The organism is Enterococcus sp. DIV1298c, assembly GCF_017316315.1.
In the GTDB taxonomy this organism is placed as follows: Bacteria; Bacillota; Bacilli; order Lactobacillales; family Enterococcaceae; genus Enterococcus_B; species Enterococcus_B mangumiae.
Genome location: NZ_JAFLWG010000007.1, coordinates 1 through 95,524 on the forward strand (window position 1 = coordinate 1; position 95,524 = coordinate 95,524).

Annotated in this window: 94 protein-coding genes, 1 tRNA gene, 1 pseudogene and 1 riboswitch; of the genes and pseudogenes, 75 read left to right on the plus strand and 21 right to left on the minus strand. The window is 39.2% G+C overall.

Annotated elements, in window-relative coordinates; all coding sequences use genetic code 11:
- Nucleotides 1-357: 357 nt before the first annotated feature.
- Nucleotides 358-567 carry a DUF378 domain-containing protein gene (locus JZO83_RS01330; RefSeq protein WP_206858012.1) on the minus strand — a complete coding sequence of 70 codons (210 nt, stop codon included), beginning with the start codon at nucleotides 565-567 and terminating at the stop codon, nucleotides 358-360.
- 212 nt (nucleotides 568-779) lie between these two features.
- On the opposite strand from JZO83_RS01330, the gene JZO83_RS01335 reads away from it, so the two are divergent.
- Together JZO83_RS01335 and JZO83_RS01340 are read left to right on the plus strand one after the other, a co-directional pair.
- On the plus strand, nucleotides 780-1,472 hold the full coding sequence (locus JZO83_RS01335; protein ID WP_206858010.1) for a DNA-directed RNA polymerase subunit omega: 693 nt from the start codon (nucleotides 780-782) through the stop codon (nucleotides 1,470-1,472).
- A 154-nt stretch (nucleotides 1,473-1,626) separates the two neighbouring features.
- The gene (locus JZO83_RS01340) at nucleotides 1,627-1,902 is read left to right on the plus strand and encodes a hypothetical protein (protein ID WP_206858009.1); all 276 of its coding nucleotides are present in this window, start codon (nucleotides 1,627-1,629) and stop codon (nucleotides 1,900-1,902) included.
- A 142-nt stretch (nucleotides 1,903-2,044) separates the two neighbouring features.
- Here JZO83_RS01340 and JZO83_RS01345 read toward each other — a convergent pair.
- Nucleotides 2,045-2,127: transfer RNA gene (locus JZO83_RS01345), tRNA-Leu, on the minus strand.
- Between the two features lie 64 nt (nucleotides 2,128-2,191).
- Between JZO83_RS01345 and JZO83_RS01350 the strand changes: the two genes are divergently transcribed.
- The 4 genes from JZO83_RS01350 (at nucleotide 2,192) to nagA (ending at nucleotide 6,156) form a co-directional block, all read left to right on the plus strand.
- A complete protein-coding gene (locus tag JZO83_RS01350) occupies nucleotides 2,192-2,353 on the plus strand; it encodes a hypothetical protein (protein WP_206858007.1) in 162 nt (53 codons plus the stop codon).
- A gap of 135 nt (nucleotides 2,354-2,488) precedes the next feature.
- Nucleotides 2,489-3,706: a pyridoxal phosphate-dependent aminotransferase gene (locus JZO83_RS01355; RefSeq protein ID WP_104872146.1), complete on the plus strand. Its 1,218-nt coding sequence runs from the start codon at nucleotides 2,489-2,491 to the stop codon at nucleotides 3,704-3,706.
- Nucleotides 3,707-4,096: 390 nt separating this feature from the next.
- The gene (locus JZO83_RS01360) at nucleotides 4,097-4,933 is read left to right on the plus strand and encodes a helix-turn-helix domain-containing protein (protein ID WP_206858003.1); all 837 of its coding nucleotides are present in this window, start codon (nucleotides 4,097-4,099) and stop codon (nucleotides 4,931-4,933) included.
- A gap of 74 nt (nucleotides 4,934-5,007) precedes the next feature.
- Nucleotides 5,008-6,156, plus strand: coding sequence for an N-acetylglucosamine-6-phosphate deacetylase (gene nagA / locus JZO83_RS01365; RefSeq protein WP_206857995.1), 1,149 nt, complete (start codon nucleotides 5,008-5,010; stop codon nucleotides 6,154-6,156).
- Between the two features lie 83 nt (nucleotides 6,157-6,239).
- On the opposite strand, the gene JZO83_RS01370 is transcribed toward nagA, so the two are convergent.
- The gene (locus tag JZO83_RS01370; protein ID WP_347401499.1) at nucleotides 6,240-7,028 is read right to left on the minus strand and encodes a MerR family transcriptional regulator; all 789 of its coding nucleotides are present in this window, start codon (nucleotides 7,026-7,028) and stop codon (nucleotides 6,240-6,242) included.
- A gap of 162 nt (nucleotides 7,029-7,190) precedes the next feature.
- On the opposite strand from JZO83_RS01370, the gene JZO83_RS01375 reads away from it, so the two are divergent.
- Nucleotides 7,191-9,782: an HAD-IC family P-type ATPase gene (locus JZO83_RS01375; RefSeq protein WP_206857983.1), complete on the plus strand. Its 2,592-nt coding sequence runs from the start codon at nucleotides 7,191-7,193 to the stop codon at nucleotides 9,780-9,782.
- Nucleotides 9,783-10,115: 333 nt separating this feature from the next.
- Here JZO83_RS01375 and JZO83_RS01380 read toward each other — a convergent pair whose 3' ends face one another.
- The gene (locus JZO83_RS01380) at nucleotides 10,116-10,490 is read right to left on the minus strand and encodes a hypothetical protein (protein WP_206857982.1); all 375 of its coding nucleotides are present in this window, start codon (nucleotides 10,488-10,490) and stop codon (nucleotides 10,116-10,118) included.
- Nucleotides 10,491-10,499: 9 nt separating this feature from the next.
- Nucleotides 10,500-11,228 carry a DNA/RNA non-specific endonuclease gene (locus JZO83_RS01385; protein WP_206857980.1) on the minus strand — a complete coding sequence of 243 codons (729 nt, stop codon included), beginning with the start codon at nucleotides 11,226-11,228 and terminating at the stop codon, nucleotides 10,500-10,502.
- Between the two features lie 126 nt (nucleotides 11,229-11,354).
- Here JZO83_RS01385 and JZO83_RS01390 point away from each other — a divergent pair, with 126 nt between their 5' ends.
- Together JZO83_RS01390 and JZO83_RS01395 are read left to right on the plus strand one after the other, a co-directional pair.
- Nucleotides 11,355-11,879, plus strand: coding sequence for an NfeD family protein (locus JZO83_RS01390; protein ID WP_206857979.1), 525 nt, complete (start codon nucleotides 11,355-11,357; stop codon nucleotides 11,877-11,879).
- A gap of 13 nt (nucleotides 11,880-11,892) precedes the next feature.
- The gene (locus tag JZO83_RS01395) at nucleotides 11,893-13,374 is read left to right on the plus strand and encodes a flotillin family protein (protein WP_206857978.1); all 1,482 of its coding nucleotides are present in this window, start codon (nucleotides 11,893-11,895) and stop codon (nucleotides 13,372-13,374) included.
- 108 nt (nucleotides 13,375-13,482) lie between these two features.
- Here the strand turns inward: JZO83_RS01395 and JZO83_RS01400 are convergent, their stop codons facing one another.
- On the minus strand, nucleotides 13,483-14,079 hold the full coding sequence (locus JZO83_RS01400; RefSeq protein ID WP_206857976.1) for an FUSC family protein: 597 nt from the start codon (nucleotides 14,077-14,079) through the stop codon (nucleotides 13,483-13,485).
- Between the two features lie 109 nt (nucleotides 14,080-14,188).
- On the opposite strand from JZO83_RS01400, the gene JZO83_RS01405 reads away from it, so the two are divergent.
- Complete coding sequence (locus tag JZO83_RS01405; protein ID WP_206857974.1) at nucleotides 14,189-15,154, plus strand: aromatic acid exporter family protein; 966 nt, start codon at nucleotides 14,189-14,191, stop codon at nucleotides 15,152-15,154.
- Between the two features lie 56 nt (nucleotides 15,155-15,210).
- On the opposite strand, the gene JZO83_RS01410 is transcribed toward JZO83_RS01405, so the two are convergent.
- A complete protein-coding gene (locus JZO83_RS01410) occupies nucleotides 15,211-16,170 on the minus strand; it encodes a Gfo/Idh/MocA family oxidoreductase (RefSeq protein WP_206857972.1) in 960 nt (319 codons plus the stop codon).
- 193 nt (nucleotides 16,171-16,363) lie between these two features.
- Between JZO83_RS01410 and JZO83_RS01415 the strand changes: the two genes are divergently transcribed.
- The 9 genes from JZO83_RS01415 (at nucleotide 16,364) to purB (ending at nucleotide 24,636) form a co-directional block, all read left to right on the plus strand.
- Nucleotides 16,364-16,900, plus strand: coding sequence for a hypothetical protein (locus JZO83_RS01415; RefSeq protein WP_206857970.1), 537 nt, complete (start codon nucleotides 16,364-16,366; stop codon nucleotides 16,898-16,900).
- A gap of 13 nt (nucleotides 16,901-16,913) precedes the next feature.
- Entirely contained in the window at nucleotides 16,914-17,711 is a 798-nt protein-coding gene (locus tag JZO83_RS01420) for a M15 family metallopeptidase (protein WP_206857968.1), read from the plus strand.
- Nucleotides 17,712-17,720: 9 nt separating this feature from the next.
- Nucleotides 17,721-18,335, plus strand: a complete 615-nt coding sequence (locus tag JZO83_RS01425; RefSeq protein ID WP_206857966.1) for a glycoside hydrolase family 73 protein — start codon at nucleotides 17,721-17,723, stop codon at nucleotides 18,333-18,335.
- Between the two features lie 23 nt (nucleotides 18,336-18,358).
- Complete coding sequence (locus JZO83_RS01430; RefSeq protein WP_206857964.1) at nucleotides 18,359-19,036, plus strand: hydrolase; 678 nt, start codon at nucleotides 18,359-18,361, stop codon at nucleotides 19,034-19,036.
- 290 nt (nucleotides 19,037-19,326) lie between these two features.
- Nucleotides 19,327-19,424: riboswitch (purine riboswitch) on the plus strand.
- An 86-nt stretch (nucleotides 19,425-19,510) separates the two neighbouring features.
- Entirely contained in the window at nucleotides 19,511-20,092 is a 582-nt protein-coding gene (locus JZO83_RS01435) for a xanthine phosphoribosyltransferase (protein WP_206857962.1), read from the plus strand.
- A gap of 2 nt (nucleotides 20,093-20,094) precedes the next feature.
- On the plus strand, nucleotides 20,095-21,402 hold the full coding sequence (locus JZO83_RS01440) for a nucleobase:cation symporter-2 family protein (protein WP_206857960.1): 1,308 nt from the start codon (nucleotides 20,095-20,097) through the stop codon (nucleotides 21,400-21,402).
- A gap of 319 nt (nucleotides 21,403-21,721) precedes the next feature.
- On the plus strand, nucleotides 21,722-22,210 hold the full coding sequence (purE, locus tag JZO83_RS01445) for a 5-(carboxyamino)imidazole ribonucleotide mutase (RefSeq protein ID WP_206857958.1): 489 nt from the start codon (nucleotides 21,722-21,724) through the stop codon (nucleotides 22,208-22,210).
- Nucleotides 22,203-23,327: a 5-(carboxyamino)imidazole ribonucleotide synthase gene (gene purK / locus JZO83_RS01450; protein ID WP_207114815.1), complete on the plus strand. Its 1,125-nt coding sequence runs from the start codon at nucleotides 22,203-22,205 to the stop codon at nucleotides 23,325-23,327. The genes purE and purK overlap by 8 nt, the downstream gene beginning before the upstream one ends.
- Before the next feature lie 13 nt (nucleotides 23,328-23,340).
- Nucleotides 23,341-24,636 carry an adenylosuccinate lyase gene (gene purB / locus JZO83_RS01455; protein ID WP_206857947.1) on the plus strand — a complete coding sequence of 432 codons (1,296 nt, stop codon included), beginning with the start codon at nucleotides 23,341-23,343 and terminating at the stop codon, nucleotides 24,634-24,636.
- A 128-nt stretch (nucleotides 24,637-24,764) separates the two neighbouring features.
- On the opposite strand, the gene JZO83_RS01460 is transcribed toward purB, so the two are convergent.
- Nucleotides 24,765-25,142 (minus strand): hypothetical protein, encoded by a 378-nt coding sequence (locus JZO83_RS01460; RefSeq protein ID WP_206857946.1) that lies wholly within the window; start codon nucleotides 25,140-25,142, stop codon nucleotides 24,765-24,767.
- Nucleotides 25,143-25,399: 257 nt separating this feature from the next.
- On the opposite strand from JZO83_RS01460, the gene purC reads away from it, so the two are divergent.
- The 36 genes from purC (at nucleotide 25,400) to holA (ending at nucleotide 72,262) form a co-directional block, all read left to right on the plus strand.
- On the plus strand, nucleotides 25,400-26,131 hold the full coding sequence (gene purC / locus JZO83_RS01465; protein WP_206857944.1) for a phosphoribosylaminoimidazolesuccinocarboxamide synthase: 732 nt from the start codon (nucleotides 25,400-25,402) through the stop codon (nucleotides 26,129-26,131).
- Nucleotides 26,132-26,134: 3 nt separating this feature from the next.
- Nucleotides 26,135-26,389, plus strand: a complete 255-nt coding sequence (gene purS / locus JZO83_RS01470) for a phosphoribosylformylglycinamidine synthase subunit PurS (RefSeq protein WP_206857942.1) — start codon at nucleotides 26,135-26,137, stop codon at nucleotides 26,387-26,389.
- A 1-nt stretch (nucleotide 26,390) separates the two neighbouring features.
- Complete coding sequence (gene purQ, locus JZO83_RS01475) at nucleotides 26,391-27,065, plus strand: phosphoribosylformylglycinamidine synthase subunit PurQ (RefSeq protein WP_206857933.1); 675 nt, start codon at nucleotides 26,391-26,393, stop codon at nucleotides 27,063-27,065.
- Nucleotides 27,066-29,288 carry a phosphoribosylformylglycinamidine synthase subunit PurL gene (purL, locus tag JZO83_RS01480; protein WP_206857931.1) on the plus strand — a complete coding sequence of 741 codons (2,223 nt, stop codon included), beginning with the start codon at nucleotides 27,066-27,068 and terminating at the stop codon, nucleotides 29,286-29,288.
- On the plus strand, nucleotides 29,273-30,712 hold the full coding sequence (gene purF / locus JZO83_RS01485; RefSeq protein WP_206857929.1) for an amidophosphoribosyltransferase: 1,440 nt from the start codon (nucleotides 29,273-29,275) through the stop codon (nucleotides 30,710-30,712). The genes purL and purF overlap by 16 nt, the downstream gene beginning before the upstream one ends.
- Before the next feature lie 30 nt (nucleotides 30,713-30,742).
- Nucleotides 30,743-31,786 (plus strand): phosphoribosylformylglycinamidine cyclo-ligase, encoded by a 1,044-nt coding sequence (gene purM, locus JZO83_RS01490; protein ID WP_206858017.1) that lies wholly within the window; start codon nucleotides 30,743-30,745, stop codon nucleotides 31,784-31,786.
- Nucleotides 31,783-32,358, plus strand: a complete 576-nt coding sequence (gene purN, locus JZO83_RS01495; RefSeq protein WP_206857927.1) for a phosphoribosylglycinamide formyltransferase — start codon at nucleotides 31,783-31,785, stop codon at nucleotides 32,356-32,358. Before purM ends, purN begins: the two co-directional genes overlap by 4 nt.
- Nucleotides 32,358-33,890: a bifunctional phosphoribosylaminoimidazolecarboxamide formyltransferase/IMP cyclohydrolase gene (purH, locus tag JZO83_RS01500; RefSeq protein WP_206857925.1), complete on the plus strand. Its 1,533-nt coding sequence runs from the start codon at nucleotides 32,358-32,360 to the stop codon at nucleotides 33,888-33,890. The genes purN and purH overlap by 1 nt, the downstream gene beginning before the upstream one ends.
- A gap of 15 nt (nucleotides 33,891-33,905) precedes the next feature.
- Nucleotides 33,906-35,171 carry a phosphoribosylamine--glycine ligase gene (purD, locus tag JZO83_RS01505; protein WP_207114816.1) on the plus strand — a complete coding sequence of 422 codons (1,266 nt, stop codon included), beginning with the start codon at nucleotides 33,906-33,908 and terminating at the stop codon, nucleotides 35,169-35,171.
- 118 nt (nucleotides 35,172-35,289) lie between these two features.
- On the plus strand, nucleotides 35,290-36,204 hold the full coding sequence (locus tag JZO83_RS01510; RefSeq protein WP_206857923.1) for an aldo/keto reductase: 915 nt from the start codon (nucleotides 35,290-35,292) through the stop codon (nucleotides 36,202-36,204).
- A 105-nt stretch (nucleotides 36,205-36,309) separates the two neighbouring features.
- Nucleotides 36,310-37,464 (plus strand): hypothetical protein, encoded by a 1,155-nt coding sequence (locus JZO83_RS01515; protein WP_206857922.1) that lies wholly within the window; start codon nucleotides 36,310-36,312, stop codon nucleotides 37,462-37,464.
- 237 nt (nucleotides 37,465-37,701) lie between these two features.
- Entirely contained in the window at nucleotides 37,702-38,679 is a 978-nt protein-coding gene (gene guaC, locus JZO83_RS01520; RefSeq protein ID WP_206857920.1) for a GMP reductase, read from the plus strand.
- A gap of 110 nt (nucleotides 38,680-38,789) precedes the next feature.
- On the plus strand, nucleotides 38,790-40,223 hold the full coding sequence (locus JZO83_RS01525) for a PLP-dependent aminotransferase family protein (protein ID WP_206857919.1): 1,434 nt from the start codon (nucleotides 38,790-38,792) through the stop codon (nucleotides 40,221-40,223).
- A 530-nt stretch (nucleotides 40,224-40,753) separates the two neighbouring features.
- Nucleotides 40,754-41,863: a pyruvate dehydrogenase (acetyl-transferring) E1 component subunit alpha gene (gene pdhA / locus JZO83_RS01530; RefSeq protein WP_010735671.1), complete on the plus strand. Its 1,110-nt coding sequence runs from the start codon at nucleotides 40,754-40,756 to the stop codon at nucleotides 41,861-41,863.
- 2 nt (nucleotides 41,864-41,865) lie between these two features.
- Nucleotides 41,866-42,843 carry an alpha-ketoacid dehydrogenase subunit beta gene (locus JZO83_RS01535; RefSeq protein ID WP_206857917.1) on the plus strand — a complete coding sequence of 326 codons (978 nt, stop codon included), beginning with the start codon at nucleotides 41,866-41,868 and terminating at the stop codon, nucleotides 42,841-42,843.
- Between the two features lie 23 nt (nucleotides 42,844-42,866).
- The gene (locus JZO83_RS01540) at nucleotides 42,867-44,516 is read left to right on the plus strand and encodes a dihydrolipoyllysine-residue acetyltransferase (protein ID WP_207114817.1); all 1,650 of its coding nucleotides are present in this window, start codon (nucleotides 42,867-42,869) and stop codon (nucleotides 44,514-44,516) included.
- A gap of 7 nt (nucleotides 44,517-44,523) precedes the next feature.
- Nucleotides 44,524-45,930, plus strand: coding sequence for a dihydrolipoyl dehydrogenase (gene lpdA, locus JZO83_RS01545; RefSeq protein WP_206857913.1), 1,407 nt, complete (start codon nucleotides 44,524-44,526; stop codon nucleotides 45,928-45,930).
- Nucleotides 45,931-46,093: 163 nt separating this feature from the next.
- Nucleotides 46,094-46,369 (plus strand): UPF0223 family protein, encoded by a 276-nt coding sequence (locus JZO83_RS01550; RefSeq protein WP_206857908.1) that lies wholly within the window; start codon nucleotides 46,094-46,096, stop codon nucleotides 46,367-46,369.
- A gap of 4 nt (nucleotides 46,370-46,373) precedes the next feature.
- A complete protein-coding gene (locus JZO83_RS01555; protein ID WP_207114818.1) occupies nucleotides 46,374-47,141 on the plus strand; it encodes an inositol monophosphatase family protein in 768 nt (255 codons plus the stop codon).
- A gap of 322 nt (nucleotides 47,142-47,463) precedes the next feature.
- The gene (gene typA, locus JZO83_RS01560; protein ID WP_207114819.1) at nucleotides 47,464-49,293 is read left to right on the plus strand and encodes a translational GTPase TypA; all 1,830 of its coding nucleotides are present in this window, start codon (nucleotides 47,464-47,466) and stop codon (nucleotides 49,291-49,293) included.
- 385 nt (nucleotides 49,294-49,678) lie between these two features.
- Nucleotides 49,679-54,790: a putative mucin/carbohydrate-binding domain-containing protein gene (locus JZO83_RS14510; RefSeq protein ID WP_207114820.1), complete on the plus strand. Its 5,112-nt coding sequence runs from the start codon at nucleotides 49,679-49,681 to the stop codon at nucleotides 54,788-54,790.
- A 451-nt stretch (nucleotides 54,791-55,241) separates the two neighbouring features.
- Nucleotides 55,242-57,029 (plus strand): DNA helicase RecQ, encoded by a 1,788-nt coding sequence (gene recQ / locus JZO83_RS01570; protein ID WP_207114821.1) that lies wholly within the window; start codon nucleotides 55,242-55,244, stop codon nucleotides 57,027-57,029.
- Between the two features lie 88 nt (nucleotides 57,030-57,117).
- Complete coding sequence (locus JZO83_RS01575; RefSeq protein ID WP_206857886.1) at nucleotides 57,118-57,420, plus strand: YlaN family protein; 303 nt, start codon at nucleotides 57,118-57,120, stop codon at nucleotides 57,418-57,420.
- Between the two features lie 2 nt (nucleotides 57,421-57,422).
- Complete coding sequence (locus JZO83_RS01580) at nucleotides 57,423-58,589, plus strand: FtsW/RodA/SpoVE family cell cycle protein (RefSeq protein ID WP_207114822.1); 1,167 nt, start codon at nucleotides 57,423-57,425, stop codon at nucleotides 58,587-58,589.
- Between the two features lie 20 nt (nucleotides 58,590-58,609).
- Entirely contained in the window at nucleotides 58,610-62,038 is a 3,429-nt protein-coding gene (locus JZO83_RS01585; RefSeq protein ID WP_207114823.1) for a pyruvate carboxylase, read from the plus strand.
- A gap of 17 nt (nucleotides 62,039-62,055) precedes the next feature.
- A complete protein-coding gene (locus tag JZO83_RS01590) occupies nucleotides 62,056-63,186 on the plus strand; it encodes a CAP-associated domain-containing protein (RefSeq protein WP_207114824.1) in 1,131 nt (376 codons plus the stop codon).
- Complete coding sequence (locus tag JZO83_RS01595; protein ID WP_207114832.1) at nucleotides 63,173-63,604, plus strand: YlbF family regulator; 432 nt, start codon at nucleotides 63,173-63,175, stop codon at nucleotides 63,602-63,604. Before JZO83_RS01590 ends, JZO83_RS01595 begins: the two co-directional genes overlap by 14 nt.
- Nucleotides 63,588-63,929: a YlbG family protein gene (locus JZO83_RS01600; RefSeq protein ID WP_206857871.1), complete on the plus strand. Its 342-nt coding sequence runs from the start codon at nucleotides 63,588-63,590 to the stop codon at nucleotides 63,927-63,929. Before JZO83_RS01595 ends, JZO83_RS01600 begins: the two co-directional genes overlap by 17 nt.
- Nucleotides 63,930-64,112: 183 nt before the next feature.
- Nucleotides 64,113-64,670 carry a 16S rRNA (guanine(966)-N(2))-methyltransferase RsmD gene (gene rsmD, locus JZO83_RS01605; protein WP_207114825.1) on the plus strand — a complete coding sequence of 186 codons (558 nt, stop codon included), beginning with the start codon at nucleotides 64,113-64,115 and terminating at the stop codon, nucleotides 64,668-64,670.
- Nucleotides 64,671-65,162 carry a pantetheine-phosphate adenylyltransferase gene (gene coaD / locus JZO83_RS01610; RefSeq protein WP_207114826.1) on the plus strand — a complete coding sequence of 164 codons (492 nt, stop codon included), beginning with the start codon at nucleotides 64,671-64,673 and terminating at the stop codon, nucleotides 65,160-65,162. It begins immediately after the preceding gene.
- Nucleotides 65,152-66,195 carry a SepM family pheromone-processing serine protease gene (locus tag JZO83_RS01615; protein ID WP_207114833.1) on the plus strand — a complete coding sequence of 348 codons (1,044 nt, stop codon included), beginning with the start codon at nucleotides 65,152-65,154 and terminating at the stop codon, nucleotides 66,193-66,195. Before coaD ends, JZO83_RS01615 begins: the two co-directional genes overlap by 11 nt.
- A gap of 189 nt (nucleotides 66,196-66,384) precedes the next feature.
- On the plus strand, nucleotides 66,385-67,653 hold the full coding sequence (locus JZO83_RS01620) for a hypothetical protein (protein WP_207114827.1): 1,269 nt from the start codon (nucleotides 66,385-66,387) through the stop codon (nucleotides 67,651-67,653).
- Between the two features lie 266 nt (nucleotides 67,654-67,919).
- Nucleotides 67,920-68,411 (plus strand): helix-hairpin-helix domain-containing protein, encoded by a 492-nt coding sequence (locus JZO83_RS01625; protein ID WP_242542340.1) that lies wholly within the window; start codon nucleotides 67,920-67,922, stop codon nucleotides 68,409-68,411.
- A gap of 19 nt (nucleotides 68,412-68,430) precedes the next feature.
- Nucleotides 68,431-68,913 (plus strand): ComE operon protein 2, encoded by a 483-nt coding sequence (locus tag JZO83_RS01630; protein WP_206857836.1) that lies wholly within the window; start codon nucleotides 68,431-68,433, stop codon nucleotides 68,911-68,913.
- Nucleotides 68,906-71,179 (plus strand): DNA internalization-related competence protein ComEC/Rec2, encoded by a 2,274-nt coding sequence (locus JZO83_RS01635; RefSeq protein ID WP_207114829.1) that lies wholly within the window; start codon nucleotides 68,906-68,908, stop codon nucleotides 71,177-71,179. The genes JZO83_RS01630 and JZO83_RS01635 overlap by 8 nt, the downstream gene beginning before the upstream one ends.
- Before the next feature lie 36 nt (nucleotides 71,180-71,215).
- Nucleotides 71,216-72,262 (plus strand): DNA polymerase III subunit delta, encoded by a 1,047-nt coding sequence (holA, locus tag JZO83_RS01640; protein WP_207114830.1) that lies wholly within the window; start codon nucleotides 71,216-71,218, stop codon nucleotides 72,260-72,262.
- A gap of 116 nt (nucleotides 72,263-72,378) precedes the next feature.
- Here holA and rpsT read toward each other — a convergent pair whose 3' ends face one another.
- The 4 genes from rpsT to JZO83_RS01655 form a co-directional block, all read right to left on the minus strand.
- Nucleotides 72,379-72,633, minus strand: coding sequence for a 30S ribosomal protein S20 (rpsT, locus tag JZO83_RS01645; protein WP_206857832.1), 255 nt, complete (start codon nucleotides 72,631-72,633; stop codon nucleotides 72,379-72,381).
- Nucleotides 72,634-73,034: 401 nt separating this feature from the next.
- Nucleotides 73,035-73,304 carry a hypothetical protein gene (locus tag JZO83_RS01650; protein WP_206857831.1) on the minus strand — a complete coding sequence of 90 codons (270 nt, stop codon included), beginning with the start codon at nucleotides 73,302-73,304 and terminating at the stop codon, nucleotides 73,035-73,037.
- Nucleotides 73,305-73,500: 196 nt separating this feature from the next.
- Entirely contained in the window at nucleotides 73,501-73,626 is a 126-nt protein-coding gene (locus tag JZO83_RS14455; protein WP_010735645.1) for a hypothetical protein, read from the minus strand.
- 71 nt (nucleotides 73,627-73,697) lie between these two features.
- Nucleotides 73,698-74,153, minus strand: coding sequence for a DUF441 domain-containing protein (locus JZO83_RS01655; protein WP_010735644.1), 456 nt, complete (start codon nucleotides 74,151-74,153; stop codon nucleotides 73,698-73,700).
- 437 nt (nucleotides 74,154-74,590) lie between these two features.
- Here JZO83_RS01655 and JZO83_RS01660 point away from each other — a divergent pair, with 437 nt between their 5' ends.
- The 6 genes from JZO83_RS01660 (at nucleotide 74,591) to JZO83_RS01685 (ending at nucleotide 77,666) form a co-directional block, all read left to right on the plus strand.
- Complete coding sequence (locus JZO83_RS01660) at nucleotides 74,591-75,016, plus strand: DUF1310 family protein (RefSeq protein ID WP_206857829.1); 426 nt, start codon at nucleotides 74,591-74,593, stop codon at nucleotides 75,014-75,016.
- Nucleotides 75,006-75,299, plus strand: coding sequence for a hypothetical protein (locus tag JZO83_RS01665; RefSeq protein WP_206857827.1), 294 nt, complete (start codon nucleotides 75,006-75,008; stop codon nucleotides 75,297-75,299). The genes JZO83_RS01660 and JZO83_RS01665 overlap by 11 nt, the downstream gene beginning before the upstream one ends.
- 119 nt (nucleotides 75,300-75,418) lie before the next feature.
- Nucleotides 75,419-75,847 (plus strand): DUF1310 family protein, encoded by a 429-nt coding sequence (locus JZO83_RS01670; RefSeq protein ID WP_206857825.1) that lies wholly within the window; start codon nucleotides 75,419-75,421, stop codon nucleotides 75,845-75,847.
- On the plus strand, nucleotides 75,828-77,075 hold the full coding sequence (locus JZO83_RS01675) for a hypothetical protein (RefSeq protein WP_206857823.1): 1,248 nt from the start codon (nucleotides 75,828-75,830) through the stop codon (nucleotides 77,073-77,075). Before JZO83_RS01670 ends, JZO83_RS01675 begins: the two co-directional genes overlap by 20 nt.
- A 2-nt stretch (nucleotides 77,076-77,077) precedes the next feature.
- Complete coding sequence (locus tag JZO83_RS01680; RefSeq protein ID WP_206857820.1) at nucleotides 77,078-77,407, plus strand: hypothetical protein; 330 nt, start codon at nucleotides 77,078-77,080, stop codon at nucleotides 77,405-77,407.
- A gap of 19 nt (nucleotides 77,408-77,426) precedes the next feature.
- Complete coding sequence (locus JZO83_RS01685) at nucleotides 77,427-77,666, plus strand: hypothetical protein (protein ID WP_206857818.1); 240 nt, start codon at nucleotides 77,427-77,429, stop codon at nucleotides 77,664-77,666.
- Nucleotides 77,667-77,732: 66 nt separating this feature from the next.
- Here the strand turns inward: JZO83_RS01685 and JZO83_RS01690 are convergent, their stop codons facing one another.
- Nucleotides 77,733-78,689 (minus strand): permease prefix domain 1-containing protein, encoded by a 957-nt coding sequence (locus tag JZO83_RS01690; protein WP_206857816.1) that lies wholly within the window; start codon nucleotides 78,687-78,689, stop codon nucleotides 77,733-77,735.
- A complete protein-coding gene (locus JZO83_RS01695; protein ID WP_206857808.1) occupies nucleotides 78,686-79,018 on the minus strand; it encodes a PadR family transcriptional regulator in 333 nt (110 codons plus the stop codon). The genes JZO83_RS01690 and JZO83_RS01695 overlap by 4 nt, the downstream gene beginning before the upstream one ends.
- A gap of 257 nt (nucleotides 79,019-79,275) precedes the next feature.
- On the opposite strand from JZO83_RS01695, the gene JZO83_RS14460 reads away from it, so the two are divergent.
- Together JZO83_RS14460 and abc-f are read left to right on the plus strand one after the other, a co-directional pair.
- The gene (locus tag JZO83_RS14460) at nucleotides 79,276-79,410 is read left to right on the plus strand and encodes a hypothetical protein (protein WP_277989385.1); all 135 of its coding nucleotides are present in this window, start codon (nucleotides 79,276-79,278) and stop codon (nucleotides 79,408-79,410) included.
- A 110-nt stretch (nucleotides 79,411-79,520) separates the two neighbouring features.
- Nucleotides 79,521-81,104, plus strand: a complete 1,584-nt coding sequence (gene abc-f / locus JZO83_RS01700; protein WP_206857806.1) for a ribosomal protection-like ABC-F family protein — start codon at nucleotides 79,521-79,523, stop codon at nucleotides 81,102-81,104.
- A gap of 116 nt (nucleotides 81,105-81,220) precedes the next feature.
- Here abc-f and JZO83_RS01705 read toward each other — a convergent pair whose 3' ends face one another.
- The 3 genes from JZO83_RS01705 to JZO83_RS01715 form a co-directional block, all read right to left on the minus strand.
- Entirely contained in the window at nucleotides 81,221-82,054 is an 834-nt protein-coding gene (locus tag JZO83_RS01705) for an undecaprenyl-diphosphate phosphatase (protein WP_206857805.1), read from the minus strand.
- A gap of 155 nt (nucleotides 82,055-82,209) precedes the next feature.
- Nucleotides 82,210-82,914 (minus strand): histidine phosphatase family protein, encoded by a 705-nt coding sequence (locus JZO83_RS01710; protein ID WP_206857804.1) that lies wholly within the window; start codon nucleotides 82,912-82,914, stop codon nucleotides 82,210-82,212.
- A 23-nt stretch (nucleotides 82,915-82,937) separates the two neighbouring features.
- The gene (locus tag JZO83_RS01715) at nucleotides 82,938-83,564 is read right to left on the minus strand and encodes an MBL fold metallo-hydrolase (protein ID WP_206857803.1); all 627 of its coding nucleotides are present in this window, start codon (nucleotides 83,562-83,564) and stop codon (nucleotides 82,938-82,940) included.
- Nucleotides 83,565-83,884: 320 nt separating this feature from the next.
- Here JZO83_RS01715 and JZO83_RS01720 point away from each other — a divergent pair, with 320 nt between their 5' ends.
- A complete protein-coding gene (locus tag JZO83_RS01720) occupies nucleotides 83,885-86,233 on the plus strand; it encodes an ATP-dependent DNA helicase (protein WP_206857802.1) in 2,349 nt (782 codons plus the stop codon).
- A 59-nt stretch (nucleotides 86,234-86,292) separates the two neighbouring features.
- Here the strand turns inward: JZO83_RS01720 and JZO83_RS01725 are convergent, their stop codons facing one another.
- A complete protein-coding gene (locus JZO83_RS01725) occupies nucleotides 86,293-86,787 on the minus strand; it encodes a YajQ family cyclic di-GMP-binding protein (RefSeq protein WP_206857801.1) in 495 nt (164 codons plus the stop codon).
- Nucleotides 86,788-86,941: 154 nt separating this feature from the next.
- Between JZO83_RS01725 and JZO83_RS01730 the strand changes: the two genes are divergently transcribed.
- The 4 genes from JZO83_RS01730 (at nucleotide 86,942) to JZO83_RS01745 (ending at nucleotide 89,707) form a co-directional block, all read left to right on the plus strand.
- Nucleotides 86,942-87,889 (plus strand): YitT family protein, encoded by a 948-nt coding sequence (locus JZO83_RS01730; RefSeq protein ID WP_206857800.1) that lies wholly within the window; start codon nucleotides 86,942-86,944, stop codon nucleotides 87,887-87,889.
- 100 nt (nucleotides 87,890-87,989) lie between these two features.
- A complete protein-coding gene (locus tag JZO83_RS01735; protein ID WP_206857799.1) occupies nucleotides 87,990-88,328 on the plus strand; it encodes a metal-sulfur cluster assembly factor in 339 nt (112 codons plus the stop codon).
- Nucleotides 88,329-88,903: 575 nt separating this feature from the next.
- Nucleotides 88,904-89,068 carry a hypothetical protein gene (locus JZO83_RS01740; protein ID WP_206857797.1) on the plus strand — a complete coding sequence of 55 codons (165 nt, stop codon included), beginning with the start codon at nucleotides 88,904-88,906 and terminating at the stop codon, nucleotides 89,066-89,068.
- 162 nt (nucleotides 89,069-89,230) lie between these two features.
- Complete coding sequence (locus JZO83_RS01745; RefSeq protein WP_206857789.1) at nucleotides 89,231-89,707, plus strand: hypothetical protein; 477 nt, start codon at nucleotides 89,231-89,233, stop codon at nucleotides 89,705-89,707.
- A gap of 102 nt (nucleotides 89,708-89,809) precedes the next feature.
- On the opposite strand, the pseudogene JZO83_RS14335 reads toward JZO83_RS01745, so the two are convergent.
- Nucleotides 89,810-89,998 (minus strand): annotated as a pseudogene (locus tag JZO83_RS14335) (phosphoribosylanthranilate isomerase); the annotation flags it as partial.
- A gap of 227 nt (nucleotides 89,999-90,225) precedes the next feature.
- On the opposite strand from JZO83_RS14335, the gene JZO83_RS01755 reads away from it, so the two are divergent.
- The 4 genes from JZO83_RS01755 to JZO83_RS01770 are packed head-to-tail and all read left to right on the plus strand — an operon-like array spanning nucleotide 90,226 to nucleotide 92,047.
- A complete protein-coding gene (locus JZO83_RS01755) occupies nucleotides 90,226-90,696 on the plus strand; it encodes an ASCH domain-containing protein (protein WP_206857786.1) in 471 nt (156 codons plus the stop codon).
- A gap of 10 nt (nucleotides 90,697-90,706) precedes the next feature.
- Complete coding sequence (locus JZO83_RS01760; RefSeq protein WP_206857784.1) at nucleotides 90,707-91,165, plus strand: GNAT family N-acetyltransferase; 459 nt, start codon at nucleotides 90,707-90,709, stop codon at nucleotides 91,163-91,165.
- A 14-nt stretch (nucleotides 91,166-91,179) separates the two neighbouring features.
- The gene (gene fosX / locus JZO83_RS01765; RefSeq protein WP_206857781.1) at nucleotides 91,180-91,578 is read left to right on the plus strand and encodes a FosX/FosE/FosI family fosfomycin resistance hydrolase; all 399 of its coding nucleotides are present in this window, start codon (nucleotides 91,180-91,182) and stop codon (nucleotides 91,576-91,578) included.
- Nucleotides 91,579-91,600: 22 nt separating this feature from the next.
- Nucleotides 91,601-92,047, plus strand: coding sequence for a GNAT family N-acetyltransferase (locus JZO83_RS01770; protein ID WP_206857766.1), 447 nt, complete (start codon nucleotides 91,601-91,603; stop codon nucleotides 92,045-92,047).
- An 87-nt stretch (nucleotides 92,048-92,134) separates the two neighbouring features.
- Here JZO83_RS01770 and JZO83_RS01775 read toward each other — a convergent pair whose 3' ends face one another.
- Nucleotides 92,135-92,713 (minus strand): helix-turn-helix transcriptional regulator, encoded by a 579-nt coding sequence (locus JZO83_RS01775; protein ID WP_206857764.1) that lies wholly within the window; start codon nucleotides 92,711-92,713, stop codon nucleotides 92,135-92,137.
- Between the two features lie 268 nt (nucleotides 92,714-92,981).
- Here JZO83_RS01775 and arsC point away from each other — a divergent pair, with 268 nt between their 5' ends.
- The 3 genes from arsC (at nucleotide 92,982) to JZO83_RS01790 (ending at nucleotide 95,076) form a co-directional block, all read left to right on the plus strand.
- Nucleotides 92,982-93,413, plus strand: coding sequence for an arsenate reductase (thioredoxin) (gene arsC, locus JZO83_RS01780; protein ID WP_242542342.1), 432 nt, complete (start codon nucleotides 92,982-92,984; stop codon nucleotides 93,411-93,413).
- 79 nt (nucleotides 93,414-93,492) lie between these two features.
- On the plus strand, nucleotides 93,493-94,359 hold the full coding sequence (locus JZO83_RS01785; RefSeq protein ID WP_206857752.1) for an AraC family transcriptional regulator: 867 nt from the start codon (nucleotides 93,493-93,495) through the stop codon (nucleotides 94,357-94,359).
- Nucleotides 94,360-94,497: 138 nt separating this feature from the next.
- Complete coding sequence (locus JZO83_RS01790) at nucleotides 94,498-95,076, plus strand: ClbS/DfsB family four-helix bundle protein (RefSeq protein WP_206857750.1); 579 nt, start codon at nucleotides 94,498-94,500, stop codon at nucleotides 95,074-95,076.
- A gap of 37 nt (nucleotides 95,077-95,113) precedes the next feature.
- Here JZO83_RS01790 and JZO83_RS01795 read toward each other — a convergent pair.
- A partial coding sequence (locus tag JZO83_RS01795) for a peptidase M23 (protein ID WP_207114831.1) occupies nucleotides 95,114-95,524 on the minus strand: 411 nt, incomplete at its 5' end.

Sequence of the window (95,524 nt, forward strand, 5' to 3'; positions counted from 1 at the left end):
TAACGAGTAATACTTTAACATGATGCAACATTTCATAGGTGATAGAAACGTAACAGTTTATGACAAAACTACCTTTTTTGTAATAATTAACGAAACATATGTAATTGAAAAACGCTTTCTTTCGCTTAAATAAAAGAATGTATGTTCTCGTTTTTTGAAGAATGATATAGTTAAGAAAGTCTTAAGCTAACAATAAATAAGTGATTTTTTGATTGAAAAGAGTAAAAAAGGCGATATAAAGTAATCATCTGGACTCATGAAGATGCCCTTTCGAGAGGATAATCAGAGATTTTTGAAAATAAAAATAGAACATAGAGCAACTAGATGCTCCATGTTCTAAAAATCAAATCCCAACTATTAGTTTTCAACACGATTGGAGATCATTGGAAAGAATTTCAAACAGTAAATAGCGCAAATCCCGACAATTATATAAATAGCTTTAGCTAAAATTGTTGTTGAACCACCAGCAATCATCGCCACTAAATCAAATTCTAATAAACCAACCAATAACCAGTTCAATCCTCCAACGATCAATAATGTTAAAGCAATCATATCTAACGTTTTCATTGAAATTACCCCTTTCCTATATGACTTACTACCATTATAAAACAATTAAAGGATTACTACTAAAATACTGCTTGTAATTTAATCCTTAGGTGCCTTTATTTCAACGTTTATACAGAATCATAGAAATGTGATACAGATATGTCTTGACATTAGGAAGGCAAAAGATTAGATTTATCTGGTTATAAAATAATTATTTCATTAAGGAGAAGAACATGAAAAAGAAATGGATTATTGGTGGATTGATTGCGTTGTTGTTGGGAGCTATTGGTTATACAGGTACGCGTTTTGCAGGAGAAGTTTTATTTTGGGGAGGTGAAGCTGATATCGCGAAAATCAACGAGAATCTTGATAAACTTGATCAGCAATTAACAAGTCATCAACAAAAAATCACCGATTTAACTAGTGTATTAGCGACTAAAAATCAAGAACTTCAAGAGTCACAAACGAAAGCACAAGAATATCAGTCTAAAATCTCTGATCTAGAAACGCAAAAAAGTCAATTAGTTGCAGAGCAAACAAACTTACAAAATCAGTTAACTAGTAAAGAAAACCAACTAAAAGACAAACAAACTGAAATCAACAATAAAATCAATGAAATTAGTCAAAAAATAAGCGAAATCAATAATTTGAACAGCCAATGGAATACAAGACTCCAAGAGATCCAAGTAAAATATACGGAAATGCAAAATAGCGTCAATCAGTTAAATGAACAAATCGCTCAACTAAGCCGAGAGAAAACAAACTTACAATCCGAGTTAGCAACCACTAAAAAACAATTAGAAACTATTTCAGCAGAAAATAGTAGTTTAAGAAGTTATATTGCTCAATTAGAAAAAGCGAGAAGTGATGCGAAGTTGACAGCGGCAAAGTCTCAACAAATCGTTGATCGACAAGTCAGCAAGTAATGAGATCTAAATCGATAAAAGAAAAGCGAGAAGAAACGGTCGTGACGTATTTATATAGATAGTAAGTACGCTGTAAAAGTTGTTTCCTAGTAGAGAATAAAACTTGAAAAACTGAACGTTTGTTCGTATAATAGTAAGGGAGGGGGAGATGACAATGGAAAGAAAATATGGAACGGTCTCGAAAATCAGATTGTTAAAATTAGGAGAAAAACCATTGATCCGTTTTACTTTAGGAACAGAGAATTGCTTGATTGCGAGCCATAGCTTGAATTTTATTGCCGATGTCGATGATGGGATGAAAATCTTTGTAAAAGGCTACTATAACAACCGCAAACAATTTGTTGTCAAAGACTACACGGTATTAGAAAAACCAAACATTGTCGTCGCTTTTGAAAATAGCCCCTTTCCTAGACAAAAACTAGTAAAGTGATTCAACAAGAATAAATGGTGAAAGAAGTAGCCAATAAGTTTACCTATATATAGGTAGAAGATAAATAATGTTTTGATGCGTTGCCTCTTTTAAAAATGAAAACAAAAAAACTCATGGCTTGAACCATGAGTTTTGTTCATTATGCAGACGATGGGATTTGAACCCACACGAGCTTACGCTCACAAGACCCTCAATCTTGCATGTCTGCCGTTCCATCACGTCTGCAAGAAACAACAATATAATCATAGCGAGTAACGAAATAGATGTCAAGATAAGAAAGAGGAAAATCATGAATAAGTATGATGGAGAATTCTCGATTTTAGGAATGATAGCAGGCATCATCATCGGATTAGCATTTGGGAAGTTAGCCATGGGGATATTTTTAGGGGTGATCATTGGGATCGCTATGGATTGGGCAGCAAATCTTTGGAATGATCGCCAAGAGAAGTAAACTCAAAAAAAGTTGATTTTCATCTAGGATTTTTTTAAAACGGTGGCAAAATCCAGATGAATGGAGTATGATATGGAAATAAATGAGTATAATCAGAAATTTCTAACTTTTTTTGAAACGAGGGATTGGATCACTATGAGAGAATTTGAAAAATCCAATAAATTAGAAGGCGTAAGCTACGATGTCCGCGGGCCTGTTCTTGAAGAAGCAGAACGAATGCAAGAAGAGGGCATCAGTATTTTGAAATTGAACACTGGAAATCCAGCTCCGTTTGGATTTGAAGCACCAAATGAAGTGATCCGAGATTTGATCATGAATGCCAGAGATTCAGAAGGTTATTCAGACTCAAAAGGGATTTTTTCTGCACGAAAGGCAATCGAACAGTATTGCCAGTTAAAAAAATTCCCAAATGTGACGATCAATGATATTTATACTGGTAATGGTGTCAGTGAGTTGATCACGATGTGTATGCAAGGGTTGCTTGACAATGGCGATGAAGTATTGGTTCCTATGCCAGATTATCCTTTATGGACCGCTTCCGTTTCATTAGCTGGAGGAAAGCCCGTTCATTATGTGTGTGATGAGCAAGCAGAGTGGTATCCAGATATTGACGATATCAAATCAAAAGTAACGAGTCGAACAAAAGCGATCGTGATCATCAATCCAAACAATCCAACGGGGGCTTTATATCCAAAAGAGCTACTTGAAGAAATCGTGAAAATTGCCCGAGAACATCAATTGATCATTTATTCAGATGAAATCTATGACCGTTTAGTGATGGACGGCTTGGAACATATTCCAATTGCAACGTTGGCACCTGACTTGTTTGTTGTGACCTTGAATGGATTATCAAAATCTCATCGTGTGGCAGGATTCCGTGTTGGTTGGATGGTATTAAGTGGAGACAAATCAAATGTCAAAGGTTACATTGAAGGGTTGAACATGTTATCTTCGATGCGTCTTTGTTCCAATGTCTTGTCGCAACAGATCATCCAAACTGCTTTAGGTGGCTACCAAAGCGTGGATGAATTATTGTTGCCAGGCGGACGGATCTACGAACAAAGAGAATATATCTATAATGCGATCAATGATATTCCTGGACTATCAGCAGTTAAGCCAAAAGCAGCCTTTTATATCTTCCCGAAAATCGATACGAAACGCTTCAATATCACGAATGATGAGCAGTTCGTCTTAGATTTTCTACATGAGCATAAAATCTTGCTTGTTCATGGAGGTGGCTTTAATTGGCCAGATCCTGATCATTTCAGAATCGTGTACTTGCCTAAATTAGATGACTTAAAAGTGACAGCAAAAAAAATGCGCGAATTCCTGACAACGTATCAACAAAGATAGGAAAGTTGATAGCTTAACGATTACATGTACGCAAAGCACTTGACTCGTGAGTGGATAACTCGCGGGACAAAGCGGATTTTAAGAAGTAAGTGGTGACCGATGAAAATGGAACACAGTGATTTTTGTGGGTGATTGCTTACTTCTTAAAAATCCAATGCGTTCATTTGATCCATGGGTTTACTGAACTTGTGGGAATAAGTGTTTGTTTTAACCTATTTACAAGTAAATATGACTTTACCTAAAAGCCGTCCCGACACCGAGACGCTTTTTTAATGCCAACTATTTGAAAACCAAAAATGTTGCTGTTGGTCTTTTCTTGAAGTTTGCAAAGTAGTCAAGTACAATACATGTAGTCATGCGAATACGCATATTTTTTAGAGGAGGATACTTATGGAAGCGTTAGTCGATTCCTTTGGTACGATCATCAAAGAAATCCGAAAAGAACAAAAAATGACCCAACAAATGCTTTCACAAGGCATTTGTTCTCAAAGTGTGCTGAGTAGAATTGAAAATAACGAAGAGTTACCGAATGTATTGGTAATGGCGCAAATCTGCCATCGACTTGGAGTGACAATCGATTATGTGATGAATTTATCCAAAGATAAATTTCGAGCAGCAACGAGACAATTTGATCTTCTAGATCTTTATTTTCTAAAAAGAGATTATCGTAAATTAGAGCAAGAACTAAAATCAGCGAAAGTAACAGAGAACCTGTATTCCGCTGAAGATTTTCAACGGTATTACTATTATTTAGGCGTTTGTGAATTTACGTTAAGGAAAAACTTAGTACAGGCGCTCAGCTACTTAAAAGAAGCATTGACTTATTCAAGTCAAAAAGATCGAATCCACGTCTGCGATATTGAGATCCAATTGATCAGCTGTATTGGTAAAGTCTATGGTGTAGCGGGGAGAAGTACGGAAGCAAGATATTATTTAAGCCGTAGTGTTCAACTGTTGCATGAGACAATGAACGATCATAACAAAAGCGAGCTGACACAAATTTTTTATAATTACGGAAGTTTTTTATTTCATCAAGGAGAAAGTGAAGCAGCGCTTGAACAAGTGAATCAAGGCATTCGCTGGGCACAAGAAAAAAATAGCTATTATTATTTAAATGATTTATTTATTCTGAAAAGTTTGATATATAAGCAACAAAATGAACTATCAAAAGCGTTGTTTTATGAAGAATTAGCTCAAGCTGTAAAAAAAATCGCAAAAAGTATATAAATGGTGTAGACCATTCTTGACTTCTCTCGTAAATAAGAGTAATTTAAAGGTAGATCATCAAAGGAGAGAATAGAATGAGAACTTATATCTATGCTGACAAATTCTTTTTGGCATCTGGTGTGAAAAATGCTGGATATCTTGAAATCACTGATGGACTTTTTGGAGAGTATCTTTCAGAAAAACCAACAGGAGAAGTAAAAATCATTGATCAAACTGGCAAATGGATTGCCCCTGGACTTGTAGACACGCATATTCATGGGTTTATGAATCACGACGTTATGGATAATGACGCTGAAGGTATTAAAGCCATGTCAGAAGGATTATTATCTTGTGGAGTCACTGCATTTTTACCTACCACATTGACTTCTAGCAAAGAACGTCTAAAAGACGTAGCAGAAACCATTGGAAAAATGTATCACGAAGCTCCTGGTGCTAAAATCAAAGGGATCTATTTTGAAGGCCCATTCTTTACAGAGGAACACAAAGGCGCACAAAACCCAAGTTATTTTGGCGATCCAGATCTAGCTGTCTTCAATGAATGGCAAGAAGCTTCTGGTGGTTTGATCAAAAAAATCGCCTTAGCTCCAGAGCGTTCAGGTGTTGAAGAGTTTGTCAAACAAGTGACCGATGAAGGCGTTGTCGTGGCGTTAGGTCATAGTAATGCGACGATCAACGAAGCGCAAGCCGCAGTTGAAGCAGGAGCAAGCGTGTTTGTTCATGCATTTAATGGTATGCGTGGATTGAATCATCGTGAGCCTGGGATGGTTGGTGCATTATTGTCATTAGACCACGTGTTTTCTGAATTGATTTGTGACGGTCACCATGTCCATCCAAATGCTGCTCAAATCTTGATGGAAAAAGCAGGACATGATCATGTTGCATTGATCACGGATTGTATGATGGCTGGCGGCATGCCAGATGGCAACTATAATCTAGGTGAGTTTCCAGTTGTCGTTAAAGACGGAACAGCTCGTTTAGAATCTGGTAATCTAGCTGGAAGTATTTTAAGATTAAAAGAAGCAATCAAGAATGTAGTTGATTGGGGCTTAGCTACGCCTGAGCAAGCCATCATGATGGCTACTTACGTTCCAGCGGTCAGCTGTAAGATCGACGATACATGTGGAAAGATTGCTAAAGGAAGAGATGCTGATTTCATCGTCTTGAATCCTGACATGACTTTAGATGCCACTTATTTAGATGGTGTAGAACGTTACCATGCATAAAAAATGAAAAACAGCCAAAAGGGAAGAAGCAGATCGTAGCTTCATTCTCTTTTGGCTATTTTTGTGTTGTTTTTATAGGATCGTTACTGGATCAATACTTCTAAACGAGTAATAAATTCATCTTGGTCATTCGTTTCATGGAAATCAACGAGGTATAGTTCATAAAATGGACTTTTTAGTTCTAGTTTGTGTGTTTCCGCATATTTTCTCATTTCTTGAATACCGATGATTTGTTGCTCATAGCCTCCTTGGTATGTGTAAGTCAAGTATTTCCCTGAGGGCAAAGTGGATACTTCATTGATCAGCGAGGCAGTTTCTGGATAGAAATAGAAGACTTGATAGGCAATAGGATCCGTATCTTCATGTAAAATACTTCCAAATAGATTTTGATTATTGGCACTAAGATGTTTTTCATGCTTTTTGTGCAGTTGCTTCAACGCATAATCGACATCATCACTTGTCGTCATCTCATCGTCTTTGATCACTTGACGCAATTGATGATCCATCACGATCGGTTGATGGAAAGGAGTGTCTTCTACTTCATAGATCAACTGTAAGCGATCATCCAGTAAGGCGATTTTTTCTTTAGATTCTTCAATCAAGCGATGCAAAGAATCAATTTCAAAACGTAAAAGTTCTTTTGTGCGTTCAATGTTTTTATTTTTAAGGTATTCGACGATATCTGGTAGAGAAACATCGAAATATCGCAAATCTCGAATCGTGTTTAGTTGTTCTAGTTCTTTATAAGAATAGTTACGATAGCCATTATCGTCATAATCTGGTTGGATCAAACCGATTTTTTCATAGTACCGTAAAGTATGTGGGGTAATATCATATAATTTTGCTAATTCATTGATTTTCAATCGATTCACTTCCATTTGATTTTATTTATAGCTTGTCTCTGTTTCTCATTTTACTATTAGTTGGTTAGAAAAAGCGAGTTATTTAAAAAAATGTCAAAAAAAGCATTGACCTTAGAGCTACTCTAACCTGTAAGCTTATTTTAGATTAGTAATTGTTGGAGGAGAAAAAGTATGGAGTGGTATAACAAGTCAACTGAGGAAACATTCGAACGGGTTCAAGTCACAGATTTTATTTCAGAAAGTGATCGTCTTGAACGACAACAAAAATTTGGAAAAAATAAAATGGAAGAGCAAGACCAAACGCCTGAATGGCAAAAATTCTTATCTTATTTCCACGATGCTTTGATGTACATCTTATTAGGTGCTGCAATCTTGAAAGTAGCAACCGGAGCATTGATGGAAGGCGGGATGATTTTTTTAGTTGTTTTTCTAAATGCAATGATCGGTTATTTCCAAGAACGGAAAGCAGCCTCATCTTTAGATAGTATCAAAGGATTATTGAGTGATAAAGCAGTGATTTTGGAAGACGGTAAAAAACGTGAAATCGATCCGACTGAGTTGGTCGTTGGCGATCAAGTAGTTTTGACTGCTGGAGATATCGTACCAGCGGATGTTCGGATCATTGAATCATTCAACCTGCAAGTGGATGAAGCAATTTTAACAGGAGAAACACATTCTGTCAGCAAAACTAGCGAGAGTTTACCAGAAAACACAGAATTAGCGGAACAAATCAATATGGCTTTTTCTGGCACAAAAGTTGAATCTGGAAATGGGCTAGGCGTCGTTGTTGAAGTAGGTCCGAATACTCAAATCGGTAAGATCAGTCATTCGTTATCGACGGTTGAAGAGCAAGAAACACCATTATTGAAAAAAATCAAAGAAATGAATACAAGTATTTTTAAAGGAATCAGTGCGTTGATTTTATTGATTGCGATCGTTTCTTATTTTTACTACGGCATGACGTGGGGCTATATAGCGACGGCGATCATCGCTTTGATCGTTTCTTCGATTCCAGAAGGCTTGCCATCGATCTTAACCATTATTTTATCGGTCGGTGTGAATCGAATGGCAAAACAAAATGCGATCGTAAAAACATTACCTACTGTAGAAACATTAGGAGCAATGACGGTTATTTGTTCAGATAAGACAGGAACATTGACAAAAAATGAAATGTCTTTGGTCCACATTGCGACATTGAATGATTGGTACACGCCTCAATCATTTACAAAAGCATCACGTACAAAAGTTGAGGAGTATTTGTTCCAAGCGATGCACAATTGTCAAGAAACACAATTAGCAGATGGCGCTTGTCCTGAAACTGGAAATGCAACTGAACTTGCATTATTACGTTATACAAACACGCAACAGGCAAAGATTTATTCGCCAATCGCTAAGATCCCATTCGATTCAGCGTATAAGTATATGAGTACCGTCCATGAGATCAATGGCAAAAACATCCTGTTCGTCAAAGGGGCGCCTGATGTATTGATTGAAAAAGCTGGCCAACAAATGGATGCTAGAGGTACGATTCAAGCCATCGATAAAAAACGTTGGAATAAGAAAAATGAAGATTTGGCAAGTCAAGGGCAACGTGTTCTAGCTTTCGCTATGAAAGAAATCGGTGATGCAGACTTATCACATGATTCATTAGATGCAGAGTTAACAATGATCGGTCTGTGTGGTGTGATCGATCCACCGAAAGAATCAGCGATCGAAGCTGTAAAATCGATGCAGCAAGCAGGAATCCGTGTGAAAATGATCACTGGCGATCATCCATTGACGGCTAAAGCCATCGCAAAACAATTAGGATTGCAAAATCATCAAACTGCGATCACAGGAAAAGAGCTGAATCAACTTTCAGAGCAACAATGGCAACAAGCAGTAAGTGAAAATGATGTGTTTGCTCGAACGACACCAGAACATAAATTAGCGATCGTGTCTTATCTGCAAGAACAAGGTGAAATTGTAGGAATGACCGGAGATGGTGTAAATGATGCACCGGCATTGAAGAAAGCCGATGTAGGGATCGCTATGGGAATCAAAGGGAGCGATGTGAGTAAGCAAGCGGCGGATATGGTCTTAGTCGATGATAATTTTGAGACGATTGCTTACGCAGTAAAAGAAGGTCGTCGGATTTTCGATAACTTGAAGAAAACCATTCTCTTTTACTTGCCAACCTGTTTGGCACAAGGGTTATTGTTGCTGTTCTCATTGATTGGAAACTTCCCATTACCATTAACGACTGTTCAAATTCTTTGGTTAAACCTAGTGGCTTCAATCACTTTATCTTATGCGTTAGGATTTGAACGAGCGGAAAAAGAAGTAATGAGTCGCCGACCACGACCACTAGATGAGCGAATCCTTTCGCGATATGCGTTGATGCGTATCTTATATGTGGGCATGATCTTAACGATCTTAGGTTTGACTGCGATGGAATATGTCTCAAATGATGCCCGTCAAACGGTGTTGATCAATGCGATGGTCTTTGGTCAAGCCTTCTATATGATCAATTGCCGCCGAATCAGTGAGTTTAGCTTGGACAAAGGATTATGGAAAAATACAGCATTGTTTTATTCAATTGGGATCATGGTCTTGCTTCAAGCAGCGATGATCTGGTTCCCACCATTGCGAATGGCATTAGGAACTAACTTGTTATCAAATGCAGAAGTAGTCATCAGTCTTTTACCAGGATTACTTTTATTCTTCTTAGTAGAAATCGAAAAATATATTTTATCAGCTAGAAGTTACAGAGTTGATGCTTGATCGTCTACTTTCTCCATGAAACCAGATAGGTAAACTAGAGAGAATTTCTTCGAAAAAGTAGCTGTTAAATACTTCTACAACGAATGTAGAGCTAAAAAAATGCAAAGCGATCGAAATGATGGGTCATTTCGATCGCTTTTTTGTGTAAACATTCAAATCATCAATCCATAGATAAGCTTCATTTCTCGCTAATTTCTAAGGAAATATTAGCAAGCACATGGAACATCAAAAAATGTCATCCACGAAATTCGCAAGGAAGATTTCGTGGACGACATTTTGTTTTTCGAGAATAAAGGTTTTTTTCCGATTTTTTTATTTGTAGATTACTCTAATCTAATTAGCGGGAAAATCAAAAAAATCGACGATCGATTTTGAAGAGTTTGCGTATCTTATAAGTAGATCGGCTAAACTCCCATTGAATTGCTGGATTTCTTCTTTCTGGTGCGAGCGAGGAAGTAAATAGACCGTATCATCATTTGCCAAGACGTAATCGCCATCGATCGTACGAGCAACCAAGTGAAAGGATGAAAGGAGCTTCGCGAGATCCTCTTCATTAAGTGATGTATAATCGATCGTCCGTAGAATACTAGCTTTAAAATGTTTTGAAGAAGGAAAAAAGACAAGTTCTTCATAATCGGTCAGTTCTTTCTCTTCAAGCCATGTAAGTGTTTGTGCCAATGTACCGTTTTTGTTCAATTGTTCAAACAATCGTTTCACCTACTTTTTATTTGGGATCAACACAGTAAAGTCGATCGTTGGATTATTGCCTGTTCCTTTTGCCTCTAACTCGACACTTTCAGGGATCAGTTCATCGCCAGCGTAATGCGGAGTAACACGATAACGAACAGTTTCCCCATGGTTCAATGCTTTACGGATCTTTAGTTCATAAAAATTCATATAAGGATCGTTGACGGGAAATTGAAACAAAGTAACTAAATTTCGCTTATCGTCGCCACTGCCACCGAATTGTTTAGCGATCAGATGTCCCCGAGAATGATCATATCTCGGCCCAGAAATAAATCCAGGAGGGCGGATGTCACGATTTGCACTAGTTCCTGTGTTGATCATTGATTTTTCCAGTAAGGCATCCGCACCAGTTGGTCGTCCTAGCTGATCAAGCGCATGATACTCGATCCATCCATGGTTCGTTGAAAAATCATTTGCGGTGAATGATGCTTGCCCTAAGTCTTGCGGCCCAGGATTGTTTCCAGTTGGTGCTAAGTCTTCTTCTTGCGGTAGGCCATTGTTTCTTTGTTCAGATGAGTTCTGTGTTGCATTTTCTTTTTCTGTTACGCTCTCACCAGATTCTTTATTTAAAGAAGCAGATTCACTGTAGTCAGTGGTGACTGTTGGCTCTTCGTTCACTAAGTCCATTCCGATAAATCCGATTGCACCCAAAACAACTAAAGAAATCAATGTTCCCCATAGTTTTTTTAAATTTTTCATTCTTTCACCTCGCTTATTAGTATAAGGCAAAATAAAAAGGACTAAAAGTAAAAACTTTATCCAAAGTAGAGTAATTATATAGGTGATTATGATATGATATTCTTGTACACAAAGGAGGCGAATGAGATGATAGGAGGAATCGCAATCATCACGATTTACTGGTACGTTCTACTCATATGTGCCGGGATTGCAGTGTTACTTGTTATTTTTGGAGATGTCTTTGATTTCGATGGACCTATCGATCCGATGCTGATCGTTCCTTGGTTGACTTTTACTAGCTTGTTAGGGTATTTGGGCGAATCCTTGACCGACCAGTCCTCGTTAGTGATTTTCGTTATCAGCGCCATTATTGCAACCGTTTTAGTCTTTTTGTTGAATTTTTATGTCTTGATGCCAATGAAGCATGCAGAGTCATCGCTATCGGCTTCTGAAAAATCATTGGAAGGTCAAATCGCTACGGTGGTGACGCCGATACCGATCCAAGGAATGGGTGAGATCCAACTGAAAAGTGTTACTGGTTCGATCAGTCGTCCCGCTTGCTTTTATGCGCCTCAGGAGACAATGATCAAACGAGGAGAAAAGGTACTGATCATTGAAGTAAAAGATCGTGTTTGTTACGTTACGCCGTACGAAAGTATGTTGAAAATGTGAAGGAGTGGAAAAAATGGAAATATCTGGAGTGTTTGTAGCAATTGTTTTAGCAGTATTGATCGTTTTGATGCTATTGATCGTCTTTGTAGCCAAGTACCAAACGGCAAAACCAGACGAAGCATTGATCATCAGTGGTAGTTATTTAGGAAGTAAAAATGTCCATGCGGATGAGAGCAACAACAAAATCAAGATCGTTCGTGGTGGCGGGGCATTCGTACTGCCAGTTTTTCAACGTTCGAATCGCATCAGTTTATTATCAAGTAAATTAGATGTATCTACCCCAGAAGTTTATACCGAACAAGGGGTTCCAGTAATGTGTGACGGCACGTCGATCATCAAAATCGGTTCTTCTGTAGAAGAAATTGCGACAGCTGCGGAACAATTTTTAGGGAAAACGCGTGAAGAACTTGAAAATGAGGCTCGTGAAGTCTTAGAAGGTCATCTACGTTCGATCTTAGGTTCGATGACAGTGGAAGAAATTTATCAAAATCGTGACAAATTCAGCCAAAGCGTACAAGAAGTGGCCTCTGTGGATCTAGCGAAAATGGGCTTGATCATTGTTTCCTTCACGATCAAAGAAGTACGTGATAAGAATGGTTACTTGGATTCATTAGGGAAACCACGGATTGCTCAGGTCAAACGTGATGCAGATATTGCAGAAGCGGAAGCACTAAAAGAGACACGGATCAAAAAAGCGGAAGCAGAAAAAGAATCACAAGCTGCCGAATTACAACGTCAAACAGAGATCGCTGAGTCTCTGAAAGAAAAAGAATTGAAACTAGCTGCTTACAAGCAAGAGCAAGATGTGGCACGAGCAAAAGCTGACCAAGCGTATAATTTAGAAAGCGCAAGGGAGCAACAACAAGTAATCGAACAAGAAATGCAAGTAAAAGTCGTTGAACGTCAAAAACAAATCGAACTAGAAGAAAAAGAAATCATTCGTCGTGAAAAACAATATGATTCTGAAGTGAAGAAAAAAGCAGATGCTGATCGTTATGCGAAAGAACAAGAAGCGCAAGCGCAAAAAGTCAAAGAAGTGACAGAGGCAGAAGCGGAACAATTTAGAATCGAAGCATTAGCGCAAGCTCAGGCAAATCAGACTCGTTTAGCTGGGCAAGCTGAGGCGGAAGCAACATTAGCAAGAGGGAAAGCCGAAGCTGAAGCAAAACAAAAAATCGCAGATGCGTTCAAAGAATATGGAGAAGCGGCTGTGCTTAGCATGGTGATCGAAATGTTGCCTCAATTGATGCGTGAAGCGGCACAACCTCTTGGAAATATTGAAAAAATCTCTGTCGTTGATACAGGTAGTGCCTCAGGTGAAACAGGCGGTGCTAATCGGGTAACGAGCTATGCCACAAACTTGTTGTCTACGACACAAGAAACATTGAAAGAAACAACTGGATTGGACATCAAAGACATTATAGAAAATCTTTCTACTCGCGGAAATTCTCGACAATTGAATGTCTATGAAGGATCAAACGAACCGAAAGAATAGGCGTTGAATGAAAAAAACTCAGAGGAGTTGTACTGACCACAAAAGTTAGACCAAGATACTAACTTTTGAAGGTCACTACAATTTTTCTCTGAGTTTTTTTATCGTTTGCTATTTTTGTTCGTTTTGTTTACGGATCTGCGCTTTTACTTCTTCAAGATTTTCAAGCAAGGCTTGCTCTTTTTTTCTTAATTCTTCTAAGTCTTCGACAATCTCTTCTTTTTTTTCTACTTCTGGTGGACGTAAGAAGAAATTGATCCCGATGGCGATAAATGTCCCGATAAAGGTGTCAAAAACCCGCTCAACAGCATAGAAGACTGATTCGCCTTGGGGGATGCTTAAAGAGATCAGCAATAATGTTGCGATAGCAGCAATGATTCCAGAATTATTATTGATCCCGTCAGATAAGACGATTACGATGATCACTAACAGTGGGAGCACGATCAGTTCAACTAAAAAATCATTGTGGAAGTAACTTTTGACAAAAAAATAGAAAATTCCTAATCCGCCACCAAGTAGATTCCCGATGATTCGTGAGCGACCAAAAGAAAAGGTAGTCGTCAAATCTTGGCGTAAGGAAAAAACAGCAGATAGGGCAGCAATCATTGGAATGCCACGATTAAAGAGATGGAAGATCAAAATACATAAGAAAACAGCTAAAGCGCTCTTCATTGTACGCATACCAAGTCGAAAGCGTCCAAATTGCATAGTATACTCTCCTTTATGTTCTTTACAATATCATAACTAAACTTACCTTGGATTGCTAGTTTTTCATGGATGAATTTAGTATAATTCAAGAAAAAGAAAGGAGCCGATCATGCGAATTGGAATGAGAACGGTAAAAACGGTCATTAGCGTTTTTGCTTCGATGGTAGTTGCCAACTATTTTTCCTTGCTCTTCTGGCCGTCTGCCGGGATTATAGCCTTGTTGAGTGTGGGGAATACTCGTCGCTCGACATTGATGACTGGTATTTATCGAATCGCTGCATTTATCATTGCTACATTTATTGCCTTTTTGTGTTTTACTTTTTTAGGCTATCGAATCATCAGTTTCAGTGTCTTTCTTTTATTTTTTATTCCGATCGCTGTGCGGTTCAAATTGACAGAAGGAATCGTTGTGAATTCAGTCTTGATCACGCATTATCTAAGTGAACAAAGTATGAGTTGGCAATTGATTGCAAATGAAGCGGCTCTGATGATGATTGGGGTAGGTTTCGCTTTGTTGTCAAATGTTTACATGCCAGATAGTAAAAAACGACTAAAAGAAAATCAAGTGATCATTGAAGAGCGTTTTCGACAACTCTTGAGGAATATGGCAGATTTTCTGATTTCTGATGGTGTCTACGAGAATCAAGGATTATGTAAAGAATTGCAAGTTTTTATTCGAGAAAGTCAAGCATATGCGCGGGATCATCAAGAGAATAACTTGCTCAGACAAAATCAATACTATGAAACTTATTTTTCCATGCGTCGAGCACAGATCAATGTGATCCAAGACATGCAAGAGAATTTAGAGTATATCCATGAGCCGGTACCGTATAGCGACCATATCTATGGATTATTGATTTATACAGCCGAAACATTTTCTGAGTCGAATGATGGGAAAGAAATATTAGCACGTATCGAAGAGGTGTATGGATTGTATCGTCAAATGCCATTACCTACTACTCGGAGTGAATTTGAAGCTCGTGCGGAGTTATTCCAGTTTTTACAATCATTTAAAAGTTTTATTGAAATAAAAGTAGAATTTTCTCAGCAGATGATCGTAGATGCTGAAAAGTGAAGAAATAAGACGAAGCGATACTAATGACCATCTGCTTCGTCTTATTTTATATTTATTTATCCGTTTTTCTTCCACTGTTCTTGCATCTCGTCTAACAGTGCAATGACTTCGGCGGTTAAATACAGCGAGCGATTAGGGAGTTCGCCTTCGATCATTTTTACCATATTCTCAATTTCATAATTCATTGCTTGTGCACGATTGCCACTTTCAATCAATTCTTTTGTGCCATCTGTATAGATGATTTCGGCTTGATCTGCGCGAGGATAATCATTGATCGAAAGATAGCCATTTTCAAAAGCGACAATACCAACTTTTGGCATTTTTGCCTGGAAAGTGAGGCTGATCGTCGCTAATTCATTTTCTTTATTTTGTAAAATGGTCACGGATTGTTCATCGACGCCTGTTTTGAATGGAATCATTCGAGAAGCGATGACTTCAGGTTGTGAACTTAAAAAGAAACGTGCAAATGAAACAGCGTAAGTCCCAATATCCAGCAAAGCACCGCCTGCTAAATCAGGATTGAAAAAACGGTTGGTTGGATCAGGTTCTTTGTAACTGCCAAAAGGCGCTTGGATCATTTTCAGTGCCCCTAATTTGCCTGAGTCGATCATTGAACGAAGTTGCTGATATAAAGGCATATTGAAAATCGTCATTGCTTCTGCCAAAATCAGATTTTTTTGTTCTGCTAACTGGATGGCCTTTTGAAGTTCTGCTTTATTCATAGTGATCGCTTTTTCGCATAAAACATGTTTTCCTGCTTCTAAGGCAGGAAGGATGTAATCGATATGTTGACGATTAGGAACGGCGATATAGACGATATCCACTTCAGGATCTTGTAACATATCTTGGTAATCGCCATAAGCTTTTTTAATGGCATGACGGGTAGCAAACGTTTGTGCTTTTTCGAGTGTACGTGATGCGACAGCAACCAATTCACTTGATTGCTGATTGAAGCTTTCTGCAAATTCTTGGGCAATCGATCCTAGACCAACGATGCCCCAGTGAAATTTTTTCATTTTTCATCTCTCCTCATGCTATAGTTATTGTAAGGGTATTTAGTTGAATAACCTTGGGTTCACTATTATTATAACAAAAAAAGGGGATTCGTTCGTTTTGCCGATTCGCTTTCTAAAAAAAGAGGAAAAAAATGTACAAGTGGATGATTTTTCAATTTAATTTAAGTAAAATAATTACGAGGAGGGAATTACCATGCATCAAGTATACGTTGATCTTATTATGAGTGTTTTACTCGAACAATTTGAAACAGAACAAAATTTCTTAGATACTTATCTATTGGTGGACGAAGGAACTTGGCAAGGCTGGAAGCGTGGCGAACAAAATCTGCCATCAGAAGCAATGCAAAAAGTTAAAAACCTCTTTACAGATTATGAGTGGATGCTGACACAGAAAATTTTACGTCAAACCATCATTTTCCCTGAAAAAAGAAATGTTGCAGTAGCAGAATATAAGCAAATCAAAACTCGTATTGCTCAGAAATGGGTTGGCAGCGGCAGTGCGGATGTCGAATTGGTTCCTTTAAAAAATGATCAAATTTCCAATGGATATCTTGACTTGAAAGTCAGTATTCAATATGATGAGTGGGGCTATGATGATATTTTGAATTTCCGATTACCAGCAGAAGTTCAAAAGCAAATCGAAGGAGAGAAAATCGAGTTATTAGATTGGGTAAATGAAAATCTGGAAGAAACTTATATCAGTGAGAAAGTGGAGCCAGAAGGGGAATGAAAGGATTTTTTAAGTGAATAAAATTTTAGGTTTTGCTGCAGTTGTGATCATGATCGTTGCGATGGGCTATGTAGTCATCAGTGAAAAAGATTCTGATACGAAGGTCCGAGCGGATAATTCAAAGACTGAGCAAACAACTACGAGTACAACAAAAGAAAGTTCAGAAAACCAGACAAAAAATGAAACAGCTAGTGAGTTGCCAGATGTCAAAGTGGACGATTGGTCACTTGTTTTGGTGGGACCTGATCATAAGCTTGAGACAGAAATTGATGAAGCGAATCAATTGGTTGCGTTAGACAATGGCTATTTGGTCGATAAGCGCATCAAAACGGACTATGAAGCACTGGCTAAAGCAGCAGAGACAGCGGGCTTTCCGCTGGTAATGGTATCTGCATACCGGTCTGTGGCTACGCAACAACAAGTTTTTTCTCAAAATGTACAACAAGTGATGAGCAGTCAAGGTGTCACTGAAGAAGAAGCGACCAATATCACGAAAAAAACGATGACAGAACCTGGTTATAGTGAACATCATACTGGTTTAGCTGTGGATGTGGTCGATGAAACATGGTATAACAACTATCCAAGCACAGTTCTGGATGAAAAGTATGGTGAGGAACCAGGCGCTAAGTGGCTTGCGGAAAATGCCCCTAAATATGGGTTTATCATCCGTTATCCAAAAGGTCGTCAGGATATTACCAAGATCACTTATGAACCTTGGCATTTACGATATGTGGGCAAAGAAAGTGCGGAATATATCGCAGCAAATGATTTAACGATGGAGGAGTACTTAGACCAACTAAAAGAAAAGTAGGAATAAGAAATGGCAAAAAAGAAATGGAAAAAACAAAGGCGCAAAAATAATCGCTGGTTTGCTGTAATTGTAGGAAGTATGTTGATGATGATGGCTTTTGTTTTTTCTATGAGAAGTTTGTCATCCCCATATTCCACAGAAGCACAGCAACAAGAAGAGTTGACCCATCAAGAATTCATCAATGCATTAGTTCCTCACGCAAAAGAGCTGCAGCAAGGATATGGCGTTTTGCCGAGCATCATCATCGGTCAAGCTATACTTGAATCTGATTGGGGCAATAGTACCCTTGCAAGTAAATATAAGAACCTATTTGGCATCAAGGCATTTGGGAACGAAGAAAAAGTCAATCTGGAAACAAAAGAATATATCAATGAAGAATGGATCACCATCCAAGGAGACTTCCGAGTCTATTCTTCATGGGAAGAGTCGATGGATGATCACACTGCATTATTTATCAATGGTGTTGATTGGAACCCTGCTCTGTATGCGAATGTGATCGCTGCGACGAATTACATCGAGGCAGCCCACGCGTTACAAACAGCAGGATATGCGACAGATCCGACATATGCTGATAAAATCATACATGTGATTGAAACTTATCAGTTAAATCAATACGATCAATAATCAGATAGAACGGAAGTGGACGGATGGCAGATTTATTTGTTCCGGAAATAATGACAGAATTACGTAAAGATATCGTGAGAGTTCCAGAGGTCATTATGGAAGCAAGTGGGATTAAAATTTTTGGAAAGTTGATACGTTCGATTATCTTTACAACAGATATTGCGATCATCAGAAACACAAATGCAAATGCAGTGATCGCAGTTTATCCGTTTACGCCGCACCCGGCGATTACGAAAAGCATTATTGAAGCAGCGGATATTCCAGTTTTTTCTGGAGTTGGTGGTGGATTGACGCAAGGGATGCGTTCTGCATACATGAGTCTTTTCGCTGAAGCGCAAGGTTCACTAGGTGTGGTATTGAATGGACCGACACCTGTAGAAACAGTTCATGATGTCTGTCAGGTTGTCGATATCCCAGTAATCAGTACGGTGACATCCAAATACTCGGAAATCGAAGAGAAATTAGCGGCAGGTATCACGATCATCAATATCAGTGCAGGAAAAGACACAGCAGAGACTGTACGTTTTTTCCGAGAGAAATATCCAGAGTTACCGATCATTGCGACTGGTGGACCAACAGATGAGAGCATCAAAGAAACGATTGAAGCTGGTGCTAATGCGATCACCTATACGCCACCAAGCAGTGGGGAATTGTTCAGTCGTAAAATGGACAAATACCGAAAAATCGAGAAGACGAACTGAATCTTAAACAAAAACTAGTTGTTGTGACAACTGTCTAGCTCCAAGCAATAAAAAATAATGGGTTTTACTTTTGTTCCAGTCTCGTACAATCTTGACTTTAGCAACCTTTCTCTTTTTGGACGGGTTGCTTTTTTTATCTAAAAGATTCGTCTACTTTCTGTGTTGGATCAATGCGTGTGGTCATCACCTAAACCTAAGATAAATCCTTTATGAGAAATACGAGAAAGATGGTTGTAAGTTTCAGAAACAAGTGTTAGACTGTTTTCATCGTTTAAAAACAATGCGTTTATCAATCGAATAATCGAACAACTTATATATCGTCATGATAAGGATGACAGTTTCTAGCCAGCACCGTAAATGTTGGACTATAAGTGAAAAAGTAGTGAGACATCTTTTTTGCTTATATATTCGAGCAGAAGAGATGTTTTTTCTATTGTGAGTAAAATGAATTTAGCAAGAAAAGGAGTAAATAAAGTGAAAGAATTAGTAGGACGTATCAATAAAGATGGGCAAGTCTTGGGTGAAGGCGTGTTAAAAGTAGACAGTTTTGTTACTCATCAGGTTGATCCAGTTTTGATGGAACAAATGGGCCAACGTTTTGCAGAAGTTTTTAAAGAGCAAGGAATCACTAAAGTCGTAACGATTGAAGCTTCTGGCATCGCACCAGCTTTATTTGCAGCTAAAGAGTTGGGCGTACCAATGATTTTTGCTAGAAAAGCCAAAAGTTTAACAATGGACGAAGAATTACTAACTGCCTCTGTCTATTCATTTACGAAACAAGTAACGAGCACGATCTCGATTTCTCGGAAATTTTTATCTTCTGACGATAAAGTATTGATCATCGATGACTTTTTAGCCAACGGTCAAGCGGCAAAAGGCTTGATCGAATTATGCCAGCAAGCAGGAGCGAGCGTTGAAGGAATTGGGATCGTCATTGAAAAATCATTCCAAGACGGTCGCCAACTTCTTGAAGAAATGGGTTTGAAAGTCGTATCGCTTGCACGCGTTGCCTCACTTTCAAATGGTCAAGTAGAATTTCTTGAGGAGGATGCATAAGCGTGGAAAAAGAAACACAAAATGGTAAAGCTGCTGTCTTAGGACTACAGCATTTATTGGCGATGTATGCAGGCGCTGTTGCTGTACCGTTACTGATCGGTACGGGGTTAGGGTTTAATCAAGAACAGATGACGTATCTTATCTCAATCGATATTTTTATGTGTGGGTTAGCCACACTTTTGCAATTGACTGTCAATCGCTTTTTCGGCATCGGCTTACCAGTTGTTTTAGGTTGTGCGATCCAAGCAGTGGCACCGTTGATTTTGATCGGTAGTACAGAAGGTGTAGGGGCAATCTACGGTTCGATCATCGCATCGGGGATTTTCGTCGTTTTAGTAGCGGGCTTCTTTTCTAAGATCAAAAAGCTCTTTCCACCAATCGTAACTGGAACAGTGATCACAGTGATTGGGCTGACATTGATTCCTGTAGCGATCGAAAAAATGGGTGGCGGTAGTGCAGCTGCTCCTGGATTTGGTGATTTGACTAATTTATTATTAGCGTTTGTGACGATCCTCTTGATCGTAGGCGTGCAATTATTAGGAAAAGGATTCATCCGTTCGATTGCAGTATTGATTGGTTTGATCGGAGGAAGTATCTTAGCGGGCTTCTTAGGTAAGATCGACTTAGGTGCGATTGGTCAGGCACCGATTTTCCACGTACCGCAACCCTTTTATTTTGGCAAGCCGACATTTGAAATTTGGTCGATTTTATTGATGATCATCATTTCGATGGTGAGTATGGTCGAGTCAACAGGCGTATACTTTGCCTTGGGGGATATCACTGGCAAAAAAATTGGCGAAGAACAACTGAAAAAAGGCTATCGAGCAGAAGGTTTAGCTGTGGTCTTAGGTGGTATTTTTAATACATTTCCGTATACCGGCTTTTCGCAAAATGTTGGATTAGTTCAACTTTCTGGAATCAAAACAAGAAAACCGATTTATTTTTCTGCTTTCTTTTTGATCATTTTAGGTTTATTCCCTAAAATCGGTGCGGTTGCTCAAATCATTCCTGAACCAGTTCTTGGTGGCGGAATGCTTGTGATGTTTGGTATGGTTGCGATCCAAGGAATCCGTATGTTGCTAGAAGTCGATTTTACAAATGATAAAAATTTGTTGATTGCTGCGGTATCGATCGGTTTTGGCTTAGGATTCAATTTGATGCCTGAACTATTCAGTCAATTACCAGAAACAGTCCAAATGTTTACTGGAAATGGTATCGTCATGAGCAGTATCACAGCCATTGTTTTGAACTTAGTCTTCAACGGACTAAAACAAGACGAGAAAATCATTAAAGAAGCACTGAAGGATTGATCTAAGTCCCTTCACAAATAATAGTGAACAAAAAATGCAGAGAATCTGAAAATGGTTGATATTTTCGGGTTCTCTGCTTTTTTAGTTGAAGGATAGGCAACAGGCTTTTTTGATGTGTTTGAAAAACAGGAAGAACAGTTTTAACGATTTGTTAAAAAACGAATTATTTCGATCATGGAAAAACTTGTTTTGAAGTTTTTTGATCGATTCCAAAAAACGAACAATAATACATATTAAGTTGATTTCATTCGAATTTCACTTGATTTTGAAGATAGCGATTGATAAAATATGAGTGAATACAAATCGAGAGGAGAAACGAATGACTGCAAAAATTTCTGTGATCATGGGAAGTATTTCGGATTGGGATACAATGAAACATGCGTGTGAAATCATCGAAGAATTTGGTGTTCCATATGAAAAGAAAGTGGTATCTGCGCATCGGACACCTGATTTGATGTTCTCATACGCTGAGGAAGCTCGAGAAAAAGGAATAAAAGTCATCATAGCTGGGGCGGGCGGTGCTGCGCATCTACCAGGGATGGTTGCCGCAAAAACGACCCTACCGGTAATCGGTGTTCCTGTCCAAAGCCGAACATTGAACGGATTAGATTCTTTGTTGTCCATCGTCCAAATGCCAGGCGGCGTCCCTGTAGCGACAACCGCAATTGGAAAAGCTGGAGCAATTAATGCCGGTCTACTTGCGATACAGATGCTTTCAATGTATGATTTAGAATTGGAGGCTGCATTAGCGAAACGACGCGCAATGTCGGTTGAATCTGTAATAGAAAGTAGTGATCAACTTGGTTAAACCATTATTACCAGGATCGACGATCGGGATCGTCGGTGGTGGACAGTTAGGTCGCATGATGGCGATCAGTGCAAAAGAAATGGGATTCAAAGTCGGTGTACTTGATCCAATGAATGATTGCCCGGCTGCTCAAGTAGCAGATTGGCATATCGAAAGTTCATATGATGATACTTTTGCCTTGGAGGAACTTGCAAGAAGAACTGAGGTTATCACCTACGAATTTGAAAATGTCAGCGTTGAAGCGCTGAATGCGATTTTGCCCATGTCATTTATTCCTCAAGGGACAGATTTGTTGGCGATCACGCAAGATCGTCTTTTAGAAAAATCTTTTTTAGAAACAAATAATATTGTGATCGCACCACATGCGACGATCGTTAGTCCAACAGATATCCAAGATGCAATCGATGGTATCGGCTATCCTTGTGTGTTGAAAACAACTCGAGGCGGATATGATGGGAAAGGGCAATATGTTCTGAAGAGTCGAGCGGACTTAGCTCCTGCGATGGATCTTTTAAGAGAAGGGACTTGCGTATTAGAAGCATGGATCCCATTTGAGAAAGAACTATCGATCATGGTCGCTGGAAATGGACAAGGACAATATATGACATTCCCAGTTGTTGAAAATATCCACCGCAACAACATTCTTCATGAAACGATCGCTCCAGCAACGGTTCCAACTGATGTGATCGAAGAAGCAGAAAGGATCGCGAAAGTGATCGCCGAAGCAGTTAGTTTGTCCGGTGTACTTGGCGTCGAAATGTTTTTGACGAAGACTGGTGGATTATACGTCAATGAATTAGCACCACGTCCACATAATTCAGGACACTACACCTTGGAAGCTTGTGGGATGACACAGTTTGATGCGCATATTCGCGGAATCTGTGGCTGGCCGTTAGCTGAAAAAGTGCCACTATTGAGCAAAGCAGTCATGGTCAACGTTTTAGGCGAGCAACTATTAGAAAGTTACAATTTGATTGCCAAAAAACAAGATTGGAAATTCCATTTTTATGGCAAGAAACAAGCAAAAAAAGGTCGTAAGATGGGACATATCACGATTTTGACAGAAGATATCGAGGCGACATTGAAAGAAATCGAAAAAACGAATATTTGGGACTAAAGGAGAATACTTGATGTTAGAACGTTATACACGACCTGAAATGGGCAATATTTGGACAGAGCAAAACAAATACCAAGCATGGCTAGAAGTGGAGATCCTTGCTGATGAAGCTTGGGCAGAGTTAGGAGAAATACCTAAGGAAGATGTCGCAAAAATTCGTGAACATGCGTCTTTTGATATTGATCGTATCTTAGAGATCGAACAATCGACTCGCCATGATGTCGTTGCCTTTACTCGAGCTGTGTCTGAAACACTTGGCGAAGAAAGAAAATGGGTCCATTATGGCTTGACGAGTACAGATGTTGTCGATACGGCTTACGGTTATCAAATCAAACAAGCCAATGACATTTTGCGAGAAGATTTGAAACGTTTCACAGCGATCATAGGCGAAAAAGCAAAAGAGCATAAGTATACCGTGATGATGGGACGTACGCATGGTGTGCATGCTGAACCAACGACTTTTGGACTGAAATTGGCTACTTGGTATTCTGAGATGAAACGAAACATCGAACGTTTTGAACATGCAGCAAAAGGCGTAGAAGCAGGGAAAATTTCTGGCGCTGTTGGTACGTTTGCGAATATCCCACCGTTTATCGAAGAGTATGTCTGCGAAAAATTAGGAATACGTGCGCAAGAAGTATCGACCCAAGTTTTACCACGTGATCTGCATGCAGAGTATTTTGCAACGATGTCATTGATTGCGACAAGTATTGAGCGTTTTGCGACTGAGATCCGCGGACTTCAAAAATCTGAGACACGTGAAGTGGAAGAGTTTTTTGCGAAAGGACAAAAAGGTTCATCAGCAATGCCTCATAAACGGAATCCGATCGGGTCAGAGAATATGGCAGGTTTAGCACGTGTGATCCGTGGACATATGATCACCGCTTACGAGAATGTTTCGCTTTGGCACGAAAGAGATATTTCACATTCTTCTGCGGAACGAATCATTTTACCTGATACAACGATCTTGCTTGACTACATGTTGAACCGTTTCGGCAATATCGTTAAAAACCTTACAGTATTCCCAGAAAACATGAAGCGTAACATGGAAGCTACTTTCGGCTTGATCTACAGTCAACGTGTTATGTTGAAATTGATCGACAAAGGCATGACAAGAGAAGAAGCTTACGATCTTGTTCAACCTAAGACTGCTTATTCATGGGACAATCAAGTGGCTTTCCGTCCGTTATTAGAAGAAGACGAAGCGATCACTTCTGTTTTGACATCAGAAGAAATCGATGAAGCCTTTGACTATAACCATCACATGAAAAATGTTGATGTCATTTTTGAACGTGTTGGTTTAGCCTGAATCGATCGGGTAGAACAAAAAGCTGCTTTATGTATAAAACACGAACAATAGATGACTAAAACGATTATTTCAAATTGAAGAAAAAAAGAACATCCTTCAGATCAACTACTGAAGGGTGTTCTTTTTGTTTAGGCGTAAGCGATTTGATGACCAAAATCAAAATGTTGTGAATGAAGAAGGCTCAATAAGGTCTCGACAAAAGTGTAGCCTAACTCTTGTTGATCGAACGTCACGCGCAATCGATAATGATGCTTGAAGAGCTTCTGCTCATGGATTTGTTTGATCACTAATTCATGGTTGTTTTGTGTCTGATAATGAAATGTTCGCTTTCGACATTCTGTTTGTCGTTTTGCTGCACGACGAAGTTTTCTAAATGTATAAAAGCTTCGATCCTTCATACAGGCATCAACATCTTTGATGGCAAGCAGATCATTATATAAGCGTGATTTTTCTTCTACAGATAAATCGAGTAAAAAACTTTGGGCAGACGTACTTGGATCTTCCATTCAGTAACCTCCTTGAAACATCTAACTGTTTTATTTAAATCTACTATATCACCAATCAAGAAATGTGTAAACGCTTCTTAACGAAGAAGCATGAATCTTAAGAATGATGTTAAAACCGAACATTAAACGTTTTTAATTAATAAAATGTACACTTTTATATTGCTTTGAATTCAGAGCCTTGGTAAAATTTAAAGTGAAAAGACGAACAAATATTACGCGTTGTCCAAGCAATGTTAATAAAACAAGGAGTCGTTGACATGGAAAAACGAGATTTGCTCTATGAAGGAAAAGCAAAAAGAATGTTTCGCACGAATGATGAATCTGTCTTATGGGTGGAGTATTTAGATCAAGTAACAGCCCTCAATGGTGGGATGAAAGATCAGATGCAAGGGAAAGCTGAATTAAACAATCAAATCACAAGTGCTATTTTTGAATACTTAGCGACACAAGGAATCAAAAATCATTTTATTGAGAAATTATCAAAAACCGAACAATTAATTAAAAAACGGTCGATCATTCCCTTGGAAGTGGTCGTGAGAAACATTTCAGCTGGAAGTTTTTCAAAGCGTTTAGGAGTAGAAGAAGGACAAGTGTTACCAACACCGATCGTTGAATTTTATTATAAAAAAGATGAATTAAATGATCCATTCATCAATGATGCCCATGTTACTTTTCTGGAGTTGGCAACGCCAGTAGAGATTGCAGAGCTAAAAAAACAAGCATTGCAAATCAATGAACATTTAAGTGAACTGTTCAAAAAAATCGATTTACAATTGGTCGATTTCAAAGTGGAATTTGGACGAACTGCGTCAGGTGAAATCGAACTGGCAGACGAGATCTCCCCGGATACTTGTCGTTTATGGGATCTTGTGACCCATGAACATATGGATAAAGATGTATATCGACGGAAGATCGGTGATATCATTCCTGTCTATCAAGAAGTACTGAATCGTTTAAATCAATTATCAATCGAAAATAAAGGAGAATAAATCATGTATTTTGTAAAAGTGTACGTAACATATAAGGACTCAGTATTAGACCCTCAAGGAGAAGCAGTTAAAAACGCGGTTCATCGTTTAGGTTACGATGCGATCGAAGAGATTCGTATCGGAAAATATTTTGAGATCCAAGTATCAGCGAGTGAAGAGGAAGTTGAGGCAACGATCGAAGCAATCTGTGATCGCTTATTAGCAAATGTCAATATGGAAACTTATCGTTATGAAATCAGCAAAATGGAGGAAGTTTAGCATGAAATTTGCCGTGATTGTTTTTCCTGGATCAAATTGTGATGCTGATTTACTTTGGGCGATCCGTGATGTGATGGGCGCAGAGGCGGACTATGTTCGTTATGATGAAACTTCTCTTGAGGGCTATGATGGGGTGTTGATCCCTGGTGGCTTTTCTTACGGCGATTACTTACGTAGTGGGGCGATTGCTCGTTTTTCTGCAATCATGGATGAAGTGATCCGTTTTGCGGAAGAAGGTAAACCTGTTTTCGGTACATGTAATGGCTTTCAAGTATTGACGGAAGCAGGATTATTACCAGGCGTCCTAAGAAGAAACGACTCACTGCGCTTCATTTGTAAATCAGCGGCACTGAAAGTCAACAACCAATCCATGTTCACTTCAGAATATGACGAAAATGAAGTCATTGAGTTGCCAGTAGCACATGGAGAAGGCAATTATTTTTGTGATGAAGAGACACTTCAAGAACTGATCGACAACAACCAAATCGTGTTTACATACGAGGGAGAAAATATTAACGGCAGTGTAGCGAACATTGCGGGAATCACAAATAAAGCGGGAAATGTGCTAGGGATGATGCCTCATCCAGAACGAGCGGTGGAAGCATTGCTAGGCTCAGAAGATGGCAAACGTTTCTTTGTTTCCCTATTGAAGAATTTCGGAAAGGTGACTGCATAAATGAAAACAATGATCGAACCAACTGCATTAGAAATCAAAGAACAAAAGATTTATACGCAATGGGGATTGACGGATGAGGAATACCGTATGATCGAAGAAGATATTTTAGGTAGAATGCCTAACTATACGGAGACTGGTTTGTTCTCAGTGATGTGGAGTGAACATTGTTCTTACAAAAATTCAAAACCGATCCTAAAGAAATTCCCTACGAGTGGGCCAAAGGTGTTGCAAGGCCCAGGTGAAGGTGCGGGGATCGTCGATATTGGCGATGGTCAAGCAGTAGTTTTTAAAGCAGAAAGTCATAATCATCCTTCAGCAGTTGAACCCTATGAAGGGGCTGCGACTGGTGTTGGTGGCATTATTCGCGATATTTTCAGCATGGGCGCACGTCCGATCGCTTTACTTGATTCTTTGCGTTTTGGTGAATTAGATAATCCTCGCACCAAATATCTTTTAGAAGAAGTCGTTGCGGGTATCGGTGGCTACGGCAATTGTATCGGTGTACCGACGGTTGGCGGCGAGATCGCCTTCGATCCTTGTTATGAAGGCAACCCATTAGTGAATGCGATGTGTGTTGGTTTGATCGACCATAAAGATATCCAAAAAGGTCAAGCATCAGGTGTGGGCAACTCGATTATGTATGTGGGCGCTAAAACAGGTCGTGACGGTATCCACGGTGCGACGTTTGCCTCTGAAGAGTTTAGCCAAGAAGAAGAACAACAACGTTCAGCAGTCCAAGTAGGCGATCCGTTTATGGAGAAATTATTGTTAGAAGCTTGTTTGGAATTGATTTTGGAGCACTCAGACATTCTAGTAGGTATCCAAGATATGGGAGCGGCAGGTCTTGTTTCCTCTAGTTCAGAAATGGCTTCAAAAGCTGGATCTGGCTTGATCTTGACCTTAGATGATGTGCCGCAACGTGAATCGCACATGACACCTTATGAAATGATGTTGTCTGAATCACAAGAACGGATGTTGATCTGTGTGAAGGCAGGTGCAGAAGCGCGTGTCCAAGAACTATTCCAAAAATACGACTTAGATGCAGTAACGATCGGAAAAGTGACGGATGACGGTCAATACCGTTTGTATCATCATGGAAAAGAAGTAGCAAATCTTCCTGTCGATGCCTTGGCAGAAGATGCGCCTGTGTATCATAAAGAAATGGTTGAACCTGAACGGATGGCGAAATTCCGTGAATTAGGCCAATACCAACCAGTGATTTCTGATCCGAACGAAACGTTGACAGCTTTGCTGAAACAACCAACGATTGCGTCTAAGCGTTCGATTTATGAAACCTATGATTCTCGTGTGCAGACGAATACAGTCGTGGCTCCTGGTAGTGATGCGGCAGTCTTGCGGATTCGTGGCACGAAAAAAGCGTTAGCGATGACGACAGATTGTAATGCTCGCTATATTTACCTTGATCCAGAAGTTGGTGGCCAGATCGCAGTTGCAGAAGCAGCACGCAATATCGTAGCTAGTGGTGGTCAACCATTAGCGATCACTGACTGTTTGAATTATGGCTCACCGGACAAACCAGAAGTCTTCTGGGAGTTAGCTTATTCAGCTGACGGGATCGCCAAAGCATGTGACATGTTGGAAACACCTGTGATCTCAGGGAATGTTTCTTTATATAACGAAACAGACGGACAAGCGATCTATCCTACACCGATGATCGGGATGGTCGGATTGATCGAAGCGCATGAACATATCACGACCCAAGGATTCAAACAAGCGGGCGATTTGATCTACGTGATCGGTCAGACGTTTGCGGACTTTAATGGGAGCGAATTGCAAAAGATGCAACTTGGTCGAATCGAAGGAATGGTCGAACATTTTGATCTAACGAACGAAAAAGAAAATCAAAACTTAGTATTGGAAGCAATCAAAGCGGGATTGATCCAAAGTGCGCATGACTGTGCAGAAGGCGGCTTAGCGGTGGCTATCGCTGAATCAGCATTCACCAATGGATTGGGTGTATCGACAACAGTTGATTTGCCAGTCGCTCACCTGTTTTCTGAAACACAATCACGTTTTGTCGTATCCGTGACAAAAGAAAATCAACAAGCATTTGAAAAGTTAGCTGGTAATCGTGTGACGCTCCTTGGTCACGTGACTGAACAGGAACAATTAGTGGTACAAGCGAGTGATGGAAGCATTGACTTGCCAGTCGCTTCTGCGAAACAGTCTTGGGAGGAAGCAATCGAATGTCTTATGAAGTAAGAAGTATCAATGAAGAATGTGGAGTGTTTGGCGTTTGGGGACATCCCCAAGCTGCCAACGTCACTTATTTTGGTTTGCATAGTTTGCAACATCGGGGACAAGAAGGCGCTGGTATCGTATCGAATGATGAAGGGAAGTTATATGGTCACCGTGATCTTGGATTGCTTTCAGAAGTTTTCAAAGATCCACGAAAACTAGCTGCATTATCGGGACAGGCAGCGATCGGTCACGTTCGTTATGCCACCGCTGGCAATGGCAGCGTGGATAATATCCAACCTTTCTTGTTCAAGTTTTATGATCAATCGATCGGATTGGCTCATAATGGGAATCTGACGAATGCGCGCTCGTTGCGCACGTCTTTAGAAAAAGATGGCGCTATCTTTCATTCAAACTCAGACACAGAGATTCTGATGCATTTGATCCGTCGCAGTAACGAAGAGACATTTTTAGACCGACTGAAAGAAGCGTTGGCTGAGGTAAAAGGAGGATTTGCCTACCTTTTATTAACAGAGGACTCAATGGTTGCGGCCTTGGATCCAAATGGTTTCCGCCCATTAGCCATTGGTCAGATGAAAAATGGGGCGTATGTCATTACTTCTGAAACGTGTGCGTTAGAAGGAATCGGCGCGCGTTTCGTACGTGATGTCTTACCTGGAGAAATCGTGATCATCAATGATGAAGGGTATACGATCGAACAATACACAACTGAAACGCAATTGGCGATCTGTTCAATGGAATATATTTATTTTGCCCGTCCTGACTCTGATATTGCGGGGATCAATGTTCATACGGCACGTAAAAATATGGGGAGACGTTTAGCAGCCGAAGCACCAATCGATGCAGACATGGTGGTTGGTGTGCCAAATTCTTCTTTGTCTGCGGCAAGTGGCTATGCTGAAGCAAGCGGGATTCCTTATGAAATCGGATTGGTGAAAAATCAATACGTGGCTCGTACGTTCATCCAACCAACGCCAGAATTAAGAGAGCAAGGTGTTCGAATGAAGCTTTCTGCGGTTCGTGGTGTTGTTGAAGGCAAAAAAATCATTATGGTCGATGATTCGATCGTTCGTGGCACGACGAGTCGAAGAATCGTGAATTTATTAAAAGAAGCTGGCGCAAAAGAAGTCCATGTACGTATTGCTTCTCCGCCATTAAAGTATCCTTGCTTTTATGGCATTGATATCCAAACGAGAAAAGAACTGATTGCAGCGAATCATTCGATCGAAGAGATCAGAGAATGTATCGGCGCTGATTCGTTGGATTTCTTAAGTGAAGAAGGATTGATCGACGCCATCGGGTTGCAAAAAGATGCACCCTATTCAGGGCTATGTATGGCTTATTTCAACGGCGATTATCCAACACCGCTGTATGACTATGAAGAGAAATACCAAGAATCTTTAAAAGAAAAAGTATCATTTTTTTAGGTGGAGCAAATGAAGGGAGCAAGTAATCAAATGGGCAATGCGTATGCAAAAGCAGGCGTGGACGTAGAAGCGGGCTACGAAGTCGTGGATCGCATCAAAAAACATGTGAAGAAAACAGAAAGAATCGGTGTGATGGGTTCGCTGGGCGGATTCGGTGGCTGTTTTGACCTTAGCACGTACAAGTTAAAAGAACCGGTCTTAGTTTCTGGGACAGATGGTGTAGGTACTAAGTTAGCGGTAGCTATCGCCGCAGATCGTCATGAAACGATCGGTATCGATTGTGTAGCGATGTGCGTCAATGATATTTTGGCGCAAGGAGCAGAACCTTTATACTTTTTAGATTATCTAGCAACAGGAAAAAATGATCCGGAACGGTTAGAAAAAGTCGTCGCTGGTGTGGCAACTGGTTGTGTATCAGCCAATATGGCATTGATCGGTGGAGAAACAGCAGAAATGCCTGGCATGTATCAAGGAGACGATTATGATTTAGCTGGTTTTGCGGTAGGAATCGCAGAGAAAAAGCAATTGATCACTGGTGAAACGATCGCCGCAGGAGATATCTTATTAGGGTTGCCTTCAAGCGGTATTCATTCAAATGGCTACTCTTTAGTTCGCAAAATCTTTTTAGAACAACAAGGATTTTCGTTGGAGGAAACAATCGAAGGGTTGGATGCTCCGTTAGCAGATGTATTGCTCGAACCGACGAAAATCTATGTTTCAACCTTATTGCCATTAGTCAAAGAAGAAAAGATCAAAGGGACTGCGCATATTACAGGTGGCGGGTTTATCGAAAATATTCCTCGGATGTTACCAGAAAATATGGCTGCAAGCATCAAACAAGGCACGTGGCCGGTTTTACCGATTTTTGATGCGCTACAGAAATATGGTGAGATCCCTGCCCATGAAATGTATGAAATCTTTAACATGGGGATCGGCATGGTCATTGCTGTGGCGCCAGAAGATGCGGCTGGGATCATCGAGAAGATCCGTGAGTCTGGCGAAAAAGTGTACCAAATCGGTCAAGTGGTACCGTTTGTTGACCAAAAAGTAGTGATCGAAGAGGGAAAAAAATGAAGATTGCCGTATTTGCTTCTGGAAATGGCAGTAACTTCCAAGCATTAGTCGATTATTTCAAAAAGAATCAACTTTCTGCGACGATCGACTGGTTATTCTGTGATCAGCCAGAGGCGTATGTCTTGCAACGTGCTAAAAAAACCGGGACTGCTTTTACTAGTTTTTCACCAAAAGAGTTTGCATCAAAGTCGGAGTATGAACAAGCGATCCTTGAAGAGTTGGACAATCGAGGAATCGATTTGATCGTGTTGGCTGGCTACATGCGCATCGTTGGTGAAGACTTGCTCGCGGTTTATGAAAATAAAATGATCAATATCCATCCCTCGTTATTACCGGATTTTCCTGGTTTGCATGGGATTAGGGATGCTTTTGAGGCAGGAGTAGATGAAACAGGTGTAACCGTTCATTATATCGATCGTGGTGTCGATACAGGCCCAATCATCCGTCAAGAAAAAGTGACGATCGAAAAAGAGGATACATTAGCCACATTAGAAGAAAAAATCCATCAGATCGAACATCGAATCTTTCCAGAAGTGATCGCAAATTTAGTAAATATGGGAGATGTAAAATAATGACAAGAGCGTTAATAAGTGTTTCAGATAAAACTGGGATCGTTGAGTTTGCGAAAGGATTACGTGCTGCGGGTATCGAGATCATCTCTACAGGTGGGACGAAAACAGTATTAGATGAAGCAGGGATCGATACGATCTCCATCGATGAAGTGACTGGCTTTCCTGAGATGATGGATGGCCGAGTAAAAACGTTACATCCTAAGATCCACGGAGGATTGTTAGGGCGACGAGACATCGAGAGTCATATGGCAGCGATGGAAGAAGAAGCGATCCAACCAATCGATGTTGTCTGCGTCAATCTCTATCCATTCAAAGATACGATCCTAAAACCGGAAACGACTGAAGCGGACGCGATTGAAAATATTGATATCGGTGGTCCAAGTATGCTGCGCAGTGCAGCCAAGAACCATGCCTTTGTGACAGCCGTCGTTGACCCATTCGATTATGAGGTTGTTTTGGCAGAAATCAAAAAAGACGGTCAAACGACCCTTGAAACACGCAGAAAATTAGCGGCTAAAGTTTTCCGACATACAGCTGCTTATGATGCGTTGATCGGTCAATATTTGACTGATGCTGTGGGCGAAAAAGAGCCTGAAAACCTAACACTTACTTATACGCGCAAACAAGATCTACGCTATGGCGAAAATAGTCATCAAGAAGCTGCGTTTTATCAGTCTGCTTTACCAGTGGAATACTCAATTGCACGTGCAGAACAATTGCACGGGAAAGAACTTTCTTTCAATAATATTCGCGATGCAGATGCTGCTTTACGTATCATGAGAGAATTTACAGAACCGACAGTCGTTGCATTGAAACACATGAATCCATGTGGCATCGGAAGCGGGGAGACGATCTTCTCAGCTTGGGAAGCTGCTTATGCTGCTGATCCAGTATCGATCTTTGGCGGGATCATCGTGTTGAATCGTGAAGTCGATTTGGCTACTGCCCAAGCAATGACTCAATTGTTTTTGGAAATCATCATCGCTCCTAGTTTTAGTGAAGAAGCACTTGCTGTTTTGAAAACCAAGAAAAATCTCCGCTTGTTACAAGTTGATTTCGCAAATGTGGCGGAAAGTGCCAATGAAATGGTATCAGTCCTTGGTGGTTTATTGATCCAACAAGATGATGTTGCAATGGAAGAACCAGAAAGTTGGACTGTCGTAACTGATCGCCAACCTACGAAAGAGGAAGAAGCTGCGATGGCTTTTGCATGGAAAGCGGTAAAACACGTTAAATCTAATGCTATCGTTGTAGCCAATCAGCAGCAAACTCTTGGTATTGGCGCAGGTCAAATGAATCGTGTCGGTTCAGTCAAGCTTGCGATCGAACAGGCAGGGGAAAAAGCAGAAACCGCAGCTTTAGCAAGTGATGCGTATTTCCCAATGGATGACTCTGTCGAATACGCTGCGAAGCATGGTATCAAAGCGATCATCCAACCTGGTGGAAGTATCAAAGATCAAGCGTCGATCGACATGGCAAATAAACATGGCATTGCGATGGTATTTACTGGCGTACGCCATTTTAGACACTAAGAGGGAGCGAATAAAATGAAATGTTTAGTTATTGGCTCCGGCGGACGGGAACATGCAGTCAGTAAGAAACTTGCAGCTAGCCCGTTGGTCGAAGCGGTATATTGTGCCCCTGGAAATCCGGGGATGAAAAAAGACGGGATCAGACTAGTGGATCTTGCGGAAACAGATCATGAAAAACTGATTGGATTCGCTCAAACTGAAGGCATCGCATGGACGTTCGTAGGTCCAGAGGTTCCCTTACTTAATGGGATCGTTGATGATTTCCAAGCAGCTGGACTAGCTATTTTTGGTCCAACGAAATCAGCGGCATTGATCGAAGGTTCAAAGAGTTTTGCTAAAGAACTGATGGCACGTCAAGGAATTCCCACCGCAGATTCACAAACTTTTACAAGTTTTAGTGAAGCGAGAACCTACATTGAAACAAAAGGTGCGCCAATCGTCATCAAAGCAGATGGATTAGCTGCTGGTAAAGGGGTCGTTGTGGCAGAAACACTTGAAGACGCAGTCAACGCCGCTTCAGAGATGTTAGAAAATGATCGATTTGGTGCGAGTGGGCAGCGAATCGTCGTAGAAGAATTTTTGTCTGGCGAAGAATTTTCTTTACTTGCTTTTGTTCGCGACACAGAGGTTTATCCAATGGTGATCTCGCAAGATCATAAACGAGCTTATAATGAAGATAAAGGGCCAAATACTGGTGGAATGGGCGCGTATACACCTGTACCGCAAATTCCTCAATCAGTGGTCGATCAGGCGATCGAAGAAGTGTTGAAACCAGCAGCACAAGGCATGAAAGAGTTAGGACGCTCATTTACAGGTATTTTATATGCTGGTTTGATTGCTACGACTGATGGTCCGAAAGTGATCGAGTTCAATGCTCGTTTTGGTGATCCGGAAACGCAAGTTGTCTTGCCTCGCCTGAAAAGTGATTTAGCAGAAATTATTGATCGTCTGTTATCAGACAAACCGATCGAGTTGACCTGGGAAACTGAAGGATGTCGCCTAGGTGTGGTGGTGGCGGCAGAAGGTTATCCAGGAACTTATCAAAAAGGTACGTTACTCCCAGATTTTTCATCTGACACAGAAGTTTCAGTCTATTATGCTGGGGTCGAGGAAGAATCAGGAGATCTGGTAAGCTCAGGAGGGCGTATCTATCTGGTAGAAGCAAGTGGTCAAACCATCGAAGAAGCGCAAGAAAAAATATACTCTGTTTTAAAAGTCAAGAATACTGACCATACTTTCTATCGGACGGACATCGGCTCTAAATCCTTGATGCCAAAGTAAAAGCTGTGTAAAAAGATAAAACTATTTTTTGCTGAAAAGGAAAAATAGTTTTATTTTTTTTGAAGCCTTTTCATGGTGGTTATGGTAAAATCGAGGTGGTAAGAAAGGATGAGATTTGATGAAAAAGATTCGTTTAGGGGCTTCTGACCAGCTCGTATCCTCCGTCATTTTAGGCTGTATGCGTTTGAATGGTTCTGAACAACCTGAGAAAGTGATTGAAACAGCTTTTGAAAATGGCATCAACTTTTTTGACCATGCGGATATTTACGGTGGTGGGGACTGTGAAACGATTTTTGCTCAAGCGTTAGCAAAAACTTCGCTAAAACGTGATGAATTATTTATCCAAACAAAGTGCGGGATCGTCCCAGGAGTGATGTTTGATTTTTCAAAAAAACATATCATTCAATCCGTGGAAGATAGTCTTCGTCGATTGAACATGGAGTATGTCGACGCATTATTACTTCACCGTCCAGATACATTGGTTGAACCAGAAGAAGTGGCTGCGGCTTTTGATGAACTGGAGCAATCTGGGAAAGTTCGTTTCTTCGGTGTGAGCAATCAAAAACCGATGCAAATCGAATTGTTGAAAAAATATGTCCGTCAACCGTTGTTGGCGAATCAATTGCAGTTTGGTCTTAAACACTCAGAAATGATCGATCAAGGAATCCATGTGAATATGACTGATGAAGCAAGTGTGGACCATGATGGCAGTATCTTAGATTACTCACGTTTACATGACATGACGATCCAAGCGTGGTCGCCATATCAATATGGTTTCTTTGAGGGAGTGTTTATCGGCAACGAGAAATTCCCTGAATTAAATCAGTCGTTAGAAGAACTGGCAGAAAAATATCAGACAACACCAACTGGTTTAGCTTCTGCTTGGATCTTACGTCATCCAGCTAATATGCAAGTCATTGCTGGAACGATGAATCTTAAGCGAATTGAAGAAATCGCTAAAGCATCAACGATCGATATGACTAGAGAAGATTGGTATGCACTATACCGCGCAGCTGGCAACATTTTGCCATAAAACAAAAGATATCATTGACCGACTCTCTGTTTTTGGATGAGCAAGAGAGTCGGTTTTATAAAAAGAAAAAAACGATGAGTCGCATCGAAGAAAAGAGGAGAATCAATGGACAAAAACCTAAGAAATTTATTGCAAAATGAGAGAAAACACTTATATAGCGATTTTAGTGCAATACATAAAACACAACAAAAGCTTTATAAAGAGATCATCAAAGAACAAAATAATTTATTAAATAGATATCCTAAAAATGAAAGACAAGCAAGAGCACTCGTTGATGCAATCAATTCCTATGATGCTAAGGTAGATAAATGGGTTGTTAATGCCATGAAAATGGAGAAAATAGAGAAGCATATCAAAGGTATTCGCTTAAAATTACATGCAGGTATACAGCAACCGAGTAAGGCGTTTAAAAAAATGGGGTATCAAGAAAATTCAGCAATCAATCTGCTTGAGAAACGGAATGAGACTTTCTATCCGAAGGTATTCCATGGATTGATTGAAAAAGTCAGTTCTTTCCATAGCCCGGGTTTCACTTTCACTCATGGAGAAGCGAAAATTCCAGAAAAGGTTGACTTGGATTTAAGCAAAAAGACGCTCCAAGTTCGTAAAGATCGTTTGACAGCTGAACTGAAAGTGCTACATAAAGAAGTGCATGAATGGAAAAATGAATTAGAAGGATTAACGAAACAAGTGTTAAAGAGTCAGAAAGATATACAAAATCCCGATTTTCGAACGGACTTCATAACAGGGTTGGAATCTCATCATTCAATCGATAATATTACTAGACCAGTGCTCGATTCGGTCGAATCATTACATTCAAGTATGTTGAGTTACGGTGCTGCGTTGATTCATTTACATAAAAAAGACGAACAGCTCTTTGAAACTAGAGAAAAAATCAATAGCAGTAAGGAGTATGTTGAGGGTAGTAAGACCTTAAAAGAGTTGAATTATAAGCGTGGAGATGCGCTTGCAACTCTAACAAAAGTGCATAGAAACCACTATACGCCTAAAGTGTTAGGAGCCATTGATTATATAAGGAGTCAAGGAGCAGAAGTTGAGCGAGCGGTCAATGTACATAGACGATTAGATACTAAAAATAATATTCAAATTCGGCGAGACTTGCAAACTGGTGGTTCTTTTGCAGATCGGACTAATGCTGCGAAAGACCAAGCAAAAACGATGCAAAACAGACGGTTGGGAATTATTAATCAAGATAAAACTCGTAAGCCAAATGATAGTAAACAAAAAAGTGATCGTTGATAGGGATTGTGACGAATCAAACGAACAAGCAAAGATTAATACGAAAAAGCGAACATTTTTAAAAATGTTTGCTTTTTTTAACGAAAAGTTAATTAATGATAAAATACAGTTTTTTTATTATAAAAAGCTTGATTTTTTATTTGATTTACGTTAAATTACATGAGGTGCTAAAAATAAGCACGAAAAAAGAAGGTAATGTTCGTGTTTTGACGAATATAATCCCGAGAGGAAGATATGATGAAAGTATTTGATTACGAAGATATTCAACTAATTCCTAATAAATGTATCGTAAACAGCCGTTCAGAATGTGATACTACAGTGAAATTAGGTTCACATACATTTAAGATGCCTGTTGTACCAGCTAATATGCAAACGATCATTGATGAAACGATTGCGGAATTTTTAGCTGAAAATGGTTATTTCTATATCATGCATCGTTTTGAAGAAGAAACACGAATCCCGTTTATCGAAAAAATGAAAGAAAAAAACTTGATCTCTTCTATCAGTGTTGGTGTGAAGAAAGACGAGTATGCCTTTGTAGAAGAATTAGCAGCAAAATCTCTTGTGCCTGATTATATAACAATCGATATTGCTCATGGACACTCGAATGCTGTGATTGCGATGATCCAACATATCAAAAAGCATTTACCGGATACATTTGTGATTGCTGGGAATGTAGGGACACCAGAAGCGGTTCGCGAACTAGAAAATGCCGGCGCAGATGCAACTAAAGTGGGGATTGGCCCAGGAAAAGTGTGTATCACAAAAATCAAAACTGGTTTTGGTACTGGTGGCTGGCAACTAGCAGCGTTAAGATGGTGTGCAAAAGCAGCACGTAAACCAATCATTGCAGATGGCGGGATCCGCACACCTGGAGACGTGGCGAAATCTGTTCGTTTTGGTGCAACGATGGTGATGATCGGCTCATTATTTGCTGGACATGAAGAATCACCGGGAGAAACAAAAGTAGAAAACGGAGTTGTCTATAAAGAATACTTCGGCTCTGCTTCTGAATTCCAAAAAGGCGAGAAGAAAAACGTCGAAGGTAAGAAAATCTGGATCCAACATAAAGGATCATTGAAAGATACGTTAGTCGAAATGCAACAAGATTTACAATCTTCCATTTCATATGCTGGTGGACGCGATTTAGAATCGATTCGAAAAGTTGATTACGTGATCGTTAAAAACTCGATTTTTAATGGAGATACGATTTAATTCAAAAGAAAAGGATTGGTAGGAGAAATCTTACCAATCTTTTTTTTGATATTTTTATTTCTTTTGAAACTAAGCTACAATAGTAGAAAGTAAATTATTGGAGAATAAATATGTGGACGAAAGTAAACAAAAATAAAGGGTCTGCCTACCAACAGGTCATGGACCAGATCGTAAAGAAAATCGAAAGTGGTCAATTGCAGCCAGGGGATAAGTTGCCTTCTGAACGATTATTTGCTGATTTTTTTGGTGTGAATCGTACGACAGTCGTTCATGCGTTAGATGAGTTGAAGGGATTAGGTATCTTGGAAAGTCGCCGAGGGAGTGGGCGGTTTATTAGTTCTTTGACGTGGGGCGATTTTTCAGAACCAAGGATCGATTGGCGACAGCTGATTTCAGCTCGGTATGGAAAAATAGTCGATACTTATGGAGAAAAGGTCAAAGAGGCAAGTCGAAAATCTGATTTTTTAGATCTCTACTCAAGCGAGATGCCAGTTGATGTACTTCCAAATGTCGAAATGCCCAATTATACATTAGAAGGTATCATAAAAGAAGAACAAGCCGTTTCGGTGTTTGGCTATCAACCATTGATGGCGCAAATCAGAGAACGATTGGTGAAAACTAACGGATTTTCGTTTAAAAAAAGTCAACTGCTAGTCACTGGCGGAGGGCAACAAGCGATTTTTCTTATTTTACAGACGATTTTGTCAGTAGGAGATGCAATTGCTGTCGAATCACCCACCTTTTTTTACGGTTTACCTTTGTTCAAAGCCTTAGGTACAAGGTTATTTGGTATTCCGATGGATGAGCATGGGATTGATTTAGATCGTTTAGAAGAAGCCATTCTCAAACATAAAATCAAAGCGGTCTTGGTTAACCCTAACTTTCAAAATCCAACAGGTACAGTGATGTCTGCTGAAAGGCGCCAACATTTGGTCGCGCTTTGCCGCAAATATAAACTACCGATCATTGAAGATGACGTGTTTTTTGATTTAGCATTTTCTCCTGAAACACAAGCGGCTATCTCTCCGATCCATGCTATTGATCCAGAGAATGTTTTATATGTAGGTTCGCTATCTCGGCTTCTAGGGGAAACAACAAAAATCGGCTGGATCGTCGGTCCAGCTATTCTTATCCAACGATTATCTGAAGCGCAGAAAATGATGGACGTTTCTTTGAGTATCTTTACACAAATGGCCGCCACTGCGGTTTTTGATTCTTCGTTTGAACAGAATATGACAAGTCTTCGTCAAAGATTAGAAACGAACAGCCAACTTATACGGGAATGGATCGATTCCCAAGATTTCTTTCAATTAGCGCCTCTTTCGGGAGGTTACTACGCATGGTTGACTTGGAACGGTGGAAAAATGACTAAGGCATTAGCAGAAAGATTGTTGCGTGAGGGGGTAGGTGTAGCTCCAGGTTATCTTTTTGGTGAAGAAAAGGGGTTAAGGATCAACTATAGTCGTTTAGAAAGGCAACATCTTCCGTTGTTCATTGCACAAATGGATAAACTCCGTCGCTGGTTGGAGGAAGAAGGACATTAGAATACGCCGACAGAACGAAAAGAAGAGGTAACTTTAGTTATTTTTTCTTTTCGTTTTTGTTTTGTGAAAAAATTTCTCTAAAAATGGACGAATTGCTTATAAATCAAAAGAAATGTGCTGTTGTACAGGCTTATTGTTTGTAAAAAAGCCCTTAATAAGGATAAAATTAAAGTAGGTGATTTGTGTAATCACTCACTATTATGTAAAAAATTAATACAGTGGTTGTTAAAAGGTTGTAACAACTAGGATGCAGAAATGAAACGGTTGTTATAATAGTGGAAGATCATCTCTTTGTTCTTTTAGGAAAAATGTAAACCGCTTACTACATTGTGATTGCCTTCACTATTTCAACAGAGATAGCGATTGTTATAATTTTTTTAAATGGTGAAAATTTGTGCTTAAAGCTTGTATTTCGGAGGAATACATGATAATTTATTAGTGAAGCCGGAGAAATAGTGATACAGATATCGTCACTGTTTCAACGCGGAATGAAGAGAGTTTCTTATAGATGAGAGAGGAATGTGTGATAAATGGCAAACAAGAAAACACCTATCGACTTCCAAGCGTTGCTTGAAGAAGTCAATTCAGATTTTCCGGTATACCAAGCACTTGATCAAGATGGGAAAGTAGTTAACCCTGATCTTGTTCCAGATTTAACAGATGAAGAGTTAGTAGAATTGATGACTAGCATGGTTTGGTCTCGTGTATTGGATCAACGTTCTACAGCATTGAACCGTCAAGGACGCTTAGGATTCTTTGCGCCAACAGCCGGTCAAGAAGCAAGTCAATTAGCTAGTGCCTTCGCATTTGATAAAGAAGATGTACTATTACCAGGTTACCGTGATGTTCCACAATTGATCAAACACGGCTTACCTTTATCTCAAGCATTTTTATGGTCTCGTGGACATGCAGCTGGGAACTTCTATCCAGAAGAATTGAAAGCTCTACCACCACAAATCATTATCGGTGCTCAATACGTCCAAGCAGCAGGTGTTGCATTAGGACTTAAAAAACGTAACAAGAAAAATGTTGTCTTCACTTATACAGGTGATGGCGGTTCTTCTCAAGGTGATTTCTATGAAGCAATCAACTTTGCTGGTGCTTACCATGCGAATGCAGTCTTCTACATCCAAAACAACGGATTTGCGATCTCAACACCTCGTGAAAAACAAACAGCAGCTAAAACATTAGCGCAAAAAGCAGTAGCAGCTGGAATCCCTGGTATCCAAGTGGATGGTATGGACCCATTAGCTGTGTACACTGTTTCAAAAATGGCACGTGACTGGGCAGTATCTGGTAACGGTCCAGTATTGATCGAAACATTGACTTACCGTTATGGTCCACATACATTATCAGGTGATGACCCAACTCGTTACCGTGAAAAAGATGTTGACGATGAATGGCAATTGAAAGATCCATTGATCCGTTTCCGTAAATACCTAACTGAAAAAGGATTATGGAGCGAAGAAAAAGAAGAAGCAGTAATCGAACAAACAAAAGAAGAAATCAAAGCAGCGATTGCAGAAGCTGATAAAGTTCCAAAACAAAAAGTTTCAGATTTCTTGAAAAATATGTTCGAAGAAACACCACAAACAATCAAAGAACAAATTGCAATCTATGAAGCGAAGGAGTCGAAATAACCATGGCACAAAAAACAATGATTCAAGCAATCACAGATGCCTTAGCACTTGAACTTGAAAACGACGAAAACGTACTCGTTTTTGGTGAAGATGTCGGCAAAAACGGAGGCGTATTCCGTGCAACAGAAGGATTGCAAGAAAAATTCGGCGAAGATCGCGTATTTGACACTCCTTTAGCAGAATCAGGTATTGCCGGATTAGGTTTCGGTTTAGCACTTGAAGGATTCCGTCCCGTTCCTGAAATCCAATTCTTTGGATTTATCTTTGAAGCGATGGATGAAGTTGTCGCACAAATGGCTCGTACAAGATACCGTATGGGTGGTACAAGAAATATTCCAGTAACGATCCGTTCACCATTTGGTGGTGGTGTCCATACACCAGAATTGCACTCAGATAACTTGGAAGGATTGATTGCTCAATCACCTGGTATCCGTGTAGTAATTCCATCAAACCCATATGATGCAAAAGGATTATTGATTGCTTCTATTAGAAGTAATGACCCTGTTGTCTTCTTGGAGCATATGAAACTTTATCGTTCATTCCGTGAGGAAGTGCCAGATGAAGCATATGAAGTGCCATTAGACAAAGCAGCAGTGACTCGCGAAGGAACAGATGTATCGATCATCACTTACGGTGCAATGGTTCGTGAAGCAATCAAAGCCGCAGACAATCTTGAAAAAGAAGGAATTTCTGTTGAAATCGTTGACCTAAGAACAGTTGCTCCTTTAGATGTGGAAACTATCATCAACTCTGTTGAAAAAACAGGCCGTGTCGTTGTCGTTCAAGAAGCACAACGTCAAGCAGGTGTAAGCACTCAAGTGATTTCTGAAATCTCTGAGCGTGCGATTCTTTCATTAGAAGCTCCAATCGGACGCGTTTCTGCGCCAGATACTGTTTTCCCATTCGGTCAAGCAGAAAACATTTGGTTACCAAATGCTTCTGACATCGAAGCAAAAGTTAAAGAAATCGCAGAATTTTAAGGAAAGAAAGGACGTTAAACCCCATGGCTTACCAATTTAAATTACCTGATATCGGTGAAGGTATCGCAGAAGGTGAGATCGTTAAATGGTTTGTTCAACCAGGCGATACGATCAATGAAGACGATACATTATTAGAAGTTCAAAATGACAAATCAGTGGAAGAAATTCCATCTCCAGTAACAGGAACAGTTAAAAGCATCGTTGTTCCAGAAGGTACAGTTGCCAATGTTGGCGATGTATTAGTAGAAATCGATGCACCAGGACATGAAGACAATGAAGGTAGCGAAGGCGTTGCAGCAACTGAGCAAACACCTGAAAAACCAGCTGCTGAACCAACAACAGAAAGTTCATCTGCATCAGCAGGAGCTTCTGAAGGCGGCGTATTCCAATTCAAATTACCTGATATCGGCGAAGGTATCGCAGAAGGTGAAATCGTTAAGTGGTTTGTGAAAGCCGGCGACACGATCAATGAAGACGATACGTTATTAGAAGTACAAAATGATAAATCAGTGGAAGAAATTCCATCACCAGTGACAGGAACAGTCAAAAACATCGTTGTTTCAGAAGGTACAGTTGCGAATGTTGGTGACGTCCTTGTTGAAATCGATGCACCTGGACACAACAGTGCACCTGCAAGTAAACCTGCTGAATCTGCAACATCAGAAACAAAAGTTGAAACTTCAGGTTCTTCAAGCGTAGCAGAAGCAGCTGATCCAAACAAACGTGTTCTAGCTATGCCATCTGTTCGTCAATTTGCTCGCGAAAAAGACGTAGATATCACTCAAGTTGCAGCAACTGGAAAAGGCGGACGTGTGACAAAAGAAGATATCGAAAACTTCTTATCAGGCGGAGGCGCTTCAGCACCTGCTGAAAAACCAGCTGAATCAGCTGCACAAACAGAAGCACCTGCTGAAAAACCAGCAGAAACAAAAGCAGCTCCAGCGAAAGCATTCAAATCTAACTTAGGCGACTTAGAAGAACGTGTAGCATTGACTCCGACACGTAAAGCAATCGCCAAAGCAATGGTCAACAGCAAACAAACAGCTCCTCATGTGACATTACATGATGAAGTAGAAGTAACTAATCTTTGGGATAACCGTAAGAAATTCAAAGAAGTTGCAGCTGCTAATGGCACGAAATTAACGTTCTTGCCTTATGTTGTCAAAGCATTGACTGCTACAGTGAAGAAATTCCCAATCTTGAATGCTTCAATTGATGATGCAAAACAAGAAATCGTTTATAAAAACTATTACAACATCGGTATTGCAACAGATACAGACCACGGTTTGTATGTACCGAATGTGAAAGACGCTGACCGTAAAGGCATGTTTGCGATCGCAGACGAAATCAACGAGAAAGCGAAACTTGCACATGATGGTAAGCTAGCTGCTGATGATATGCGTAACGGTACGATCACGATCAGTAACATTGGTTCAGTTGGTGGCGGCTGGTTCACACCAGTAATCAACTACCCAGAAGTAGCAATCTTAGGGGTAGGAACAATTGCTCAACAACCAATCGTCAATGCTGAAGGTGAAATCGTTGTTGGTCGTGTAATGAAATTATCATTGAGTTTCGATCACCGAATCGTCGATGGTGCGACAGCACAACAAGCAATGAATAACATCAAACGTTTATTAGCTGATCCAGAGCTATTAATGATGGAAGGATGAGAAACAAATGGTAGTTGGAGATTTTGCTGTTGAATTAGATACAGTTGTAATCGGTGCGGGACCTGGTGGCTATGTAGCTGCCATCCGCGCTGCTGAAATGGGCCAAAAAGTAGCGATCATCGAAAGAGAATACATTGGCGGCGTTTGTTTGAACGTTGGATGTATCCCTTCTAAAGCATTGATTGCTGCGGGTCATCATTATCAAGAATCACTTGATTCATCAATGTTTGGTGTGACAAGTGAAAACGTCACTCTTGATTTTACAAAAACACAAGAGTGGAAAGACAACAAAGTAGTAAAAACATTGACTTCAGGTGTCGGCTACTTGTTGAAAAAACACAAAGTTGAAACGATTGAAGGGGAAGCATTCTTCGTAGATGATCATACATTGCGTGTGATCCATCCGGATTCTGCTCAAACTTACTCATTCAACCATGCAATCGTAGCAACAGGTTCACGCCCAATCGAAATCCCAGGATTTAAATTTGGCGGTCGCGTGTTAGATTCTACTGGTGCCCTAGGTCTGACAGAAGTTCCTAAAAAATTCGTCATCATTGGCGGAGGAGTAATCGGTGCAGAACTTGGCGCAGCTTACGCAAACTTAGGTTCTGAAGTAACGATCCTTGAAGGTTCACCACAAATTTTACCAACGTATGAAAAAGACTTAGTAAAATTAGTTGAAGACGACTTCAAGAAAAAAGGCGTAACAGTCGTGACAAATGCAATGGCTAAAGAATCTGTTGACAATGGTGACAGCGTTACTGTCAAATATGCAGTAGACGGCAAAGAAGAATCAGTTACTGCTGACTACGTGATGGTCACAGTTGGTCGTCGTCCAAACACTGAAGATATGGGCTTAGAACAAGCCGGTGTTGAAATCGGTGAACGTGGTTTGATCCCAGTGGACAACCAAGGACGTACGAATGTATCAAACATCTTTGCAATCGGCGATATCGTTCCTGGTGCAGCTTTGGCTCACAAAGCAAGCTATGAAGCGAAAATCGCAGCAGAAGCAATCTCTGGTAAAAAAGTTGCTGTTGACTACAAAGCAATGCCAGCTGTTGCCTTTACTGATCCTGAATTAGCATCAGTAGGGATGACGATCAAAGAAGCAAAAGAAGCTGGACTAGAAGCAACTGCCTACAAATTCCCATTCTCAGGGAACGGTCGTGCGTTATCATTAGGTAAAACAGAAGGCTTTATCCGCTTAGTGACAACGAATGAAGACAATGTCATCATCGGTGCACAAATCGGCGGAGTCGGTGCGAGTGATATGGTTTCTGAACTTGCCTTGGCAATTGAGTCAGGTATGAACGCTGAAGATATCGCGTTGACGATCCATCCACATCCATCATTAGGTGAGATCACAATGGACGCAGCTGAATTAGCTTTAGGTTTACCAATCCACATTTAAACAAACAAAACAGCTTTCTCTTAGATGAGGAAGCTGTTTTTTTATTGCCCTTTTATTTATTATAAAAATATTATGTAAACTATATTAGAAAGAGAAACCATTTGGAAGAAGACTTCTTCCTATGATAAACTGAAGAAGATGAAATGAATAGGAGAAATCGTAAATGAATGAATATCAATATCCTTTAGATCTAGATTGGACGACCGAAGAAATGGTTATCGTGATGAACATGTGGGAAAGCCTCGAAAAAGCAAATGAACAGGGGATCAATAACCAAGAGTTTCTAAAAACGTATCAAGAATTCAAAACGGTGATCAAATCGATCGGAGAAGAAAAACGTTTAGGGCGTGAATTTGAGAAAGCATCAGGTTATTCACTTTACCGTACAGTCCAAGCAGCAAAGAAAAATACGAACAAAATGTTAAAAATGAATGGGTGAGACGATGGGAAAAATGATTGAAGAGATAATCAGCTGGTTGATCGCAGCGAAAGAAAAGATCATCCTAGCGCAAAATGAGCAACTAATGATCGATGAAAAAACCAATCGTAAAGATTTAGTTACAAACATGGATCGCGAAATCCAAGCTTTTCTGATCGAGAAGATCCATTCAGCCTACCCTCAGGCAAAGGTATTGGCAGAAGAAGAAGGATATAGTGACTTACCTGATTTAAGCGGACAAGTCTTTATCATTGATCCCATCGATGGTACGTTGAATTTTGTTGTGCAAGGCGAAAACTTCTGTATCATGCTCGCTTACTATGAAGATGGTATTGGTCAATTAGGTTTTATCTATGATGTTATGCGGGATGAGTTGTATTGGGGCGGTAAGGAAATTGGTGTTTACAAAAATGATATAAAATTACCTCAACCAAAAGATCTTCCCCTTGAAAAAGGGTTAGTAGCGATCAATAGTTATCTTTTTGGTCATGATCGTTTCAATATCCACGCAATCGGTGAACAAAGCATCGGCGTTCGGATGTGTGGCTGTGCAGGGTTGGAATTGATTGCGATGCTAAAAGGAAACCATATTGGCTATATTTCTAATTTAAGCCCTTGGGACTACGCAGCAGGCAATGTGTTACTCGATGTATTTGGTATGAAATACAGCGGCTTTTCTGGTGATCCGTTAACGTTTCATGGAAGAGAATATTACTTAGCCGCAACACCGACAGCTTATGAAACGATTCTTGAGATGCTTGAATTTGAATAGTTTAGAGATATAGCCTTGTTTACTTTAATGTCAATAAGCTGAGAACCATTGGATTTTTTACTTTAGGATGGTTTTTAGCTTATTTTTGTTGATTACTTATAATTTAATCGAGTAAACAATCGATATTTTTTAAGTGAAACGCTGTTTATTTTTCATAAATTCGGATTTTTCGAGCTGTTTTGATTATAAAAATGGGTAAATTATTAATTTTCTCGAAAAAATGAAAACATTTCACTATATTTCATGAAAAAAGTTTGGTATAATAAACAGTCGAGTAAAATTGCCCTGTGATAAAGAATCGATAAAAAAGGAGTTACTTAAATTGAATAAAAGAAATGACATCCGTAACGTAGCGATCATCGCCCACGTTGACCACGGAAAAACTACATTGGTTGATGAACTATTAAAACAATCTGACACATTAGATGCCCATACTCAATTACAAGAACGTGCGATGGACTCAAACGCACTTGAACAAGAACGTGGAATCACGATCTTAGCCAAAAATACAGCGGTTGATTATAAAGGAATTCGTGTAAACATCATGGACACACCTGGACACGCGGACTTCGGTGGTGAAGTAGAGCGTATCATGAAAATGGTTGATGGTGTTGTATTGGTCGTTGATGCCTATGAAGGTACGATGCCACAAACACGTTTCGTATTGAAAAAAGCCTTAGAACAACATATCACACCAATCGTTGTTGTGAACAAGATCGACAAACCATCTGCACGTCCAGAGTTTGTCGTAGATGAAGTATTAGAATTATTTATCGAATTAGGCGCAGACGATGATCAATTGGATTTCCCAGTGATCTACGCATCTGCTTTAAACGGAACATCAAGCTTGTCTGATGATCCAGCTGATCAAGAACCAACAATGGCACCGATTTTTGATACGATCATCGATGCGATCCCAGCACCGATCGACAACAGCGAAGAACCTTTACAGTTCCAAGTATCATTACTTGACTACAATGATTACGTTGGACGTATCGGTATCGGCCGTGTTTTCAGAGGGAAAATCAAAGTGGGTGATCAAGTAGCCTTGATCAAACTTGATGGCACCGTGAAAAAATTCCGTGTCACAAAACTATTTGGTTTCTTTGGCTTACAACGTCTAGAGATCCAAGAAGCAAAAGCCGGTGACTTGATTGCCGTATCAGGGATGGAAGATATCTTCGTTGGGGAAACAGTCACACCAGTTGACCAACAAGATGCGTTACCAGTCTTGCATATCGATGAACCAACATTACAAATGACTTTCTTAGTGAATAACTCACCATTTGCTGGTCGTGAAGGTAAATATGTAACATCACGTAAAATCGAAGAACGTTTGATGGCTGAATTGCAAACAGACGTATCTTTACGCGTAGAACCAACAAACTCACCAGATGCTTGGACAGTTTCAGGTCGTGGGGAACTTCATTTATCGATCTTGATCGAAAACATGCGTCGTGAAGGCTATGAATTACAAGTGTCACGTCCAGAAGTTATCGAAAGAGAAATCGATGGCGTGAAATGTGAACCGTTTGAACGTGTTCAAATCGATACACCAGAAGAATATATGGGAAGTGTCATCGAATCATTGAGCCAACGTAAAGGTGAAATGCAAGACATGGTCCATACAGGAAATGGTCAAATCCGTTTGACATTCTTGACACCTGCACGTGGATTGATCGGTTACTCAACAGAGTTTCTTTCAATGACTCGCGGTTACGGAATCATGAACCACACATTTGACCAATATCTTCCAATGCTTCCTGGCCAAATCGGCGGACGTCACCAAGGTGCATTAGTGTCTATCGATACAGGAAAAGCTACAACGTATTCAATCATGAGTATTGAAGAACGTGGTACGGTATTCGTTGAACCAGGTACAGAAGTCTATGAAGGCATGATCATCGGCGAAAACAGCCGTGACAATGACTTGACTGTCAACATCACAAAAGCAAAACAAATGACTAACGTCCGTTCTGCAAACAAAGACCAAACGTCAGTGATCAAGAAACCAAAACAATTGACACTTGAAGAATCATTAGAATTCTTGAATGACGATGAATACTGTGAAGTAACACCAGAAAACATCCGCCTAAGAAAACAAATCTTAGAAAAAAATGCGCGTGAAAAAGCATCTAAAAAGAAAAAATAATCGTGATGATCGAACCTCAGAAAACAATCTCTGAGGTTCGTTTTTTTTGTATCTTTAAAACTAAATGAAGATTAGACCTTTTTCTTGATAAATAGAGATAAATAACGCTGTTCTTTCAATTTTTTCCAGTTGAAATAGAAAAAATGGCGTTATCAAAAAAAGTTTTTCGTTTTAAACTTAACAAAGTAAAGTTTACCTATATTTATAGATATGGAGGGAAGGTGAGACCAAACGAAAAAAAGACAAAACCACGCTTCTGATTGAAAGATAAAATAGTAAGTGTAAACATTTGAGAAGGAGGAGCGATGTCTTTAGATGAGAGAAATAGATACCAGATAACTAGCAACGCTCCTCCTGATGGGTAAGATCGAAGGAGGAACGTAAGGTGAGTATACGGAGAAAGATAATACATAGTGTTTTAGTTGGGGGTATGTTGTTAGGGAACTTGAATGGAGTGATTGTTCAAGGTGTCTCTGTAACAAATACGAATCAAACGGAAGAAACAAAACAAATAAAAGAAGTAGAAACACAAAAAAAGAAGAAAACACAAACACAAGAAAGCGAAACTCAATCAACAAAAGATTCCAAACAAAATACAAAAACGAAAAAAACAGAACAATCTTCTGAAAGTAAAACTGCTAAAAAAGTAGTTGCAGTTGCTAATAATCCAAAAGATAATATTCCTAGTGGCATCAACCCTATAACTGATTTAGCTTATATTCAAATGGCAAATGAAAGAGGAAAAACGATACAAGAGGATTTAAAAAATAGTTCAATTGATTTCTCAAAATCAAAAGTCGAAATTGGGGAGGAAGTTGTGCTTGAGGGATTTAGTTATAGTGTAGTATATGTTCAAGCCATTATGATGGATGCACTGAATACACAAGGTTCAGGTGAATATTGGGCCTCGGTTGAATCTGAGAGCGGTAACTGGGAAATGAAATTAAGTGCTAAGCGAACTGATACTATCCAAGGAGAACTTACTGCCACATTTAAACGATTAAAATATAGTAGCTCAGATAGGGAAGAAATTTTTCGTTTTCCAAGAATCTATTATTCCGTATTAATGACTTTAGTGGGAACATTTGAATATACGTTCGAAAAACAAATGCCTACGGCTGAGAGTATTATTGGTAAGTTGGAAGCGAGTGTTAAGGATGGCTCGCACACATTAATGCAAGAAGCAAAAGTTCCTTCACCGGAAATGTTTGTAAAGGTCGAGAATAGTCGCGGAAATATCAATTACGAATGGTCGACAGCCCCAGATACAAGTAAAGTGGGTGATCAAACGGCGAAAGCAATTGTATCGGACGAAACCGGAAGAAAGGCAGAGATTCAAGTGCCAATCACAGTAACTCCGCTACCAGTTGAAATCAAGGCAAAACCAGGACCATTTGACATTTATCAGTATGATTTGATGCCTGACGCAGAAGATTATTTTGAAATCACAAATAAGTATGGAACATATAATGTGGAATGGATCAATAACGCTAATACGAATTTGGCTGGTACACAGTCTTGGCAAGCAAAAGTAACGACTTCCGATGGTCGTGAAGCAACTGCTTCAGTTCCAATGGAAGTTAAACCGCATGAAGGCTTGAAAGTTAATCTAAAACCAATCGAGGATCGAAGCCTCGGTTATAGCTACCCGACATTTGAATCCAATTTTAGAGATTATATTGATTCAGTCACCATGCATGGTGACACAGTTGAATTAAGAGATCTTGAATTTATTCCAGAAGAAAGTGTAGAAGCGGATTATCGTATAGGAGGTACTCAACTTCTCAAATTAACAGTTCAAACAAAGCATCCAAATAGCGGTGTGATGATTAAAGGAACTGGCGAGGTAACACTAAATGTGCTTTGGGATCATTCGATTTTAATGAAATCGATCAACGGTGAATCAGCAGGTTCCTTTTCTTTAAGGACGGACAATTCTGGAAAAGAAACGGCAAAAATTGTATTTGGTATGGGGATACCAACTTCCACAAATACAGCAGTTGGCCCGCAGACTTCTCCATTTTCGTTGTATTATTCGTTTGAAGTTTTACGCGGTGAAACAGTGGTTTATAGTCAAGAAGTGACAAATCGGGCAACATGGCAACAAATCATGGATAAATTTGGAGATTCCACTGGAACCATCGATGTACGTTATGATGATGTCATCAAAATCTATCACCCGGAACGGACACCGAGTAGTTCAGTCTTGATAATCGATGAAAAAGAACAGGATTATACCTATGATACTCCGTACGCTTATTATAAAATCACACCTTATGGATTTGATCCATTCCCAGTGCTCGAAGCAGAAGCATCACAAAAAAGCTTTGTTTTAGGAGAAAATACGAAAACGATTGATCCTGCTTCTTTACTAAAAAATGTGAAAATCAATGGTCGGGTGATCGATAGTAGTTTGTACGAAGTAGAATCATTGATCGATTTTGATACAAGCTCTATTGGAACGAGAAAGATGAAGTTGAAGGTGACAATGAATGATGGCCTTTCAGCCGAAGAATTTGAAGTCGATTATCAAGTGAAATGGGGCAGTACATTCGTCTTAAAAGGTCTGAATGATGCAACAGTCGGTGCATTTAGTCTGCTAAAAGAAAATGATCAGTGGGCTTTGCATGCCAGTCAAGGTGTGAGTGGCACGGACTTGAGTCAACCGGTCAACAATCACTTCGGTCGAGATACATACTATGGTATTGAAGTTATCGAAAATATTACGACAAAATTCCAATATAAAGTTTTAGGCAACCAGTCGATTGAAGAAGCAATCAATGGTTTCAACCAAGGTCAACCATTACCAGTCAAAGAAGGAGATGTCATCAAGGTTTATCACGCAGAACCAACTGGTAATAATTTATTGATGAAAGACGAGTTAGCAAAAGATTATACGATGGGTTCAAATGATGCCTACTATGAAGTAACTGCGCATGGCTTAGAACCGATCATCGCGATTTCAACGGATACTAAATCACAAGAATTTACTTTAGGTGATGATGCAACAGGAATCGATGGGGCACAGCTGATCAATCAAGTGACGATCAATGGCACCGAGCTTACGCCTGATTTGTACACGGTGAAGCAATTGGGGAACTTCGATACAACGACAGTCGGACAAAAGGAACTGGAAATCCAATTTGACACGAAAGACGGGGTAATATCGAAAGTTATCACGGTTCCGTATGAAGTGAAATGGGGTCGGACGATTGTGATGAAATCTAGTTCTGGTGGTTCCGCAGGTGTCTTCTCACTGCAAACGAACAATACGACCAGACAGTTAAGGATCCATCACGGTTTTGACTCACCATTAGATGAGCGATTAAGCACTGATTCAGCTCTTTACTATTCGATTGAAGTTTTACGAGGAGAAAGAGTCCAATATAGCCAAGAAGTCCCAGGACGGGTCACTTTACAAGAAGTCATCGATAATTTTGGGAATGGCACGCAAGCGGTCAATGTTCAGATCGATGATATCATCAAGATCTATCATCCGCAAAAATCTGCTGGAAGTTCTGTATTGATGGTGGATGAACTAGAAGAAGATTTTACATACGGGTCAGACTATGCTTATTACAGAGTAACGACGTATGGCTTTGAAGCACTACCGGTCATGGAAGTGCATGGCGCAAATAAAGCGTTTTACTTAGCCGAAGATGTAACTGATGCGTTAGATGCTGATTTACTTGATCGAGTGACGATCAACGGTAAGACGGTTGATCCAGAAGAATATACGATCGAGCGACGTTCAGAAATCGATACAACGACTGTCGGAGAGAAAACCGTAAGTATGCGTGTGCGAATGAACGATGGCTTATCAAGCGTTCAACTGGATGTTCCTTATCAGGTCAAATGGGGTAGCACATTTGTCCTAAAAGGGGAAGAAAAAGATGGTGCAAGAGGAATCGTTGGTTCCTTTACTCTTTTAAATCAAAATGATGAGTTGGCTATTTATGCAACTAAAGGACAAGAAGAGACTGAGTTGAATGCACCAGTGAATACCGCTTTTGGTCGTAATACTTATTATCGCATCGATATTTTAGCGGACCCTAAAAATAAAACCAATTCTCTATTCCCAGATAATATCAAATATACGTACGAAGTTGCTGGAAATCAAACGGTTCGTCAAGCAATCCAAGGGTTCAATAATGGGCAACCTTTAGCTGTAGAAGAAGGCGATATTTTCCGAGTGTATCATGCAGAAACAGAAAACCAAAACTTATTGATGTGGGATGATATCGTCAAAAATTATACAGCCGGTTTGAACTATGCGTATTACGAAGTCAAGAATGGCGAATTTGAACCGATCACAATGATTCATGCAGATGTGTCAAGCCAAGAACTCGTTTTAGGTGAGGATGCAAGTGAAGTAGACGTTACTGCTTTGGTTGAGAATGTTGCCTTCAATGGGCAAAGCTTGAATACTGAACTGTATAAAGTGGAGCAAATCGAATCATTTGATACGCGCACGACAGGAGAAAAAACTGTCAGTGTCAAAGTATCAACTGCGGATGGTGTTTCTTCAACGGACATCGAAGTGCCTTATGAAGTGAAATGGGGCAGTACGATCCATTTGAAAAATCGCAAAGGAGAAACGGTAGGCTCATTCGGTTTGGTTAAGAAAGATAAAAAAATCGAGATCCAATCAGTTCAAGGAACAGATCGGACAGTGCTGAAAAATCGTGTGACTGAGTACGATGATACTGAAGTTTATTATGGAATCGAGCTTCTCAATGAACGCAAGCAAAGCAAATATCAATACGAGGTACGTGGCACGCAAACGATCGAACAAGCAATCGCACGTTTTAATACAGGAAGCCCATTAGCAGTGACTGTTGGCGATATTGTGAAAGTATACCACGTAGACACAAGCAACAATCTATTGATGGCAGAAGAAACCGAACGTAATTATACGTATGGCAGTAATTTCGCGTACTATAAAGTCACAGATTATGGCTTTGAACCCACAGGTGAATTAACAGTAGAATCTGCTCAAGTTTCGATCGCACAAGGAGCTGAAAGAGTTGACCTGAAATCGCTCGTAAAAGAGGTCAAAGTCAATGGGCGTGCAGTTCCTAAGAACTTCTACACGGTTTCTTTAGATCCAACATCAGAAATCGATACAGAGACGATGGGCAGTCGCTTTGTTTCTATAGATGTCAAAGTGGATCGCAGCTATGGCAGTTTATCTACTCGAACAGAGTCCACATATGAAATCGTCGAACCTGGTCAAGAAACAACGCCACAAGAAGATGATCCGAATGCAGAGGAAGGTGCTGACGGACAAGGTACCGGCGATTCTACAAATGATTCTGGTACTTTAGGTGATGCATCCGGTGAGGGCTTAGGTGAAGCCGCAGGAGCAGCAGGGGATGAGAGTAAATTGCCACAAACAAACCAAACGATCAATCGCTTCCTACCATATATTGGTATCTGTCTTTTAGCCATGGTTGGACTTGTATTGTGGAAGAGAAAAACAGCTAACAAGAATTAGTTTCATAGAGAGTCAGCAACAATAAAAATGACAAGCAAACAGTCGAAAGAGCGAAAGTAACCGATACTTTAGCATTCTTTCGACTGTTTTTTTAATTTGAGTCATGAAGACTAAATTCTAAAACGAAATAAATGAATCTTAAAAGGAAAAAAGCAAAATCAACAACACGCTATTGAATCGCTAGCTGTGGAGAACTAAAAGAAACAAAAAATGAAAGCAAGAATACCAAGAAGAATTTTTAAAAGAACTTTTAAAAGACTCTAAAAGTGTGGTTTTTAGTTTCACAATAAGCATTTTGTTTCACAGAGTAAAACTTGCTCTTATAAGCAGAGAGAAGTAAAATAGATAGTGCATGTTTGACAAGAGATTCGCAGAAATGCGTAATTAATAGATGGATCGAACGATAAATGGTTGAATGGATAAAAATAAATAGAAAAAGAGGAGGGCGCATATGGAGCAGTTATTAAAAAAATATTTCGGCTATGAGCTTTTCCGCCCAGGTCAAAAAGAGATCATTGAGAAAATCATGAATCAAGAAGATGTCTTAGGCATCATGCCCACAGGAAGTGGAAAATCGATTTGCTATCAGCTGCCCGCGCTAGCCTTAGAGGGGCTGACGATCGTCGTTTCTCCTTTGATTTCGTTGATGAAAGATCAAGTGGATGCAGCGAATCAACTAGGGATCGCGGCGACATTTATCAATAGCTCCTTAGATGGCTATGAAGTGGCACAACGGTTTCGTTTATTAGATACGGATCAGTATCAGTTGCTGTATGTTGCGCCGGAACGATTTATCATGCCTGATTTTATCCAAGCGATGAATCGGTGGTCGGTTCGTTTGATCGCAATCGATGAGGCACATTGTATTTCACAATGGGGACATGATTTTAGACCGAGTTATTTGCAAATGGCGAATACCTTGGAAAATCTTTCTCAGCGACCGACAATCGTTGCTTTAACGGCGACAGCGACTGTTCCCGTAGCAAATGATATCAAAAGACTTTTAAAAATCCCTGAAAAGAATCATATCCAAACTGGCTTTGCGCGAGAAAATCTGCGGTTGCAAGTGATCAAAGATCAGAAAAAAGAACAATATTTGGTCGAATATTTAAAAGTCAATCAAAATCAGTCAGGGATCATCTATGCAGCCACCCGAAAAGAAGTGGATCGGTTGTACCAATTACTGACAAAATTTGGCTTTTCCGTTGGACGTTATCATGGTGGGATCTCAGAAAGAGAACGGACGGAAATGCAAGAAGCCTTTCTCTATGATCGTATTCAGCTACTCGTTGCAACGAATGCTTTTGGTATGGGGATCAATAAAAGTAACATTCGTTTTGTGATCCATTATCAAATACCTGGTTCATTGGAAGCTTATTACCAAGAAGCTGGACGTGCGGGCAGAGATGGTTTGCCTAGTGAAGCCATTTTGCTATTTGCGCCACAAGACGTGCAGGTCCAAAAGTTTTTTGTTCAACAATCCCAACGAGAAGAAGAGCAAAAACATAAAGAATACGACAAGATCAAAGCCATGACAGAATATGTGCACATCGAGTCTTGCCTTCAAGAATATATCCTCGATTATTTTGGGGAAGTAAGTGAACCTTGTCAGCGTTGTGGAAATTGTTTAGATGATCGTGAACTGATCGATGTCACGACAGAAGCGCAGATGGTTTTATCTTGTTTGAAACGAATGGGTGAGAACTACGGCAAACAACTATTGATGAAAGTCCTCGCAGGATCAAAAGATCAGAAGATCAAGCAGTTTCAGTTTGATCGATTGTCTACGTATGGGCTATTAAAAAAACAATCACAAAAAAATATTTTACAGCTGATCGAATATTTGATCTCAAGTGGTTATTTACTAGCAGCTAGTGGAGAGTATCCTGTGTTGAAAGTCAGTGAATTAGGAGTACAAGTCCTTATGGGGAAAGTAACAGTCCATAAAAAAGAACCTAAAAAAGTACAACAGCTGTCTGATGATGAAACAGACGGATTATTTGAAGTATTGCGCCAGTTGAGGACCGACTTGGCTAGTGAAGCTGGTGTGCCACCTTATGTCGTTTTTTCAGATGCGACGCTAAAAGACATGAGTCGTAATCGTCCAAGTGATCGTTTAGCTCTTTTGCAAATCAAAGGGGTAGGTCAGAGTAAGCTGGATAAGTATGGCGAGGTGTTTTTACAAACGATCCAAGATTTCCAAGAAAGCGCTACGCAAAGTGATGGTAAAAAAACATAAAAAAAAGCCTAGATAAATCTAGGTTTACGCTCAGATAGGAACGAAAATATGCTATAATGAATGAACTTAGAAATGGAGGGAAAGACAAATGGATTCTCTTTCAAAAGAGACGGCACTCAATGTGTTGATCGATGAGGCGGATCGTATCAAGCGTTTGATTCAAAATCAAACAAACAGTCTTTGTATCTCGCAATGTAAAGCATTTGAAGAGGTGGTCGATACGCAAATGTATGGATTTTCTCAGCAAGTGAATTTTGCGATACGAGTAGGTATCATTGACAAACAAGAGGGGCAATTGATGCTCAGCGAGTTAGAACGTCAATTGAATCATTTATACAATGAAGTCTATCGAGAAAATTATGACAAAAAAGAAAGTGGCAAGGGGGAATAGGCTTGCCTAACAAGGTAAAAAAAAGGCATCTGTTGGATTATAGTATTTTGATCCCATATTTGATTTTATGTATCATCGGATTGATCATGGTTTATAGCTCTACGTCCTACTTACTATTAGCCAATGGCAATAATCCAGCATCATCCGTCATCAATCAAAGTATTTTTTGGGTGCTAAGTTTGATCGTCATCGCACTATTATACAAAATGAAGATCGGTGTATTGAAAAATCAGCGATTGATCATGGCGGCTATCGCAGTCTTGACGATTTTATTATTGATCGTCTTGTTTTTTGGGGAAGAACGAAATGGTGCCAAAGGTTGGCTTGAGATTGCCGGTTTTTCTCTCCAACCCGCAGAGTATTTGAAAATCATTGCTATTTGGTATCTCTCCTTCACATTGTCGCAACGACAAATGAGTGTGCAAAAAAACTTTATTGGGACCGTCAAACGTCCCTTGCTCTTAGTCCTTGCCCTGACAGCATTAGTTGCAAGTTTACCCGACTTCGGGAATGCAACGGTTATTTTTTTGATCATCATCGTGTTACTATTAGCTAGTGGTGTCAACTATCTGTATACCTTGATCGTTGGTGTCGGAGGAGTCATTTTTAGTATCGTAGCGATTTGGTTGATCAATGTGACCCAAGGGCGATTTTTCCCAGGGCGACTACAATATATTTATCATCGCTTTGAGATTTTCCAAAATCCTTTTTCTGACGAGTTGAATAGTGGACACCAAATGGTCAACGGCTATTATGCGATGTTCAATGGTGGACTATTCGGTCGCGGATTAGGAAATAGTATCCAGAAAAAAGGGTTTCTACAAGAGGCCCAAACCGACTTTATTTATGCCATTGTAGTAGAAGAACTAGGAGTGATCATGGGGATTTTGATTTTAGCCTTATTGATGTTCATGATTGCTCGTATCATTTTGGTGGGTATCCGCTCAAAAGATCCGTTCAATTCTTTACTATGTATCGGGATCGGTTCGATGTTTTTGATCCAAGTATTTGTCAACCTTGGCGGGATCACAGGGATCATCCCATTAACAGGGATCACATTCCCATTTTTAAGTCAAGGTGGTTCGAGTTTACTGATGCTTTCGATCTGTGTAGGCTTTGTCCTGAATATCAGCGCAGATGAGAAACGTAAGAGTTTAGGTATTTACTAAAATGACGTAGGAGTGATTCGATGAGAAAAGTTTTGGTAGCTAACAGAGGAGAGATTGCTGTACGGGTATTTCGTGCCTGTACAGAATTAGGGATCCAAACTGTAGGTGTCTATGCAGAAGAAGATGAATATTCCGTGCATCGCTTTAAAGCGGATGAGGCATATCTAGTTGGTAAAGGAAAAAGGCCGATAGATGCGTATCTTGATATTGAAGGGATTCTTGAGATCGCCAAAGCAAGTGGTGCAGACGCGATCCATCCAGGTTACGGACTATTATCTGAAAACTTACACTTTGCGACACGATGCAAAGAAGAAGGAATCACTTTTGTTGGGCCAGAACTTCATCATCTTGATATTTTTGGCGACAAGATCAAAGCAAAAACAGCGGCGATCGAAGCGGGTATCGCATCGATCCCTGGAACAGATGGACCAGTAGCATCCGTTGAAGAAGTGTTGTCTTTTGCTGATCGTTACGGTTATCCAGTGATGATCAAAGCAGCATTAGGTGGCGGTGGTCGTGGGATGCGTGTGGCCTATGACGAAAAAGGCGCACGTGAAGGATACGAACGTGCAAAAAGTGAAGCTAAAGCTGCTTTTGGGAGCGATGAGGTCTATGTTGAAAAATATATCTCTGATCCGAAACATATCGAGGTCCAGATCTTAGGAGATACTCATGGGAATATCATCCATTTATTTGAACGTGATTGCTCCGTTCAACGACGTCACCAAAAAGTCGTCGAAGTAGCCCCTTGCGTCTCAATGGATGAAAGCCAACGGCAACGCATTTGTGATGCGGCTGTCCAATTGATGAAGCATGTCGGTTACGTCAATGCAGGAACCGTCGAATTTTTAGTTGAAAAAGACGAATTTTATTTTATCGAAGTCAATCCACGTGTCCAAGTGGAACATACGATCACTGAGATGATCACTGATGTCGATATCGTGACGACTCAATTATTGATTGCACAAGGAAAAGACTTACACCAAGAAATCGGCTTGCCACAGCAAAGTGAGATCAAAATCAAAGGCTCAGCGATCCAATGTCGGATCACGACTGAAGATCCTTTGAGTAATTTCCTACCAGATACAGGTAAGATCGATACCTATCGTTCTCCAGGTGGGATGGGCGTGCGTTTAGATGTAGGAAATGCTTATGCAGGTTATATCGTTACGCCTTACTTTGATTCTCTTCTAGTAAAAGTTTGTACACATGCGGCTGATTTTACGACAGCGATCCAAAAAATGGAACGCTGCTTAAGAGAATTTCGTATCCGTGGAGTAAAAACAAATATCCCGTTCATGTTGAATGTGATCTTGCATCCAGAATTCCAATCCGGGCAAGCAAAAACGACATTTATTGACAGTACGAATGAATTATTTGTTTTCCCGCGCTTACGTGATCGCGGAAATAAAACAATGAAGTATATCGGAGAAATCACTGTGAATGGTTTTCCTGGAATCGAACGTGGTGAAAAGCCTTACTACGATGCGCCACGGATGCCTAAAGAATTGATTACTCGTCCAGATTACGTCACAGCTAAAAACGTCTTAGACCAAGATGGTGCCTCTGCTTTAGTGGATTGGGTCAAGCAACAAGAAAATGTGTTATTGACGGATACAACGTTCAGAGATGCGCATCAAAGTTTGTTGGCAACACGTGTACGTACAAAAGACTTCAAAGAAATCGCCCGTTTGACTGGCGAAGGACTTCCTGAGCTGTTTTCAAGTGAAATGTGGGGTGGCGCAACCTTTGATGTTGCCTATCGTTTCTTGAATGAAGACCCATGGAAACGTCTGCGCAAGATTCGCTCGTTGATGCCGAATACGTTATTGCAAATGCTCTTTAGAGGTTCGAATGCTGTCGGTTATTCGAACTATCCAGATAATGTGATCGCTGAATTTATCAAAGAGGCAGCTACGCAAGGAATCGATGTTTTCCGAATTTTTGATAGCTTGAACTGGGTACCGCAAATGGAAAAGAGTATCCAAGCGGTTCGTGACACAGGTAAAATCGCAGAAGCGACGATCTGCTACACAGGAGATATCAATGATCCAAGTCGTGCAAAATACAACGTACAATACTATAAGGACATGGCTAAAGAGTTGGAGCAATTAGGTGCTCATATGATCGCGATCAAAGATATGGCAGGATTGTTGAAACCACAAGCTGCTTATCGCTTGATCAGTGAATTGAAGGCGACGACTGATCTACCGATTCATTTACACACACATGATACGAGTGGCAATGGGATCATTACTTACTCTGCTGCAACTAAAGCTGGCGTCGATATCGTCGATGTAGCGATGAGTGCGATGAGTGGTAACACTAGTCAGCCAAGTATGAGCAGTCTGTATTACGCTTTAGTCAATGGCCCACGTGTACCGGAGATCAATGTTCAAAATGCGCAACAACTGAATCACTATTGGGAAGATGTCCGCATGTATTACAAACCATTTGAGAATGGCTTGAATGCGCCTGAAACGGAAGTCTATATGCACGAGATGCCAGGGGGCCAATACTCGAACTTACAACAACAAGCCAAAGCAGTCGGCTTAGGTCATCGTTGGGATGATATCAAAAAAATGTATCATACAGTGAACTTGATGTTTGGTGATATTGTCAAAGTTACCCCATCTTCCAAAGTCGTAGGCGATATGGCATTGTTCATGGTCCAAAATGAGTTGAGTGAAGAAGATATTTACGAAAAAGGTGAAACATTGAGTTTCCCAGAATCAGTCGTTACGTTCTTCCAAGGAGAACTAGGGCAACCTGTTGGCGGCTTCCCAGAAAAACTCCAAAAAATCATCTTGAAGGGACGTCCGGCAATCACTGAACGCCCTGGATTATTTGCTGAAACTGTGGACTTCGAACAGGTCAAAGCAGAATTGGCTGCTAAGATCGGCTATGAACCGAAACAAGAAGAAGTACTAAGTTACTTGATGTATCCACAAGTATTCTTGGATTACCAAACAGCATATAATCAATTTGGAGATGTCACATTGCTTGATACACCTACGTTCTTCCAAGGAATCCGCTTAGGTGAAACGGTCAATGTCCAAATCGAGAAAGGCAAGATCTTGATCATTCGTTTGGATGAGATCGGTGAACCAGACATTGAAGGAAACCGCGTGTTATTCTTTAATTTGAACGGTCAACGAAGAGAAATCACTATCAAAGATACGTCGATCGTCAGTGCGGTAAAAACAAGACGTAAAGCAGAACCAACAAATCGAGAACAAATCGGTGCAACGATGTCTGGTTCAGTTTTAGATGTCTTAGTGAAAAAAGGCGATACGGTCAAAAAAGGTGATACGTTGATGATCACTGAGGCAATGAAAATGGAAACAGCGATCGAATCACCATTTGATGGTGAGGTCGCACATCTGTATGTTACTGCTGGAGAGCCAATTTCTTCCGGTGATCTATTGATCGAAGTCACAGAAAAATAAGAAAGGGGAGGGAATATTTGAAGCGATTAGGTTTATTCATAGCGACATTACTATTGGTAACAACAGCTTTATATTTGGAGCCAGTGGTGTTCCCTCCTAAGCTTGAAACATCTACACAAGACCAACAACTGATGGGAAATCAAAATCAGGTAACGTCTTGGAAATACCAGGAGCTAAGTGCGACTGGTTTTTCTACATATATTGGTCAGCCAGTCACCAAATTAGAATCAGCGATCGGCTCACCTAAAGACCGCTTGACGAGCGGATTCGGTTTTGAGATCAGATATTATCAAGATCCCATCAATCAAATCGTACTCGAAGCAAATATACAAAATGACCAAGTTGAGGCTATTAAAGTTTTAAATGCGAACGCGACGAGTTTAGCACCTTTTTCCGTTGGCATGACTATGCAGGATCTAACAGAAATTACAACGATTTTTCCGAACTTCACATTCGAATATGAAGACACGGAAGTTGGGATCGAATTAACAGAAGAAGACATGAATTATCGTCCCTTGATTGCTTTTGATAACGGCACATTTGCGATGCTTTTCTTTGATCAGGATACAGGCGGATTATTCTCAACGGTATATTTAAATAAGAAAAGCTTGTTGAAACTAATGCCCTATCAGGTCTTTGGTGAAGGCTTGCCACAATATCAAGTAGATGAGTCAGCTGACTGGGAAAGTATCAATCAGTCAAGAGAGCGTGTCGTCACCAGGTTATTGACACGGTTGCGCCATGAAGCTGAACTGCCTGATTATTACCATTCTCCTGAGTTTATGATCCAAACGGATGTATTGTTAACCGATTTTCTCAATCAACCAGAAGAATGGCTGGCAGATAATCGTTTGGCTGAATGGGAAATGGCATCACAGACTGCCCAAACAACTGTTAGATTTACGCTTTCAAATGATGAAATCAATCGTTTGGTAGAAAAGCGGCAATTAGATCAGACAACAGGGATATTCATGCATCCAATCATTGATCCGACTTTTTCATTTTTATTGTTGTATACTGATCCTTATTATCATGATCGATTTTTGGATAAGGAGCCAACGCAGTTAGGCGTTGCGTTTTCAAAAGAAAACATGTTAGTCTTAATGCAGGAAAAAGAGGAGACTAGTGAAAGTAGTGATAATCAATGATGAGTTGTTTCAACTGGAGGATCAGTGCAATCAGCTTGTTCAAACGATTTTGACAAGTCATTTGATGGAACAATATCTAAAGAATAAAAAAGAGATGGATCGTTCTATCAAAGTCGCTCAATTAAAAAATGAGTTTATTTCAAGCAGACAAGCATTTGAGAAGATTGAGCCTTATGGGAAGTATGTACCAGAGTTTCGTGAAAAACAGCGAGCCGTACGACAAGCCAAACGGCAATTGGATCTCAATGAAGAAGTAGCTGCTTTTCGAATAAGTGAAAATGAATTACAGAAAATACTTGATTCCATAGGAAAACAACTTGCACATACGATTTCTACTGAAATCAAAATCAGTGCAGGTAGTCCATTTTTTGAAAAAAGTGAAGGGTGCGGAGGAAACTGCCATGGACATAGAAAATAAAGAATTTGAACGAACACAACGACGAGGGTTGGTCGTGTGGGTATACAGTCTGAAACAACTGAAAAATCTTCGTAAATTTGGTTTGGTCCATTATGTCTCTCGTAAAATGAAGTACGTGATCATGTATCTGAACGAGGACAACTATGAACAAACGGAAGAAAGAATCAAAAAACTACATTTTGTGCGTAATGTCGAACGTTCTTACCGCCCAGACATCGAGATGAATTTTGCTGAAAAAATCGGCAAAAAAGTGGATGTCAAAGAAGAAGGTTTTGAGATCGAAGAATTAAATACCAAGATTCGCTTGGCGGATCATGTTTTTTAAATGAAAGAAACTCATATCTTAGTAGCTTATACCAACGAAAATGAAGAAAATGTGAACAAATGATTTTGATTTTTTATAAAAAGTTAAGTTAAGAAAAAATAGACTTGAGATTTAGCGATTTTAATCGGAATCAAGTCTATTTTTTTGGTATACTAATAACAGTATGTTTCAAGGAGTGAGTAGATGCGAGTAATTTCAGGAGATTACGGCGGTCGCCGTTTAAAAAGTTTAGCAGGACCCAATACTCGACCAACATCTGATAAGGTCAAAGAATCGATCTTCAACATGATCGGTCCTTATTTTGATGGTGAAGTCGTATTGGATCTTTACTCAGGGAGCGGTGGGTTAGCGATTGAAGCTGTTTCTAGAGGATGTAGCTACGCGATCTGCGTGGAAAAGAATTATCAAGCATTAAAAGTGATCAAAGAAAATATCGAGATCACAAAAGAGCCGCATAAATTCAATACGATGAAATTAGATGCCGATAAAGCAATCGAGTCATTGGCTACAGAAAAGCAAATGATCGACATTCTATTTTTAGACCCACCTTATGCAAAACAAAAAATCGTCGATCAAATTGAGCGTATGGCAGAACTTGAACTTTTTCAAGATGCTGCGTTGATCGTCTGTGAGACAGATAAGGCAGTTGCGCTTCCTGATACGATTGGAGATTTCAAACAAATCAAGCAGCAGACCTATGGTATATCAGCGATCACCATTTATAGAAAAGAGGAACAATAAATGAGAAAGGCCTTATTTCCAGGAAGTTTCGACCCATTGACCATGGGCCATTTAGATACGATCGAACGAGCTGCGAAGTTATTTGATGAAGTGATCGTCGGAATCTTTATCAATACATCAAAAAAAGCACTATTCACGGCAGAAGAACGCTTGGATTTGATCACACAAGCAGTTGCACATATAGAAAATGTTCGAGTGATCCATCAAGAGACACAATTGACGGTGACCACAGCAAAGGAACTAGGTGTTCAAGCATTAGTCCGTGGGGTTCGTAACATCAAAGATTTTGAATATGAGCGAGATATTGCCCAGATGAATCATCATTTGAGTCAAGAATTAGAAACGGTGCTTTTTATGGCAAAACCAGAATATAGTCATATCAGTTCAAGTATGCTTAAAGAAGTTCTTTATTTTGGCGGCGACGTAAGTTCCTATTTACCGACAGTGATCAATGAAGCACTAGCTAGAAAGCGTGATGAAGATGGGAAATAAGAAATGGTGGAAAACATTATCCGTGATCCTTTTAGGCGGGTTATTAGCAGCCTTCGTTATTGTGCCTTTGCCGTATTATGTGGAAGCTCCAGGAGCGACAATCGATCTAAAAGATATGATCACCGTCGATGATCAAGAGGATAAGGAATCAGGATCGTTCTCTCTAACTTCTGTCGGCATTCGCAGAGCGACAGGCTTTGGGGTCGTCTCAGCACTTCTCTCAGATTTTCAAGACGTCCTGAGTGAAGAACAATTGACCGGCGGAGCAACCAACGAAGAGTACAATCAAATGCAAAGATACTATATGGAATCTTCCCAAAATGCGGCAATCGAGCAAGCCTTGAAACTGGCGAACATTCCTTATACGATGGAATTCAAAGGTGTTTATGTCATGAGCGTCGAAAAAAATTCGAGCTTTTATGGGAAATTATCCGTTGGTGATACGGTCACACAAGTGGATGGTCGAAGCTTTAAGAGTGCCGAAGAATTTATGGAGTATGTTAAAGGGCAAGAAGTCGGACAGGTGGTCACGATCACCTATACTCATAATGGAAAAGAAGAAGAAGCTTCTGGTAAACTGATCGAGTTATCTACGGATAAAAAGCCAGGAATCGGCATCACTTTGACAGATCATACAGAAATCGCCACAGACACAGAAGTTGCTATCAATTCTGGCTCGATCGGTGGTCCTTCCGCTGGCTTGATGTTTACTTTGGAGATTTACGAACAGTTGACGGATCAAAACATTCGTAAAGGGAAAAAGATCGCTGGTACAGGTACGATCAATAGCGCTGGAGAAGTTGGACGTATCGGCGGCATCGATAAAAAAGTAGCAAGTGCAGATGAAGCAGGGATGGAAATCTTTTTTGCACCAGACGATACGATATCTGATGATGTGAAAAAAGAAAATCCGGACATCAAAACGAATTATGAGGAAGCTAAAGCTGCAGCTAAAAAACTCAATACATCCATGAAGATCGTTCCTGTCAAAACAGTACAGGATGCTTTGGAATATCTTGAGAACATGGAATAAATAGTTGTTGACTTGAATGATCTGAAACTTTATTTTAAAAATACGAAAAAGTAGAAGTCTGATTTTATTCAGGACTTCTACTTTTTCGTTTATTTCAAAAATAGCAAAAAAACGTTTTGTTATTTTGTAGGTTATTTTAACTAAATTTGCTACCATATAACAAAAGAGTTGGAAAGGAGCAATCAACATATGGAACAATCAAGTAATCGTCAATCATCATTTGACTTTGGGCAATATTACTCAATCAAAAGGTATAAAAAACACTTTGGACATTTGAACAAAACAGCAGATTTCAAAAGAGTATTGATTGAGTGTCACAAACAAATGGAAGAAACACAAGATCAGTTGCCAAAGCATCGCAACGGTGCGTTATGGATCAGACAAATTCTAACTGATTTTAAACAGAAAAAGCAAAGTAGGTCTGATCGATTTTTCAACTTTGTCCTTAGACGAGACCAAGTGAAAGAGCCAAAAAAATACGAAAATACATTGAAAGAACTGAATAGCAAATATTTTGATCGAGAATACCTTCAAGGAATCATTAATAAAGGAGTATCGATCGATCGACCAGTAGCAATCGATGAGGCAAAAGTCGTTAGTGAAATCAGCCGTCTTCAGGAGACAGCGACACATAGGAAACCGATTAAGCATATACAACAGGAAAGAGAACCAGTTCAACGAAATCAACAACCGCCAAAAAATCCAATAAGTACCTGGAAAAAAAAGGAGTCAGAAAAAGAATTGGTTTACGCTGACCTCGACTTGCCAGTAAATCCGATAGGAAAAAAGCCCACTTACTCTGTTACTGTGAATAGTACATCTGACGAGATTCCTTATGCAGTGATTCAACATACAGTAGCTCAAGCATTTTCAGAATTAAATAAGGATACAGTTGAGGTAAATATAAAAGTTTCACGAGAAAATGATCAACAAATACATGAACGGAAAGAACTTGTCATTGAGCAACAAAAAAATCCGCCAAAATTACCTCCAAAAAAACACAGGAGAAACCCTTCTGTCCATGGAGAGGTGCCATTTACTGGACACCATGATAACCCGATCATGCCTAGACGTTTATCGACTATATCAGAAGTTTCTCATGATTCAGCGGTCTCACAAATCAGTGCAGGAAACGGTTCGTTGAAAAAAGCCTTTGAAAGGCGCAATTCGATACTTCAGGAATTACGCTCCGCACCGCAACAAGCAGCAAGTACATCAACATCCATGGCGAAAGAGCAAACTAGCAATAGTAAGCGTTCGGTGATGCAACGAGTATGGGAGATAGAGAATGGTTCTGGAGCGCCTAAAGGAACGTTTACCCACCAGGATCATGGAACTTCAAAACGCCCTTTGAATCTTACCATGCAAGAAGCGGTACGAAAATCTGGCAATAACCGACCGCCTGAAGTACCGTCTCGAAGCCTGAAACCAAAATATAATTCACAACAAAGGGCATAAGTCGTGCTTCATACATAAAATGAAATAAACGTTTTAGGCGTATCTAATAGTGAAGGAGCATTACAACAAAGTGTTCTTTCACTATTTTTTAGAAAGGAAAAGTAATCGCCAAACCAATGAAGAAAATTGTTCAAGAATACTTGGATTCGCCAAAACGTATAATGGGGTTCATCATAGTCAGTTTATTGCTTCTTAGCGTTTCAGTAGTGTTTATCTATCGATCGAATGACTCTAATCCTTTAAATGAATTTGCGGAAGAACCTTTCATGACATACTCATCAAGCACACAAGAGTCTGCAATCAGCGAAACAACAAGCGAACGAGTCATGTATGTAGACGTGAAAGGAAACGTTCAACAACCGGGGATGTATGCTTTCACAGACGAAGAACGGGTATTTGACATTATCGAAAAAGCAGGGGGATTGACGCCTACAGCGGATGAAAAACAAATCAATTTTGCAGCAAAAGTCTCGGATCAACAAGTTCTTTATATCCCAGAAGTTGGGGAAGTATTGCCCGAATTTACCGCAGTAACAGAGGAAGAAGAACTAGAGGATAAAAAAGTAAACCTCAATACCGCCTCTTTAACTGAATTACAAGAGCTTCCAGGTATCGGCGTAATGAAAGCACAAGAGATCATCAACTATCGCGAAACCAATGGCTCTTTTCAAACGATCGAAAGTTTAAAAGAAATTTCAGGATTTGGCGAAAAGACGGTTGAAAAACTCAAAAACTTCGTTACAATTACAATAGACTAAACCATTGAGGTGACAAATTATGAGCAATGAACGGATTCCTTGGGATCAGTATTTTATGGCACAGGCTGTATTATTATCATTAAGAAGTACTTGTACACGTTTAGAAGTAGGTGCGACCCTCGTGAGGGACAAACGGATCATTGCGGGCGGTTATAATGGCGCAGTGAGCGGGGATGTTCATTGTATCGACGAAGGCTGTTACGTCGTAAATGGCCATTGCTTGCGAACGATCCATGCAGAAATGAATGCGTTATTGCAATGTGCAAAATTAGGTGTGCCTACAGAAGGTGCCGAAATCTATGTCACCCATTTCCCATGTTTGGCATGTACAAAAGCGTTGCTTCAAGCAGGGATCAGAAAGATCCATTATTTACATGATTATCGTAATGACCCCTATGCACAGTCATTGATTACTCAATTGGGCGCATCCGTCCATCAAGTAAGCTTAGATATGAAATATTTTGCAAAACTGCAACATGAATCAACAGGAGAACTTGATTAAACGATTTGGCGAACAAGTTCGTAACCACTTGATATTACCAGCAATCTCTTCGATCATTTTATGTTCCGTCTATTATAGCGAGCATGATCTGCCTCGTGTGATCGCTGGTCTTTTTCTTCTCATTTTATTGAAACAAAACCGTACAGTAATCTTTCTTTGTTGTTTTTGTACCGTGACCGTCTGGTTCGCTTGTCTGCGAGCAGAGATCCCTACGATCGATCAGACTAAAACCACTGAGCAGTTGTTACTAGCAACTGATACGCTCCAACGCAATGGCGACTGGTTGACTGTAGAAGCACGGAGACTATCAACAGAACATAAAATCCAACTAAGTTACCAAGCGAAAACAAAAGAGGAAGCAGAGCGATGGGAGGACTTTCGAGGTGCAACGATCCAGCTTCAGGTCAATGGAAGTTACCAGATGATAGAACCATTACGCAATCGCTATGCTTTTGATACAAACAGCTATCTAAGAGGCAGACGTATCAGTGGTCGCTTCCATGCGACTGATTTCCAACTCGTTTCTGCTACAAGCGACTGGAGGCATGTAGTTGGCGAACTTCGGGGAAAAGCGATCCGCTATGTTAAGGAAAGATTTCCTCAAAAAATAGGAATATACATCAATGTTTTACTATTCGGTTTTCGCGATCATTCCTTTCGCGAATCAGAGACGATTTTTAAAGAAACAGGGTTACTTCATTTATTTAGTGTATCTGGCATGCACGTCCATTATTATTTAGGTTGGTTATATTACTTTTTTCGAAGAAGCGGCTGTCTTTTACAAATCAGTATTTTCCCTCTGATCCTACTCACAGGGACGTATGTTTTACTTGCTGGAGGTTCGTTTTCTGTTGTCAGAGCAGGGAGCTTATTTGTATTAAAACTTCTACTTAAATTATGTTCCATCAAATTATCCGTACTTGATTGCTATTCAATCAGTCTATGGGTACTACTATTGTACGATCCATTGATCCTCCTTCAAACAGGCGGACAACTAAGCTTGTGGCTGAGTTTTCTTTTCATGATGCTCCCTCATGCATCAAAAGGGTGGCAAGACCGTTTGTTTAACATATTTCAAATGACGATCATCTTGTTACCATTAAGTACATGGTATTTCTACGAGTGGTCATTTTTAGGTGGTTTATTTACCATGATCATGATTCCTTTGTTCCAATCGATCGTTCTTCCAGGTGTATTTTTACTGTTTTTAACAGGGAGTATCCTTCAGCAAACAGTAATCGACCTCAGCGAATCTTTTTTATTTCACTTTGAAACATTCCTCGCTTGCTTTGATTTTTCCACATTGACTATCGGTCAGCCGGCCTTCTTTTTTGTTTTATTAAGCATCATAATCCTCTTACTGATTTTTGAAAGAACCACGCTTTCTTTATGGAAAAAAATCACGTATACATTACCGATCATCACCAGCTTTTTCTTGCTACCAATGTTTGATAGCACGACAACGATCACGTTTATTGATGTCGGACAAGGGGATAGTATTCTACTAAAAAGCCCAAGGAAACAAGAAGTGATATTGATTGATACAGGGGGAAGATTAGCCTTTAAAAATGAGCCTTGGCAACAGCGGATCACTCGTCCTCATGCAGAAAATAATATTGTGCCTTATTTAAAAGGGCAAGGTATCACACGAATTTCTAAATTATTTCTCACGCACAACGATACCGACCATATCGGCGAATTGGAAACACTCGCGTCACATTTTACCATTGAACAAATCTATATTGGTTGGGGCGCGCTTCAAGATCAAAAGTTTCGCGAGCGTCTACTAAAACTCAGTAAGGAAGGTACGAAGATCATAGAGGTCAAGCAAGGCGAACGGCTATCCGCATACTTTGAATTGTCTGTTTTGATGCCTAACAAAAAAGGGCAGGGGAAAAATGAAGACTCAATCGTTCTTTGGTTTATGTATAAGAATCAGCGGTTTTTATTCTTAGGTGATTTGGATCAAGAAGGAGAACTCGAACTATTGGCGACTTATCCGCCATTAAAAGCCGATGTCGTGAAACTAGGGCATCATGGGAGCCGCAGTTCAAGTCATCCGAGATTTCTGGAGGCGTTACAGCCAAGTATTGGTATCTTGTCGAATGGATTGAATAATCGCTATGGTCATCCGCATCCAGAAGTTATGGATACGTTAGAAAGTTTAGAGATAGCAGTTTACCGGACAGATCAAAATGGAGCAATCACTTTTTATTGGCATCCTCTTTGGGCGCAAAATGGACGTCTATTGAAAATGATAGACTAGTAATTTTTGTTTTCTCATGATAGGATAAATTGGAAAGTGGTGAGAGATGTGAGTATACAAGCTGAACTACAAAAAATCCGTAAAGAAAAACTCGCACCTTGTTATCTCGTTTTAGGAACAGAGAAATTTTTACAAGATCAAGTGCGCACAGAAATCCTCAAGAAAATACAAATATCTGGAGAAGATGACCTTAATTTTCTACGATTTGATATGAATCAAGCAACGATCGACGACGTGATCGCAGAAGCAGAAACGTTACCGTTTTTTGGTGATCAACGAGTGGTCTTTGTTGAAAATCCCTATTTTTTGACGGGTGAAAAAAGCAATAATAGTGTTGAACAAAATACGGATCTTTTAGTAGATTATCTAAAAGAACCACTTGAATCAACAGTACTCGTATTTTTTGCATCGTACGAAAAATTGGATGAACGCAAGAAAGTCACCAAGCAATTAAAGAAAACAGCTATAACGATCAACGTACAACAGTTGAATGAAAAAGAAGTCCGCCAGTATTTATTGAATACCTTAGAAAATACGCCAATCACTTTAGATCGTAAGGCAATCGATCTCTTTTTGCGATTGACAGACTTGGATTTATCAAAAATGATGGCAGAATTAGATAAATTGCTCTTATATGGTCAAAATCAATCAGAAATCACTGCACGGGAGATCGAGCAATTAGTACCCAAGACATTGGAACACAATATTTTTGACATGACACAATACATGCTTTCTGGTAATACAGAGCATACGTTACGATTATTCGAAGATTTAGTGACGCAAGGGGAAGAGATCATCAAGATCAACGCGATTTTGCTTTCTCAACTGCGCTTGTATCTCCAAACAAAATTTCTAGTGAAAATCGGCTATCAACAAGCGAATATCGCTGAAACCTTGAAGATTCATCCATATCGCGTCAAACTAGCGATGCAAGAAGTCAGGAAGTTCGATGAACAAACATTAGTCCAATTGTTCGACCAACTCGTTGAAATGGATTATCAGGTGAAAACCGGGCAGATCGAAAAAAAATTGAGCTTTCAACTATTTGTGTTCCAAGCGGCTGAAAGACTTAAAAATAGATAGTTTTAATAGCAAACAAAAACACACACGATTTTCGTCGATGATTGAAAGAATCAGCGAAAGTGGTGTGTGTTTATTTATAAGAAAATAAATAAAAAAACCGGCCGTAGCCGATTTCCTTATTTAGCGATTTTTTTGCTTAAACGAGATTTGTCGCGGTTTGCTTTGTTTTTGTGGATAAGACCTTTAGTTTCAGCCATATCGATCGCTTTAGTAGCGTCTTTGTATAACGCATCTACGTTGTCAGCACCTGAAGCTACAGCATCCTCAAATTTTTTGATTGCAGTACGCATAGCACTAGTTTGAGATGAATTTTTTACATTCGCGTTTTCGCTTGTGCGAACACGTTTGATTGCAGATTCAATGTTTGGCATTTGTTTCACCTCCGATAAGTAAAGTTCTTACGCGTGTTACCGCATAATTCAACATTCATTATTATACCTAATGCGAGCGCGCATTGCAATATCAACATGACAAGTTTTTTTCCTTAACACGTAGGAAATTGTCAGGGACAGTGGATTTAGGCGCAGAGAAGATGAAAGAATAAAAGAGAAAAAGCGCTGTTGTGGGAGACAACAAGCGCTTAACCAAACGTGGTTTAATTTATCTTGGTAAATAAATAATTGAATGGGATGTTTGGTACTGGACTAGTATATAACAAAGTCAACCGTTTGCAAAGTTTTTTTTGAAAAGGGATACGATTGCTTTAAACCAATGAATCATAACGTTAACATTGAATAGTTATTTTATAACTGAAAAAATAAAAGAAAACAAACTATTCAGGTGTTCCGATGATTTTGATGTATTCATCGATGTTCTTGATCATCATTCGCTTGATGACTAATTGGTTTCGGCGATTCCATTTTCCACTAACTTCCAATACATACTTGTTTAATGGTAAACGTAAAACATATTTTGCCAAATAGCGATCTTTAAGTAGGCAATTGATCATGCGATCTTCAAGTTGGAGATTCAAACCAGTCAACATCATTGGTTGTTCTTGTAAAACATAGGTATCAATCAAAAGACCTTCAAAAGTTTCCATGAGCGTCTTCCTTTCTTCTGATTCAAACATTGCGCACTTCTTTTAAAATTTCTAACATAAAAGAGGTGTACTCACACCTAGTATAACAAAAAAGAAGCATCAAGCCAAAAAAAAGCCGAAAGAACTTGAATGATATCATAAGCATTCAAGTTTTCCGACTCTTTTTTCTAACTATTTGAAAAAACAGTTACGTCTATTAGAAATTGGCATCAAAGACATTTTGGATCAGATCAGGAAATAGCAAGTAGGTCAATCCAATAATCAATAGAACAGCCAATAAAAACCAACCAACAGTTCCAAAGAAATATTTTAGTTTTTGCATGTTGTGATCACCTCAAAATCAGTATACCATGAACGCCAAAAATATCCTTTCTTCAGCCACTCAATGCTTGATTATTTATTAAAAGAAAATAACTGTAGAATGCAATAAGCAATCCCTGAGGCAATGACAGGACCAGCTGCAATCCCTTTTAAGAAAACGACACCTAAGATCGTACCGAAGACTAAAGCCACGGTGATCTGTGGATCTGTAGCAATCAAGCCAACGCCCTTAGACGAAAGTACAGCCACTAATCCACCACAAAAGATCGCTACCCAACCCATGGGTGATTTAAAGGCATCAAGTAAATCTTTTAAACCAATATCACCAGTAGCAATAGGCACTAAGATGGCGGCAGTAATGATCGTCACACCAATATTGATCCCTTTGCCTTGAAGCCATGTCAAAAAATCTTTAGATGCAGGAATAAACTTAACAAGTAAAATAAAACCAGTCGCTAACATCAAACTCTGATTTTTAGCAAGGACGGCAACTAGCATGATCAACCCAAGAAATAACCAACTTTCCATAAGAAAACCTCACTTTCTAATTAACCATCATACCATTTTTTTATGACGTTGCAAAAGAGTCATTAGTAAAATGTTTGATAGATCATGGAAAGAATAGAATGTAGTGAAAATTAATTCAGAATACAAAAATGAGATAAATAGCTACGTTGATGATGTCAAAACATGTTTTTATGAAGTTAAGGAAAGAATGATTGGATTGTCGTGTATACTTGATGTGAAAAAAGTAACAAATAAACGATACATAAAAGGAAAAAGTTAGATTTTTGTGTGAGTCAATCGAAATAGCGTAATTAAATAAGAGGAGATAAAACAAAGAGAATAAGATTATGTGACATGTCATGCTATACATAGGTTGATCAATAAAAAAAATACATAAAAACTGTGATGTACTGCTGACGATTGAACAATGATAGACATATTTAAAAAGGAGGTCATTTATGAAGCGAAAATGGATCAAAAAGCGCCAAATCGTATTGATCATCACTGGCATATGCCTATTGTGGATTGGAGGAACGATGTATATGGACCATTTAAAGTTAGAAGAAGAAATGATCAAGGTAGTCAAAAGTGAAGAAGCAAAAAACGTTTTGGAAACAGGATTAAAAAACTTGGATCCTAATGCGTTGACAGCTGAAGGAGTGATTAAAAGTTATAAAATCGATTATGAAAATATTAAGAGCAATCCAATGGGAGGTATTAGTGTACCCCTAATTATCAATGGTAATTATAAACTAGTTATTTCCAACCTACTAAGTCGTAATTCGATAGATGGCGAGCTAGGTAATCTTAAAATTGGTAGCGCAAATACTACCTATGAACTAGGTGAATTGTTGAAAGAAGGAGTGGAAGATAGTGAGGAATAATGAAGAAGCAAAGGTTGAAATAGCAAAGCAACAATATGAAGATTTACATCTGAAAGGGGAGATATTTATAAATGGGAATAAAAACTTGATTGGCTACGTCTCCCACATCAACTGCAAATTCACCGGAGAACAATCCTTTATCATCACCGATAGCAAATATGTACCGTTATCCGCACCTCTCAGCGAAAGGGAAAATGTAAAAGAAGTTACTGTTTTGTATCGTGGTTCGTCGTTTGATTCTTCATTGGATACTAAATTGGGTTGGCGGCAATCAATCTTTTGAAAGATGATTTTTTTGTCTCCTTTATAGACAGAAGATGTGTACATAGAAATAAGTATAGGCTGAAAAAAACTCTTAAAAAAGAGATAACATAAAAACATTAAAGAAAAAGGAGGTCATTTATGAAGCGAAAACCGATCAAAAAGCGCCAAATCGTATTGATCATCGCTGGCATATGCCTATTATGGATAGGAGGAACGATGTACATGAACCATTTAAAGTTAGAAGAAGAAATGATTAAGATAGTCGAAAGTGAAGAAGCAAAAATCGTTTTTGAAGCAGGGCTGAAAAATATAGAACCAAAGGCGCTGACATCTGAAGGCGTCATAAAAAGTTATAAAATTGATTATGAAAGTATTAAGAGGAATCCGATGGGCGGTATAAGCGTGCAACTGATTATCAATGATAATGATGAACTACTTGCTTATAATATTTTAAACCGCTATATGATAAACGGGCAACTTGGTGAACTAGAAAATGGTGGTGGAGGTTGGTCTAATGCACTTGATAAATTATTAAAAGAAGGGATGGATGACAGTGAAGAATACTGAAAAGGATAAGGTTGAAATAGCAAAGAAGCAATACGAACAATTAGATAGGGACAGTCCTTTTTCAATAAATAATAATAAAATAAATATCGGCTACGTCTCCCACATCAATAGCAAATTCACCGGAGAACAATCCTTTATCATCACCGATACCAAATATGTACCGTTATCCGCACCTCTCAGCGAAAGGGAAAATGTAAAAGAAGTTACTGTTTTGTATCGTGGTTCGTCGTTTGATTCTTCATTGGATACTAAATTAGATTGGATATACAACAATTTTTATACAGCTTTTCAGGTGATCAATGGTGGTGGGTCAACTGGAATGCCTCAGCTCCAGTCTTCTGCTGTTACGCTTCAAAAAACATTGAAAGCTTATCCAAATGCTGAATTCAATGTATATGGGCACTCTTTAGGATCAATGAATGCGCAATATGCGTTGGCTAGTATCAGTTCAAGTGATGCTGATCGAGTCTATGGCTATGTGTATCAGGGGCCGAATATCTATGAAGTATTAACACCTGAACAAAAACAGCAAGCGGATTATTTGACCGAAGAGTATCGTGTGTTGAATTACATTGATTCAAAAGATTTAGTTACGATTGGTTACGGGAACGGCAAAAAGGCAGTTGGACAGATCGTTTATCCATTATCTGAACCGCTGGGCTTGATGGGAACGATCGATCAACATATGTGGGGCGGTTACCAATTTGATGAAGATGGTGATTTATTAACAACGAATGGTAGTGGCAATGTATTAATCGAATATCAGAGACGATTGAAGGAAAGATCGTTTGCTGGTCTTATGGGTACTTGGGGGAGTCAAGCAGGAGGAATGTCGACAATTAAAGAAGTCTACCTTGATGCAGTTCAAGCTAAAAGTATTGTCTCGGGAATGAAATCAGTGATTGATGAAAAAATCACTGATCTGATGACGGTCTATCAAACGGGTATCGATCAGGCAAACGAACTGTGGCAAGCGACAATAGCTAGTGCTCGTTCATTTGGAAGCAACCTTACAGAAATGGAACAAATAGAAGCATTAGAGCAAGGGGGAGTCACTCGACAACAAGTATTGATCGAACCAGTCACTGATTATGAAGCGTCGTTGAATCAACTTCGCTCGATCAAATCAAGTTATGAAGATCTGATTTACCAAATCAATCGAACGATCGAGCGCCAGATACAATTGGATAGTGAACTAGCAAGCCAATTTAAGAAAGGAACATTCTAGTGATGACTGATAATGAATCGAAAGAAATGAAACAAATCGAAGAGATTTATTGGCTAAAAAAATTAGAATTAGATAATAAAATGGCGGATCTTGAAGCAGAAAAACGTTCATTTAATCGCTATTTGGATCAATTAGCAGAAAAAATTCCAATGATTCAGCGACTATTTTCAAATGAAGAAAGTATCGATCCTCGTGTTGCGTATCGTTTGATCAATGATACAAGAGAGGAAGGACAATATCTTGTACGCAAAGCATTACATAAAATCGAGGACGAATTAGCAGAAAATCAACAAAACTATCATTCAGCAAAATCCAACCATAAAAATTTTTAAATGGAAAGGAATGAAAACAATGTTTGATGAGCAAAGACAAGAGTTAGAAAAAGCACTGATTACTTTGTTTACCGCTAGAAGGGCCCGCGTTAGTTCAGATACAAAAAAGAACACCATCCAAGTCACGAGAGACCTCACGAATCAAGAACTAAAAGAGCTGACGAAACAATACAGCGATCGTTTGACTGATTCTGCAAAAGGGGAATGGGTAGATAAGGCAACTAATGTGGTGCAAAATATTACAGAATCTTTTAGTTAGAAAAAACCTCTCAATAAAAAAGTCGAATCGACCCGAAAATCTCGAGTGATTCGACGAAAAGAGCAGTTATTTACGTTTTAATTTTTCAAGGAAATAATCTTCAAAGATGCCACCTAACACAAAGATGAGCCAAGAGTAACCCCAGCTTCGGGTCAAGAAGGACCAAACCATATAAATGACGAAAATACTTGGCCAGTATAGGCGTTCAAATAAACGAATCGATTCAGCTGAGTCACCGTACATGTGTTGTGAAGCTCGTGGTCCTGGCTCATCTTCATCTGAGATAAAGAAAGTGCCTTCTGCCACTTTTGTGAACCAAGTATAGATGATGCTGACATAAACGATAAAGAATACGCCTAGTGCAACAGAAGCGAAGAAAAGCAAGAAAGACAAGCCCGTCGGTAGACCTATCGCTATTTTGACAAAAAAAGGTGTCACGGAAAGAATACATAAAATGATACCCAAAACTAAACCTACACGGAAACTTTTCGCGTAATTCTCTGCTTGTTGACTTGCCTCTATTTTTACTTGTTGAGAGTAAGGACGATCATTTAACTTCTTCTTTGTTGCTGAATAACTCAAACTTGAAGTAATGATTAGACCAACACCAAGAGCAATCAGGATAAACATGATTAATAGTCCAATCATTTCATTCAAGCTATTCGCGAGAAACAGCATCATACCTAAACCTAAAATACAGAGAGCAATACCAGCTGAAAGGAATAGAGAAAAGTTGCGGACCTTATCCCAAAAAGAAAGAGCTTCATCGAGTTCGATTTCATTTTCCCAGATTTCTTCATCAAAAGCTGAACGTGAAAGTTCCAATTCTTGCAATAATTCATCAATCGAGCCAAATTCGCTGATGACTGCACCAATTGCTTCATGTTCTGATTTGCCTTCTTCTAATAATCCATGATACTGATCTTCCATGATTGCTAATAGATCTTCTTTGGCTTTTTTCGTTTCAGGTGTGATCGGTACATTCAAAAATAAACTATCTAAATAATCTTTAATGGTTTTCATGTTGCTCCTCCTTGTAGAAAACGGTCAACAACGATCTTTGTTTGCTGCCACTCGTCTTTTTTTTCTTCTAATAATTTCTTCCCAGCACTACTGATTCGATAATAGGTTCGCTTCTTTCCATGGGTGACTTCGCCAGGATAAGAAAGGATCAGTCCTTGCTTTTCTAAGCGTGTAAAAGCGGAGTATAAGGTTGTTTCCTTGATGACATACATTGAATCAGTTCCTTCACGAATCTGTTTTGAGATTTCGTATCCATAGGAGTCTTCTTTGGAAAGAATTGATAAGATGATGGCATCATTATACCCACGAATTGCATCACTTGATATCACTTGATCGCCTCCTTTGTAATTACTCCATCTGTCGTAATAATTATAAAACAATTACTACGACAGGTAAAGTAAATAAAATAAATTATTTACAATTCAGTCTCAGGTCCTAGTTTTGTTTTTTAGAGAAAGTGTAGGTGAACACAAGAAGAATAGACTTGAGACAAGGTTGGCTATTTTTGGTAAGGGTTTCATTTGAACTTTGATTTTTGATTTGATACAATTGAACAAATAGATAGTGAAAGGGAGGGACATATTAAATGGAAAGCTTGACTAAAATAACAGAAGCCAATAATTTTTCTAGATATCATATCAGCTTTAGTCATGCAATTATTTTTGTATTTTCTATTCAAGGCACCAGTGCGCTTAAAAATAGAAAAATCAATCAAAAATAAATGACCATTCAATATGTTTATTCCATTTGTAGCTACTCAACGAATAAATGAAATAACAAAAGGTCATGAATTTTTCATGGCTTTTTTGATTGGTCTTGAGGAGCGAGAAAATGTATATTCAAGCAAATAAGATCAGTAAAAATTATAGTGGGGTCCCACTTTTTGAAAATTTAAGTTGTGTGATCAATCAACAAGATAAAATCGGATTGATTGGACAAAATGGAACCGGAAAAACTACACTTCTTCAAATTCTGATGGGAACTGAAGGGGTAGATGAAGGAACAACTAGTAGAAAAAAAGGACTATCGATCGGCTACATTCCACAAAAACTGGAAAATGGCTCAATCGCTACTTTTGACTATGTCTATCAAAGCTTTAAAGAGATCCATGATTTGCAAAAGCAACTTCATTATTATGAAGAAAAAATGTGTAGCCCAACTGAAGATCTGGACCGTATCATGAAAGTCTATGGTGACTTGCAGCAACGATTTGAGACGATGGGCGGCTATGGCTTAGAAGATCGGATAACTAGTATTCTAAAAGGCTTAGGACTTGATAGACAGCTTTTAACACCACTGGATCAGTTGAGTGGAGGCGAACGTATCCGAGTAGAGTTAGCCAAAGTATTGATACAAGAAAATGATGTTCTTCTATTAGATGAACCAACGAATCATCTTGATCTTGACTCTGTTCAATGGCTGGAAGAATATCTGAGGCTAACAAGTTGTGCCTTTCTCGTGATTTCCCATGATCGGGCTTTTCTCGACAATGTAGTCAAAAAAATATTGGAGATCGAGGACGGTCAGATAATCGAATATCCAGGGAATTATAGTCGTTACATGACGTTGAAACAATTACGAGTACAAGAACTCCAAAAGAATCATGAACTTCAACAAAAAGAAATCAAACGATTGAAGTTAATGATTCGCCGGTATCGTCAATGGGGAACTGAAGGGGACAACGAAGCATACTTAAAAAAAGCGAAAGAAATCGAGCGAAGACTAGAGAAAATGACGATCATCCATGCACCAGCCGTACCGCGTAAAAAGCTAACGAAGATCCGTCAGGAAAATCTTTCTGGTAAGGAAGTGCTGATTGCCAAAAATATCAAGAAAACAATAGGTAACAAATGCTTGTTTTCAGATAGTTCTTTTATGGTCTATCGTGGCGAACGGATCGCACTATTGGGTAAAAATGGCTCTGGTAAATCCACACTTCTAAAAGTAGTGATAGGCGAAACCGAAGTAGAGGAAGGGTCAATTAAAACTGGCGCAAGTATCTCCATTGGTTATTTGCCTCAGCGATTGTCGTTTGACCGCCCTGAACAGACGATATTACATTATACGAAGTACTTGATATCTGATGAGCAGAAAGCGAGACAAGTCTTAGCAAATTTTGGATTCTTTAGTGGGGATGTCGCTAAAAGAATCAAAGATCTTTCCGGAGGAGAACAAGTAAGGCTGTACCTTTTGAAACTGTTCCAGAAAAAAATCAATGTGTTGATCTTAGATGAACCTACAAATCACTTAGATATCTATGTCAGAGAAGAAATCGAAGAATTGCTGGCTTCGTTTACGGGGACAATTTTAGCGGTTACGCATGATCGTTATTTCTTACGAAAGAATTTCGATCAGATATTGTTGTTAGAAAATGAAAAAATCGAAAAGCTGTTGTATGAGGATCGGTCGCTTTAGAAGGAAGAAGTAATAAAAAAAGTAGTAGGCTCATAGGTTATGAGCTTACTACTTTTTTCATACTTGTTGCACGGAGCGATGATTTAACTGGTCAACGATAAGTGTATCATTGTATCTTACATTGCGATAAACCAGTAACCGATCAAGATAACCCCTAAAATGATGCGATACCATCCAAAAACAGTAAAGTCATTACGTTTCAAGTAGTTGATCAAGAACTTGATTGCAAAAATCGATACAACGAATGAAACAACAGTACCAACTAACAGAATAACTACTTCTTCCATTTGGAAACTATTCCCATCTGCAAGGTATTTCACGATTTTTAATCCACTGGCTCCAAACATCACTGGAATACCAAGGAAAAATGAAAACTCCGTTGCGACAAAGCGAGAAGCCCCGATAAGAATTGCTCCGAGGATCGTCGCACCAGAGCGAGAAGTACCAGGAATCAATGCTAAGACTTGGAAAGCACCAATCAAAATCGCTGCTTGAAAAGTCAAATCATTCAAAGTCGACCAACGAGGTGTTTTGTTTTTGTTTCGTTTTTCAACAATGATAAAGCCGATACCGTAAACGATCAAAGCGATCGCTACTGGTAAAAATTTATAAAAATGAGCGTCTAACCAATCGTCCAATAATAAACCAATAATGGCTGCTGGAATACAAGCAACGAGTACTTTTGACCATAAAACCCAAGTATCTTTTTTCTCGATCGAGGATTTACTCGGTGCAAAAGGATTCAACTTGTGGAAATATAAAACAACGACGGCTAAAATCGCGCCTAATTGGATCACGACATTGAACATTGACATGAATTGTGAACTCGCATCAAGCTTGATGAATTCATCGGCTAAGATCAAATGTCCTGTACTACTGATGGGCAGCCATTCTGTGATTCCTTCAATGATTCCTAGAATCGCTGCTTTTATGATATTTGAAAAAAACATAAATTCCTTCCTTCCCAATTAAAATACAACAATTAGTATACCGTTCTTTGTTTCTAAAGCCAAATTGTTTCTTCAAACTTAAAGCAAAACTAAAGACGTGAAAAAAATAAGCACACTGAAATCCGAAGACTTCAGTGCGTTTATTCGCTAACTTTCTACATAAATGATTCTCTTGTTTGTTGCTTTCCTTGCTCGATATAGCTTGTGTCATTGACACTTTCAATTGAAAAACGACCATTTTTATAGGTTACTTTTGTGACACTTCCATTCAACAAACCTGCGCGTACCGGTTGACTAGGATCGATCAGACTTAGCAGAAAAGCAATCGTTAGTCCATGAGAAACAACCAATACATTGCCGCCGTTGTTTTTCTCACATTGGTGTGCGATATCCTCAAAACCTGACCAGACACGTTCTTTTAACTCTGCATAAGGCTGTGCCCATCCGGCAGTGTCCGTTTCATAGATGGCATTGGCGATTTGTTCAAAAGTAACATCTGTGGTGAACATTTCATCGTACGTTTGAAAGTTTAGTACGCGAGGAATGACACCCCACATTTCCATATCGTAGCCACCTTCTAAAGAACCAAAGCACCACTCGCGAATCCGCTTATCGATAAAATAAGGGATTTCTTTACCTTTGTTATGTTCGCCTAAAATGATACGTGCTGTTTCGATTGCTCGACCACTGTCGCTTGAATAGGCATAAGAAAAATCGATGTCTTTTAGACCTTTTCCTAGAAAGTGGATACCTTCTTGACCTTGTTTCGTCAATGGGGTGTCACACCAGCCTTGCACACGTTCAATTGTATTGAACATGGTTTTACCATGACGGACGATATATAGGGTTGTTTCACTCATTTTGAACGACCTCCTAAGTTTGATTAAGCATTAAAAAATGGATTAGTTTTTTTCTCGTGTTCAATGGTTGTTGGCTCTCCATGGCCAGGGTAGACCACAAATTCGTTCGGTAAAACAAAAAGCTGTGTGGTAATACTATAAAGTAACTGCTCTAAATTGCCTGTATAAAGATCTGTGCGGCCAATACTTCCTTTGAAAAGGGCATCACCAGAGATAACAAAATCATCAAAAATAAAGCTGACACTACCCGCAGAATGTCCTGGAGTTGGTACGACTTCAAAGGACATATTGCCAAGATGATACTGTTTCATTTCAAATTCATATTCTGCTGGAGAAACAATGATATTTTCCATATCATCATGTCGTCCAAGTCCTGAAAGATTCAAGATCGGGTCGCCAAGCCATTCTTGTTCTAATGGACTGACATAAACAGGGATATCATATGTTTTTCTTAATGCTTCGACAGCGCCAATATGGTCGTAATGTGTATGCGTCAACAAGATAGCGACTGGTTGCTGCTGCGTTTTTTCGATTTGTTCTTGGATCATCTCAGCATCTGCGCCTGGATCGACGATCAAAAGCGCTTCATCATTGTAGACAAGGTAACAGTTTTCCTCGATTGTTCCGGTTTTTAATTGTAAAACATGCATAAAAGAAACCTCCAACTTTTAAAAAATTCTTTCTAGTTTCTATCGTTCGATATAAGTATAACGCAAATATTGGCTTGAAACAAAGGTGTCTACTTAATATAACAGGACTTATCTGAATTATCAGATTATATGAAAACTGTCTAAAGATTTTAAACGTAAGAATAGAATTTTTTCATGGAAATTTCATTTATCATTGTTACATTGAATGTATCCAAAAATCCAAATTCTATATCCTATATCCCTGCTTATCCGAGCAGGGTGTTTTTGTTTTTTGCGAAAGCTACTATTTTGCGGTACTCTATTACAAGAAGGAGGCGACCATGGTGAAAAAATCTAAAATCTCTGTCCGTCATTTAGTCGAGTTCATCTTGCGTCGCGGCAGTATCGATAACCGAAAGAAAAGTAATCATACCGCCTTAGAAGGTGCTAAAATCCATCGCAAGCTCCAAAAAGAAGCAGGAGAAGAGTACCAAAAAGAAGTATTTTTACAAATCAACGTACCACTTGATCCCTATGAATTGATCGTTGAAGGACGAGCAGATGGGATCTTTAAACAAGATGGTGTGTATTACATTGATGAAATCAAAACGTCAGAACCACGGTTTGAAGACTTAGAACCAGAACAAGTCGAGCTATTTTTTCATCAAGCGAGAGTCTACGCCTACATTTACAGTCAGGAAAACAACTTGGAGGAAATCAATCTTCAATTGACGTATTACCAAACAACGGAAGAAGTGATCACACGAAGAGTTGAGCATCAGACGAAAGAGCAACTGGAAGTGTTTTTTAAAAAACTGACTGAGGATTACCAAGAGTGGTTGATTTTTCAGGAAAATTGGCGGACTCTCCGTAATGCCTCATTGATGGCACTGAAGTTTCCTTATGAAAAGTATCGTAAAGGGCAAAGGGAGTTAGCTGTGGCGGCGTATAAAACGATTCGCACAAAACAAAAACTGTTTGCGGAAGCACCAACGGGTACAGGGAAAACGATCTCTACATTATTCCCAGCGTTAAAAGCGATTGGGGAAAATGAAGGAGAACGGATTTTTTATTTAACAGCGAAGACCATTACGAGACAGGTGGCAGAAGATGCGTTAGAAGCGTTGAAGGATGTCGGCGCTGAAACAAAAAGCGTAACATTGACAGCGAAAGATAAGATTTGTTTTTTAGATGAAACGACCTGTAATCCAGATCAATGCCCATATGCAAATGGCTATTATAACCGTATCAATGAAGGATTATGGGATTTATTGAATCATGAGAATCAGATCACTCGTGAAATCATTGAAAAATATGCAAAGAAGCATACTTTATGTCCATTTGAACTTTCTTTAGATGTCAGCTTATGGTGTGATGTGATCATCGGAGATTATAATTATCTTTTTGATCCGACGGTTTATTTAAGACGTTTCTTTGAAGAAGAGAAAAATGAAAATCATCTTTTCTTGATCGATGAAGCCCATAATCTAGTCAATCGTTCCAGGGAAATGTATTCCGCCGAACTATCTTATGGAAAAGCACGCAAAGTCTATAAAGAGATCCCTAAAGAATTTAAAAAACTACGGCGTCGTTGGAACCGTCTTTTAAAAGCTTTTGATCAGATCCAAGAAATTGCCCTTGAAGAAGGCTGGAACTATCATCATCAAAAAGCACCAGCGGATTCCTTGATCAAAGCAGGATTTCAACTCGGTGAATTCATCCAAGAATGGTTGGCTGAATTTCCAGAACATCCAGTACAAGAACAAGTTTTAGGCTTTTATTTCGATTTGCTGCACTTTTTAAAAATCAGTGATTTCTATGATGATCACTATGAAACGACTGTGGAGAAAAGCTATCACGATTTAGTGGTGAAGCAATTTTGTATCGATCCTAGTTCATTCTTAGAGCAATCGCTGAATAAAGGACGTAGTAGCCTCTTATTTTCTGCTAGTTTTTCACCGTTATCCTATTATCAAGAAACATTAGGAGGAAAGGAAAGCCTAGCCTATTGCTTACCAAGTCCTTTTCCAGTTGATAATCAACAAGTACTCGTAGCAAGTTACCTCGAAACGACGTATCGAAAAAGAGAACAAAGTTTGCCACGATTAGTTGAAACGATCCAACGATTCATTGAAGGGAAAACAGGGAATTATATGATCTTCTTTCCCTCGTATCAGTATTTGGATCAAGTCGCAGAACTGTTTAAAGAGACATATCCTGAGAGAAAGACGCTCATTCAAGGAACAAATATGAATGAAGAAGAAAGAGAAGAATTCTTAGCAAAATTCATGGTTGAACCGCAAGAAACATTAGTCGCTTTTTGTGTACTTGGCGGGATTTTTTCTGAAGGGATCGATTTACGAGGATCACGATTGATCGGTAGCATGATCGTTGGAGTCGGATTACCACAAATGAATCACGAACAGGAATTGATCAAATCCTACTTTGATGAAAAAGAAAATCTAGGATTTGCTTACGCCTATCAGTTGCCAGGGATGAACAAAGTATTACAAGCGGCAGGACGTGTGATCCGTGACATGGATGATCAAGGAATCGTCGTTTTAGCAGATCAACGGTTCTCCTCACCGAACTATCGCAAACTCTTCCCACCGCATTGGCAACAAGCGAAAGAAGTTCGAACGGTAGAGGCATTGTCACGCACGATCCAAGAATTTTGGCAAGACCACTAAAAAAGGACGAAGCGTAAAGCTTGTCCTTTTTTGATGTGCGCTCAATAAGTACTTATTGACTAACGGTAGTTTGTAAATTGCAATTCGATCGGCAAGTCTAATTTTCTTAAAAGTGCGATCACTGCTTGTAGGTCGTCACGACTTTTACCAGTCACGCGGATTTGATCTTCTTGGATCTGTGTTTTTACTTTCAGTTTTTCATTTTTGATCGCTGTGGTGATCTTTTTACCGTTATCTCGGTCGATCCCATTGACTAGATCAGCGGATTGACGTGCTTTCCCACCTAAAGCATGTTCCGTTTCAGAAAAGTGGATATTTTTGATCGGTACATTGCGTTTATTCAATTTTCCAAACAAAACATCTTTGATTTGCTCGATTTTAAATTCATCGTCACTTAGTACGACCAGTTTATTTGTATTCTCTAACTTGATCTCAACTGTTGAATCTTTGAAATCAAAGCGATTAGTCAATTCTTTAGTTGTTTGTTGGATTGCATTTTTTACTTCTTCGACAGATACTTCTGAAATGATATCAAAGCTTGCATCTTTTGCCATAAGGTCCTCCTCGTACATTCGTTTTCTTTTATTGTAGCATAGGCTTATTTTTTTGTGACCTCTTTACTAAAATTCTTCTCATTTAAGTAGGGACTATTTTATTTTCTGGAATAAACTGTTATTCTTACATTTGAAATAAACTTGAAAAGGAGAGGTGCTTGTGAGCAGATTCATGACTGTCTATCAAAGAAACGAAAATCTTAAGAAAATAGTGGTTATCTTGATGACCGGTTTGACTGCAGCGGTGGCATTGAATTATTTTCTGATTCCAGCCAACGTCTTTTCTGCAGGAATGAACGGGATCGCCCAAATCATTGCTTCACTATTATCTGAATGGGTTCATATAGATGTCGATACTGGAACATTTATTTTTCTATTGAATATTCCTGTATTTATATTAGGCTTTTTAAAAGTCGGAAAACGTGCAACTGTACTTAGTTTCATCAACGTTGTTTGTGTGTCAGTCATGACAACGGTGTTACCGACAGGACAAGTGACAGATAATATTTTGATGAACGCATTAGTCGGTGGTGTTTTACTTGGTGTGGGTGTCGGTATTTCACTAAAAATGGGTTTTACGACTGGTGGGATGGATATCATTTCATTAGTTCTTTCTCAAACAACAGGAAAAACTGTAGGAAACTACATGCTGATTTTAAATGGGATCATCGTCGTCGCAGCAGGTTTCCTCTTTAATTGGGAAAGTGCCTTATATACGATCATCTCGATCTATGCGATGACCCAAGTCATCGATGCGATCCATACGAGTCATCAAAAAGTGACTGCCATGATCGTGACAGTAAAACCAGAAGAAGTCACAGCTGCAATTTCGCAACGGATGGTGCGTGGAATGACTTTGTTACCTTCAGTAGGTGGATATTCCAAACGTGAAGGAAAAATGATCATGATGGTTATCACACGCTATGAAATGTATGACCTTGATCAGATCGTCCATGAGATCGACGAAGATGCATTTATCAATATTTTACCAACACACTCCGTCTTCGGTCGTTTTGCCAATGAAAATGAACAAAGAATGTATCGTTCAACGGGCGTTTTTCCTGAAATCAAACAAACTTCAAAAAAGGTAAAAACTAAATAAACAAAATTTCTGTCTCAAGAGAGAGACCGGAAATGAATATTTACAAATACCTTAAAAAAAGGTATGATAAACAAAACTTGTGAGAAGGAGAATCCGAAGAATGAGTGAATCAAAATGGTCTGCTGAAGAAGTAGATGAAATCAAAGAGCGAATTCTCACCGCGTTAGAAATGGTGATTGACCCCGAACTAGGAATCGATATCGTGAACCTAGGCTTGATCTATGAAATCGAATTTGACCCTGAAACTGGAGATACTGTCGTTAAAATGACCCTAACAACAATGGGCTGTCCATTAGCCGACATCTTGACCGAATCAATCCACGATGCCTTAAAAGAAGTGCCAGAAGTAACTAAGGCAGAAGTCAAACTAGTTTGGTATCCCGCATGGACGACTGATAAGATGAGTCGTTATGCACGAATTGCGCTAGGGATTCGTTAGGTAATAGGTTCTTTAGAAGGTAGATCAAACCTGTAGTATAACTAATGATGAAGTAAACGTTGAACTCTTTTATTAACTTTTTTTGAAAAGTTGATAGGGGAGTTTTTTTTATCTTAGACAGCGCTACTATATGGATGAAAGTGAATAAAACAGTTCAAATAAAAATCTTTTTGCTTTTTTTGTAGTCATGCGATGCTTTTTAGCTTGGAGACAACCAAATTTTGAACGTAAGATGACAGAAATGGCTACTCGCTCAATGAAACTTTGTATTCTTTGAAAGAGAGGTATGCAGAAAGAGTGAAACTGATTCTTATTGATCCGCTACAATACTGGGAGTACTTTGTTTAAATACAACTATAAATTTAAACATTCGATATGAGTGAGCTATATTAAGAACAGGCTGGAAATTGCTAAATATATTAAAATCAATAGAACAATCATAAATCTTGATTTTAGTTTAAAATTTTAAGTATCGTTAGGGATAACGTGTGTACTTTCTATGTAACGTATTTAAATTACTGCGAAGAAATGATATAATCTATCATGTAGTTAATAATAATAAGGAGTCGGTATTTATGGCAAACATAAGTTTAGAACGTCCAATTATTTTATCTAAAGAAGATGTCAAAATTATTGAAAATACGCACCCCACAAAAAAATACTATGACTTATTAGAAAAGAAATCTAGTGATCATAGTAGCAACAAGGATCAAGTGCCTAATTGGATGAGAAAAAAATAATATGGACTATACTGTGATTTCATTAAGTAGACAGATCAAAATGCTGGTTGAAGTTATTAAAGAAGAGGAAACTGAGATTGGAAATAAAGCTCTTAGAAAAAAGGTAAGAGAACGCTTTTCGAACTTTGTAGAAGCTTCTTTTTTTGTGAAAATAATTCAGAAATGACTGAATTTTTAAAACATGATGCCATACAAAAAGAGCTTTATCATGCGACAAGGACGTATTTGATTTTTAAAGATGAAATACAAGAACATCTCTTAGGTTTTTTTACGTTAGCAATCAAAGATTTAGATATTAGCAAGCTTGAGATAAAAGAGAAAAAGAAATTAGTTTTTAACGGGAAATCACCGAGTAAAGTGGGCGTTGCACCCTCTTATCTAATTGCTCATGTCGCAAAGAATGATTATTTTTCTCAAGAATTTTCAGGAGAAAAAATCATTGAAGAAGCTTTATTAATTGTTGACGATGTTAGAAAATCAATTGGTGGAAAATTAATCATACTTGATAGTATTTGTATTCCAAAGGTGATGGATTTATATAAACAATTTGGATTCCGTGAAATTGGAGAAACATTTACATCACAAATTGGACAAGAGCTACAGTTGATGGTGCTTTCAATGCCTAACTCATTAGATTGATAAGAGAACGCTTGGAAATAAATTAATTAAGAGTATAGCATTTTTATGATAGGTTCTTTCTTGTAGACGAATTTTTTTGATTACATAAAACTTGTTGGTTTGCCAATTATATAAGCGATCTTTATCAGGCGCAGCCCAACCCAACCACGTGGGTCTCCAGGAACGTGGATATCGATATCTTTTGCTTGCCAGTCGATACGATAAACCTAAAGAACCTAGTAATAATGGAGTGATCTGGTGCTCGTTTAGTTTTTGAGTGATCAATAAAAATTCTTTGAAATGAAGTTCCATGGATGGTCTCCTTTTTTATGATTGATTGTATTGTACGTCTAATCTCCAATTGAATCCTGAGACTAAAACCAGCTTCTAACAAAAAGAGGAGCTGGTTTTTCTTTTCTCTAAAAAAATGATACTGCATCAATCCAAATGTACGCTTTGCAAGCGTTTGATCTTGGTTCGCTTAGACTCTTATTATTTGTTACACTTGATTTACGATCTATCAGAAAGAAGGTGACTGTATGAATCTAAAAGCACAAGAATATTGGGAACATTTTTGCTCAAAAAACGGTGTGGCGCACGCGTCACTCTATGAAATTCTTGCTTTTGGCAATACGAAAGAACACGCAGATGAATTAGCTGATCTGGTTTTAGCTGGAAAGAAAACGGGGACAAGCTCGGGTTATGAATTGTACCAGATAGATAATGAACCACTACCTAAAGTTGGTGATTACTCTGTAGTTGTGAATGGGTCTGATGTACCGATGGGGATTATTCAAACGGTCGAAGTAGCGATCGTACCTTGGAAAGAAATCACCGAAGAACAGGCAGCTACGGAGGGGGAAGGCGATCTATCTCTTGCTTATTGGCAAAAGGGGCATTACAAGTATTTCAAACCTTATTATGAAGAACATGGACTCTTGCTCAATGAAGAAACGAAAATCGTCTTTGAACGATTCAGACTAGTTGATCGATATCAGCCGAATGAGTAAGGAGAGATAAATGCGAATTTATTTAGTAGAAGAAGTAGTAGAAAAGAAAAAAATCGTTCAAGAAATCTTGGATGACTTGCCAGAATGGTTTGGTTTACCTGATTCAATAAAAGAATATGTCGAGGAATGCCAGAAGTTCCTGTTGTGGGTTCTTAAAGAAAATGGTCAATCGATTGGGTTTATCAGTTTGAAAGAAACAAGCAAAGCCACCGGTGAGGTCTATTGTATGGGTGTCAAAAAGGCCTATCATCATCAAGGAATAGGAAAGCGATTGCTACAGGAACTACAATCGTATGCCAAGGAACATTATAAGTTCTTACAAGTAAAAACAGTCGCTGAAGGAACATATGATACTTATGATCAAACGATTCGATTTTACCGAACAATGGGCTTTGTTGAATTAGAAGTATTCCCTACGCTATGGGATGCATGGAATCCATGCTTGGTAATGATCAAAAGTCTCAACTAGAAAAGGGGACAAAGATGAAACTCTCACATATGACATTTATCGTACGTGATCTAAGTCGTTCGACGGAAATATTTACGGAGATTTTTGCTGCAAAAGAAGTGTATTCAAGTAAGGAAAAGCAATATTCTTTATTTCCAGAAAAATTCTTTTTGATCGATGATCTATGGGTCGCACTGATGGAAGATCAGCAAGTGAAACTTCCGAAAACTTATAACCATATCGCTTTTGAGATTGCTCCTGAACAAATTCCATTGTATAAAGAAAAACTTTATCAGCTGGATCTCAAAATTGAAGAAGGTCGTTCGCGCGTATCAGGAGAAGGGGAATCGATTTATTTTTATGATGACGATGATCATTTGTTTGAACTTCATGCGGGGAATTTAGCTGATCGTCTGAAGAAGTATGAAGAATAACTAAAAGTTTAGGAGCAATGGTATGATCAAAAAAGTGCAAAAGCTAGACCAACAGATGATGGATCGACTACTTACTATTTGGTTAAAGACCAATGTCGAAACACATGATTTTATTGATGCGACCTATTGGCATGAGAAAAAAGTTTTGCTAAAAAAAGAGTTGCCGAAAGCAGAAATCTATTATTATGAAATTGAAGGTCAGATCGTTGGTTTTATGGGAATCATAGATGAATCTTATTTAGCTGGTATTTTTGTCGATTCAATGTTTCAGAATAAAAAAATCGGCCAAAAATTGATTGAAGCAGCGAAAAAAGAAAAGGAACGAATAGCCTTACATGTTTATCATAAGAATCAACGAGCGATACGCTTTTACGATAGAAATGGCTTTAGAAAAGTGGCTGAACAAATCGATGAATCAACGAATGAAAAGGAATATCTCATGGTCTGGGAGAGAACTGAACAGATTTAATGAGTACAAAAATCGCTTGCTCCGATTCCAAATAGTAAAAAAACAAGATCCATCCTTGAAGGCAGATCTTGTTTTTTTGCTTGATTACTAGCGATTGAAAAGTATAAATGGCAAACTTGCGAGTAATGCGATCACTCCACAGACGAGCGCAAACAAAATGACGATTCCTGCCTTTTCAATTAGACTTCTGGTCTTGTATCTTTGTTTACGAAGAGGTTCGACATCTTTGTTCTCCATGAAAGCAACGATTTCTTTGTAGGTTTTGATATTTTCTTGTTTTTTGAGTCGATCGACTTTTATTGCACCGTACATGCTGATGGTCCAAAAAAGCAAGGGAAGCATAAGTCGCCAAATCCCAGGTAAAAACAAGGATGGTCCTACTGAAATCAAGGTGAGAAGCATAAAGCCTAACATGACCTTGGTATATTTGTTTATTTCAGAAAGTGGTATATTTTCTTTCATCTTTTCTACATCTCCTTTGACTAATTCATCTAAAGAAACGTCAAATAAGACACTCATCAATAGTAGATTATGAATATCGGGATAGCTGCGCTCATTCTCCCAGTTTGAAATCGTTTGTCTTGAAACATATAACTTTTCTGCTAATTCTTCTTGGGAGAAAGCTAACTGTTTACGATATTTTTTGATTTGATGACTTAAGTCCATCGTATCCGCTCCTTCTGATCTCAGCATAAATGAAAAGGCAAAAATCAACGATCAAAGGTTTTTGTCATTGGCGAAATCAACGTGTAAAAAGTCTTTGACATGTTTGTAAATGCTGATAAATCAATCTTTTTCGTTTTCTAATTTTATGTAAGATTATGACTATTTTTTTCGTGAACTGTCTCTTTTTTGTCGTTAAGAGCAATCTGCGTCTAAGTTTATGATATCATAAACTTAATCCTTAAAGGAAAAGCGGAATGGAGGAATGGTTTTGGACAAAACAACAGATGTGAAAAAGAAACTCTATTTTTTATGTACAGGTAATTCTTGCAGAAGTCAGATTGCCGAAGGGTACGGGCATGAATATTTGACGGATCAATTTGAAGTTCGGAGTGCTGGAGTGGAGACACACGGCTTGAATCCACGAGCAGTCAAAGTGATGGCAGAAGATGGAGTCGATATTACAAGTCAAACATCCGACTTGATTGATCCGGATTATTTTAACGATGCAGATTTAATTATCACACTGTGCGGAGATGCGTTGGATAAATGCCCGGTGATTCCTGCTCATATTCGCCATGAACATTGGGATCTAGAAGATCCAGCGAAAGCTACTGGGACAGAAGAAGAGATTATCGCTGAATTTAGAAAAACTCGCGAAATCATCAAAGACAAGATCAAGGCTGTTGCTAACAAAGCCTAGGGTGTATTGATTATTGTGGTCTAAGAAAAATCAAGTGATGATTGTACGAACCTTGTAAACTAAGTAGTGAGGTGAGAGGATGAAAGAATTGAACGAACTGATCGCTTACATCGAAGAACGCTTAACAAGTGAGATCAAGTTAGAAGAAGTGGCACGACGATTGGGTATTTCAGAATATCATTTGAAACGGACTTTCTCGTTTGTTGCGGGGATATCTTTGTCGGAGTATATCAAGAATCGGCGACTTGCTTGTGCCAATGAAGATCTTGCTAAAGGTGAAAGTGCAACAGTTACAGCTTTTAAATATGGCTATCAAACGTTAGAAGGTTTTTCGAGAGCGTTTCGTGACTGGACAGGCTACTTGCCTTCAGAAGTCAAAAAAGCAGGAGTTTATAAATCTTATCCTAAACTTGCCTTTCACTTAGAAATCAAGGGAGGAAACTCAATGGATTACCGAATTGAAGAAAAAGATGCCTTTGCAATTGTCGGAGTATCAAAACGTGTACCGATCCAATTTGAAGGAGTCAACCAAGCAATTATCGAATTAGCAAAATCAATCACAGAAGAACAAAAAGAGGAAATGCACGCGTTGGGTGATCTCGCACCTTATCAAGTGGTGAATGCTTCCTTTCAATTCGATGAAAGACGCTTGGAAGAAAAGGGCGATTTGACACACATGATCGGTTTCTTAACCTCAAAAATCGACCATTGTGAAAGTTTACAGCAACGGATCATTCCTGCACACACATGGGCTATTTTTCCAAATCAAGGACCTTTTCCAGAAGTCTTACAGACGACGATGGCAAATATTTTCTCAGAATGGCTGCCAACCTCTGGATATGAGTTGGTTGAAGCACCCGAGATCTCATTTACCAAATGGCTTGATCAAGAAGAGGCCTATAGTGAAGTGTGGATCGCTGTCACAAAACAGAATACAAATCGTTGAATCAAACGAGTAGTATCAGAGAATGGTAGTTCATTCTAGGATATTACTCGTCTTTTTTTGAGAAATCAGGCATACTAGAATTATAGTTTGATTGGAAACGTTTTAAAACGAATGTGATTTTTTGATAAGGAGAAGTTTATGAGACCAAAGTCAAGAGAGGAATTATTGACACTCGCAGCTGAAAATTATGAGAAGTTAAATCAGTTGATTGAGTCAGTACCGATTGAACAAAGAGAAGCAACCTTCGATTTCGATGAAGCATTTCTAGAAAAGAAAAAAGAAACGCATTGGCGAAGGGATCAAACGATCAAAGATGTGTTGATCCATCTCTATGAATGGCATTGTTTGCTATTGAAATGGGTGACACATAATCAACTAGACGAAGCAATTTCTTTTATACCAGAACCATATAATTGGCGAACGATTCCTGAAATGAATCGTGGGTTTACTAAAAAGCATAAGTCTACTACCTTAGAACAAGCGACTGACTGGTTCAAGAATAGTCATGAAGAAGTGATGCGATTGGTTCAAAGCTTCGATAATGATCAGCTATTCCAAAAAAATCAATATCCTTGGGTGGGGAATACGACGCTAGGCAGTTATTTTGTATCTTCTACATCGAGTCACTATGATTGGGCAATCAAAAAAATCAAACAAAGTCAAAAGCAGAAGCAAAAAACAAAGGCAGTTAACGCAGAAAAAGAGCAAAAAAAATAGGAATCTATAAGATTCCCATTTTTCAAACTCGCTCTTTTTAGTACCAACCGTTAGCTAACCAGAAAGCTTTTGCTGCGTCCCAAGAGCCATAACGAGAGGCAACATATTGTTCTGCCACTCTTTCTTGGTTGGCAGCTGAGTAGTCACCATTCAAGTAAGAAGAGTCTAATTGGTAACGGCCGATGTAGCGTCCGTTTGTTGCTGTGTAAGAACCGCTAGATTCTTTTTGTGCGATCCATTCTTTCGCATCGTTTGTACCAGTCGAAACTGCCACTTCAGCAGCAGGAGCTTGTTCAACAACTGGTGCTTGTTCGACTACTGGAGTTTGTTCCACTACAGGTGTTTCCACAACTGGAGTAGTTTCTTGAACAGGAGCAGCAGGAGCTTGAGTAGCTACAGGAGCTGTTTTTTGTTCGCCAGTAGGAATTGTTAGTTCTTGACCTGAAAA

Bases quoted from the DNA above. Each gene is read 5' to 3' on its own strand.
- JZO83_RS01330 (WP_206858012.1), bottom strand. From the start codon at position 567: ATGAAAACGTTAGATATGATTGCTTTAACATTATTGATCGTTGGAGGA.
- JZO83_RS01335 (WP_206858010.1), top strand. From the start codon at position 780: ATGAAAAAGAAATGGATTATTGGTGGATTGATTGCGTTGTTGTTGGGA.
- JZO83_RS01340 (WP_206858009.1), top strand. From the start codon at position 1,627: ATGGAAAGAAAATATGGAACGGTCTCGAAAATCAGATTGTTAAAATTA.
- JZO83_RS01350 (WP_206858007.1), top strand. From the start codon at position 2,192: ATGAATAAGTATGATGGAGAATTCTCGATTTTAGGAATGATAGCAGGC.
- JZO83_RS01355 (WP_104872146.1), top strand. From the start codon at position 2,489: ATGAGAGAATTTGAAAAATCCAATAAATTAGAAGGCGTAAGCTACGAT.
- JZO83_RS01360 (WP_206858003.1), top strand. From the start codon at position 4,097: ATGGAAGCGTTAGTCGATTCCTTTGGTACGATCATCAAAGAAATCCGA.
- nagA (WP_206857995.1), top strand. From the start codon at position 5,008: ATGAGAACTTATATCTATGCTGACAAATTCTTTTTGGCATCTGGTGTG.
- JZO83_RS01375 (WP_206857983.1), top strand. From the start codon at position 7,191: ATGGAGTGGTATAACAAGTCAACTGAGGAAACATTCGAACGGGTTCAA.
- JZO83_RS01385 (WP_206857980.1), bottom strand. From the start codon at position 11,228: ATGAAAAATTTAAAAAAACTATGGGGAACATTGATTTCTTTAGTTGTT.
- JZO83_RS01390 (WP_206857979.1), top strand. From the start codon at position 11,355: ATGATAGGAGGAATCGCAATCATCACGATTTACTGGTACGTTCTACTC.
- JZO83_RS01395 (WP_206857978.1), top strand. From the start codon at position 11,893: ATGGAAATATCTGGAGTGTTTGTAGCAATTGTTTTAGCAGTATTGATC.
- JZO83_RS01400 (WP_206857976.1), bottom strand. From the start codon at position 14,079: ATGCAATTTGGACGCTTTCGACTTGGTATGCGTACAATGAAGAGCGCT.
- JZO83_RS01405 (WP_206857974.1), top strand. From the start codon at position 14,189: ATGCGAATTGGAATGAGAACGGTAAAAACGGTCATTAGCGTTTTTGCT.
- JZO83_RS01410 (WP_206857972.1), bottom strand. From the start codon at position 16,170: ATGAAAAAATTTCACTGGGGCATCGTTGGTCTAGGATCGATTGCCCAA.
- JZO83_RS01415 (WP_206857970.1), top strand. From the start codon at position 16,364: ATGCATCAAGTATACGTTGATCTTATTATGAGTGTTTTACTCGAACAA.
- JZO83_RS01425 (WP_206857966.1), top strand. From the start codon at position 17,721: ATGGCAAAAAAGAAATGGAAAAAACAAAGGCGCAAAAATAATCGCTGG.
- JZO83_RS01430 (WP_206857964.1), top strand. From the start codon at position 18,359: ATGGCAGATTTATTTGTTCCGGAAATAATGACAGAATTACGTAAAGAT.
- purE (WP_206857958.1), top strand. From the start codon at position 21,722: ATGACTGCAAAAATTTCTGTGATCATGGGAAGTATTTCGGATTGGGAT.
- purB (WP_206857947.1), top strand. From the start codon at position 23,341: ATGTTAGAACGTTATACACGACCTGAAATGGGCAATATTTGGACAGAG.
- JZO83_RS01460 (WP_206857946.1), bottom strand. From the start codon at position 25,142: ATGGAAGATCCAAGTACGTCTGCCCAAAGTTTTTTACTCGATTTATCT.
- purC (WP_206857944.1), top strand. From the start codon at position 25,400: ATGGAAAAACGAGATTTGCTCTATGAAGGAAAAGCAAAAAGAATGTTT.
- purS (WP_206857942.1), top strand. From the start codon at position 26,135: ATGTATTTTGTAAAAGTGTACGTAACATATAAGGACTCAGTATTAGAC.
- purQ (WP_206857933.1), top strand. From the start codon at position 26,391: ATGAAATTTGCCGTGATTGTTTTTCCTGGATCAAATTGTGATGCTGAT.
- purL (WP_206857931.1), top strand. From the start codon at position 27,066: ATGAAAACAATGATCGAACCAACTGCATTAGAAATCAAAGAACAAAAG.
- purF (WP_206857929.1), top strand. From the start codon at position 29,273: ATGTCTTATGAAGTAAGAAGTATCAATGAAGAATGTGGAGTGTTTGGC.
- purM (WP_206858017.1), top strand. From the start codon at position 30,743: ATGGGCAATGCGTATGCAAAAGCAGGCGTGGACGTAGAAGCGGGCTAC.
- purN (WP_206857927.1), top strand. From the start codon at position 31,783: ATGAAGATTGCCGTATTTGCTTCTGGAAATGGCAGTAACTTCCAAGCA.
- purH (WP_206857925.1), top strand. From the start codon at position 32,358: ATGACAAGAGCGTTAATAAGTGTTTCAGATAAAACTGGGATCGTTGAG.
- purD (WP_207114816.1), top strand. From the start codon at position 33,906: ATGAAATGTTTAGTTATTGGCTCCGGCGGACGGGAACATGCAGTCAGT.
- JZO83_RS01510 (WP_206857923.1), top strand. From the start codon at position 35,290: ATGAAAAAGATTCGTTTAGGGGCTTCTGACCAGCTCGTATCCTCCGTC.
- JZO83_RS01515 (WP_206857922.1), top strand. From the start codon at position 36,310: ATGGACAAAAACCTAAGAAATTTATTGCAAAATGAGAGAAAACACTTA.
- guaC (WP_206857920.1), top strand. From the start codon at position 37,702: ATGAAAGTATTTGATTACGAAGATATTCAACTAATTCCTAATAAATGT.
- JZO83_RS01525 (WP_206857919.1), top strand. From the start codon at position 38,790: ATGTGGACGAAAGTAAACAAAAATAAAGGGTCTGCCTACCAACAGGTC.
- pdhA (WP_010735671.1), top strand. From the start codon at position 40,754: ATGGCAAACAAGAAAACACCTATCGACTTCCAAGCGTTGCTTGAAGAA.
- JZO83_RS01535 (WP_206857917.1), top strand. From the start codon at position 41,866: ATGGCACAAAAAACAATGATTCAAGCAATCACAGATGCCTTAGCACTT.
- JZO83_RS01540 (WP_207114817.1), top strand. From the start codon at position 42,867: ATGGCTTACCAATTTAAATTACCTGATATCGGTGAAGGTATCGCAGAA.
- lpdA (WP_206857913.1), top strand. From the start codon at position 44,524: ATGGTAGTTGGAGATTTTGCTGTTGAATTAGATACAGTTGTAATCGGT.
- JZO83_RS01550 (WP_206857908.1), top strand. From the start codon at position 46,094: ATGAATGAATATCAATATCCTTTAGATCTAGATTGGACGACCGAAGAA.
- JZO83_RS01555 (WP_207114818.1), top strand. From the start codon at position 46,374: ATGGGAAAAATGATTGAAGAGATAATCAGCTGGTTGATCGCAGCGAAA.
- recQ (WP_207114821.1), top strand. From the start codon at position 55,242: ATGGAGCAGTTATTAAAAAAATATTTCGGCTATGAGCTTTTCCGCCCA.
- JZO83_RS01575 (WP_206857886.1), top strand. From the start codon at position 57,118: ATGGATTCTCTTTCAAAAGAGACGGCACTCAATGTGTTGATCGATGAG.
- JZO83_RS01585 (WP_207114823.1), top strand. From the start codon at position 58,610: ATGAGAAAAGTTTTGGTAGCTAACAGAGGAGAGATTGCTGTACGGGTA.
- JZO83_RS01600 (WP_206857871.1), top strand. From the start codon at position 63,588: ATGGACATAGAAAATAAAGAATTTGAACGAACACAACGACGAGGGTTG.
- rsmD (WP_207114825.1), top strand. From the start codon at position 64,113: ATGCGAGTAATTTCAGGAGATTACGGCGGTCGCCGTTTAAAAAGTTTA.
- coaD (WP_207114826.1), top strand. From the start codon at position 64,671: ATGAGAAAGGCCTTATTTCCAGGAAGTTTCGACCCATTGACCATGGGC.
- JZO83_RS01615 (WP_207114833.1), top strand. From the start codon at position 65,152: ATGGGAAATAAGAAATGGTGGAAAACATTATCCGTGATCCTTTTAGGC.
- JZO83_RS01620 (WP_207114827.1), top strand. From the start codon at position 66,385: ATGGAACAATCAAGTAATCGTCAATCATCATTTGACTTTGGGCAATAT.
- JZO83_RS01625 (WP_242542340.1), top strand. From the start codon at position 67,920: ATGACATACTCATCAAGCACACAAGAGTCTGCAATCAGCGAAACAACA.
- JZO83_RS01630 (WP_206857836.1), top strand. From the start codon at position 68,431: ATGAGCAATGAACGGATTCCTTGGGATCAGTATTTTATGGCACAGGCT.
- rpsT (WP_206857832.1), bottom strand. From the start codon at position 72,633: ATGCCAAACATTGAATCTGCAATCAAACGTGTTCGCACAAGCGAAAAC.
- JZO83_RS01650 (WP_206857831.1), bottom strand. From the start codon at position 73,304: ATGGAAACTTTTGAAGGTCTTTTGATTGATACCTATGTTTTACAAGAA.
- JZO83_RS14455 (WP_010735645.1), bottom strand. From the start codon at position 73,626: ATGCAAAAACTAAAATATTTCTTTGGAACTGTTGGTTGGTTTTTATTG.
- JZO83_RS01655 (WP_010735644.1), bottom strand. From the start codon at position 74,153: ATGGAAAGTTGGTTATTTCTTGGGTTGATCATGCTAGTTGCCGTCCTT.
- JZO83_RS01660 (WP_206857829.1), top strand. From the start codon at position 74,591: ATGAAGCGAAAATGGATCAAAAAGCGCCAAATCGTATTGATCATCACT.
- JZO83_RS01670 (WP_206857825.1), top strand. From the start codon at position 75,419: ATGAAGCGAAAACCGATCAAAAAGCGCCAAATCGTATTGATCATCGCT.
- JZO83_RS01675 (WP_206857823.1), top strand. From the start codon at position 75,828: ATGACAGTGAAGAATACTGAAAAGGATAAGGTTGAAATAGCAAAGAAG.
- JZO83_RS01680 (WP_206857820.1), top strand. From the start codon at position 77,078: ATGACTGATAATGAATCGAAAGAAATGAAACAAATCGAAGAGATTTAT.
- JZO83_RS01685 (WP_206857818.1), top strand. From the start codon at position 77,427: ATGTTTGATGAGCAAAGACAAGAGTTAGAAAAAGCACTGATTACTTTG.
- JZO83_RS01690 (WP_206857816.1), bottom strand. From the start codon at position 78,689: ATGAAAACCATTAAAGATTATTTAGATAGTTTATTTTTGAATGTACCG.
- JZO83_RS14460 (WP_277989385.1), top strand. From the start codon at position 79,276: ATGGAAAGCTTGACTAAAATAACAGAAGCCAATAATTTTTCTAGATAT.
- abc-f (WP_206857806.1), top strand. From the start codon at position 79,521: ATGTATATTCAAGCAAATAAGATCAGTAAAAATTATAGTGGGGTCCCA.
- JZO83_RS01705 (WP_206857805.1), bottom strand. From the start codon at position 82,054: ATGTTTTTTTCAAATATCATAAAAGCAGCGATTCTAGGAATCATTGAA.
- JZO83_RS01710 (WP_206857804.1), bottom strand. From the start codon at position 82,914: ATGAGTGAAACAACCCTATATATCGTCCGTCATGGTAAAACCATGTTC.
- JZO83_RS01715 (WP_206857803.1), bottom strand. From the start codon at position 83,564: ATGCATGTTTTACAATTAAAAACCGGAACAATCGAGGAAAACTGTTAC.
- JZO83_RS01720 (WP_206857802.1), top strand. From the start codon at position 83,885: ATGGTGAAAAAATCTAAAATCTCTGTCCGTCATTTAGTCGAGTTCATC.
- JZO83_RS01725 (WP_206857801.1), bottom strand. From the start codon at position 86,787: ATGGCAAAAGATGCAAGCTTTGATATCATTTCAGAAGTATCTGTCGAA.
- JZO83_RS01735 (WP_206857799.1), top strand. From the start codon at position 87,990: ATGAGTGAATCAAAATGGTCTGCTGAAGAAGTAGATGAAATCAAAGAG.
- JZO83_RS01740 (WP_206857797.1), top strand. From the start codon at position 88,904: ATGGCAAACATAAGTTTAGAACGTCCAATTATTTTATCTAAAGAAGAT.
- JZO83_RS01745 (WP_206857789.1), top strand. From the start codon at position 89,231: ATGACTGAATTTTTAAAACATGATGCCATACAAAAAGAGCTTTATCAT.
- JZO83_RS01755 (WP_206857786.1), top strand. From the start codon at position 90,226: ATGAATCTAAAAGCACAAGAATATTGGGAACATTTTTGCTCAAAAAAC.
- JZO83_RS01760 (WP_206857784.1), top strand. From the start codon at position 90,707: ATGCGAATTTATTTAGTAGAAGAAGTAGTAGAAAAGAAAAAAATCGTT.
- fosX (WP_206857781.1), top strand. From the start codon at position 91,180: ATGAAACTCTCACATATGACATTTATCGTACGTGATCTAAGTCGTTCG.
- JZO83_RS01770 (WP_206857766.1), top strand. From the start codon at position 91,601: ATGATCAAAAAAGTGCAAAAGCTAGACCAACAGATGATGGATCGACTA.
- JZO83_RS01775 (WP_206857764.1), bottom strand. From the start codon at position 92,713: ATGGACTTAAGTCATCAAATCAAAAAATATCGTAAACAGTTAGCTTTC.
- JZO83_RS01785 (WP_206857752.1), top strand. From the start codon at position 93,493: ATGAAAGAATTGAACGAACTGATCGCTTACATCGAAGAACGCTTAACA.
- JZO83_RS01790 (WP_206857750.1), top strand. From the start codon at position 94,498: ATGAGACCAAAGTCAAGAGAGGAATTATTGACACTCGCAGCTGAAAAT.